The following is a 112,440-nucleotide window of genomic DNA, read 5'->3' as shown; positions in this document are numbered from 1 at the left end:
GGGCTGTCTGGCTCGGGCATCCGCTCGCCCTGTTCGGTCCGCTGCTGTTCAAGATCGTCCTCACCCGGCTGCAGATCTTGCCCGAAGAAGCCGCGCTCGAGGCTCGCTTCGGACAGGAGTACCGCGACTACAAGGCCCGGGTCCGGCGCTGGCTTTGAGGCTTGGCAAGCCTTGAAGACCTCGTGACATTTCGTAGCCTTTTGTGAAGCCGGCCTTGCTCGCCAACCCCGGCCATGCCGTGTAGTGTCGCGTCATTCTCACCGCTTCGGACCCATCATGATCCGCTTTGACCTCAATCCCCGCCTCGAAGGCGACAGCCTGCCGGTGGCGGATCTGCCGCTGTGTGCCGTCCGCCTGATGAAGGATGCCAACTATCCCTGGCTGCTGCTCATCCCGCGCCAGAGCGATCTCGTCGAGATCACCGACCTCAGCGCACCTGACCGTCTGCGCCTGATGGAAGAAATCGCGGCGGCGGCAGAGGCGCTGAAGACCATCACGGGCTGCGACAAGATCAATGTCGGCGCGCTCGGCAACATGGTGCCGCAGTTGCACGTGCACGTCATCGCGCGCTTCCGCACCGATGCGGCCTGGCCCAGTCCGGTCTGGGGCGCAGCACCCGCCGGCACCTACGATCCGGTCGAGCTTGAGGCCCTGATCGATCGCCTGCGCAAACACTTGCCCACCGCCTGAACCAGTCTTGAGGGAGAGAGTCATGGCACAGGATGCCTATGCCCTGGCGACCCAGCCAGGCGGCATGAGTTTCATCGTCAACCCGCTGGATCGCTGCGCCGAACGGCGCGGTGACAGCGACTGGCTCGCCCGCCTTATGGCGCAGCCGGATGCCCGCTTCGTTGTTGCCACAGCCGGCAAGCTGGTGCTGCGCACCGGGGTGGCCGGCATGCGCCACACGCTGGCGCAGGCGCAGGCCCTGGGTCAGGACGGGGCGGAAACAGCGTTCCTCGGGCTGGAGCCAACCGGCGCGCCGCTGTTCGCCTGCACGTCCACCCTGACCGAGGACGACCTCGAAATCCGCGACGGTCTCGAGGTCGTCGACCTGCGCAGCCTCGCCTTGCGCCGTGACCTTGCCGAAGCCGATATCGGCGCCCTCGCGCAGGCCCGCGCCCTTGCCCACTGGCACCTCAGCCATCGTTTCTGTTCGCGCTGCGGTGCCAAAACCCAGATGGCGGAGGCCGGCTACCGGCGCGACTGCCCCTCCTGCCAGGCGCAGCATTTTCCGCGCACGGACCCTGTCGTGATCATGCTGATCACCCACGGGGACAAGGTTCTTCTGGGCAGACCGCCAAGGCTGGCCGAAGGCGTCTACACCACGCTGGCCGGCTTCATGGAACCGGGCGAGACCGTTGAAGACGCCGTGCGCCGCGAAACCTATGAGGAATCGCGCATCCGCGTCGGGGCCGTGGACATCGTCCTCAACCAGCCGTGGCCCTTCCCGGCCAACCTGATGCTCGGCTGCCGCGGCGTGGCCGTCAGCACCGATATCGAGATCGGCCAGGACGAGCTGGAAGCCTGCCACTGGTACAGCCGCGCCGAGGTCGAGACCATGCTTGCCGGCACCCATCCGGACGGACATCGCATCCCGCCAGGCATCTCCATTGCCCACCACCTGATCCTCGGCTGGCTCAAGGAAACGGCGGCATGAGCTATTGCGTCTACCTGACCCATCCGGAAGTGAAGATCGACCCGGCAGTGCCCGTCCCTGACTGGGGCCTGTCCGACATCGGCTGCGAACGGGCAAGCCGCGCGCCGCATCTCGACTGGGCCAGCGGCATCCGGCACGTCGTCTCCAGCGCCGAACGCAAGGCCATCGAGACCGCGGAGATTTTCGCCAGGGCCTTTGATCTCGACGTCGCCATTGTCGAGGCCAGCCACGAGAACGACCGGTCGGCCACCGGCTTCCTGCCTCCACCGGAGTTCCAGGAGGTCGCCAACGCCTTCTTTGCCGCGCCGCAGGAGAGTATCCGCGGCTGGGAACGGGCGATCGACGCACAGACGCGGATCGTCAACGCGGTGCGCGGCACACTGGCTCATCTTCCGGCAGGCGAGCCTGTCCTGTTCTGCGGGCATGGCGGCGTCGGCACGCTGCTCAAGTGCCACCTGCTCGGCGTTCCCATCGCCCGCCTGCACGATCAGTCCTCGGGCGGCAACTGGTACGTCTTCGACCCCGCCGACCTCGACCGCCAAGCCGCAACATCCCTCGGCTGGACCGCTCTTTGAAGTAGGCGCCGTCGACTCACAGCGTCATGTTTGTTCCGTAGCCGATTGGGAACTCCGCCTACCCCTCGTCATGCCATGGCTCGACCATGGCATCCATGCCGTTTCCTTCACGCCACGCGACTGGGTTTGCCGCGCAAGAACCCTGATTGAAGGCTTGTGTGAACCGGTTGGCCAGCTCTGGCCAAATCAGTCAGCACAGGCGACGATGCCTCAGTCGTTCCAGTCCGGATTTTCCATGCGCGCCCTCACCATTGCCTCTGCCCTGCTGCTCGCCGCCCTCATTGGTACGATCCCGGCCCATGCTGCCTACGAGGCCGAGTTTGCCGCCTTCCTCAAGCAGAAGGTGATCCCGGCCGCCCGAGCTGCCGGCGTTCCTGATGCCGTCCTGACGCGCGAGCTTGCCACGCTGAAGCCGAACGCCGAGCTGCCCGGCCTTGGACGGCCGGACAAGCCGGAAGCCCCGGCAAAGGTGGATTTCCAGGCCGAGTTCCGGGCCCCCGCTGCCTACTTCAAGGAGAGCCAGTTCGTTGCCCTTGCTGGCCCCGGGCGTGCGCTGGCGCAGAAGCATGCCGGAACGCTGAAGGCCATCGAGGCGCGCTACGGCGTCCCGGGCCGCATCCTGCTGGCGATCTGGGCGCGGGAAAGCGGCTATGGCGCGGCGAAGATCCCGCATGACGGGCTCCAGACGGTCGCCACCCGTGCCTTCATGGGCGAGAAGCGGGATTTCTTTCTGGCCGAGACCGTCGCTGCCCTGAAGATCCTTGCCGATGGCCACATCACCCGCGCCGAGCTGAAAAGCTCCTGGGGCGGCGCAATGGGGCAGCCGCAATTCCTGCCCTCGTCTTTCCTCGCCTATGCGGTCGATTTCGATGGCGACGGCCGCCGCGACATTTGGCGCTCAGCCCCCGATACGCTCGCCTCGATTGCCAATTACCTGAAGCAGAAGGGCTGGGTCGCTGGGCGCGACTGGGGCTACGAGATTTCCCTGCCAGCGAGCGTCTCCTGCAGCCGCGAAGGTCCGGATCAGCGCCAGGCGATTTCCGCCTTTCTGCGCGAAGGCGTCACCCGGGCGAGCGGCAAGGCCTTCCCCGACCGGGAACTGGACCGTGAGGCCAACATCCTGTTGCCCGCCGGCCGTCACGGCCCGGCCTTCCTGGCGACCGAAAATTTCTATGTCCTCAAGGCCTACAACGAGAGCGACGTCTACGCGCTCTTCGTCGGGCACCTGGCCGACCGCTACACCTCCGACGCCGGCTTTGTCGCCCCCTGGAAGCCAACCCCGCATGCCTCGCGCGGCGACGTCCGCGACCTGCAGCTGAAAATGCAGAAGGCCGGCTACGACGTTGGCAAACCGGATGGCTTGATCGGCTTCAAGACCCGCCGTTCGCTCGGCCTGATGCAGGAGAAGTCCGGCCGCCCGGCGACCTGCTGGCTGGAGTGAGGCCGGGTGGCTGTGATAGTGTGTTTGCGCAGAGGAGATCCCCATGCGTGTCACAGTCACGTCCCGGCTCGACGCCTATGTGAAGAAGCAACTTGAGTCTGGCGAGTATGCTTCGGCGGATGCTCTCGTTGAGGACGCGTTGCGCTTGCATGCTGCCCTTCAAGCGCAATCACAGTCCCTACGCCAGGATATCGAGGCTGGCATCCGCTCTCTGGATGCGGGAGATGGCAAGCAACTGTCAGCTGCGTCCGTCAAGGCAGCGGTACACAGACGCCGGCTTTGATGCTTGATGTCATCTTCTCCGCTGAGGCGAGCGGCGACCTCGAAGACGCCTATAGCTACGGCTTCGATAAGTTCGGGGACCACCAATCAGATGCATATCTTGGGCGTCTTTTCCAAGCAGTAGAGCAACTGGCAGCACAGCCGCACCTTGGGCGAGCACGTCCCGAACTATCCGTTGGCGTAAGATCATTCGTGGTCCAGCGTCACGTCATCTACTACCGTCAGCGGGGCCAGTCTCTTCAGATCATTCGTGTGCTGCACGGAAGCCGCGACGTACTCCTGCTCCTGAAAGACCCGCAACAGACCGGCTTTGGTTGATCTCACTCGTTCACCGCCCCCACGTCCGCAGTCTCCAGATGGAGTGCGGCCGCCATCAGTGCACGGGTGTAGTCGGTCTTCGGGGCCTGGAACACATCCTGGGCACGGCCCGATTCCACCACCTTGCCATGGCGCATGACGATGACGTCATTGGCCAGCGCGCGCACCACCTTCAGGTCATGCGAGATGAAGAGATAGGCAAGGCCGCGCTTCTTCTGCAGCTCGCGCAGAAGCTCCACCACCTGCGCCTGCACGCTCATGTCGAGCGCCGAAGTGGGCTCGTCCAGCATGACGAACTTCGGCTCGAGCACCAGCGCGCGGGCAATCGAGATGCGCTGACGCTGGCCGCCGGAGAACTCATGCGGATAGCGGAAGCGGGTTGAGGGATCGAGACCGACCTCGACCAGCGCCGCAGCCACCCGTGCGTCCCGCTCGTCCGCCGACAGGCGCGGGTGATGCACGGCAAGCCCCTCGCCGACGATGTCCGAGACGGACATGCGCGGGCTGAGCGCGCCGAAGGGGTCCTGAAACACGATCTGCATGTCCCGCCGGAGCGGGCGCATGTCCTTCCACGAGAACTTCGAGATCTCGTTGCCGTTGAAGGCAATCTGGCCGGTTGAGGAAATCATTCGCAGGATCGCGAGACCCAGCGTCGTCTTGCCCGAGCCGCTTTCGCCGACGATGCCGAGCGTCTGCCCCTCGCGCAAGGTGAGATCGATGCCGTCAACCGCCTTGATATGGCTGACCGTACGCCGCATCAGCCCGCGCTTGACCGGGAACCAGACTCGCAGGTCCTTCGTCTCGACGACAACCGGGCGCGTCAGGTCTTCGGCTGGCGGCTGCCCCTTTGGCTCGGCCGCCAGCAGATGCTGCGTGTAGGGATGCTGCGGCCGGCTGAAAACCTCTTCCACCGGTCCAGCCTCGACGACCCGGCCCTTGGTCATGACGCAGACCTTGTCGGCGATCTTGCGCACGATGCCGAGGTCATGGGTGATGAACAGCATCGCCATGCCACGCGCCTGCTGCAGATCCTTCAGAAGCTTCAGGATCTGGGCCTGCACGGTCACGTCCAGCGCCGTTGTCGGTTCGTCGGCGATCAGCAGGTCAGGCTCGTTGGCCAGGGCCATGGCGATCATCACACGCTGGCGCTGACCGCCCGACAGCTGGTGCGGATAGGACCCGAGCCGGGTTTCCGGATCGCGGATACCGACCTGTGTCAGCAGTTCGATGACCCGCGTGCGCGCGGCTGTCTCGCCCATGCCCCGGTGCACGCGCAGGATCTCGGCAATCTGCTTTTCCACCGTGTGCAGCGGATTGAGCGAGGTCATCGGCTCCTGGAAGATCATGGAAATGTCGTTGCCGCGCAGCTTGCGCATCGCGTCCTCGTCCGCGCCGACCAGCTCCCGGTCCTTGAAGTGGATCGTGCCGCCCGGATGCGAGGCAACCGGATAGGGCAGCAGCTTCAGGATCGACAGCGCCGTCACCGACTTGCCGGACCCGCTTTCCCCCACGACTGCCAGCGTCTCGCCAGGCCGGATGTCGAAGCTCACCCGGTCAACAGCCAGGCTGGTCTGCCCGTTCTGGGTGAAGGCAACGCTGAGGTCCTTGACGGACAGGAGGGGCGTCTCGGTCATGCGTCAGGCACCTGGGGCTGGAGAAGGGCGTAGGTTGCCTCATCGAGGCCGATCTTCTGGATGGGGGCCGGCGGATTGATCCGCTGGTCAAGAGAAACGAAATGCGTCGCGCCGGAGTCAATGGCAGCCGCTAGATGCAGACGATCTGGAAGCCGAACCTTTGCCGACTGCGTCGCACTTAGGTCTGCCGAGATGAACATGTGCTCTCTGGAAACAGGGCACAGGGCAATCGCGCGCTGATTGATCAACACCTCTTCATAAATTGCCCGCAGGAGGCTTCGTTCAGACCCGGATAGCTCTTTGGCACGAAACGACAGGACCTCGGCAATGGTGAGTTCGCTCGTCACTGCCCGGACGGTGCCATTCACGGCACTGCGGATGACGGCGCGCGCGCATTGCGCGAGGCTGTCGTGCTCAGTCCCTTCAATAGCGCTGATGAACACCATGGTGTCGAGGTAAAGCAGATGCATCAACCTCCCCATGCGTCCCTGTCATGGTCCAGCAAGGTTGCAAGATCGCCAGATGACATCCGCAAGCGGTCCGGCGTGCGCTTGAACACTTCGTCCAGAGGAGAGGCCTGACCCACTGCAGCCGCAGGACTGTCCGTCTCGACCGTCACCTGAACCTTCACCCCAGCAGGCAATCCTCCCCTGAGATCCTCCGGCAATTTCTCGACCGGATACCCAGATTTGACGATCCTGTTCATCGGTCAATCTCCTTCCTGCCCGTCCCACCCTATCACACAAAGCTCTTGCGCGGATCGAAGGCGTCGCGGACGGCTTCGCCAATGAAGATCAGCAGGCTCAGCATGGTGGAGACAACGAGGAAGCCTGTGATGGCAATCCACGGCGCCTGCAGGTTGTTCTTGCCCTGGGCCAGCAGTTCGCCCAGCGACGCGGAGCCCGGCGGCAGGCCGAAGCCGAGGAAGTCCAGCGCCGTGAGAGTCGAGATCGAGCCGTTGAGGATGAACGGCATGAAGGTCAGCGTCGCCACCATGGCGTTCGGCAAAAGGTGCCGCCACATGATGACGCCGTTCGACACGCCCAGCGCCCGCGCGGCGGCGATGTATTCAAAGTTTCGCCCGCGCAGGAACTCGGCCCGCACGACGCCAACCAGCGCCACCCACGAGAAGGCAAGCAGGATCCAGAACAGCGTCCAGAAGCCGGGCACCAGAACCGAGGAAATGATCAGGATCAGGTAAAGCGTCGGAATCGCCGACCAGATCTCGATGAAGCGCTGGAAACCAAGATCGATCCAGCCGCCGTAGAACCCCTGCACGGCGCCGGCCGCAATGCCGATCACCGAGGAGGCAAGCGTCAGCGCCAGCCCGAACAGCACCGAGATGCGGAAGCCGTAGATCAGCCGGGCGAGGATGTCGCGGCCCTGGTCATCTGTCCCCAGCCAGTTCCAGTTGCCGATGGTGCAGTTGGGATCTGCAGAGCCAAGCGGATAGCGGGCGCAGCGCTTGTCCTTGTCCATCATCCACGACGGCGGTGCAGGTGCAGGCACCGGGATGTCCTTGTTGACCGAGCGGTAGGAATAGCGCACCGGCGGCCACAGCATCCAGCCATTGGCGTTGATCTCGTCCTGGATATACGGGTCGCGGTAGTCGGTCACCGCCAGGAAGCCGCCGAACCTTTCCTCCGGATAGTCGATCAGCACAGGGGCCAGCAGGTCGCCCTTGTAGGAGACCAGGATCGGCCGGTCATTGGTCAGCAGCTCGGCGCACATGGCGAGCGCAAACAGCGCGAGAAAGATCCACAGCGACCAGTATCCCCGCCGGTTGGCGGTAAAATTCGCGATCCGGCGCCGGTTGAGCGGCGACAGGCCACGCCGGCGGGGCGGGGGCACCGTTTCTGCGGGCAACGGGGTGATGGTTTCGAAGCCTGCCTTTTCGAGATCCGGGGATGTCATGGTCAGACCTCCCGGCTTTCGAAGTCGATGCGCGGATCGATCCAGGTGTACATCAGATCCGAGAACAGGTTCACCAGCAGCCCCATGAGCGAGAAGATGTAGAGCGTCGCGAAGACCACGGCATAGTCGCGGTTGATCACGGACTCAAAACCGAGCAGGCCGAGCCCATCCAGTGAGAAGATCGTTTCGATCAGCAGCGCCCCGGCAAAGAACGCGGAAATGAACGCGCCCGGAAAACCGGCCACGACAATCAGCATGGCGTTGCGGAACACGTGGCCATAAAGAACTTGGCTTTCGCTCAGGCCCTTGGCCCTAGCAGTCACCACATATTGCTTGCGGATTTCCTCGAGGAACGAATTTTTCGTCAGCAATGTCGTGGTGGCAAAGCCGGACAGCGCCATGGCGACCAGCGGCAGCGTCATGTGCCAGAAGTAGTCGATGATCTTCTCCGGCCAGGACAGCTGCGCCCAGTTGTCCGAGGTCAGCCCGCGCAGCGGGAACCAGTCGAGGAACGAGCCACCGGCGAAGAGCACGATCAACAGGACGGCAAACAGGAACCCAGGGATCGCGTAGGCGACAATGATCACGCCCGAGGTCCAGACGTCGAAGGAACTTCCCTCCTTCACCGCCTTGCGGATGCCGAGCGGGATCGAGATCATGTAGGAAATCAGCGTCATCCAGAGCCCGAGCGAAATCGACACGGGCATTTTTTCAAGGATGAGATCAACGATGCCGATGTCACGGAAATAGCTGTTGCCGAAATCGAAGCGGGCATAGTTCCACAGCATCGTCAGGAAGCGTTCCAGCGGCGGCTTGTCAAAGCCGAACTGGGCCTCAAGCTGCTTGATGAATTCCGGGTCCAGTCCCTGCGCTCCGCGATATTTCGTCGACAGGCTGTCCCCTGCCGTCGGCTGGCTTTGTCCGGCGCTGCCGCCAAAGTCATTGCCACCACCGCTGATGCGCGACGTGGCGGAGACGTCGTTGCCCTGCAACTGCGCGATCACGCGCTCGACGGGACCACCCGGTGCGAACTGGATGATGATGAAGTTGATGGCCATGATCCCGACCAGCGTCGGGATCATCAGCAGCAGGCGTCGGAGAATGTAAGCGCCCATCGGTTTGGTCTTGTCCTTCTCGCGCGCGGCGTGATCGGCTCCCGCAGGACCCGGTCAGCCCGCCATGCCGATCTTCGCGGCCTTGTCCTTGTCGAACCACCAGGTGGTTTCGACCGGGAAATCATAGAACGGCGGTTTCTCCGGATAGCCGAAGACATCCCACAAGGCCACCGAGTGATAGGGCTTGTTCCACTGGGGGATCCAGTAATGGCCGGCCCGCAGCACCCGGTCCATCGCCCGCGCGGCGGTGTACATGTCCTCGCGCGTCTTGGCCGCAAGCGCCGTCTCCAGAAGCGCGTCAACAACCGGATCCTTGATCCCGGCCAGATTGTAGCTGCCGGGCGTGTCCGCGGCCTTGCTGCCCCAGATATCGCGGGAATCATCCGTCAGCGTTGCAGACAGCGAATAGCGCCGGGCAATCACTTCGAAGTCATAGTCGTTTTCCCGCGCCTGATACTGCGCCGGATCGACGATCCGTGTGGTCGCCTCGATGCCAAGGCGCTTCAGATTGGCGATGAAGGGCTGCACCACCCGGTCGAAGGCAATCGAATCATCAAGGAATTCGAAGGTGAAGGGTTTGCCGTCGAGCCCGAGCAGCACGCCGTCCTTGCGGGTCAGCCCAGCCTCGGCCAGCAACTGCGCGGCCTGCCGCAGCAGGCTGCGGTCATTGCCAGATCCATCCGACACCGGCGCCAGGGCAGGTTCGCCGAAAACCTCGGCCGGCAAGCGGTCGCGGTAGGGCTCCAGCAGGGCCAGTTCGGCAGCATCAGGCAGGCCTTTTGCCATCATGCCGGAGTTCTGGAAGAACGACTGGGTGCGGCTGTACATGCTGTAGAACAGGTTCTGGTTCGACCATTCGAAGTCGAACGCAAAGCCAAGGGCACGGCGGACACGCGGGTCGGCGAATTTCGGCAGCCGGGTATTGAAGAACCAGCCCTGCGCACCGCTCGGCCGGTTGTCCTCGAACTCCTTCTTCAGCACCTTGCCATCGGTCACCGCCGGGAAATTGTATTCCGTGTTCCAGGTCTTGGACGAGAACTCTTCCTGATAGGTCAGCAAACCCTTCTTGAAGGCCTCGAAGGTCACCTGCCGTTCCCGGAAAAACTCGACGCGAATGATGTCGAAGTTGTTCTGACCGGCGGCCACCGGCAGGTCCTTGGCCCACCAGTCGGCAACCCTGTGGAACTCGACAAACCGGCCCACCTCATGCGCGCCCACCTTGTAGGGGCCGGAGGACAGCGGCGGCGTCAGCGTCGACTGGGTGAAGTCGTAGGCGCTGTAGTAGCGCTTGGAAAAGATCGGCAGGCCGGCGACGATCAGCGGCAGCTGCCGCGTCTGCTTGCCCGAGAAAACAACCTCGACCCGCGCGTCATCGAGCGCCTTGGCCTCGGTGAACTCCTGGATGGACTGGCTGATCTGCGGATGACCGGACGCCTTCAGCAGGTTTAAGGAAAACGCGACATCTTCGGCCGTCAGCTTCGAACCATCATGGAACCTCGCTTCCGGGCGCAGATGGAAGATGTAGCTGTTGCCGTCGGCAGAAATCTCGACGCCGGAGGCAACCAGACCGTAGATGGCATCCGGCTCGTCCAGCGCCCGCACCATCAGCGTGTCGAAACACATTTCCATGCGCGGCGGGGCGTCCCCCTTCAGCACGAAGGTGTTGAACGTGTTGAAGGTCTGGGCATTCTGGTTGAACACCCAGCTCGGCGCGGAAAAGGCGAACTTGCCGCCCTTGGGTGCGTCCTTGCGCACATAGTCAAAGGCCTCGAAGCCCGGGGCATATTTCAGCTCGCCGAAAACCGACAGGCCATGCTTCAACGCCGGTTGCGCCTCGGCAAGGCTGCCGAGCGGCAGCGTCATGCTGGCGGCGGCAGCGGCCGAGAGCTTCAGGACGGTGCGGCGCGAAAGGCTGGTTGCATCGGTCATTTGGCTGCTCCCGTCTTGGCCGCCAGCGCTGCGTCGTACCACCAGATGGTGGGGAAGCCGAAGGTGAATTCCGGCATGGTCTTGGGGTGGCCGAAGCGGTTCCAGCGGGCCGTGCGATCCACGTCGGAATAGAACTGCGGCACCACGTAGTGGTTCCACAGCAGCACCCGGTCGAGCGCCTTGGTTGCCGCCAGCAGTTCCTCGCGATCCTTGGCAAACACGACCCGGTCAATCAGCTTGTCGATCGCCGGGTTCTTGATGCCGGCGTAATTGCGCGACTGCTCCCGGTCCGCCGCTTCAGAGCCCCAGAAGTCCCGCTGCTCGTTGCCCGGAGACAGTGACTGCCCCCAGACCAGCGTTGCCATGTCAAAGTCGCGCGCGTTGATCCGGTTGATGTATTGCGGCTGGTCGACAATGCGCAGGATCGTCTTGATGCCGATGCTTTCCAGGTTCTTGGAATAGGGCAACAGATTCCGCTCGGCGCTCTTGTCGAAATAGAGCATCTCGATGGTGAGCTGTTCGCCGGTCCTGGCGTTGATGAGCCGGCCGCCATCCTGCTTGTAGCCGGCAGCCGTCAACAGCTTCACAGCCTCCCGCAGGTTGTTGCGTACATTTTGCGGGTTTCCACCCACCGGATTCTTGTATTCCTTGGTAAAGACCTCTTCCGGGACCTCCCCCCTCAGGCTTTCGAGAATTTCGAGTTCCTTGCCCTGCGGCAGGCCGGTTGCACCAAGGTCCGTACCGGCGAAGTAGGAGCCGATCCTCTTGTGCAGATTGGCCGAAACGATTTCGTTCGTCGTTTCAAAATCGTAGGCGTAGTTGAGCGCCTGGCGCACGCGCGGGTCCTGGAACTTTTCCCGGCGCAGGTTCGGCACATAGGCCTGCATCCGGCCAGTCCCCTTGTCGATGAACTCCTCCTTCACGACGCGGCCATCGCGGACAGCCGGGAAGTCATAGGCCTTGGCCCACTGGCTGGCGCTCAACTCCTGGCGGAAGTCATACTGGTCACCCTTGAAGGCCTCCAGCTCGACGGCCTGATCCAGGAACACCGAGTATCGGATCTCATCGAAGTTGTTGGTGCCGACACGGATCGGCAGATCATTACCCCAGTAGTCCTTCACCCGTTCGTAGATCATGTCACGATTGGCGACGAAGGATTTGATCTTGTAGGGACCCGAGCCCAGTGGCGGCTCAAGCGTGCCATGGGCAATATTGCGCTTCTCGCCCTTGTCGTTCGTTCCCTCCCACCAATGCTGCGGCAGCACCAGCACCTGGCTGACGATATGCGGCAGCTCCCGGTTGCCCTTGGTGTCGAACTCGAAGCGGACAATGCCGCCGGGCAGTTCCTCCGCCTTGACGACGTTCTTGTAGTAGAATTTCTGCGGCGGGCTGAGTTCGATGGCCTTCTGGAACGACCAGACCACATCGGCTGCGGTGATCGGCTTGCCATCGTGCCAGCGCGCCTTCGGATTGATCCGGTACTCGACCCAGGAGTAATCGTCCGGATAGCGCATCGCATCGGCGATGACGCCATAGGAGGCGCTGATGTCCGCCTCGTCCAGCGCCGTTTCCATCAGGTTGTCGTAGATCAGCCCAAGGCCCGGTGCCGGATTGCCCTTCGGCAGGATCGGGTTGAACGTATCGAAGCCGCCTGTGTCGGACAGCCGCGCGATACCGCCCTTTGGGGCTTCGGGATTGACGTAGTCGAAGTGCTTGGCGTCCGGTCCGTATTTCGGCGTTCCCGACAGCGCGGTCGCGTGGTGCCATGCCGGTTCGGATGCCTGCGCCCTCGCCGGGAAGGTCGGAGCCAGGAAAAGACCGGCGACGAGGACGAGAGCGGCTGCCCTGTAAGCCTTCGAGGCTGCTGTCATCAAGTGTCTCCCGATAGAGCGGTGAAACCGGCGAATGATTCCGGTGCCTTGCAGACAAGTGTAAGTGTCTGCTGGCCGCTCCGTCACCGGAGAAAACGAGAGATGACAGAAATTTAAGATCCGTTTGCTGCGCGCACGCCCGGGAACAGGGCGGTCAGCCGCTCTTTCTTCTGCGCATACATGCGCGTGTCGGCAAGATCGAGCAGCTCGCGGATCGTGTTTGCGTCCTTCGGGTAGGACGCGATGCCGAGGCTGGCGCGCACGGCAATCGTCAGCTCGTCGATCACGACGGGCTCGCTGACTGCAGCAGCCAACCGGCGGCTGAACTGCGCCACGTCGGGCTCGGACATCAGCCCGGGCGTCAACACCACGAACTCATCCCCGCCAACCCGCGCCACCGTATCGGCACGCCGGGTCACCAGGCGCAGCCGCCGGCCGATTTCGACCAGCATCTCATCGCCCACACCATGGCCATGCTGGTCGTTGATCGGCTTGAACGCGTTGAGGTCGACGAAAAAGACCTGGAACCCCAGCCCGGACCGGTCACTGAGATTGGCCAGTTGCCCCATCCGGTCCTCAAGCAACCGGCGGTTCGGCAAACCGGTCAGCGGATCATGCTGCGCAAGATGGCGCGCGCGCATCATCTCGAAGATAACGAAGAACGCCATGCCGGACACAAGCAGGGTCGCGCCATAGCCCGCAATCAGCGCCATCCAGAGTTCGGTCGACATGCGCGTCCAGCCTGCCTTGGGAAAGGCAGCAAGCTGCCACCGTGCTTCGCCGGGCAGAAGAACGTCCAGGCGAACCGAATCGGCATTGAAGAGCCAAGAATCACCGAGGATGATCAAATTCTCATTATCACGGTCACCGGGTATTCTGAGAGAAATCTCGTATCCTGACATCTCTGACTCCAATTGAGCCGACGCAAGAAGTTGTTTTTCATCAAGTACGACTGACACAATCCCCCAGAAATAACTGCCTCCAATCAGAGCTGACCCACTAGCGTGAACGTACACCGGTATATGCGCGACTATCGAAAGCCGAGCTCCAAATGCATAAATGGGACCGACAAATGCAATAGCTTCACCATTTTTAGCCTCTTGTATCTTCGGCCACTGACCCCGTAGATCTTTATAACGCAATCCGATCGACTTCTCATTTCCCTGCATTGGGTTGAGGTAGCGCACAACATTGTTAGGGGCGAGAACAACTGCGCGAATGTTCCGGTCTCGGACAAGCATCTCAGTACTGTAGTGACGGAACTGCACCTCCGTCATCTGCGGATTTACAACGACATAATTCATCAGCCCCACGCCCAAAGACGCAGTTCGCCCTATTGCACCCAGCAGCCGGGCCCGGACCTCCGATAGCACAGCCTCGGCCTTCGCCTTGTGGCGCTCCTCATTTGCTTCGCGAATGTGGAGCGCCATAAAGGTCGATATCGAAACCCCTGCGAACAAGGAAACGAAGGCAACGCAAAATGCCTGCCAGAAGCTCTTTTGAACCGGCGTCCGGCTTAAAAAATTTGGCACAAAATCCCCACCTCAAAGGAAACGACCTAACTCGACGCCAGTTTAATATCCTACGCTTGCAAAAAATGTATTATTACGCTGCGTAAAAATTTAAAAACCGCGCCCCGAAGGACGCGGTTTAACTCGTCTGAGCGAGATCGAAGCCTTACTGCAGCGGCAGCGGGCTGTCCGACAGGCTGTTCAGGTAAACGATCATGTCGGCGCGCTCTTCGCCCTTCTTCAGGCCGGCAAAGCCCATCGAGGTGCCCGGGACATGGGCCTTCGGGTTTTCCAGGAAGGCGTAGAGCTGCTCGAAGGTCCAGGCCGGGTTGGCTTCGCCGAAAGCAACCATGGCTGCCGAGTAGGAGAAGCCCTCATGCGTGCCCGGCTTGCGGCCGACCGTCGCCCACAGGCCCGGACCAACCTTGTTGGCGCCGCCCTTTTCGAAGGTGTGGCAGGAGGAGCACTTCTTGGACACCTTCTCACCGCCAGCGACCGTCGCAGCCACAAGGCGCTCGGACAGCGGCACGGTTTCCGGCACAGCTTCAACCGTGGAGGTGTCGCTTTCGGCGCTCTCGACCACGATCTCGTAACCCGGCTTGTCAGGTATCGTCGGGGTAAAGATGATATCCGAGACGATCCCCACACCCATCGTCAGCAGAAGCACCATCAAGACCGCACCCGCGGCCTTGTTCAGCTCAAAGGAATCCATTCGCCAAGGCTCCAGATTAACGCGCCCATGGCCCGCCCCCTCTCCGGCGCGAACCACAATCTGCCTTCATCAAATTTGGCTGGAACCTACAAATTTTTTGACGCCGCTGTCCATAGGTATAAAAGTCGCGGCACACTGAATTTCGGCATCAGACGCTGCTTTTTCGTATTGATGCCCTCCAGAGCGTCCCGGAGCCGATCGTGACATCCGCACTTGTTGTTATCCCGTCCCGAATGGCGGCAACCCGCCTGCCGCAAAAACCGCTCGCCGACATTGCCGGCAAACCAATGATCGTGCGGGTTCTGGAGCAGGCTCTGGCAGCGGACATCGGCCCGGTCACGGTCGCCTGCGACGATCAGCGCATTCTGGAAGCCGTCCGCGATCACGGTGGAAATGCCGTCCTGACCCGGCCGGACCACGAATCCGGTTCCGACCGGATCCACGAAGCCGCCCGCCTCGTCGACCCGGACGGGCGCCACGATGTCATTCTCAACCTGCAGGGCGACGTTCCCCTGATCGAACCGGCAGCCATCCGCGCCGCCTTCGCGCCGCTTGCAGATCCAGAGGTGCAGATCGGCACCATCATGACGGAAATCCGCACCGAGGAAGACCGGCAGGATCCCAGCTTCGTCAAGGCGGTCGTCACGGCCATTGCCGGGGCCCGTTATCGGGCGCTGTACTTCACCCGCGCCACGGCCCCCACCGGTCCTGGCCCGCTGTTCCAGCACATTGGCGTCTACGCCTATCGCCGCAGCGCGCTCGACCGGTTTGTCTCCCTGCCACCGTCGCCGCTTGAGCAACGCGAAAAGCTGGAGCAGCTGCGCGCTCTGGAAGCCGGCATGCGGATCGACGTCAGCCTGGTCGACAGCGCGCCGATGGATGTCAATACGCCGCAGGACCTCGAACGCGCCCGCAAGGCCCTTGCGGGGCTTTGACAAGGCCGTAACCTTCACATGTCATCACTCCCCGACCGAGATGAAAGAAAGCTTCCACGCTGATGTCTGACCGCAAGAAGATCGTGTTCCAGGGCGAAACCGGTGCGAACTCGCACATGGCCTGCCGCAGTGTCTATCCGGATTACGTGGCCGTGCCCTGCGCGACCTTCGAGGACTGCTTTGCCGCCATGGAATCGGGCGAAGCCGATTTCGGCATGATCCCGGTCGAGAACTCGATTGCCGGCCGCGTCGCCGACATCCACCACCTGCTGCCGCGCTCGAACCTGCACATCATCGGCGAATATTTCATGCCGATCCGCTTCCAGCTGATGGCCCCGAAGGGGGCGCGGATCGAGAACCTGAAAAGCGTCCAGAGCCACGTCATGGCGCTTGGCCAGTGCCGCAACATCATCCGCGATCTCGGCCTCAAGGCCATCGTCGGCGCGGATACGGCCGGCTCTGCCCGTCAGATCGCGGAGCTGGGCGATCTCACTGCTGCTGCCCTCGCGCCGGAAATGGCTGCCGAGGTCTATGGCCTTGATATCCTGAAGCGCAATGTCGAGGACGCGGAGCACAACACCACCCGCTTCCTGATCCTGTCGCGCGAGCCGGCCCGGGCCGCCTACAGCGGCCAGCCGGTGATCACCACCTTCATCTTCCGCGTGCGCAACGTCGCCGCCGCCCTTTACAAGGCGCTTGGCGGATTTGCCACCAACGGCGTCAACATGACCAAGCTGGAATCCTACCAGCTCGAAGGCCAGTTCTTCGCCTCCATGTTCTATGCCGACATCGAAGGCCACCCGGACGACAAGAACGTCGCGCTGGCGCTGGAAGAACTCGCCTTCTTCTGCGCCGAGCTGAAGATCCTCGGCGTCTACCGGGCCAATCCGTTCCGCGAGAAGATCCGCGAGCCGGAAGCCAACCGCGCCCTGCGCCCGAACTCCGCACAGTAAGTTTCCCGCCAGACACCACAAGGCAGGCCAAATGACGAATGTGACCTACGATGCCCTGTGCATCGGCAATGCCATCTGCGATGTGTTCGCGCATGTCGAGGATGATTTCCTCGTCGCCGAGAACCTCGTCAAGGCATCCATGCGCCTCATCGACACCGGCGAGGCGCTGCGTCTTTACGACAAGATGGGCCAGACCGTGCGCATCTCCGGCGGCAGCGCCGGCAACACCGCCGCAGGCATTGCCTCGCTCGGTGGCAAGCCGGCCTATCTCGGCAAGGTCGCCCGCGACGAACTGGGCGACAGCTATGCCCACGACATGAAGGGCACCGGCGTCTACTTCAACACCGATCCGCTGGTGGGCGGTGCCCCGACCGCGCGCTCCATGATCCTGATCACGCCGGATGGCGAGCGGACCATGAACACCTATCTCGGCGCCTGCGTCGAGCTGAGCCCGAAGGACGTCGACCCGGCTGTCGTGGCCGCGTCTGCGGTCACCTACATGGAAGGCTACCTGTGGGATCCCCCGGCCGCCAAGCGCGCCTTCCTGGAGGCCGCCCGAATCGCCCACGAGAACGGCCGCAAGGTTGGTCTCACCCTGTCCGACGCCTTCTGCGTTGACCGCTACCGCGACGAGTTCCAGGGCCTTCTGCGCGATGGCGTCGTTGACCTGATGTTCGCCAACGAGCACGAGCTGAAGTCGCTCTACCAGACAGCTGATCTCGACACGGCCATTGCCGCGGCGCGCGAGACCTGCAAGCTGACGGCGCTGACCCTTGGCAGCAACGGCGCGATGGCCATCACCCGCGAGGAAACCGTGCATGCCCCGGCGCTGAAGGTCTCCGAAGTGGTCGACCTGACCGGAGCCGGCGACCTGTTCGCCTCCGGCTTCCTGTTCGGCCTCGCCCGCGACTTCGACCTGAAGACCTCGACCGAACTCGGCTGCCTCTGCGCCTCCACCGTCATCACCCATGTCGGCGCCCGCCCGGAGCGTCCGTTGAAGGCCGTCGCAGCGCAATCCGGCTTCCCGGTCTGAGACACACAGCCACGCAACACTGACCAGAAGGCGCCCCACCGGGCGCCTTCTTCATATGCGCCACTTGTTGATGTCGCCCCGGGCGGAGCGGAGCGGAGACCCGGGGCCGACTCATTCGCAGAGCGACAGTTTCGGCGCACCTGTCGTGCCGCACCCCCTATTGCCCCCCGTTCCTTGCCTCAACCGGACCACTCTGGAAACGAGTAGGCCCCGGCTCTCGCGTTGCTCGGCCGGGGTTGTTTGTTGTCCGTGGTGCTAGGGTAAAGGGGAAGCTGCGACCCTTAACCCGCAGCTTCAGCGTCAGGCGACCGTCCCGGGGTCGGGTTTTCACCCGCTGTCATCATGGCTCCCTGACGCTTCCCTTTTCCCGCTTGGAGAGTTGATTGGGCCTCTGGCTGACACCCACGCCCGCAAACAATCCGAAGCACGTCAAGGATAGCACGGCCATGCCCGCCCTGCAGCAGCCTCCCGCCCATGTCTGCGGCTTCGATGTCGCCAAGGACAGCATCACCGCCTTCGACACCGCCACCGGCCGTGTCACGACCTTCCCCAACCGCTCCGCCAGCATCCGCAAGGCGCTGACAGGCCTGTCGGCCGACTGCCTGTGCGTGTTGGAGCCGACCGGCGGCCACGAGCGCCTGCTGGTGGGCGAACTGACGGCAGCAGGCCTTGCCTGCCACCGGGCCGATACCGTTAAGGTCAAGGCATTCAGCCGGTCCTTCGGCCGTCTTGCCAAGACAGACGCCATCGATGCCCAGGCTCTGGCCCGCTATGGCGAGGAGCGCTGGAAGACACTCGCCCTGTTCACGGCGGCCGATGAGACCCAGAGCACACTCGCCAGCCTCAATGCCCGCCGTCAGGAGCTTCTCGCCCTCAAGGTGGCCGAGCAGAACCGCTCAAAGATCCCCGGAGAGGGACCTGGCATCGCGATCATCCGCCGCTCCTGCCAGGTCATCCTGCGGGCGATCCTGCACGAGATCGAGGCCATCGACGCCGCCATCGAGGCGCTCGTCGACGCCTCGCCGCAGCTCGCCCGCCGGATCGAGGTCTGCTGCTCCCTGCCGGGCGTGGGCAAGCGCACCGCCATCACCCTCGCCGCAACCATGCCGGAACTGGGAACGATGGACCGGCGCCAGGCCGCAAGCCTCGCCGGGGTCGCCCCTCATCCCAAGGACAGCGGAACCCTCAAGGGATATCGCCGGATGCATGGCGGACGCTCCACCGTCAAGCCGGCCCTCTTCATGGCCGCCTTGTCCGCAAGCCGCGCAAACGGGCCATTAAAGGAGGTCTATCAAAGGCTTATCAACAACGGGAAGAAGCCAATCCTCGCAATCGCCGCCCTCATGCGAAAGATCATCGTCATCCTCAACGCAAGGATCAGGCACAACGCACAACAACAGAGTTGATGACAACCGAGAGCCACGTTGACGCACAGAACGGCACCGAGACGTCCGCAACCAACAAAAAAGGCGCCCACCGGGCGCCTCTTTATCCGAAGTTCTGAAAGCCAGCTCAGTCGGCAAGGTCTTCGACGCTGACGACCTGACCGTCTTCGTTCAGGCGGTAGACGACCGGTGCGCCGGTGCCCAGCTCGCGCTTGAGGATCTGTTCCGGTGTCAGGTTTTCCAGTTCCATGATCAGCGAGCGCAGCGAGTTGCCATGGGCGGCAACGATGATGCGCTTGCCTTCCATGACACGCGGCAGGATTTCGGCGCGGTAATAGGGCAGCACGCGTTCGGCCGTCATCTTCAGGCTTTCACCGCCCGGGGGCGGCACGTCGAAGGACCGGCGCCAGATGTGCACCTGCTCTTCGCCGAACTTCTCGCGCGCCTCGTCCTTGTTCATGCCGGTGATGTCGCCATAGTCGCGCTCGTTCAGGGCCTGGTCACGAACGGTCTCGAGACCCTCCTGGCCGAGTTCGCCGAGGATGAGCTTCAGCGTGTGCTGGGCGCGGGTCAGGGCCGAGGTATAGGCCATGTCGAACTGCAGCTTCATGTCCTTGAGCTTGACGCCGGCGGCCTTGGCTTCCTCGATGCCCTGCTCGGTCAGATCAGGATCCTTCCAGCCGGTGAAGAGGTTCTTCAGGTTCCATTCGCTCTGGCCATGACGGACGAGCACCAAGAGACGTTCCATATGCCGATCTCCTCGCAGGGCTTGGCTTGCTTCAGTCGTTCAGGCCGAGGACATCGGCCATGGAGTAAAGTCCGGGGTTCTTGTCGCGCGCCCACAGGGCGGCCTTGACCGCGCCGCGGGCGAAAATCTGGCGGTCTTCTGCCTTGTGGCTCAGTTCCACCCGTTCGCCTTCACCGGCCAGGATCACCGTGTGATCGCCAATCACCGATCCGCCGCGCAAGGTGGCAAAGCCGATGTCGCCCACCGGGCGCGGGCCGGTGTGGCCGTCGCGGACGCGGACAGAGTGGTCCGCCAGCGCCAGTCCGCGGCCGGCAGCCGCCGCTTCGCCGAGCAGCAAGGCCGTCCCCGAGGGCGCATCCACCTTGTGCCGGTGGTGCATCTCGACGATCTCGAGATCGAAGTCCGGGCCAAGCGCGGCAGCGGCCTTCCTGACCAGTGCGGCGAGCAGATTGACGCCGAGGCTCATGTTGCCGGACTTCACCAGACGGGCGTGCCGCGCGGCGGCCTTCAGCTGCGGCAGTTCGTTGCCCACCCAGCCGGTGGTGCCGATCACATGCACGATGCGCGCCTGGGCGGCGAGTTCGGCAAACTGCAGCGTTGTGCCGGGAGACGTGAAATCGAGCACACCGTCGGCGGCGGCAAAGGCCGTCAGCGCATCGTCGGTAACCGGAATTCCGAGATGCCCGGCGCCTGCAAGCTCGCCTGCGTCTTTTCCAAGAGCGAATGAGCCTTCGCGCGCGATGGCGGCGCTCAAGGTCACGCCCTCCATTGCCGTAATGGCGCGCACGAGAGCCTGGCCCATGCGGCCGGCAGCTCCGACCACGACAAGACGCATCTCACTCATGGGATACCCCGCTGTTGAATCATCGCCGGATATAACAGGCGGCACGGCAGGGCGAAAGGCCAACTCGGCCCCTGATCGACAGCTCGACCATAAAGAAAAGGCCGGGGCATGTGCCCCGGCCTGATCTCGTTCGTCGCAGACGGGAGAGGATCAGTCCTCTTCCTTCTCGCGCTCGATTTCCTTGCCGGTTTCCTGATCGACGACCTTCATCGACAGGCGGACCTTGCCGCGCTCGTCGAAGCCCATCAGCTTGACCCAGACCTTCTCGCCTTCCTTCACGACGTCGGTGACCTTGGCCACCTTCTTCGGAGCGAGCTGCGAGATGTGGACGAGGCCGTCCTTGGCGCCGAAGAAGTTCACGAAGGCGCCGAATTCGACGCACTTCACGACCGTGCCTTCGTAGATCATGCCGATTTCCGGCTCGGCCGCGATGGAGTTGATCCAGTTGATCGCAGCCTTGATCGCCTTGCCGTCAGCCGAGGCGACCTTCACGGTGCCGTCGTCTTCGATGTTGATCTTGGCGCCGGTCTTTTCCACGATCTCGCGGATGACCTTGCCGCCCGAACCGATGACTTCACGGATCTTGTCGACCGGGATCTTCAGCACTTCGATGCGCGGAGCGTGTTCGCCGAGTTCCGAACGGGCCTCGGTGATCGCCTTCGACATTTCGCCGAGGATGTGGATGCGGCCGTCGCGAGCCTGGGCCAGGGCGACCTTCATGATCTCCTCGGTGATGCCATCGATCTTGATGTCCATCTGCAGCGAGGTGATGCCGTCGGCGGTGCCGGCGACCTTGAAGTCCATGTCGCCGAGGTGATCTTCGTCACCCAGGATGTCGGACAGAACGGCGAACTTGTCGCCTTCCTTGATCAGGCCCATGGCGATGCCAGCCACCGGAGCCTTCAGCGGAACGCCAGCATCCATGAGGGCCAGCGAGGTGCCGCAGACGGTTGCCATCGAGGACGAGCCGTTGGACTCGGTGATCTCGGAGACGACGCGCAGGGTGTACGGGAAGTCGTGCTTGGCCGGCAGCATCGGGTTGATGGCGCGCCAGGCGAGTTTGCCGTGACCGATTTCGCGGCGGCCGGGCGAACCCATGCGGCCGGTCTCACCGACCGAGTAGGGCGGGAAGTTGTAGTGCAGCATGAAATGCGCCTTGTAGGTGCCTTCCAGTGCATCCACGAACTGCTCGTCTTCGCCGGTGCCGAGGGTGGCGACCACGAGACCCTGGGTTTCACCACGGGTGAACAGGGCCGAACCATGGGCGCGCGGCAGGATGCCGACTTCCGACACGATCTGGCGAACGGTCGACAGGTCACGGCCATCGATACGGGTGCCGGTCTCGATGATGGCGCCGCGAACGATCTCGGCTTCCAGCTTCTTGAACAGCTCGCCGACAACGGTGCCAGCCGGCACGTTGTCGCCGCCGTTGGTGATCACGGCCTCGATGACCTTGGCCTTGGCCGCGTCGACGGCGTTCTTGCGCTCGGTCTTGGCGATGATCTTGTAGGCAGCGGTCAGGTCCGCGCCTGCGATGTCCTTGATGCGGGCGTAGAGCGCGCTGTGGTCCGGCAGCGACAGCTGGCGCGGTTCCTTGGCTGCCGTCTCGGCCAGCTTGATGATCGCGTCGATCACCGGCTGGAAGCCGCGATGGCCGAACATGACGGCGCCGAGCATGATCTCTTCGCCGAGTTCCTTGGCTTCCGATTCCACCATCAGCACGGCGTCGGCGGTGCCGGCGACGACCAGGTCGAGCTGGGAATCAGCCATGTCGTCAACCAGCGGGTTGAGGACGTATTCACCGTTGATGTAGCCGACGCGGGCGCCGCCGACCGGGCCCATGAACGGCACGCCGGACAGGGTCAGAGCTGCCGACGAGGCGACCAGCGCCAGGATGTCCGGAGCGTTTTCCATGTCATGCGACAGCACGGTCACGATCACCTGGGTGTCGTTCTTGTAGCCATCGGCGAACAGCGGGCGGATCGGGCGGTCGATCAGGCGCGAGGTCAGGGTCTCGTGCTCGCTCGGACGGCCTTCACGCTTGAAGTAGCCACCCGGGATCTTGCCGGCCGCGAAGGCCTTTTCCTGGTAGTTGACTGTGAGCGGGAAGAAGTCCTGGCCCGGCTTCGGCTCCTTGGCGGAGACAACGGTGGCGAGAACCTTGGTCTCGCCGTAGGTGGCCATGACGGCGCCGTCAGCTTGACGCGCGACCTTGCCGGTTTCCAGCACGAGCGGCCGGCCGGCCCACTCGACTTCCACGCGATGAACGTTGAACATGTAAGTTCCTTGCAAACTTCGTCCCCGCGCGGCGCGAGGTCCGCCGATCCGCTGTCGGATCGGGTCCCGGCACCCGGCGCGCGGGTGGTTTCGGTCGGCCCCGTATGGGCCGGTTACCGGTGACGAGCCATGGGCAAGACGGCGGGAGGCTGCAGGTCCGGCAACGCGGTCAGCGCAACAGCGCCCTGCGATCCTGCCCCATGACTGTCATGAGACTTCCTATAAGCAAACGCGGCGGGCAAATCCACCCACCGCGTTCAGTACCAGGCCGATTAGCGGCGGATGCCCAGGCGCTCGATGAGCGTCTTGTAGCGGCCGGCGTCCTTGCGGTTCAGGTAGTCCAGCAGGGAACGACGCAGCGCGACCATCTTCAGCAGACCGCGGCGGGAGTGGTTGTCCTTGCCATGGCCCTTGAAGTGTTCGGTCAGGTTGTTGATGCGCTCGGTCAGGATTGCGACCTGCACTTCCGGAGAACCGGTATCACCTTCCTGTACGGCGTATTCCTTGATGAGAGCGGCCTTGCGCTCAGCAGTGATCGACATCGCGTGTGTCCTTTCAGGTTGCGGGTCCGGGTAAACCGGATCCATGTCGGTCGGCGGGCGGCATGCGCCCACCGGGGTCAAAGCCTGTTGCCGTTCAGCCAGGGCCGGGATGTCGTCCAGCAAAGGTCGGGCACAGGATATCGGGGCCAGAAAGACCCGATGGCGCGGGAATATGGCGGAGAGCCGCTGAAATTGCGAGTCAATTCTTGCGCAGCACGCCGCCACCTTCCCTAAAGGTGAAGAATCCGGGAGGGCTGGAACCGACCCTTGTCGATGCTGCCGAGGGCGACCGGCGTTCCGCCATGGCTCGCAAACGCCAGCTCACAGGAGAGCGGCGCGCTACGGCCACGCAGCAGCACGGCCATGCCCTGGCGGATCCGGCCCGCGTCCTCGCTGCTGACCGGAATTTCCGTCACGTCCTCAAGCGCTTCACGCACCGGCAGCAGGAAGTCCATCAGCGGCTCGACGTCATCACCGGCCGCTTCCGCCGCCGCTTCCAGTTCCGCCAGCGTCACCATGTCCGCCTCGCCGAAGGGGCCAACCAGCAGCCGGCGCAGCTCGGTCACGTGGCCGCAGGTGCCAAGGCGGCGGCCAAGATCACGGGCCAGCGCCCGCACATAGGTGCCCTTGCCGCATTCGGCCTCGAACACCGACCGGTCCGTGCCCCGCATCTCCACGAGCGCCAGCCGGTGCACCTCGATGGGCCGGGCCTCCAGCTCCACCTCGGCGCCTTCGCGGGCGAGGTCATAGGCGCGCTCGCCGTCCACCTTGATGGCCGAGAACTTCGGCGGCACCTGCATGATCACGCCGGTAAACTCCGGCAGCACCGCGCCGATGGCGGCGGCATCCGGCCGCACATCCGACGTGGCGATCACCGCGCCTTCCGTGTCGTCGGTGTCGGTCTCCGAGCCCCAAGTCACCTCGAACCGGTAGACCTTGCGCCCGTTCATGATCATCGGAACGGTCTTGGTCGCCTCGCCGAAGGCCAGCGGCAGGCAGCCGGAGGCACGCGGATCCAGCGTGCCGGCATGGCCGACCTTTTCCGGGTGCAGGATGCGCTTCACGCGGGTCAGCGCATCATTGGAGGTCAGGCCATAGGGCTTGTCGAGCACCAGCCATCCATCGATGGGGTTGCGCGGCCGGCGGACCTTCTGGGGACGCGACATTGAAAAATCCTCTAGCCCCACCCCGGCGTCATCCCGGCCAAGCGCAGCGCGAGCCGGGACCGGTAAGCCAAGGTCATAATTAATCAATATTTACAACGGCATCGCCCTGGCACTCCGGTCCCGGGTCTGCGCTTGCGCTTGCCCGGGATGACGCGAGGAAGGGCCTTCCAGCGTTCGCGTTAGCATCCGCAGATGCTGACGCAGGAACAATCAGTCGTCCTGATCGTCTGCCGTGTCCTCAGCGCCGGCGTCGAGGTCGCGCTTGACCTCCGGCTGCATCAGCAGCGTGCCGATGCGGTCGTCATCGTCGAAGCGGGTGTCGAGGATGAAGCGCAGGTCCGGCATGTATTTCATCGTCAGCTTGCGCGACACCTGACCGCGGAAATACTTCGCGCTGCGGTTCAATGCCTTGACGACCTTGTCCGTGTTCTGGCCGCCGAGCGGCATCACCAGGCAGGTTGCCAGGCGCAGATCCGGCGTCATGCGCACTTCCGGGATCGTCAGGATCACGCCGTCCAGGTCCGGATCGGACAACTGGCCACGGGTGAAAATGTCCGACAGTTCCTTGCGGACCAGTTCGCCAACGCGCAACTGCCGCTGTGAGGGCATGCCGGCGCCCTCTCCCATGCTCTTGGCCATGTTGTTTATCCAGTCAGGCAGCGGCGCCGGGATCGGCCGGGGCGGCTGCGAAATGAAGACGCCGGCCCGGGTTCATCCCCGGCGCCGGCATCTTTACGTTTTGGTCCGTCAGGCGGCTCAGAGCGAACGGGCGATCTGCTCCACACGGAAGCATTCGATCACGTCGCCGACGCGCATGTCCTGATAGTTCTCGAAGTTCATGCCGCATTCCTGGCCGGATTCGACCGACTTGACGTCGTCCTTGAAGCGCTTGAGCGTACCCAGCTTGCCTTCGTGGACCACGACGTTGTCGCGGATGAGGCGGACTTCCGCGCCGCGCTCGACGACACCCTCGGTAACAAGGCAGCCTGCCACCTTGCCGACCTTGGTGATGTCGAAGATCTCGCGGATCTCGGCATAACCGATGAAGGTTTCGCGGCGTTCCGGAGCCAGCATGCCAGACATGGCCGCCTTAACGTCATCCACGAGATCGTAGATGATGTTGTAGTAGCGGATGTCGATGCCTTCGCGGTCAGCCGACTCACGGGCCTGCTTGTTGGCACGCACGTTGAAGCCGATGATCGAGGCATTGGACGCCGCGGCCAGCGTGATGTCGGACTCGGTGATGCCACCGACGCCGGCATGCAGGATGCGCGCGCCAACTTCCTCGTTGCCAATCTTGTCGAGCGCATGGGCGATGGCTTCCGCCGAACCCTGCACGTCGGCCTTGACGACCAGCGGGAACTCCTTGCGGCCACCGGTCTGCAGGCGGCTCATCATCTGCTCGATCGAGCCACGCGAACCGGACTTCAGGACGGACAGACGCTCGCGCTTCTGGCGCTGACGGTAGTCGGCGACTTCACGGGCGCGGGCTTCGTTCTCCACGACCGCGACCTGATCACCGGCTTCCGGCGTGCCCTGGAAGCCGAGGACTTCCACCGGTTTGGAGGGACCTGCCTCCTTCACCTGGTTGCCGTCTTCGTCCAGCAACGCGCGGACCTTGCCCCATTCGCCGCCGGCGACAAGGATGTCGCCCACGCGCAGGGTGCCCTTCTGAACCAGAACGGTTGCCACCGGACCACGGCCCTTGTCGAGCTGGGCTTCGATGACGAGACCCTCGGCAGTGCGGTCCGGATTGGCGCGCAGTTCAAGAACTTCGGCCTGCAGCAGGACCATCTCGAGCAGGCGGTCCAGGTTGTGACCGGTCTTGGCCGAGACTTCCACGTCGATCGTGTCACCGCCCATGGCTTCCACGACGATTTCGTCATGCAGCAGTTCGGTGCGCACGCGCTGCGGATCAGCGGCCGGCTTGTCGATCTTGTTGATCGCCACGATGATCGGAACGCCGGCGGCCTTGGCGTGGGCCACGGCTTCCTTCGTCTGCGGCTTCACGCCGTCATCGGCAGCAACCACCAGGATGACGATGTCCGTCGCCTTGGCGCCACGGGCACGCATCTGGGTGAAGGCGGCGTGGCCCGGGGTGTCGATGAAGGTGATCTTCTGACCATTCTTCTCGACCTGATAGGCGCCGATGTGCTGGGTGATGCCGCCGGCTTCGCCCGAAACAACCTTCGAGTTGCGGATCGCGTCGAGCAGCGAGGTCTTGCCGTGGTCGACGTGGCCCATGATGGTCACGACCGGCGGACGCGGCAGCAGGCTGCCTTCGATGTCGCTGGTGGTGAACAGGCCTTCTTCAACGTCGGACTCGGAAACGCGCTTGACCGTGTGACCCAGTTCCGATGCGATCAGTTCCGCCGTGTCGGCGTCGATCACGTCGTTGATCTTCAGCATCTGGCCCTGCTTCATCAGCAGCTTGATCACGTCAACGGACCGTTCCGCCATACGGTTGGCGAGTTCCTGGATCGTGATGGCTTCCGGCAGGATGACTTCACGCGAGATCTTCTCGCGCACGGCCTGCATGCCGCCACGCTTTTCCTTTTCGCGGCGACGGCGCAGCGAGGCGAGCGAGCGCGAGCGCTGCTCGTCCGAACCACCGGTCGCGGCAGAAATGGTCAGCTTGGAGCGGCGGCGGTCGTCGCCAACGCCACGCTTGGCGACCGGAGCAACCGGAGCCTTCGGGCGCTTGACGGTGCGCAGACCGCCCTTGCGCTCATCTTCTTCCTCGGTCGTTGCCGCCGGGGCCGGAGCGGCGTTGGCAGCCGGACGCTGCTGACCCTGGGCCGGGCCCTGGCCATTGCCTTCCGGTCGAGCGGCCCTGCGGCTGGCCACCGCGCTGGTCGTTGCCAGCAGGACGGGCGGCAGCGGCAGGAGCTGCGGCACGCGGTGCCTCGACCGGCTTCGGCGCGACGACAGGGGCGACCGGCTCCGGGTTGGCAGCGCGATACGCGGCCTCTTCGGCCTCGCGGATCTTGCGTGCTTCTTCCTCGGCCTTGGCGCGGATTTCTTCTTCAGCCTTGCGCTGCGCTTCCTCGATGGCGCGGCGAGCCGCTTCCTCTTCGGCGCGCTTGCGCTCCTCAACCTCACGCACCTGCGCCATCTTCAGCGCGGCCATGCGGGCTGCGGCCTCTTCCTGGGTCAACGAGCGCAGGACTGCGCCGCCGCCGGGACGCTGCTGCTGCCGCTGCGGCTGACCCGAAGGGCCATTCTGCGGACGGCGCTGCTGCTGCGGTTGCTGCTGCTGGTTCTGGGGCTGCTGCGGACGGGGCTGCGGGGCAGCCGGCAGCGTAACTCGCGCGGACGCTCGACCGGGGCAGGAGCGGCGGCGGCAGCTTCTGCCTCCGGACGTCCTTCCTGGCCGGGGACCACCACACGGCGCTTCTTCTTCTCCACGACGACAGCCTTAGACCGGCCATGGGAGAAGCTCTGCCGAACAGTGCCCTGCTCGACGCCTCCCCGCTTGATGCCAAGGGTCTTCCGCTCGACGATAATCGTCTTGTCGCCTGGATTCTTCGTATCGTTCATATTTGCCTTCAGTCCTGCCCTGCTACGCTGTTCGCACCGTCGCTGTCTTTAGCAACGGAACCTGCCCGGAAAGCCTCCAGATCGCGTAGTCGCGCAAGGAAACCTCCGCTCGCCCGGCCTGCGAGCAGCGCAGCATGTATCACATTAGTCCGACCCAATGCCAAATCCAATTGAGTCGAATCGAACAAACGGACGACCGGACCGCCGTTTGTGTCTTCAAATCGGCTCGCGAAAAGACCCGCGAGCTTGCGTACACCGTCTTCGGAAGCGTCCGAAGCATGAATGAGGCCGATAACCGGATCGCGCTTCAGCGCCGCATCGACCTTGGCAAAGCCGGTGACAAGTTCACCGGCCTTGCGAGCGAACGACAGCGCCGAAAGGGCACTGCGGACCAGGAGATCGTCCACCCGGGCTGACAGCCCGGGCTCGACCTTAGCTTCGGCCTTGAACGCCTTCGGGAACACCCGCCGCTTCTCGGCCAGGTCCAGCGCTTCCTTGCTGGCCGTGATCCATACACCACGGCCGGGCAGGTTGCGTCGGATATCGGGCACCACGTTGCCGTCCGGGTCCATCACAAACCGCATCAGTTCCGACACAGGCCTTACCTCTCGGGTAAGTGCGCATTGCCGTTCTAGCGGCTCATTCTTCCTTGGCACTCCGGTCCGGCCTCCTGCTGCCCTGCCCTTGTTCGGTCGTCGATCGCGTCAGCCGATCACTCGGCGACGTCCTCGACTTCCTCTTCTTCGTCTGCTTCCAGCTCTTCCGCCTCGGCCAGTGCGGCAGTGGCGGCGGCAAATTCTTCTTCGCTGATCCAGCCAGCGGCAACGCGCGCTGCCATCACCATGGTCTCAGCCTCGGTCCGCGACAGCTCGAAGCCCGACAGGGTGCCCGGGAAACGCTTCGTTTCGCCGTCCTTGCGCTCGCTCCAGCCAACGAGATCGTCGGTGGCGCAGCCGGCAAGATCCTCGATCGTCTTGATCCCGTCCTTGCCCAGGGCCACCAGCATCGCCGTCGTCAGACCGTCGATCTGGCGCAGCTCGTCGGCAACGCCCAGGGCCCGGCGCTCTTCATCGAGCTTGGCTTCCTGCTCGGCCAGATAGTCGCGTGCACGCTCCTGGATTTCTTCGGCGGTCTCGTCATCGAAGCCTTCAATGGCCGCGATTTCCTCGAGGTCGACATAAGCCACTTCCTCGACCGAGGTGAAGCCTTCGGTCGCCAGCAGCTGGCCGACCATCTCGTCGACGTTGAGCGAGTCCATGAACAGGGTCGAACGTTCCACGAATTCCTTCTGGCGGCGTTCGCTTTCTTCCTGCTCGGTCATGATGTCGATGGCCCAGCCGGTCAGCTGCGACGCCAGACGCACGTTCTGGCCGCGACGACCGATGGCGAGCGACAGCTGCTCGTCCGGCACCACCACTTCGATGCGCTCGGCATCTTCGTCGAGCACGACCTTGGCCACTTCCGCCGGCTGCAGTGCGTTGACGATGAAGGTCGCCGCATCCGGGTTCCACGGAATGATGTCGATCTTTTCGCCCTGCAGCTCGCCAACGACGGCCTGCACGCGCGAACCGCGCATACCAACGCAGGCACCAACCGGATCGATCGAGCTGTCCTTGGAAATCACGGCAATCTTGGCGCGCGAGCCCGGGTCACGGGCGACGGCCTTGATCTCGATGACGTTATCATAGATTTCCGGAACTTCCTGCGCGAAAAGCTTCGCCATGAACTGCGGATGCGTGCGCGACAGGAAAATCTGCGGGCCGCGCTGTTCGCGGCGCACGTCATAGACATAGGCGCGGATGCGGTCGCCGGTGCGGAACAGCTCGCGCGGGATCAGTTCGTCGCGGCGCACGATGCCTTCGCCACGGCCCAGATCGACGATGACGTTGCCATATTCGGCGCGCTTGACGACACCATTGACGATCTCGCCGATGCGATCCTTGAACTCGTCATACTGACGGTCACGCTCGGCCTCGCGCACCTTCTGCACGATGACCTGCTTGGCCGACTGGGCGGCAATGCGGCCGAAATCGAGCGGCGGCAGCGGCTCGGCGATGTAGTCGCCCAGCATTGCTTCCGGATTGCGCTGCTTGGCATCGATGATGGCGATTTCGGTCGAAATGTTCTCGACCTTGTCGACGACCTGGAGCAGGCGCTGCAGCCGGATCTCGCCCGTCTTCGGGTTGATCTCGGCGCGCACTTCGGTCTCCGTGCCGTAACGGGAACGGGCCGCCTTCTGGATGGCGTCTTCCATCGCAGCGATCACGATGCCGCGGTCAATCGTCTTCTCGCGAGCCACCGCATCGGCGATCTGCAGCAGTTCCAGCCGGTTCGCGCTGATTGCCATTCTCGTCTACTCCTCTTGCGCGCCGTCTTCGCTGCGCATCCCATTCAATCCCGTCTCGCGGATGTGGCCGGTCAGTTGGCCCTGCCGCGCTCTTCTTCGTCCGCCTCGTCGTCTTCGTCCGCGGCGTCGTATTCGAATTCGATGTCATCGTCCTCGTCCGGCAGGTCGGACGTGTCGATGCCGCGGGCGGACAGCGCCGCCTTTTCGGCGCGCAGAGCCGCGCGGATCAGGTCATCCGTCAGGATGAGCCGTGCCTCGTCGATGTCGGTCAGCGGCAGCAGCACCGGATTGACCGCGCCTTCCGGCGCATCCAGCAGGCGGAGCACGGCCTGGCCGTTCTCGACACCCGTCAGGATGCCGCGGAACCGCTTGCGGCCGTCGAGCGGCACAGCCATTTCCACCTTGGCCTCATGCCCGGCCCAGCGAACAAAATCGCTCTCGCGCACCAGCGGACGATCGATCCCTGGCGAGGAGATCTCCAGGTGGTAGGCGCGGTTGATCGGGTCATCGACGTCGAGCGCCGGCGAGACCGCGCGGCTGATTTCCTCGCAGTCGTGCACGCTCATGGTGCCGTCCGGCCGTTCGGCCATGATCTGCAGCGTGCAGCCATTGGCCGCGCTGATCTTGACGCGCACCAGGCGATAGCCGAGGTCGGTAATGACCGGTTCGACAATGGCCGCGACGCGGGCATCCAGACCCTCTTCGGTCACGATGCGGGCTTCATGCAGGCTCACGCCAGTCTCCTGTCGCTTTGGCACCGCGTCTTGCGCGGGCCAGTCCGGATGTTCCAACGGCCTGGATAAGCCAAAAAGAGCGGGTCCTTCGCGGGGCCCACTCTCAAACTGCTCCGATCGAGCCGCTGGAGAAGATGAATGGCGTCCTTATACGCGCTTCCTTCGGAAACGCAAGGAAAAAGCCGCCGGATGGCCCGGCAGCCGATTCCAGGTTCCTGCGCCTATCGGCGGCGGAACGTCAGATAACGGGGAACCCGCCCCTCGCGGAATGCTTTTGCCTCGTAGCGCGTGCCGGGCCAGGTCGGCCAGGGCAGACGCCAGTCGTCAGCGGTTTCCGCCGTCCAGTCAAAGGCTTCGTGATCGCGGATGTGACGCAGGGCCCAGTCGACATAGGTGTCGATGTCGCTGGCAAAACGAAAGTCCGATCCCGGCTTCAACGCCCGCGCATAGCGGTCCAGGTTCTGCGGATTGATGAAGCGCCGCTTCCAGTGCCGCTTTTTCGGCCAGGGATCGGGATAGAGCTGATAGGCTCGCGACAGGCTTGCCTCCGGCAGCCAGTCCAGCAGCTTGATGGCGTCATCATCGTAGAGCCGCACATTGCCCAGCCCGCGGTCGACAACCTCGCTCAGCGCCTTGGCCATGGAGGTCACGAACGGCTCGACACCGATGAAACCGACGCGCGGGTTCTCGACAGCGCGGTGGATCAGATGCTCGCCGCCGCCGAAGCCGACCTCCAGCCAGACCTCGTCCACCGGCGCATCGAACAGCGCGGTGAGGTCGACGGGTGCCGGCTGGCCCAGGTCCGGGCGCAGGCGCGGCATGTCGCTGTCCATCAGCAGGCGCTGGCGCGGTGTGAGCGGCTTGCCCATGCGCCGGCCATAGAAGGAACCATCGTAGAAGTCGGTCATCGCCGTGTGCTGCATCTCAAACAGCCGCGCCGACCACCTTTCAGCGGCCGGCGCGGGGATGTCATCAGGTTATGAAGGATCAGGCGACCGCGCTGCGCAGGGCGCTGACGAGATCGATCTTTTCCCAGGTGAAGCCGCCGTCGGCATCCGGCTCGCGGCCGAAGTGGCCGTAGGCAGAGGTGCGCTCATAAATCGGCGCGTTGAGCTTCAGATGCTCGCGAATACCGCGCGGGGTCAGGCGCATGACATCACGCAGCGTCTTTTCCAGCTTGGCTTCATCGCAGGTGCCGGTGCCATGCAGGTCGACATAAACCGACAGCGGCTCGGCAACGCCAATGGCGTAGGAGAGCTGGATGGTGCAGCGGTCAGCCAGTTCGGCCGCGACAACGTTCTTGGCCAGGTAGCGGGCGGCATAGGCAGCAGACCGGTCAACCTTGGTCGGATCCTTGCCGGAGAACGCGCCGCCGCCATGCGGGGCTGCGCCGCCGTAGGTGTCGACGATGATCTTGCGGCCGGTCAGGCCGCAGTCGCCGTCCGGACCACCGATGACGAAGGCGCCGGTCGGGTTGACGTGCCAGACGGTCGACGGATCGATCCAGCCGTCCGGCAGGGCCGAGCGGATGTAGGGCTCGACGATGGCGCGCACGTCGGCGGAGGACAGCGTTGCGTCGAGGTGCTGCGTCGACAGCACGATCGAGGTGACGCCGACCGGCTTGCCGTTGACGTAGCGAACGGTCACCTGGCTCTTGGCGTCGGGCCCGAGCACCGGCTCGCGGCCGGACTTGCGGGCCTCGGCGAGGATGCGCAGCATCTTGTGGGCGTAATAGATCGGCGCCGGCATGAATTCCGGCGTCTCGCGGCAGGCATAACCGAACATGATGCCCTGGTCGCCTGCGCCTTCGTCCTTGTTGCCGGCAGCATCAACGCCCTGGGCAATATGCGCCGACTGTCCGTGCAGATACACGGCAATGTCGCAATTTTCCCAGTGGAAGCCTTCCTGGGAATAGCCGATGTCCTTCACCGCCAGACGGGCGAGATGGGCGATGTAGTCCTTGGTGATGGTCGCCGGGCCGCGGGTCTCGCCGGCGATGACGATGCGGTTGGTGGTTGCCAGCGTTTCGCAGGCAACGCGCGCTTCCGGCATTTCGCGCAGGTAAGCGTCAACAACGGCATCGGAAATACGGTCGCAAACCTTGTCCGGGTGCCCTTCGGACACGGACTCGGAGGTAAAGAGATAATCCTGACGGGCCATGGCCTGACGTCCTTCTGGGAAAGTTGGGCAGGAGACGGCGGGAACCCACCGCTCCAGTGCGCCATCAACCAGATTGGGGCGGGCGGCGTCAAGCACTGCGCGCTGCAAGGCTCGCGTGATGGTTACGCCTTCCCACCCGGCGCTGCCCAGCCAACAGACTGGGCAGTCAGCCAATTGTCAGGCTTCGTCGCCAGCGAGGGCGCGAACGAGATCGACGATCCGGCGACGGACCTTGGGATCTTCAATGCGCACGAAGGCCTTGTTGAGCGACAGGCCTTCGGAGGACGAGAGGAAGTCGACCACATAGGAGGTCGGCTGCGATTCGCCGAAACCTTCGAAGTCTTCGGGCGAACCAGGCGCATCCTCGAAGAAGAAAGCGACCGGCACCTTCAGCACGGTCGAAATGTGCTGCAGCCGGGAGGCACCGATGCGGTTGGTGCCTTTTTCATATTTCTGGATCTGCTGGAAAGTGATGCCGAGGGCCTCGCCCAGCTTTTCCTGGCTCATGCCGAGCATCATGCGGCGCAACCGGACACGGCTGCCGACATGCACATCAATCGGGTTGGGTGCTTTCTTGCTGGGCATCGCCCTCGTCTTTCGCTGTTCCCGCGGTTGTCCGCCTTGATTTCACGAAGGGCTTTTCGCCCCCCGCACCTTGTCTGACGCTGACCTGCGCACTCCGGATATCCGTTTGCCCACAGGCTGCTTCCAGTCGAAGGCCTGACGGCTATCCCGCCAAGCCGCCCGATGCCACTTCGTGGTGCATCGGTTGTAACACACTATGCTGGCGGACTCTCGTGTTCAACATCAATTATGACGCGAGGAGAGGTTGAAACGAGTAATAGTAAACATCAAAGCAAAAAACAGCATTATTGCCAGATAACCAAGATCGCCGAAGCGGGCAAACACGGTCGGCTCCAGCGCAGCAGGCAACGGGGTTTCGATGGCCCCGACCACGAAGGGGGCCAGCACTTCCACCGGTCGCCCATAGGCATCGACAACCGCCGAAATGCCCGTGTTGGCGGAGCGCACAAGGGGCAGCCCCTGCTCGATGGCGCGGAACCGGGCCTGGGCGAAATGCTGGTACGGGCCCGCGGAATCGCCAAACCAGGCGTCATTCGTCAGATTTACCAACCACTTGGGTCGCTTAGAAACCTCTGCGGCAATTTGCGGGAAGATCACCTCGTAGCAGACAAGCGGCAAGTAGGCCGGCAGGTCACCGGTTGTCAGCACGGTATGCGCGTATCCGGCACGAAAAGGATTGGGCGCGTTGACCAATGCGCGCAAGCCGAGCGCCTCTAGTACATTTGACAGGGGAAGATACTCACCGAACGGAACGAGGCGAACTTTGTCATAGGCATCGACAATCGTGCCGCCATCTAAAATGCCGTAGATGCTGTTATAGTAATTTACACCATCCGCGTTTCTTTCAGCTCTGATTGCTCCGGTGACAAGCACCTCTCCGGGCTGCAGCATGCTATCTATTTCCGCTATAGCTTCCGGCTCCTGCGTCAGGAGGAACGGAAATGCGGATTCCGGCCACACATACACACGGCGAGTTGCCGCCGCCTCGTCATTTCCACGTGCGGATGAACTCAACTCCAGATAGCTTCGAAAGATCGAAAGCCTTTTTTCAGGCTTCCATTTCTCGTTTTGCGCGATTGACGGTTGTATGACCCGAAGCGTGATGGACGCATCGATCAAGCCCTCTGTGTCATTTAGTCGCACTGCCCCCCAGGTCATGAGGGCTATCAGTCCGACGGCCGCAACCCCTGGCCCGGCAATCGCCTGCCGGCGGCCGTCGACCGCCAGCGCGGGAGCGGCAGCCAGGACCAGAATCACCGCGCCAACGCCATAAACGCCAACAACGCTGGCAAGCTGCGCCAGCGGCAACGTCTCGGCCGTCACATATCCGAACGCATTCCAGGGGAAGCCGGTCAACACATGTCCGCGCACCCAATCCGACGCAGACAGAAACCCGGCCAGGACGACCACGCGCGACCAGCTGTCGGGCCAGAACCGCGTGGCAAGCGCAACGGCGAGGCCATGAAACAGGGCGAGGCCCGCCGGCAGCAGCGTCACTGCAAACGGCATCATCCAGGCGAAGCGTTCAGCCTCGACCAGAAAGGCACTGCCGATCCACCAGAGCCCGGCCAGGAAATAACCGAAGCCGAACCACCATCCGATGGCAAACCCACCTCGCAGCCGGCGCCAGCCGGAGACCGCCCCGGGCGCGCCCGCGGCCCCGTCAACCAGCCAGACAAGGGCCGGAATGCCCAGGAAAAAGGCCGCAAGATAGCCATAGGGCGGGAGAGCGAGAACGCAGACAGCACCGCTGGCAAATGCGAGCAGCCAGCGTTTCAGGCCATGCGCGAGCAGGAACGGGCCCGGAAGGGCAGTCAGGCGAGACAGCAGGGCGGACATGGCGAATCTTTCCGGAACAGGCAATCGGGCTACAGTTGCGGCCCCTGCTGTCCGCGGTCAAGCGGATCCCGGTCGCCCGGGTTTCCGTCCATGAATGCGTTCAGGCTCTGTCAGGCTGCAGAAGAGCTGTCCTCGACCGGCTTGTCGCCCCGCTTCTGGCGCCGGCGTGGATCTGCGGCCGTCTTGTCCTGACGGCGACGGCGCACGCGCAGGCGCTTGATCCGGCGCGGATCGGCGTCAAGGATCTCGAACTCGAAGCCCGTGACTTCCTTTGGCGCGATCAGCTCACCGCGCACCGGCACCCGGCCGAGCAGCGTGAACAACAGACCGCCGAGCGTATCGACTTCCTCGGCGACCTCACCCACATTGAAATCAGTGCCGAGCTGTTCCGACAGATCCTCCAGCGGAATGCGCGGATCGGCGACCCAGACGCCGTCGCTCGTGGCGACCAGCATCGATTCCTCGTCTTCGTCGTGCTCGTCTTCGATGTCACCAACGACGGTCTCGACGATGTCCTCGAGCGAGACAAGTCCGTCCGTACCGCCATACTCGTCGATCACCAGCGCCATCTGCACGCGGCTGGCCTGCATCTTGGCCATCAGGTCGGTCGCGGGCATGGACGGGGGCACGAACAGCAGCGGCCGCAACAGCCCGGTCTCGGACAGGGCCATGGTCAGGTCAACGCGGGTCAGATCGATGGACAGGTTCCGCCCGTCGCTTTCGTCGGCCGGCTTGCCGGCACCGGCGCGGGCGGCAACGAAGGTCATCAGGTCCTTGATGTGGACCATGCCGCGCGGATCATCCAGCGTCTCGTGGTAGACCGGCATGCGGGAATGGCCGTTTTCGCGGAAGACTTCCATCAGGCGGCCAAGGCTGACGCTGTCATCAATGGCCTCGATATCGGCACGCGGCACCATCACGTCATCGACGCGCAGCTCGCGCAGGCGCAGGATATTGCCCAGCAGCAGCCGCTCTTCCGGTGAGAAGGCAGCATCGGTGCCGGCATCACGGGCCAGTTCGTCCTGGAGGTTTTCGCGCAAGGTCGCGCTCGATCCACGGCGCAGGCGCGTAAAATACCCGATCAATCGGGCGAGAGGCCCCGACTTCCGGGGCTCGGGAGATCGCGGATCCGCGCTCTCCTTGGCATCGGCCGGAGCGGCCGACTGAGCGGGTTGTGCCTCGATACTTCGACTTTCAGAAACGGTCATTGGTCCAGTCAATCAATTGGCCACGGATGAGTCGTCGGCCTGTTCGTCCGCCACCAGAGGTGCATCGGCATAGGGATCGGCAATACCAAGGTCCGCAAGGATCTGCCGTTCCAGTCCTTCCATCACCTCGGCTTCGGCCTCCATCTGGTGATCATAACCGAAAAGATGAAGGAGTCCGTGAACAACAAGGTGAGAAAAATGATGATCGAACGAGACGTCTTGTTCAATGGCCTCGCGCGCAACAGTTTCCTGCGCGAAGATCACGTCACCCAGCAGCGGACCAAAGACGCCGTTCATCGCGTCTCCACCTGGAAACGACAGCACGTTCGTCGGCTTATCCTTGCCACGCCACTCGGCATTCAGTTCCTGGATGCGCGCATCGTCCACGAAGACCAGCGACAACTCGGAGTCTGGCAGCGCCTTCAGTGGTGCGCGGGCAAAGGCGGCCGCAACGGCCGCCTCGCTCAGCTCGAACAGGCGATCCTCGTCCGGCCACGCCCCGCTTTCGATGGCGATCTCGATCACGATGTCATCGGCCGTGGCCAGATCCGGCTGTGCCGTCATACCCGTTCTCCCCGCGCATCCATCCGGCGCTCGCGTTCCTGCAGCATGTCGCGGCTGGCGTCGTCATAAGCCTTGACGATCCGCCCGACAAGCTCATGACGCACCACGTCGACTTCAGTGAACTGCACGTGGGCAATGCCTTCGATGTCGGTCAACAGGTCCAGCGCCTCGCGCAAGCCCGACTTCTGTCCCGGCGGCAAGTCAACCTGCGTCGGGTCACCCGTGACGATCATCTTGGAGTTTTCACCCAGACGCGTCAGGAACATCTTCATCTGCATCGTCGTGGTGTTCTGCGCCTCGTCGAGCAGCACCACCGCGTTGGACAGCGTGCGGCCGCGCATGAAGGCCAGCGGCGCCACTTCGATCATGCCGGACTGCAGGCCACGATCGACCTTTTCCGGCGGCATCATCTCGTAGAGCGCGTCGTAGAGCGGGCGCAGGTAAGGGTCGACCTTGTCCTTCATGTCGCCGGGCAGGAAGCCGAGACGCTCACCGGCTTCCACCGCCGGACGGGACAGGATCAGGCGCGCCACGTCGCCGCGCTCGATCAGCGCCGCAGCATAGGCAACCGCGAGGAAGGTCTTGCCGGTGCCCGCCGGACCTGTACCGAAGATCATGTCGGCCCGGTCCATGGAGCGGATATAGGCATCCTGCGCCGCCGTGCGGGCAACCACCGTCTTGCGCCGTGTCGACACCTGCGCAAAGGACAGCCGCGAGCGCGGTTCAAGCGTCGGCAGGGGCAGCTGCGCATCGGCGGCCACCGCCATGCGCACTGCACCGTCAACGTCGGCGGGATGGATTTCATGGCCCTGCTGCAGGCGATGATACAGGGCCTCCAGCGCCAGTCGGGCCTGTTCGCACTGGCTGTGCTTGCCTTTCAGGGTCACCTGATTGCCGCGTGCGACGGCGTCGACGCCGAGGCGCTGCTCGATCAAGGCCAGGTTCTGGTCGAACTGCCCGAACAGGTCTCCAATCAGCCTGTTGTCATCGAACGCAAGCACGATGTGGGTCATATCAGAGGCGGGGACTGCGCCCCGGTCTGCCGGGAACTTGCGAGCCGATGGCTGGCTGTCACGCGTCAAATGGCGTCCTCCTTGCTGGCGGCCGGGAGACCGGCTGCCGGATGATTGTGCCCTGCAACGAGGCGTCCGAACAGGGAATTGGAGCTGACATCGATAATTTCCACGGTTTGGATGCCTCCGATCATCTCGATCGGGGCATCTACCTGCACCGGTTGCAGCCAGGGCGTCTTGCCAGTGATCTGTCCGGGCCGGCGCCCGGTCTTCTCGAACAGCACGTCCATGCGCATGCCGACGCGCGACCGGTTGAAGGCGCGCTGCTGCTCTGTCAGCAAGGCCTGAAGCTCGAGCAGCCGTTCAGTCTTCACCTCTTCGCTGAGCTGGTCCGCCATGGTCGCGCCCGGCGTGCCGGGGCGCTGGCTGTATTTGAAGGAGAAGCAGGACGCATATTCAACCCGCCGCACCAGATCCATCGTGTCGGCAAAATCCGCATCCGTCTCGCCAGGGAAGCCGACAATGAAATCGCCGGAGAGCGCGAGACCCGGCGCCTTGGCCCGGATCCGGTCGATCAGGCGGAAATAGTCGTCGCGCGTGTGCTTGCGGTTCATCGCCGCCAGGATCCGGTCCGATCCGGACTGCACCGGCAGATGCAGATAGGGCATCAGCTCCGGCAGCTCGCCATGGGCCTCGATCAGTTCATCGTCCATGTCACGCGGATGGCTGGTGGTGTAGCGCAGCCGGTCCAGCCCGGGGATCTCGGCCAGGCGGCGCAGCAGCCGGCCCAGGCCCCAGGCCTTGCCGTCCGCGCCAGTGCCATGCCAGGCGTTGACGTTCTGGCCGAGCAGCGTCACCTCGCGCACCCCGCTGGCTGCCAGCTGCTCCGCCTCGCGCAGGATCTGCTCCAGCGAGCGCGACACCTCGGCCCCGCGCGTGTAAGGCACGACGCAGAAGGTGCAGAACTTGTCGCAGCCTTCCTGCACGGTCAGGAAAGCCGAGGGTGCCCGCCGGATCGCCTGCCGCTGCGCCCCGCGCGCTACCTCGCCATCGGCCTGCCGCGACAGGGTCTCGAATTTCTCGTCGATCTCGAACTCGGTCGCGACCAGACCGCGCTCGCCGCGTCCGGCCCGTGCAATCAGGTCCGGCAGTCGGTGGAAGCTCTGCGGTCCGAACACCATGTCGACCACCGGCGCGCGGCGCGCAATCTCGCGCCCCTCGGCCTGGGCGACGCAACCGGCCACGCCGACCATCAGCGGCTTGCCGTCCGGCCCCCGCTCTTCCTTCATCTTGCGGATGCGGCCGAGCTCCGAATAGACCTTCTCCGCCGCGCGTTCGCGGATATGGCAGGTGTTGAGGATGACAAGATCGGCATCCTCCATCGTGTCGGTGGTGCGGTAGCCTTCTGTGCCGAGCACATCCGCCATGCGGTCGCTGTCATAGACATTCATCTGGCAGCCGTAGGTGCGCACAAACACGCGCTTGGTGTTCTCGCCCTGCGGTCCAGCCTCGGCGCGGCGGCTGACGACGGCCTCGTCAGAGCCTTCGCCACCCATATCACGGGCGGTGGCGGATTGCGGATCGGTCACAAGGGGCGCGCTGTACGACTGCTCGGTCATCGGGTCCTCGATGTGCCGGCGCAGCGCAAGACGGTCGCGCCCGACACGCGGATCACTGGAGTTTAGGGCAAGACATGTGACGGTTTGCCGTCACACCGGCCAGACCTTCGGCGGTCCCTCCGGTTTTCCCTGCTTTAGCGGCTTTTGCCGCGCTTGAGAATAGCTGGAGAATAGCCGGCTCAGCCTGCCGTTGTCGCAACAACCTCGCGTAGCTCCTCCCCAGCCGCCCCCTCGTCCTCCGTCTCGCGCAAGACAGGACGCCCGGTCAGGGCAGAGGCAGTCATCAGCGACACCTCACGCTGCAGCACCTGGGTCAGCTGCTTGCGGTCCGTCGCCGTCTCCAGGCGCACCGGCTCACCCCAGGTCAGCGTCACGTCCAGTGCGCCCTCGCGCACCAGCGCCCACAAATGTCCGGGCAGTTCCATGTCGCCATACCAGGCCACATGCGGCCGGGTGCGCCGGTCCATCGGCAGGCCCTGCAGGTGGGTATAGGCGATCGACAGCGGCTGTACGTGCACCGGCCGGCCATCGGCCAGCGCCTTGGTCGCGGCCCCCAGCAGGGCCGAACGGAAGGGCAGCACGCCATTGCCGTCGTTCGACGTGCCTTCGGCGAACAACACCATGACATCGCCATCGCCGATGCGTTCGGCAATCCGGTCCGCCACCGCGCCAGTCTCGCTGCGCCGGGTCCGGTTGACGAAAACCGTCCGCTGCAGCCGGGCAAGCAGGCCAAAGACCGGCCAGCCCTCCACTTCCGACTTGGCGATGAAGGACAAGGGCATCACGGCGCCGAGCACGGTGATGTCCACCCAGGACGCATGATTGGCCGTGATCAGAAGCGGCCTGTCCGCCGTCGCCTGGCCAACCTGATGGATCCGGATGCCGATCAGACGGGTTGCGATCCGGTGCCAGATCCAGGGCAACTGGCGCTTGACCGGCCAGTCGAAGCGCAGGGCGAGCCATTGCAGGGGGATCATCGCCAGCGAGACGATGGTCAGCAGTCCCAGCGCCAGCGCGCCCCTAAGCCCCATCATCGGCCGCATCCTCGGTGGCCGGGTCAAGCGGAACGCAATAGAGCTCCAGCCGGTGGTCCACCAGCCGGTAGCCGAGCCGGCGCGCGATCAGGTCCTGCAGCGCCTCGATGTCTTCCGAGCGGAACTCGATCACCTTGCCACTGCGCAGGTCGATCAAATGGTCATGATGCTCGTCCGGCACAGTCTCATAGCGCGAGCGCCCGTCGCGGAAGTCGTGCCGCTCGATGATGCCGGCGTCCTCGAACAACTTCACGGTCCGGTAGACGGTCGAGATGGAGATCCGGGCATCAAGGGCCGAGGCGCGGCGATAGAGCTCCTCCACATCGGGATGGTCGCTCGCCTCCTCGATGACCGACGCGATGATGCGGCGCTGGTCGGTCATGCGCATGCCCTTGGCCGCGCATTGTTCCGCAAGCGTTGACTGCCGGTCATCCGTCATGGCCCGAGCCTTTCTCTTGGCACCCTGCTTCATTGCCAGCGATTAGCCAAGATCAACGCGCATGACAAGCGCGGTGCCGCCGCCAGCGCTGTCGCGGTAATAACCCTTGCGCTCGCCAACCTGGCGGAACCCCAGCGCCTTGTACAGCAGCAGAGCCGGCTGGTTGGCCGCATCCACCTCAAGAAACAGGCTCTTGCAGCGTTCGCCGTAGAGACGGAACATGCCGTCCTGCATCAGCCGCTTGCCGATGCCCCGTCCCCGGTGGCGCGGATCGACAGCCAGCGTCAGCACTTCAGCCTCATCCGCCACCTGCCGCAGCAGCAGGAAGCCAAGCGGACGCCGCGTGCCATAGGGGCTTGCCCGGCGCGCAAGCAGCAGGATCGCGCCCTCCTGGGCGCTGAGGCGCGCCAGTTCGTCCGCGTCCCATTGATGGGCGAAGGAATGGCCGTGAATTTCGGCCAGCGCTGGAAGATCGTCGATCTGCGCCGGCTCGATCACCGGCGGGGTCGACCAGAACCACCAGAAACTCATATCCGTTCGATCCTTCCCCGCGTTTGCGGCTTGGCGTCCGGCGGGCGCAAATACAGCGGCACAGGCGCCGGGGCATCCGCCGGTGCGGCAAGGCCCAGGCGCGCAATCGTGCCGATATCGGCCTCCGCCGAAGCTGTCAGAACAACATCGGCGCCAAGTCCGGCAGCTGCGGCAATGGCCGGTGCCGCTGATCCGGCAAGCCGGTAGTCTGGCGTCAGGCCGGCCGCAAGATCCTCGATGAGGGCAACATGCGCTGCGCCATCGGCGTGGCCCTCCCCGTCGAACCGGGCGACATAGACCTCGTTTTCACGGGCTGAGAGCGTGACCAGCAGCGGATGACCGTTGCTGCGCCCGCGCAGCTCGTCTGCGATGGCATCCAGCGTCGACACGCCAACAACGGGCGCATGGGTTACGAGGGCGAAGCCGCGCGCAACCGAAAGCCCGACCCGGAGCCCGGTGAAACTGCCCGGCCCATTGGTCACGGCAATCCGGTCCAGATCGGCAAAGGCAAATCCAGCTTCCGCCATGACCTCACCGATCATGTCGAGCAGGATTTCCGCATGACCACGGCCGATCACCTGCGTCCGGCGCACCAGATGCTCCCGGTCTCCATCTTGGACCAGAACGGCGGCAGCGCAGGTTGTTTGCGCAGTATCGATCGCGAGAAGCCTCATCATGCCTATCGCTTAGTTCCCCAAGGCCAGCTTGTCGAGCCGGGCTTTCGACTTATGCCCGTCACCAACCACTTCGATCCGGCCGCTCGATCGCTCTGGAAGGTCGCGACCGGTGCAGTGTGCGGCCTCTGCGACCAATTGGCCGCGCCGAAGGCTCACACCTGCCGCCACCCAACCCGCGCCGCCCCAGCCTTGTGCCGGGGCCTGTTCCGGACCCGCTCACCTGACCCCCGTCATCCCGGACGCAGCGAAGCGGAGATCCGGGACCGGAGCGGCGAGGTATCGATAGTTCTAAACGTCGGCGCAGACGCGACCGGCCTCCACGCTGCGCCCCTGACAGGTCCCGGCACAAGGCCGGGACGGCGTGGGGTGTAGCTGGTTGAGCGTATCTTGTGCTCGCGTCATTGCGCGCGATCTCGATGGCTACTGTTCGCGCTCCGGGCACCGCCACCGCCACCACGCACCGCCACCCAACCCGCGCCGCCCCGGCCTTGTGCCGGGGCCTGTTCCGGACCCGCTCACCTGACCCCCATCATCCCAGCCAAGCGCGACGACCAGTCGTGATGCCAACCAACCGTTTCCATCAAGCAAAAAGGCCCGGGCGTTGCCCGGGCCTGCTGTCATCAGATGCGCCTGTCTTACTGGGCGGCTTCAGGGGTCAGGAACACCTGGCCCGGATAGATCAGGTCCGGATTGCGGATCTGGTCCCGGTTGGCCTGGTAGATCGTCGTGTAGCGATAGCCAGAGCCGTAGAGGCGGCGCGAGATGTTCCAGAGGTTGTCGCCCTTGCGGATCACGACGTTCGGCGTCGGCCGGGCTTCACCCGCAGCCGGAGCTGCGGCGCCGGGCTTGGCTTCCTCGACCTTGGACAGGACGATTTCCTGTTCCTCGGCCTTCTGGAAAGTCACTGCCGCACGGGCCAGGACTTCGCCGGTCGTACGCGAGATGTGGTCGATGCGCACTTCGACAGAGCCGACCGGAACATCCGTCTGGCTTTCATGCAGCCAGCGGCCAGTATCGCTTCCCTCGACGTCGCCAACATGCTTGTCAGCAACGTAGACACGCAGCAAGGCTCCCGGCGCGCTCGAGCCGGCGGCATAGAGCTTGCCCTTTTCGGATTCCACGGCTTCAACCGTCAGCGGACCAGCCACTTCAGGTGCAGGTGTCGCCGCCGGAGCTTCTGCGGCGGCCGGTGCAGGTGCTGCTGTTGCGGTTGCCGCAGGAGCGGGAGCCGCAGCCGGTGCAGGCGCTTCGGCGGTTGCCTGAGCAGGCGCCTGGGCCGGGGCGGGTGCCTCGGCAGTCGCCGCCGCGGGCGCCGGGGCAGCTGCGGGGGCCTCATTGGTTGCGGCCGGAGCAGCGGCCTGCGCTGGCGCAGTAGCGGCAGGCGCCTCTGCGGGGGCTGCGGCGGGGGCCGGAGTTTCCGGTGCAGCAGGAGCCGCGGCCGGAGTTTCAACCTTCGGCGTCTCTACGGCCGCCGGAGCGGCGGCAGCCGGTGCCGGGGTCGGGGCCGGGGCCGGGGCCGGAGCTTCCGCAACCTGGGTCGGAGCGGCAGCCGGTTCCGGTGTCTGCAGGACCGTCGACGGGGCGTCCGGCGTGTTCAGGACGATGAGCGGCTTGTCCTTGCCGCCAGCCGGGATGGACACGGCAAGCCGCTGCTGCGACTCGATCGACTTGCCGTCCTGCTCGGACTTCAGCTGCATGTCGTAGTCACCGGGCGCAAGCGGTGCCTCAAGGATGATCGACCATTCGCCGTCCTTGTTGGCAACGCCCTTCCCAACCACAGCGCCGTTGGCAAGCAGCGCAACGATCGCACCCGGTTCCGAGCGACCTGCGATGACGGCGGCGCCATCCGACTGGATGCCGACAACGTCGAAACTCGGCACGTCCGTAGGCGAGGTTGCAGTCTCTGTCGCTGCGGCCGGAGGTGTGGCGACCGGAGCCGGCGCGTTTGCCGGAGCACTGGCCGTGGACGGCTGCGGCGCGGGCGTTGCCGGTGCTGCAGAAGGTGCTGCGGCCGGTGCTGCGGAAGGCGCAGCTGCCTGCGGGGCCGGTGTGGCGGCAGGAGCAGGCGCCTCAGCCACGGGGGCGGGTGCCTTGGTGCCGCCAAGGTTCAGATAGCCCGTAAGAAGCGCTGCCACGCCAACCACGGCAGCAATGACAAGGCTCCAGATAACACCGGTTCTCGACATCTATTCGACCCCACCCTTGGCGGTGCCCACCACCGCCCGGCCTTCCGACCGCCTTCACCCGACAATACAGCCTGGCAAAGGTTTTTTCCTGTCAACTCGCGGGCTTGTCACAGATTTTCAGACAAGACCCATTCAGGCTGCTTTATACGTCTTTACTGACTGCGGCAAGCAAAGGCCGATTGTTGTCCGTTTCTTGCCGGCAGTCTGCATCGATTGAAACGGTTTCGGACAGACTTGACGCGACTGTCCACTCAATGCAAGACAGGAACACATGACAGTCCTTACCAGCGTTTGCGTCTACTGCGGCTCCAGCATGGGCCGCGATCCGATCTATGTCGAGGCGGCTGAACAGCTGGGCAGAGCCTTGGCAGAGGCCGGCCTGACCTGTGTTTATGGCGGCGGATCCATCGGCCTGATGGGCACTGTCGCCCAGGCGGCACTCTCCGCCGGCGGACACGTCATCGGCATTATCCCGCAATTCCTCGAGAAACGCGAAGTCATGCTGCATTCGGTGACCGATCTGATCGTCACCGATGACATGCATGAGCGCAAGCGTCTCATGTTTGAAAAGTCCGACGCCTTTGTCGCCCTTCCCGGCGGGATCGGGACCCTCGAAGAGGCCGTCGAGATGATGACCTGGGCCCAGCTCGGCCAGCACCGCAAGCCGGTTCTCTTGGCCAACATCGGGAATTTCTGGTCCCCGCTGCTGGAACTGATGGACCACATGCGGACCGAGGCCTTCATCCGGCCCGAAACCGAGGTGCCCTATCTCGTCGCCGAGCGAATCGCCGATGTGCTGCCGATGTTGACGCATGCGGTCGCCGACAGCCCTGCACTGAAAGCAGGCACGCCGGTCGCACAGCTGTGAACTGGGCTGCTGAAATTTCTTGCAACGCCACAAAATCGACGGCTCAAGCTTCTGCCGTAACGTGAGTCATAACGGTTTCTTTCCGTTTTTCTGACAAGTGTCGCGCCAGAAATCAGGAGTGACCGGCGCCGATGCAAACGATCCTTCTTGTCGAAGACGCCTCCTTCTTCGAAAAGGCTGCGCTCAAGAAACTGACGGACATTGGCGAACATCATGTCCTCGTCGCCCGCGATTACGCCGAGGCGAAACAGGTGATTGCCAGCGCGCGTCAGAAGCCCGATCTCGCCCTTGTCGACTTGACCCTGCCCGATGCGCCGGACGGGGAGATCGTCGATCTTTGCATCGAGAACCAGATCTCGACGGTCGTTTTCACCAGCCGGTTCGAACCCCGCCTGCGCGCAGCCATGCGCCAGAAGGGTGTGCTCGACTATGTGATCAAGGACAGCCCCTCCAGTCTCGACTATCTCGGGGAACTGGTGCAGCGCCTGGGCAAGAACTCCGGTATTGGCGTTCTGGTCATTGACGACGCGTCCGTTGAACGCGCCATTCTGGCTGAAACGCTGTCGCGCCATCGCTACAAGGTCTATCAGGCGCGCTCCTCCAATGAGGGGCTCGCGATCCTGGCGGAACACGCCGACATTAAACTGGTTCTGGTCGACTATTTCATGCCGGACGAAGACGGCTTCTCGTTCCTGAAGGCTGTCCGTCGCAAATACGGCCGGGAAAAGCTCGCCATTCTCGGGATGTCGGGGTTCGACGATACCGAGAACCGGATCCGCTTTCTGAAATATGGCGCCAGCGACTTCCTCCAGAAAACCTGTCCGCCGGAGGAGCTCCTGCTGCGCGTCTCGCAGAACCTGGATGTGATCGACCGTTTCGCGACCCTCAATGACCGCAGTCTGCGCGACACCCTGACAGGCCTCTACAATCGCCGTTATCTGTTTGGCGATGGCATGCGCCGCTGCGCCGTCGCCAGCCAGCAGCAGGAACCCGTGTGGCTGGCCCTGATCGATGTCGACGAATTCAAGACCATCAACGACAGCCGCGGTCATGGCGCCGGCGATGAAGCCTTGTTGCTGCTGGCCAGTGAACTGAATCGCCTGACCGTCGAGAACGGCTTTGCAGTCCGCATCGGCGGCGACGAGTTCTGTGCCGTCATTGGCAGCCCCTCTGAAGCGGAGGCGCGCAACCTGATCGAAGGGTTCCGGGAACAGCTGATCAACCGCGATGTCGTCCGCGATGACCATCGCTTCCGCATCACGGTCAGCATCGGCCTTGCCCGCGTCCACGGTGATGACATTGCTGAAGCGCTGCGCTTGGCGGACACGAACCTTTATTCCGCCAAGAGCGCCGGCCGCAATCGCCTCGTCGCCTCCTGAGCCTCACGTTCCGCCACACAGCAAAAAGCCCGCCGGAGCGGGCTTTCAACTGGCGTTCGGGACGGCACGTCAGATCGCGCGCACTTCCTCGACTTCCGGCACGAAGTGCCGCAGCAGGTTCTGGATGCCGTGCTTCAGGGTTGCCGTCGAGGACGGGCAACCGGAACAGGCCCCGCGCATCGACAGATAGACGATGCCTTCCTTGAAGCCCTTGAACGTGATGTCGCCGCCGTCCTGCGCCACGGCCGGCCGCACGCGCGTCTCGATCAGGTCCTTGATGACCGTCACGGTTTCGGCGTCGCCCGCCTCGAAGAACTCCTCGCCGTCACCGTCCTCGACACCCGCCGAGGCAAGCATGACCGGCTGGCCGGACATGAACTGCTCCATGATCGCGCCAAGGATGGCCGGCTTCATGTGCTGCCAGTCGGTGTCGTCCTTGGTCACGGTGATGAAGTCGTGGCCGAAGAAGATCGCCTGCACGCCCGGCACGGCGAACAGCTTCTGCGCCAGCGGCGACAGCGCGGCATCATCAGCGGAGCGGAAATCGCGGGTGCCATCCTGCAGCACGACGCGGCCGGGGAGGAACTTGAGTGTCGCCGGATTCGGCGTCGCCTCGGTCTGGATGAACATCGGTGGTGTCCTCAGTCGAACAAAGGGGCGGCGTGGCGTCGACTGGCGATGTGGCTTGTCGGTCTGGCCCCAGGTTGGAATTCTTGTAAACTAGATAGGGCCCGATGGCCAGAGGTCAAGCGGGACAGGGGAGGCCCCGCGCAAATCCTCAGGCCAGCGCCGCGATGGCATCGTCATCGAGATTGCCGGGCACGATCGTGATCGGGATGGGAAAGTGGCCCGCAGCCTTGCCGGCCACCTGGGTGACCAGTGGCCCGGGCCCCTCGGAACTCAGCCCCGCCGCCAGCACCAGGATCGCGATATCGGCATCGGACTCGATCAGCTTCACGATCTCGTCCGACTTGTTGCCCTCGCGGATCACGGCTTCCGGCTCGGTCCGGGCAACCGAGCGCACGCGGTCAGACGCCTTGGCGAGGGTTGCCTCGGCGAGCTCATTGGCTTCCGCCCGCATGATGTCCTCGACGCCCAGCCAGTGCTGGAAGTCGCCGGGGGCGATCACGAACAGAAGCACGACCACGCCGCCCGTGCGGGCGGCGCGCTTGGCGGCATAGACAATCGCGCGATCACATTCCGGCGTGTCGTCAACGACAACCAGGAATTTGCGGCGGTGTCCTTCCTCGAAACTTTTGCGTACAGCGACCATGCGCGCATGCTGCCATTGCCGGGCCGTTGCCGCAAGCGGGGCAACGTGCCGCGCCTCAGATCTCCGGCCCGCTCCACAGGTCGCTGGTCGCCATCTGTTTCGGATTGCGCGCCTCAGCCACATGTGCCGTGTGCGGGTCGAGGGTGCAGAAGGCCTGATACTGGGTCAGGAACACCTCGCCCGTCAGATGCTCCAGGAAGTCGGTCCGCTGCAGCCGGTCCATCACCGGGCCCTTCACCTCGGAGAGATGGAACAGGACACCGGAATCCTTCAGCCTCCGGTTCAGCTCCTCCAGCGTTTCGAAGGCACTGGCGTCGATGACATTTACCGCCGGGCACATCAGCACCACATGCGCCAGGGAAGGCCGCTCAGCCACGAGTTCGAGGATGCGGTCTTCCAGAAAGCGGCTGTTGGCGAAGTAAAGGCTTTCGTCAACGCGCACGCTCAGCACCTTCGTGCCGGTCAGCACCCGGTGACGCTGCACATTGCGGAAGTGCTCGGTGCCCGGAACAATGCCGACCACGGCCATGTGCGGCCGGCTGGTCCGGAACAGATACAACAGCACGGACAGGACGACGCCCGACGTGATCCCCGCCTCCACGCCGATCCCCAGGGTCACCAGGATCGTCGCGGCCATCGCGGTGAAGTCGCTCTTGGAGTAGATCCAGGTCCGCTTCAGCGCCGTGAAATCCACCAGCGACAGCACCGCCACGATGATCGTTCCGGCCAAGGTCGCCTGCGGCAGGTTGGCCAGCAGCGGCGTCAGGAACAGGGTCGCCAGCGCAATGCCGACAGCCGTATAGGCACCGGCCGCCGGCGTTTCGGCCCCGGCATCAAAGTTCACCACAGAGCGGGCAAACCCGCCGGTCACCGGATAGCCGCCGGAGACGGCCGCGGCAATGTTGGAGGCGCCAAGGCCGATCAACTCCTGATCCGGCACGATCCGCTGCCGCTTCTTGGCCGCCAGCGTCTGCGCCACGGACACCGATTCCACGAAACCGACCACAGAGATCAGCAGCGCCGGGCCGGCGAGATCCAGCCAGAGTTTCGCATCGAAGGGCGGCAGGGTCGGCATCGGCAGCCCGGTCGGGATGTCGCCGACAAGCTTCACGCCAAGGTCGCCGAGTGAAAACACCGTCGCGGCCAGCGTTGTCACCGCAACGGCCGCTACCGGCCCGGCCTTGGCCAGGCTGTCGGCGAGGCGCGGCCGCAGACCGAAGGAAATCAGCAAGGGCTTCAGTCCCTTGCGCACCCAGAACAGGAACGCGGTCGCGCTGACGCCGATGACGAGGGTGATCAGGTTGATCTCGCCGAGCCGCGACAGCACCGAGCCCATGATCTCGACCATCGTGTGCCCGCCGCCGCCAATGCCGAGCACATGCTTCAGCTGGCTGGCGGCAATCAGAAGTCCCGAGGCCGTGATGAAGCCTGAAATGACCGGATGCGACAGGAGGCTGGCCAGAAAGCCGAGCCGGAACAGGCCCATGACCACGAGCATCAGGCCGGACAGGAAGGCGAGCGCGATGGCCGCGCCGAGATATTCGGCCGTGCCCTGCGCCGCCAGTTCGCCGACCGCCGAGGCGGTCATCAGGGAGACGACCGCCACCGGACCCACCGCGAGCGCCCGGCTCGTGCCAAAGATCGCATAGGCAACCAGCGGCAGGATCGAGGCATAAAGCCCGATTTCTGGCGGCAACCCGGCCAGCAACGCATAGGCGAGCGACTGCGGGATCAGCATGATCGTCACGATGACGGCAGCAATGAGATCATTCGTCGCCGTGTCGCGGGTGTAGGTGGAGCCCCAGTCGAGGATGGGGAAAAAGCGTTTCAGGTTCATCTGGCCCAGCCATCCGTCGCGGGGCTTTGCGCCCGCTGCCCGCTTGGCAAGAGGTTTCCGGAGCCGCCATCCCGTCCATGGCACGCGGCTCCGGTCCCCTTCGCCCCGGTCCTTTGAAAGAACGATCCTCTTCAGGCCTTGGCAACTGCAACGGTGCCAGCCCCGGTTGCGGACCGCAAGACCGCCGGGGCCACTGCCAGCTTAAAGCCCGTTGATCGGCACCTTGAGATAAGTCTTGCCGCTCTCGTCGGCCGGCGGCAGCTGGCCGGCGCGCATGTTCACCTGCAGCGACGGGATGATCAGCTTCGGCATGTCTAGGGTGGCGTCGCGGGCGGTGCGGAAGGCAATGAACTCGTCCCGCGTCTTGCTGCCGCCAACGTGGATGTTGTGGGCCTTTTCCGCCCCGACGGTGGTCTCCCACTGGATGTCGCGGCCGTTCGGACCATAGTCGTGGCACATGAACAGGCGCATGTCGTCCGGCAGAGCAAGAACCTTCTGGATCGAGTCATAGAGCACGCCGGCGTCGCCGCCGGGGAAGTCGGCACGGGCCGAACCGCCATCGGGCATAAACAGCGTATCCCCGACGAAGGCGGCATTGCCGGCCACATGCGTCATGCAGGCGGGCGTGTGGCCCGGCGTATACATGACGAAACAGTCCATGCTCCCGATCTGGTAGGTGTCGCCGTCGGCAAACAGCCGGTCGAACTGGCTGCCATCGCGCTGGAACTCGGTGCCTTCATTGAAGATCTTGCCGAAGGTTTCCTGCACCACCGTGATCTTGTCACCGATGCCGAGCTTGCCGCCCAGCTTGCCCTGGATGTAGGGCGCGCCGGACAGATGGTCGGCATGGACATGCGTCTCGATCAGCCATTCCAGCTTGAGCCCGTTGCTCTTGATGAAAGCAATGATCTTGTCCGCCGAGTCGTAAGTGATGCGGCCGGCGGCGTAGTCGATGTCCATCACGCTGTCGATGACTGCACAGGACGCCGATGCCGGATCCTTCACCACATAGCTGATTGTGTTCGTGGCCGGATCAAAGAACGCGGTCACCTCGGGCTTCACGGACATGTCGACAGGATAGGACAACGCGCTCATCAGGTGCTCCATTCGGGGCTCCAGTGGGTCAAAGGCCACTGGCGGTTTCCGTTTCGGATGGCTCGCGGCCAGCCAGGGCCGGCCGCTCCGTGTTTCAGTTACTCGCCGGGCGCCAGCTTCTGGCGGGCCTGAAGGCTGGACAGCACGCGGGCGGCCATCATTCCGGCGACAATGGCCGCAAAGGCGATCCAGGGCGCGCTGTCACCAATACCCAGCGCCGGAACCAGGCCACCCGGGCAGAAGCCGGACAGGCCCCAGCCAATGCCGAAGACAGCGGAGCCGCCGACCAGCTTGACATCAATGTCCTTGCGCGTCGGCACGAGGAAGCGCGGTGCAAACATCGGCTGAGCCGAGCGGAACACGAGGCGATAGCCGATGGCCGTCACCACCAGCGCGCCGCCCATGACAAAGGCGAGGCTGGGATCCCATGTCCCGGCAATATCGAAGAAGTTCAGAACCTTGGCGGGATTGGCCATGCCGGAGAGCATGATACCGAGACCGAAGACCAGGCCGATGACCAGAGCAGAAACGAACCGCATGGCTTAGCCTCCAAACACGTGACGGACGAGGAACACAGTCATGCCGCCGGTTGCCATGAAGCTGAGCGTCGCAACGATGGACCGCGGCGACAGGCGTGAGATGCCGCAGACGCCGTGTCCGCTGGTGCAGCCGGAGCCGTAGGTCGCACCGATACCGACAAGGAAGCCACCGATCACCAGGGCCGTGGTCGAAACCGGCACCTCGATCTGCGGCATGGACCCGGTCAGGACCATCATGACGGCCGGTGCTGCAACCATTCCGATGAGGAAGGCGGCGCGCCAGCCCCAGTCGGACTCACCCGACCCCGGCAGGAACGCGCCCAGCACACCGGTGATCCCGGCAATCCGTCCATGCGTCGCCATGAGCGCCACGGCGGCAAGGCCAATCAGGGCGCCGCCCGCCAGCGACATCAAGGGAGTGAATTCAGTAGGCATGCGTGAACCCCTCTTCACATGCAAGGCCGGGCCCATACGTAGAACCCGTTAGTTCCGAATATATGAAACAATTGGGCGTCCGCCAAGTGTTATTTTCGATTTCTCGAAACTATTGGATCGCCGGGCCGAGATCCGGCAACAGCACGGTCTGGGTTCCATCCGGCCGGGTCCGCACGACAGCACCCGGCAGATCCGCAACGGGATTGTCGGACAGCGAAGGCGCAGGCAGATCGATCTTCGGGCTGGAGAATTCGCCCAGAGGATGCAGGATTTCCTCCCGCAGCAGGCCGCCGGCAAAGAGTGTCTGCGTCCGGCCGTCGGCATCGATGACATAGCTTGTTGGCCACAGACGCAGCACCCAACGCTTGCCGCCAGAGCCCCCGTTAGGGTCATCCCGCATCAGTGCCAGCGCTGCATAACGGCCGTTGTGGGTCCTGGGCAGGGTCGGCAAATCATCCGGCGTCGTCTTGCCTTCGACAAATCCGGTCGCCGATTTCACGGTCCAGTCCGGCGGACGACGCCAGCCCTCCGCTTCCAGTCGCTTCGACAGCGCGTCGAGGCTGCCAGCGTACTGAATGACAAGCGGTTCCTTGAATTCGCCACTGAGGCCGATGCGGCGGCCCGAGACCAGCGTCCAGCCATTGGTCATCCAGGTGTCCAGCCCCAGCGTTTCCTCGCGGGCGACCGGGCTGTAGACCACCAACGCTTGTGGCAAGTTTCGGGTGATGTGCCAGGCACCAATGCTGGTGAGGGCAATCGCCACAAGACCGGACAGCACGCCGCGGCCGATCTTCTCGTTGTGGATCGACCCGAAGACGAAGGCAAAGACGGAGACCATCGCCGTGCCGAACAGCAGGCCTGCAATCACGTCCGTCGTCCAGTGCACGCCGAGATAGACCCTAGAGAAGCCCATCGTCAGCACATAGATCGCCGTGATCGTGAAGACACCGGCCTTCACCCAGGCCGAGCGATCATGGGCAACCAGAACCGCAATGATGCCGAACAGCACTGTTGTCAGCGTCGCATGTCCGGAGGGGAACGAGTAGGCGTGCACACCCTCGCTGAGGTCCATCGGCCGCTCGCGCAGCACAATGCCCTTCATCAACGGCACGAACAGCGCAGCACCGGTCATCGAGATCAGGAAGCCGGTGGCGCGTCGCCAGGCCTTGCGCAGGAACAGGTAACCGGCAACCACGACGGTCAGCAGAAAGATGATGAACCCGTCGCCCAGCATCGTCACCGGCACGAGAATGCGGTCGCCGATCGGTGTGCGCAGTGTGTCGAACAGGTTGCGGATTGCCACATCAGCCTGAACCAGGCTTTCGCCCGGTCCGACTTCACTGATCAGCCAGAAGAACAGTGGCATGGTGACCAGCAGCACCGCGACTGAAGCCAGCATGCCGACCGAGCGGGGATGTTCCGGATCGAAAGTACGTGCCACCCACTGCGAGAACCGGTCCGGACGCCGGGCGAACCAGCCGACGACTGCGGCGTGGGTGCCGGGAAACAGCGGTATCACGATCTGGATCAGCCAGCGGCCCAGCATGACGATGACGAACAGGATGACGCAGAGCCCGCCGAGCACCATGGCGAGGCGGCCGGAGACTTCGCCGATGGCACTGAGCACGGTTCCGGCCAGAAAGCCCGGACCCAGATGCACGATCGACCAGGCGATGGCCGAGGTCACGTTGACGAAGGTGAAGTACCAGAAATTCATGCCGACCATACCGGCGATACCCGGCACGACCGATTTCACACCGGGCACAAAGCGGCCGATGAAGATGCTCTTGCCGCCATGCAGCCGGAAGAAGGCCTCGCCTTGCGCCATCAGCGCCGGATAGCGCGACAGCGGCCAAAGCCCGCGCAGCTTGTCCTTGTAGATGCAGCCGACCCAGTAGGAGATGGCGTCACCGGCGATTGCGCCCAGCGTGGTCCAGATGAAAACTGTCCAGGGGTCGAGCTTGCCGAGGCCAACCAGCGCCCCCGCACCCACCAGCACGACGGTGCTGGGCACGAATAGCCCGATGATGAACAGCGCCTCGCCCATGGCGATCAGGAAAACGACGATGCCAGCCAGTTCCGGGTTGTCGCCCAGAAACGTCACGATCTGGTTCAGGTACTCGGTCAAGTCGTGTGTCCGTGCATAAGCTGGGCATAGGGCCGGCGCCGCTTCGCATTCTGACGCGAAGGCCTTCGCCGCCCCTCTCCTGTTGCTGCCTGCATATAGGCAGTCCCTGGGGGGCTCAACAGGTATCTAGCACGCGAAGGTTTCACTAAGGTGCATGAGGCCCGGGGTCGACCTGTGCCGCTCAGCAGGCGATGGCCGGTTGGCGCAGGCTGGCGGGATCCTGCAGGATCCGGTCGATGCACAGGCGGATCCGCCTGAAATATTCCGAGCACACCGCAGGGCTGTCGTTGCGCGCGCCGTTGCCGGCGATGTCCCACAGCGTCTGCTTCGGGTTGCCGCGCCACTGCGGCTGCGCCGCGCCGGAGACGCCTTGCGACAGGGCGACGATCCGGTCCGGCTGCGGTGCGTGAGGCAGCAGGAAGATGTCCCAGCTCTTCGGGATGAGACCCGTCACCGTCAGGCCATGATCGGCCAGCAGGCGCCGGGTTGCCGGATGCAGCGCGCCGACTGGCGTCGGTGCAGCCGAGAACGCCCGCAGCCGGCCGCCGCCGATCGCGTTCAGGTAAGCCTCTGCCAGGGGACCAAGCAGGGCGTTGTCCGGGCAGACAAACAGGACCGTGGCAGCGCTCATGTGGCTTCTCTCGAATCGGAAGATCCATGCGCGGACTGTTTAATTCGGGGTGGCAACGTCCATGTGACAGGAAGCTGACGTTACGGCGTCTTTTTGCGATCCTCCGCCAAGAAACGCCGGCGCCCCTTGTAATGTCATAATTTTCGAATATACGAATTAAATCGATCAACCCGGGAGCCCCCACATGCCGACCGAAGACCTGATTGGAACCGCCGTCCTCGAGACCCTGACCATCGAAGAGGCGCGGGCGCGTTATGACGCCAACGAGATCATCCTGATCGACGTGCGCACGCCCAGCGAATACGCCTACGAACATGTCGCTGGCGCGCTTCTGGCGCCGGTCTCGGGTTTTGACCCGGCGCGGCTGCCGACCGGCGGTCCCCGTCCGCTTGTGCTGATGTGCGGCTCCGGCGTTCGCTCGCACCGCATGGCCGAGCGCTGCATCGAGGCCGGCTTCGAGCGCATCACCCATGTCGCCGGCGGCTTCACCGCCTGGAAGGCGGCCGGCTACGCCTATCTCGGCACGGACACGGCCACCGGTGCCCACGTCCCGCGCCCCTGACACGCGTCCCTGACACGCGCTTCGGCTTCCGGCCTGTGCCGGAAGCCATCTGCAGCTCAGACGAGCCCCGCCTTGCTGGCACCTTGCCAGATGTCGTCGGCGAGGTGATGGGCAAACCGGCCGTCGGACGGCAGCAGATCCGGCACCTGCACGACCACCATGCCCGCCCGCATCGCCGCTTCCGCGCCCGTTTCGCTGTCCTCGAACGCCAGGCAGCGGACCGGGTCGACGCCGAGCAGCTCGGCAGCGCGCAGATACGGGTCCGGAGCGGGCTTGCGCAGGTCGACATCTTCAAAACAGACCAGATTTGAGAACCGCCCGTCGAGGCCGGCCCATTTCAGCTTGGTCCGGGCGCTGTCGCGGCGGCTTGAGGTTGCGATGGCGCGCGGCAGTCCCGTTGTGTCCAGATGCTCCAGCAGCTCGGTCACGCGCGGGCGCAGCGGAATGCCCTCCTCGGCAAAGATGCGCTGGCACTCGCGGCTCCAGGCCGGCATGAACGCCTCGACAGTCTCGGCGCCCAGATGCTCCAGCAGCACAAGCCGGCTTGCGGCATCGTCCTTGCCGACCAGCAGGTGGAACAAGTGCTCCTCCGGCGTCTGTCCGAGCGACCTGAGCGCGCTCATGCCGCCGCGCACCGAAACGGATTCGGTGGAAAGCAGGGTTCCGTCGAGGTCGAAGATCACCGCGTCATACATGCCGTTCGCCTTGCTGCCCCCATGGGTGGGGAGGCTGGCAGGGCAAACGGCAGCCAGTGCCTGCGTTGCGTCTGTCAGCCCTGGGGGGCGGAGGGTGCGAAGGCGTCAAAGGCCGCCAGCGCTTCGGCACCATAGATCATGGACGGCCCACCTCCCATGTAGACTGCCACGCCGATGGTCTCCAGTATTTCTTCCCGGCTCGCGCCATATTTCGCTGCCGCCTTGGCATGATAGGCGAGGCAACCGTCGCAACGCGCGGTGATGCCGATGGCCAGCGCGATCAGTTCCTTGGTCTTGGAATCCAGCGCTCCTGCGCCGATGGCCGCCCGGGCGGTCTCGCCGAAGCCCTTGGCAACGCCCGGAATCCCGGCGCGCAGGGCTGCCATGCGGCTGTCGGTTTCGGAAATGAAAGCCTGCCAATCACTCACGGACATGCGATGCTCCTTCGTTCGCCAGCGGCGCAACCGCGCCTGGCCTCAGAGCTAGCAGGTTCAAGGCGCGGGCGGATTGACCTGCCGCAAGCGGTGCCTCTCAGGTGATGGCAAAGCGCAGCCGGACGGCGAGCCCGTTCGGCGAAAACGTCCGTTCGATCATGCCGCCCAGTTCGGCCCGCACCGTCGCATCGATCAGCCGTGTGCCGAAGCCCTTGCGCTCGCTGGCGGCAACTGGCGCATTGCCCTCCTCGCGCCAGTCGAGGCACAGCATCCGCCGGGCGCCCTCCGCCTCGATCCGCCAGGCAACCGTCAGCGTTCCGCCGCCATCGCCGATCCCGGCGTATTTCAGTGCATTGGTCGCCAGTTCGTGAGTGACCAGCCCCAGCGCATGCGTCGCCTTCTCGTCGAGGATGACAGCTGGCCCGTCCAGGGTTGCCCCCGGCAGCCCGCTGCCAAAGACTTGCTCAAGCTCCTGCGTCAAAAGTTCGCCCAGCGCGGCCTTCTGCCAGCGGGAACGGGTCAGCAGGTCCTGCGCGTTGGCCATGGCCTGCAATCTGGCAGAAAACGAAGCTGAAAAGGCATCGAGTGTCTTGGCGCTGGCAGCCGTCTGGCGCGCCATGGCGAGGATCCGGGCAATGGAATTCTTGATCCGGTGCTTCATTTCCTGCAGCAGCAGGTCTTTCTCCTCGATCGCCTTCTGCGAGATCCACACCACCTCCCGCCGGGCCTCGACGGCCCGCATCTGGTTGCGGATCGACACCGCCAGTGCAGCGGCGAACAGCAATGACACCGTGCCCAGGATGAAGGACCTCCAGTGGGACATGCCGCCATTGACCGGTGTCCGCTCGACCACCGAGATCGACCAGATCCTGCCGCCCACCTCGACCTGCCGCGTCACAGGCTCCTGCAGGCGCCCGGCAACCTGCTCATATCCCTCCGAGCGGAACAACGGCAGCCGCCCACCATCGGTGATGTCCCAGCTTTCCACCAGCACCGGCAGCGGGGTTGGAAAATCAAGCGCCATCCGGTGCAGGTTGCCAACCCTGAACGGGGCATAGACGAAGCCCTCCGTTTCCCCCTTGGTGCGATAGGGAATGTAGAACAGGAAGCCGGTCTGCGGATCGACGCCGTTTTCCTGCACCAATGCGACCGGCGCCGAGGCCCGCAATTGACCCGTGTCATAGGCGGACCTCATCGCTGCACGGCGCTTTTCCTCGCTGAACATGTCGAAGCCCAGCGCGCGGGCGTTCCGCGGGTCCTGCGGCTCCAGCATGACGATCGGGGCGCGCCATTCCTGGTCAGTGTCCGGCCAAACGTCCTGGGTAATGCCGTAGTTCTTAAGCAGCTCGGCGCTGGCGCGCGCTTCGTCCCCGGTCCGCACCAGCCTGGCAAAACCCAGGCCCTGCATGCCGCGCCCTTCTTCGCTGAGATCCAGCCCCTGCACGAAAATCTGGAACTCCGCCCGGCTCAGCGGCCCCTTGTTCGCTTCGAAATAGGAAAGGGTCGCGGTCAGCAGCGCCTTGCGCTGGTCGACACGGGCCTGAATGCGCCCCTTGGCCTCGTGCGCCAGAACCTCGAAGCGACCCTGCTCGGCAGCCCGCTCGGCCTGAAACACCACAAATGTCATCAGCAGACCGATGACTGACGTGATCACAAAGACGATCACGGGCATATAGCGTTTCATGATGGAAAGCGAACCTCAGGCGGCATGGACGTTTGACATTAGAGCGAAGCTATTCATTGCAAAAGGTAATTCTAAGACCTCCGCGTGATTTGCGCGCAGGTGCCGATCCAGACTGGAACCAAAGTCCTCGCCAGTCGTTAACCCTTCGAGCAGCGCGCATGCTCCAGTAAACACGAAACCAACCTCAAAGGAGTTCGCAATGAACTGGAACCAGATCGAAGGCAACTGGGAGCAATTCAAGGGCAAAGTGCAGGCCCAGTGGGGCAAGATCACCGGCGACGAGCTGGATGTGATCGCCGGCAACCGCAAGCAGCTCTCGGGCCTTCTTCAGGAACGCTATGGCAAGGCCCAGGATGAAGCCGAGCGCGAAATCGACGACTGGCTCAAGCGCAACTGACGCTTGGGCACCCTTGCCCACACTCCGGTTTCTGCTCTCAGGTCCGCTTCGGCAGACCTGGGCGCAGAACCTTGTCGTATCTGCCGGACACACCCCGCGCGGCCATGCGTTCTCACCGGAACCTGACGGACCGTCGCTTGTATGCGCTCACGATACCTCGCCCCATTCAGCAGGAAAGACCAGACGATATGACACGAGCCGAGGGGTCAGATGATACTCCGCGCGGCCGTTGATCGCTGCCGGCACGACGCGCTCCAGCACCGTGCTGCCAAACTGGCCGTCACTTCGCAGTTCTGACGGATCCTCAGCGGCACCCGGGGTGACGCTTTCCAGCCAGATGATCTCCAGCATCTCATGACCGTCCTCGCGCAGCCGGCTGCAGCGTACCGTGACCGGCGGTCCGGATGTCACGGCGGTACCATAGCTGACCGCATTGACCGTGAGTTCGTGCAAGGCCAGCCCCACATGCAGCGCGGCATTTGGGTCAAGCAGCACGTCCTCCCCCAGCACTTCAACGGCAGCGCCGTTCTGCGGCATGTAGCGTTCGACCTGATGGCGCACGAGTTCCTTGAACTGTGCACCATGCCAGTTCGACTGCGTCACGAGATCCTGAGATTGCGCCAGAGAGAAAAGCCGGCCGCGGAATTTGGCCAGAAACTGATCGAGCGTGGTCGACCGGCGCGCGGTTTGCGCCGCAAGGCTCTGGATGATGGCGAGCAGGTTCTTCGACCTGTGGCTGACTTCCCGCAACAGTGCCCGCAGCACCTTTTCACGGCGGGTTTTCTCCGTCAGGTCAACGATCGTGGTCAGAAGGTGAGGTTCGGCGCCGAACCCTGCCACCTGTTCGACGCGAAAATGGAACAGCCCATCCTCACAAGTCGCCGCATCGAGGCTACGCATCTCACCGGCGGCGAGAACCTCCTGCTTCAGCAGCCGCAGCCGTCTGGCCAGATCGGCCCCGAACAACGACGCGTCCGAAGGTGCGCCTTTTGCGCTGTCGAAATGCCAGCAGTCCGGCAGATTGGCGAGATACAGGTACTCAAGACTGGCTGACTGCAACATGACGCAGACGCCAGAGCGCTCCAACGCCAGCAGGAGATATTCCCGCATCTGCGCTTCAGGCTGTCCGGCGTTTTGCCAGGTCAAACGATGACTCACGTCGAAACTCCAACGCAAAACCGGCACACCTGTGTGGACGCCGTTCCCGGAAGAACAGCGCCAACTCAGGCTGCCGGATTGTCAGGTGCCCCGTCAGGCCTTCCTGATCACGCTCATGATGAGCGAGATGACCAGGAAAGCCAGGAACAGGAAGAACAGGATTTGCGCGATGCCAGCAGATGCGCCGGCGATACCGCCAAAACCGAGTACGCCAGCAATGATGGCAACGATAAAGAAGACAAGAGCATAGTACAGCATGGGTCTCTCCTATAAAGTCTATGCTGTAAGAACGCTTCACCGTCTGAATTGTTCCTCACACTGTCGATTTTTTCAGGCGTCTGCCTTCGCACCCTGATCAAAGAACAGGGCCTGCCCGATCAAGGCCTTCACCATGTCCGGGTTGAAGGGCTTGGTCACCAGGAAGGCCGGTTCGGGGCGCTCGCCCGTCAGCAGGCGCTCGGGGAAGGCGGTGATGAAGATGACCGGCACGAGCATTTCGCCAAGGATCTCGTTCACTGCATCAATGCCGGAACTGCCATCGGCCAGTTGAATATCGGCCAGGATCATGCGCGGGCTGGTCTTGCGGAACAGGTCGACCGCCTCCTTGTGCGTGCGGGCAATCCCGCTCACCCGATGGCCGAGCGATTCCACCATCTGTTCGATGTCCATCGCGATCAGCGGCTCGTCTTCGATGATCATGATGTCGGTCGACACCTGACGGGAAATCTCCAGTCCCGCCTCGGTCACCATGGCATCGAGGTCGGAAGGCTCGACCGACAGGATCTCGGCCGCTTCGGCCCGACTGAACTCTTCGACCGAGACAAGCAGGAAAGCGAGGCGGTTCTTCGGCGGGATCGCTGCCAGATACTCGGCCGCCCGGCGCTCCCAGACATAGGGAGAGGCTGTCGGCTCGACCTTGATGAGGGTGGAACCAAACAGGGAGGCAAACAGTTTATAGAGCGCGACCCGGTCGCTTGAAGCCTCGGGAAGGATGCCAACATCGGCAATCAGCGCCTCCAGCGTCGCGGCGACATAGGCGTCCCCCGATGTCTGCGAGCCGGTGACCGCCCTTGCGTAGCGGCGCAGATAACTCAGGTGAGGTGCAATGCGGGTGGAAAGCGACATGCGTTGGCTCCGTTTGCCTGTCCATGGGCCTTTCGGCCGGAACTCCCGATACCCGGCATGCCGGGCGAATGTCACATCAACGGACGGCGGATAAAAAAGTTCCGTCGCACGGGAACTTTTTTTGCGATGCCGCGTTACGATTTTCAGATGACCAGCACGGATGCATGAGACCCATGAGAGAACGCACCAGTCAGACCGGCACGGAACCACAGCAGGAAACGGCGACGGAAGCCGCCCAGCAAATCACCGACCGCCTGCGCCAACTCTATGAATCAGTGCAGGCCGAAGGAATCCCGGACAAGTTCCTCGACCTTCTTGAGCGCCTCGACGAGGCAGAACAACGGAGCCTCAAGAAATGACGGGCGACAAGGCAACCGAAGACGACATTGCGCGGACGTTCAAGCGGGAGATGCTCTCGTGCCTGCCGAGCCTGCGCGCCTTCGCCTATTCCCTGTCCGGAAAGCCCGACCGCGCGGATGATCTTGTTCAGGATGCCATCATGAAAGCCTGGGCCAAGCAGAACAGCTTCGAGCCCGGCACGAACATGAAGGCATGGCTTTTCACCATCCTGCGCAACGAGTTTTACAGCCAGGCCCGCAAACGCGGGCGCGAGATCCAGGACAGCGACGGCCTCTTCACCGAGCGGCTGGCCGTCCATCCGGCCCAGCATGGCAATCTCGACATGCAGGACTTTCGCCGGGCTCTCGACCGGCTGGCGGATGACCAGCGCGAAGCGATCATTCTTGTCGGAGCGTCAGGGTTTTCCTACGAGGAAGCCGCTGTGATCTGTGGCTGCGCGCTCGGCACGATCAAGAGCCGCGTCAACCGGGCCCGCAACCGGCTGCAGGAGTTGCTCCAGGTGTCCGGTGAACAGGATTACGGACCGGACCCCGATACCGCGGCCATCACCAACCGGGCGTTTGCCGGCTGATCTATTGCGCTGTGCCAGGGTCTCGTTTCAAAGGCCCGCCCTTCCTATATGCTGCCCGCACGAGACCACCATCGTGCTTGCCGGAGGCTACCTGCATGCGTTGTGTTGCTCTGCTCAACCGTGACGGTGGAACGCTCAAGACAACAGATCTGGAAGCTCTGACCAACCATATCACGAAGACCTTTGGCGCGGCCGGGCACGAGATCAACGTCGAGGTCATTCGTTCCAGTGACATGGACGCTGCGCTGATGCGGCTCGCCACGGATGCCTCGGTCGAGGTTGTTCTGGCGGGTGGCGGCGACGGCACGATTTCGGCCGCTGCTGCCATGGCGGCACGGTCGGGCAAGGTGCTGGGCGTCTTGCCGGCCGGCACCATGAACCTCTTCGCCCGGTCGCTTGGGGTGCCCCTCGCCCTCTTCGATGCGGTGACCGCCCTTGCCACAGCTCCGGTTTCCAACTGCGACCTCGGGCAGATCGGCGACCGGACCTTCGTGCATCAGGTGTCCATCGGGCTGCAGGCGGATGTCGTGCATGAACGCGACAAGACCCGTCACACCTCCCGTCTTGCAAAGATATTTGCCAGCATCCGCGCTTATCTGCGCACGCTGTTTCGCCGCAAATCCTTTCGTGCCCATCTGACCGTCGACGGCCAGAAGCGCAGCGGACGGTTCAGTTTTGTTGTCGTCTCCAACAACGTCTATGGCGAGGGGCATATGCCCTATGCCGACCGGCTTGATGATGGCCTGCTTGGGGTCTACTCCGCGGGCCGCCTGTCGCCGCTGGCGGGTGCAAGGCTCGCCGCAGATCTTGCAAGAGGCGCCTGGCGCGACACGCCCGATCTCGCCTTTGAACCTGCCCGTGAAGTGACCGTGAAACTCACCCGCTTCATTCGCCGGCGCAAAGGCCTGATCGACGGCGAGCTGGTCAGCCTGCGCAGCACCAGCCAGATCCGCATCCTGCCGGCAGCCCTGAAGGTTCTGCGACCGGTTGCCTGACAGTCCGGAGCCCGGCCGCGTCAGGCGCCGCCGGGCATTTCATTTGCCATCGCATCCTTACAGGCTCGCAGCGGACCGCTCTTCTTCATCCGCCAGCGCTTCGCCGCCCAGCCGGATGATAGCCTGATCCAGTTGCTTCAGTGTGCTGTTCAGCCCATCATCATCGATCATCGCGCTCTCACTGGCCGCGCGTTGCTCGGCTCTTGCGTCATCACGCAGAGCTTGCAGCGCGGCGATGCGTCCTGCGCGGGCGAGGCCCGGTGCGCTCAGGATTTCGTTGATCCGGTCAGCCATCGGCGTTGCGGCAACTGCAGATCCAAGGTCAGGCATGGCATGTTTCCTTCTCTGTAAGCTGGACAACCTAGCTGCGGCTTCTTGGCCAGAACGCGAGGCCAAGCCCGGCAACGGCGAGCGCGACAGTTGCAAGCGATCCGGTCCGGCGGGAGGACATCAGCGCCAACGCAGTGGTCAGGGCAATTGCCCGCCGCGCCTGCCGCATCTCACGGGCCTTGCGCGCTCTTCGACGCTGGATCGTGGCGACAATCAGCACCACTCCGGCAAGCCCAAGCAGGACCAGGGCAGCAAGCGCCAGTCCGATCAACGGATCACCGGTGAGGCGGATCAGTCCGACAACGGCGGCGGCCAGGATCAGGGCCCAGGCTGACAGACCGAGGAACGCCACGGCGGCGGCTACAACCAGCCCCCGCCGTGCGTCTCCAATCCTCTCCCTCACCTCGGCGACCGACGAGAGGGCCATCGAGGCTATCAGTCCCATGGTCAGCGTCGCGCAAGGAGAGCGATCAGGACCCCGGCACCGGCGGCAATGGCCAGTGAGCGCAGCGGGTTCTGACGCACATGAGCGCTGACCTGGTGTTCGAGGGTCGCCAGTTCGCTCTTGAGCTGGGTCAGGGCATCCTCGCTCGCGGCCTTCAGGTCATCGGCCTTGTCGGAGCCATAGCCGGCGACGGCCTTGCCCAGATCGGCGATGTCGGTGCGGATGCGGGCGATCTTGTCCTCGATCTCCTTGCTGCCGGAGGTCTTGGTGTCGTTTGCTGCAGTTTGGACGGCGGAAGGCATGAAAGTCTCCTGAATTGGCATGGATTTGTCGGGGGCCGGACACGCGGTCCGACCCAGTCTCGCAGGATGGAAGGATCAGCGGATCAGCAAGGCTTCCGGATCAGCCTTGTAGGCTTCGGCGGTATAGGCCGGGTGGTCCTTCAGGCTGGCAGCGGTGAAGGGCGTGTCGACACGCAGCTTGCCGTCGGCGAGGCGATAGATCGCCAGGTTGTCGGCCGCGAGCGCCACCGGCTTGGCACCGATGCCAAGAACGCCACCAACATCAACGACATAGGCCTCGACGATACCCTCTTCGGACATCAGCACATCGCTCACGCTGCCGAGCTTTGCCTCTGCGGCGCCGTTCACCCAGGAGCCGAGAAGCTCGTCAGCGCCAATGGTGGTGCGGTCCACCAGCATCATGTCGCTGCCTGAAACCGTTCCGGTCGTACCGCTGGTGGTCACTTCAACCGAGGTCTTCGCCTGCGGCTTCGGATCACCCATCCCCATGGAATTCATCAGCTTTTCCGTTGCCGTCGGACCCGTCAGAACCGACCGGTCGAAGGACGGCGCGGCTTCCAGCTGGGCCTTGGTCAGCGGGACGATGAGCCAGCTGACGCCGCCCTGCTCGATCCAGCGAACCTGATCGAAGGACACGGCGACGTCCTTTTCGCCGATGCCCAGCAGACCACCGACACCGATCACCAGCGCCTCGGCAGCACCCTCACGGCTCAGCACCACATCATTGACAGTGCCAATGCTGTCGGCCTTGTTGTTCGCGTCAGCAAAGACCTGTTTGCCAATCAGGCTGGTCGCCAGAATCTGGCCGGCGGTTGCCTGGCCGTAAGTCACGCCACCCTTGCCAGCAGCGGGCGGGGTAAGGGTAAAGATCGGCGAGCCGGTCGAACTCGCGTCACTCTTCGATGTCGTCGCGGTCTGTGCGTAAGCAGAGCTCGTGAAGAGTGCAGCCGTCAGGGCCGTCGTCGCAAGAATTGCGCGAAGCATGAGCGTTCTCCATGTCAGTGTCGAATTCATTTATCGATCGAAGGTTCGCGGGGAAATGCGAGGCCTGATCTGTTTGACATCTGGAAAACGCCCGGATCTCGGATTGGTTCCCGAAAAAATACAGAAGGACGAACGGAAAGTCGCCGAACACTCTGGACCAAATGAAAAGGGCGGCACCCTGCGGTACCGCCCCTTGTTCCGTTGTCAGGTTGAGCCGGTCAGGCGATCCGCTGACCGGTCCCCTTCTCGAACAACACCGCCTTGTCGAGGTTGAGGGCGACGGAAATCATCTGCCCGGCCTCCACCGCAACCTCGGCCCTGACGCGTGCGGTCAGCGCCTCGCCGCCGTGGCGCAGGATCAGGAACATGTCGGACCCGGTCGGTTCCGTCAGCTCCACCGGTGCCTCGATATCAATCAAGTGCTTGGCCGACGGGTCGGCAAGGCTGCGGTCGGTGACCGCCTCCGGCCGGATGCCGAGCAGCACTTCGGTGCCCTGGGCCGGGGCAGCCGACACGGTGCCCGGCAGTGGCAGGCGCGTGCCGCCGGTCAGATGCACCATGCCGCCATCGATGTGGCCGGGCAGCATGTTCATCGCCGGCGAGCCCATGAAATCGGCCACGAAGGTGTTGGCCGGCCGGTTGTAGATGTCGGACGGCGAGCCAACCTGCTGAATGATGCCTTCCTTCATGACGACGATCTTGGTCGCCAGCGTCATCGCCTCGATCTGGTCGTGAGTGACATAGACGATCGTGGCGTGGGTGGTCTGGTGCAGGCGCTTGATTTCCGCCCGCACCTCGACGCGCAGCTTGGCATCCAGGTTGGACAACGGCTCGTCGAACAGGAACACCTGCGGCTTGCGGACCAGCGCGCGGCCCATGGCAACGCGCTGGCGCTGGCCGCCGGACAGCTGGGCCGGCCGGCGGGTGAGCAGATGTTCGATCTGCAGCGTCTTGGCGACGCCGCGGATGGCCTCCGCACGTTCGGTCTTGGGCATGCCGCGCATTTCCAGGGCGAAGCCGATGTTCTCCTCAACGGTCATGTTGGGATAGAGCGCGTAGGACTGGAACACCATCGCGATGTCGCGCTTTGCCGGATGCAGGTCGTTGACCACCTGGCCGTTGATGATGATCTCGCCCGAGGTTGGCTGCTGAAGGCCGGCGATGGCGTTGAGCAGGGTCGACTTGCCGCAGCCGGACGGGCCGACCAGGACGAGAAAGCCGCCCTTCTCAAGGTCGATGTTGATCCCCTTGAGGATTTCGACGGCGCCGGCCTTGCGTACCAGATTGCGAATTTCGAGGAAAGCCATGTCTTATCCCTTCACGGCGCCCGCCATCAGACCGCGCACGAAATAGCGGCCGGCGACGATGTAGACGAAGAGCGTCGGCAGGGCAGCGATGACGGCTGCGGCCATGTCGACGTTGTATTCCTTCACGCCCGTTGAGGACGAGACGAGGTTGTTGAGCGCCACCGTCATCGGCGCGCCCTCCCCTGAGGCAAAGGAGACACCGAACAGGAAGTCGTTCCAGATGTTGGTGAACTGATAGATGACCGTGACGACGATGATCGGCCCGGACGAAGGCAACAGGATCCGCCAGAAGATGCGGAAGAAGCCGGCACCATCGATCATCGCTGACTTGATCAGCTCGTCCGGAAAAGCCTCGTAATAGTTGCGGAAGAACAGGGTGGTGAAGCCCAGGCCATAGATGACATGGACCAACACCAGACCCGCCGTGGAATTCGACATGCCGAGAATACCCAGCACCCGTGCCATCGGGATCAGGACCGCCTGGAAGGGAATGAAGCAGGCGAACAGCATCATGCCGAAAACGATCTTGTGGCCCGGAAAGCGCCACTTCGTCAGGACATAACCGTTGAGCGCGCCGAGCAACGTCGAAATCGCCACGGCTGGCACGACCATCTTCAGCGAATTCCAGAAGTATCCCTTGATGCCACCACAGGTGACGCCAATGCAGGCCTCACCCCAGGCACGGAACCACGCGTCGAGGCTTGGGGCCACTGGCAGGGCCATCATGTCGCCGCCGCGGATTTCATCGAGCGACTTCAGCGACGTGGTCAGCATCACATACAGCGGGGTGAGATAGACCAGCGCGAAGACCAGCAGCGCGCCGTAGATGAAGTACCGGGCCGCGCGGGCGGATCCGGGGGAAACGGAATCGGCGGGCGCGCTCAACGGTCTTTCTCCCTGAGTTCGGAATAGAGATAGGGCACGATGATCGCGGCGATGCCCATCAGCATCATGACCGCGCTGGCAGAGCCGACCGCCATCTGGTTCCGGGTGAAGGTGTAGGAATACATGAAGGTCGAGGGCAGCTCGGTGGCATTGCCCGGCCCGCCGCCGGTCAGGGCGATGACCAGGTCGTAGGACTTGATCGCCATGTGGGCGAGCACGATCAGCGCCGACAGGAACACCGGCCGCAGCAGCGGCAGGATGATACGGCGGTAGATCGACACGGTGCTGGCGCCGTCGATCTGGGCGGCCTTGATGATCTCGCTGTCGATGCCGCGCAGGCCGGCGAGGAACATGGCCATGACGAAGCCCGAAGCTTGCCATACGCCGGCAATGACGATCGTGTAGATCGCCATGTCCTTGTTCACCAGCCAGTCGAAGGTGAAGCTTTCCCAGCCGAGGTTCCGCATGGTGTTCTCGAGCCCAAGGCCCGGGTTGAGAAACCATTTCCAGGCCGTGCCGGTAACAACGAAGGACAGGGCCATGGGATAAAGAAAGATCGGCCGCAGAACGCCTTCGCCGCGGATGCGCTGGTCAAGCAGGATCGCCAGCAGCAGGCCGATGGCAATGCAGGCCGTCATGTAAAGGACGCCGAAAATCGCCAGATTGCCCAGCGCCATGTGCCAGTTCGGCTGCGACCAGAGACGGATATAGGCGTCAAAACCGGCAAAGGTATAGACCGGCAAAATCTTCGACGTGGTGAAGGACAAGGTCAGGGTCCACAGGATGAACCCGTAGACGAAGACCAGGATGAGAGCGAAGGAGGGCGCCAGGACAAGGCGCGGCAGCCCGTCGCGAAGCCGGTCAGCCAGACCACGGTGCGCCTGCGGCCGGGCCGCCACAGCGCTTGAAGAGCCGTTCATGGGTTCTGTTCCTGCCTGAATGTGGCGAAAGGCGTGCCGGCACGCGCAAGCTGCCGGTCACGCCTCCCGATGGGCGGCGGGGATCCCGCCGCCTTGCCATCGTCTCGCTTACTTGGCCGCAGCCACAGCTTCCGGCAGACGCTTCACGGCTTCATCCGTGGTGATCTGGCCGTTGAGGTGCTGGGTGACCACGTCGAAGATCGCGCTCTTCACGCCGGACGGCTGGGCGTGGCCATGGGCGAGCGAACCGGCGAGGTTGCCGGTCTTGCTGGCATCGGCCAGATCCTGCATGCCCTTCTTGCCGCAATCGTCGAAGGCGGTGTCGGCGACGTCAACGCGGGCCGGGACCGAGCCCTTGACCACGTTGAAGGACGACTGGAACGCCGGGTCCATGACGGCGGCTGCCATCTTCAGCTGGGCATTGCGCTTGTCGCCGCTGCCAATGTCAAACATCACGAACTGGTCGGAGTTAAACAGGACGGTGCCCTGAGTTCCCGGGAAGCGGATGCAGACGAAGTCAGCGCCCGGCTTCTGGCCAGCGCGCAGGAACTCGCCCTTGGCCCAGTCACCCATCTGCTGGGCGCCAGCCTTGCCTTCGATGACCATGGCCGAGGACAGGTTCCAGTCGCGGCCTGAGAAGTTCGGGTCGAAGTAAGCGCGCAGCTTGCTCATCGCCTCGAAGACTTCCTTCATCTTGTCGCCGCCGAGCGCAGCCGGATCAGCCTCGACAACGGCCTTCTGGTAAAATTCCATGCCGCCGAGCGACAGGACGACGGCCTCCCACAGGGTACCGTCCTGCCAGGGCTGGCCGCCGTGAGCGAGCGGCACGATGCCCTGCGCCTTGAAGGCGTCCAGCATCTTGAGCAGATCGTCGAAGGACTCAGGGGCCTTGCCACCGGCCTTGTCGAAGGCGGCCTTGTTGATCCAGAGCCAATTGGTCGAGTGGACGTTCACCGGAGCGGCGATCCACTTGCCGTCATGCTTGGAGAATTCCTGCAGGGCGGCGGGGACGACCATGTCCCAGTTTTCCTTCTGGGCCAGCTCGTTGAGGTCGCCGAGCACGCCCATGGCCGACCAGTCCTTGATGTCGAAGCCGAGCATCTGCACGGCGGTCGGTGCGTCGCCGGCGGTGACGCGGGCACGCAGCGCGGTCATGGCCTGGACGCCAGATCCGCCGGCAACCGGCATGTCCTTCCAGCCAACGCCCTGGCCGGAGAGATTGTCCTTCAGAACATTCAGGGCAGCAGCTTCGCCGCCAGAGGTCCACCAGTGCAGAACCTCGACCTCTTCGGCAGCGTGTGCGGATCCGGCAACAAGCGCCATGAGCGCAACGCCAGCGGCAAATTTCTTCAGCATGTTGATTTCCTCCCAAGTCCGGCTTCCCGGTGACCGTATTTGTAACGTTACAAATTGGGGGTCTGTCAAGGGGGATTGCAACAGGCCATTTTCGCCTTGATAAACAACATACTATTGATTTATTTCGTTATTTCATCCTTGATAAAAATAATTGTTTCCCGCCTTGGAAATTAAAACGTTTCATAGCAGACTGCGCAGACGCCTATGAGGCAGGAAGTGGAAGACAGATGAACAAGCGGCAGGCCAGCCAACGGCCCACCCTGCGAACCATTGCCCAGATGTCTGGACTGGCGGTCACGACGGTGTCGCGCGCGCTGGCAGATGATCCACACATCGCGCAGGACACGCGCGAGAAGGTTCGCAAGCTGGCAGATGAAGTTGGCTATGCGCCGGACCGGGCCGCGCAGCGATTGCGAACCGGCAAGACCAATGTCATCAGCCTGATCCTCAATCCCCACGATGAAATCCTCGGCTTTGGCACCTCGATCATCCGCGGCATTACGGCGGCCTTGCGGGGCACGCCCTATCATCTCGTGGTGATGCCGGATTTCGCCGACAGCGAGCCGATGGAGCAGGTCAGCCGCATTGTGCGCAACCATCTGGCCGACGGCGTCATCTTCTCGCGGACCGAGCCCGATGATGCCCGCATCCGCTATCTGCTGGAGATGGGCTTTCCATTCATCAGCCATGGCCGCTCCGAACTTGCCACGCCGCATCCCTTTGTCGACTATGACAATTACGCCTTTGCGCGGCAGGCAACGGAGCGCCTGATCGCAGCCGGAAGCGTGCGACCGGCCATCCTGCTGCCGCCGCGCCGCTTCACCTTCGCCAACCATCAGCTGCACGGCTTCATGTCGGCGGTGCGCGAGCATGGCGTGGCGCATGAGATCCTGACCGACATCACGCTCGACAGCCCGGGCGAGCAGATCGAGGCGCGGCTGTTGGCAAGGCTTGGGCTGCCAGGTGCACCCGATGGGCTTGTTTGCGCAGGCGAGGTTTCGGGGCTGGCCGCAATCGCGGCGGCGGTCGACAGCGGGCTCGTGCCAGGCCGCGACTTTCATATTGTGGTCAAGCAGACTTCGACACTCTTCAGCCATGTCCGCCCGCGCGTCGCCAGCATCTACGAGGACCTGACGGAAGCGGGGGAGCACATGGGCCATTTCATCCTGCGCCGCATCGCCGGCGAACCGGCGGAAGCGCTGCAATTCCTGCAAGTTCCGCCGGATCCCGCAGAAACGCCCGGCGATACCACGACACGCGCCCCCTTCTGATTTCGCCATGAGACGGCCCAACGCCCGGCCCGGAGTTCTGACAGCATGACCGACCGCATTCCCCACGCCAGCGCCGACCGCGAGACCGACTGGCTGAATGATCCTGTTCATCGCGCTTTCCTGCGCCGTGAGGCCGCCCGGCAGTTCGCCTTCTTCGATGCCAGCTTGCGATCCGGGGAAGGGTTCTGGACGCTTGACTATGAGGGTCACCCGCTGCGCGACGAGCCGCAGGAGCTGCATACGACGACGCGTCTGGTTCATTCCTATGCGCTTGGCAAGCAGGCCGGGCTCGTGACCTCGGATGACGTCATCGACCAGGGCATGAGCTATCTTTGGTCGCATCATCGCGACGCAAACCATGGCGGCTATGTCTGGGCGCTGGACGACACGGGCGTGGTCGATGGGCGGAAGCTGGCTTATGGCCACGTCTTCGTGCTGCTGGCAGGGGCCAGTGCCCTCGACGCCGGCCATCCTGATGCGCGGCGGCTGATCGATGACGTCATGGCGATCATCGACCGTCAATTCTGGGAAGAGGACAACGGTCTTCTCTGCGATGAATACAACCGCGACTGGACGCCGTTTTCGACTTACCGCGGCATGAACGCCAACATGCACGGCATCGAGGCCATGCTGACGGCCTTCGAGGCGACGGGCGACCAGCTGTTCCTGACCCGGGCCGGCCGGATCCTCGACTTCTTCGTCGGTCGCATCGCCCCTGCCCATGGCTGGCGGCTGCCGGAACATTACAAGGCCGACTGGAGCGTTGATGCGGCCTATGCCGGCAATCCGATGTTCCGCCCGGCCGGCACGACGCCGGGGCATTCCTTCGAGCTCGGACGGCTGTTGCTGCAGTACTGGGATCTGGCGGGACGTCCGGCCGGCGACATGGCCGCGAGCGCAAGGCGCCTGATCGAGCAGGCGCTGGCGGACGCCTGGAATGAGGCGCGCGGCGGTTTCGCCTACACGCTGAAGTTCGACGGCTCGGTCGACAATCCGAACCGTTACTGGTGGCCGGTGACCGAGGCGATCGGGGCCATTGCCACGCTGATGAAGCTCGATCCGCAGCCGTCGGATCACGTGTGGTACGCCCGGCTGTGGCGCTTTGCCGAGGCGCATCTCATCGACCACGCGCGCGGTGGCTGGTTCCCCGAGCTGGCTGCCGACGACAGCCTGGCGATGACCCAGTTCAAGGGCAAGCCGGACATCTATCATTCGGTGCAGGCAGCGCTGTTCCCGCTGGTGCCTGGTCTGTCACGCATGTCGAAGGGCCTGGCCGCGCTGACGGACTGAAGAACAGGCTCTGACGGGGCCAAAGCGTCGCATGGTTTTACCCTTCAGGGTCAGGTATCTAGATCCTGAAGGGGCCAGATTGATGACGCGACCGCTGACAGCCATCGCTGCTTGTCTGCGCATTTTTTGCGCATTGGCCGTCTTTGCCCTCAGTTTCGTCCATCATCCGCCGGTCACTCAGGCGCGCGGCATTCCGCAGGCGGACCTGGCGCAGTACACACTGCCAGACGGGACGATCCCCGTTCTCTGCCTGACACTTGCAGATGACGGAAGCGGCACGGTCAAGCACGTTGCGGTTTCAGAATGTGCCGCCTGCCGCATCGGCAACGCGGTGCTTTTGCCCGCTCCTGTCGATCTGAACGGGGAGCGGCTGAGTTTCGCGGCCGCACCGCTGTGGCCGCCAGTCGACGGGCCGACCGCGAGCCAGCGAATTGCGGATGATGCCCCGCCACGCGCGCCTCCCTTCGGGATTCCTGCCTGAGCCGTGACCGGTTTCTGCCGGCCACTGATTGCCAGCGTCCGCACGTGCCAATTTTGCCGTGCTGACCCAGCCGGATGACCACCATGCTTGCCACATCAAAGCCGCTCAGCGGCACCGCGGTCGTGCCCCTCGACGGACTGATCCGCACCTGCAACCAGACTGAAAACCGGATCGCAACGATTCCGCCGCGAACCAAACTGTTCCTGCCCGGCATCGACCGCAGCGAGACATTCCGCATCCTCCAAGGCTGCATCGCGCTGTTCCAGCTCCTGCCGGATGGGCGGCGCCAGATCGTCGACATCCTTGGGCCAGGACGGCTGTTCGGCCGGGGTATTTCCGACCTTCATCAGTGTGGCGCAGAAGCCTTGTGTGAAACGCAGGTCGAACTGGTTACCGCCGTCCGCCGTTCGCTGGATGCGGAGATCAACCAGTCGATCCGCCAGATGCTTCGCAGGGCCCAGGCGCATGCGACCTTGCTCGGGCGCAAGACGGCGGGCGAGCGCATCGCGACCGCGCTGATCGATCTTGCCGGTCAGTTTTCGAACGAGACCGGCGATGGCTTCCAGCTGCACCTGACGCGCATGGATCTCGCCGACTGGCTTGGCCTGACGCTCGAGACCGTCAGCCGATACCTCAACCGCTTCCGGCGTGAGGGTCTCGTCAGCTTTGAAGGCGCCAACAGGATCTTTCTGAATGACAGGACTGGCCTGGAACTGATCGCCGCCGGACGCGAGCTTGCCGCAGTTCAATAAAAAAGACCGGCCCGCACACCGCGCGGACCGGCCACAACAGCAATCAGATGCCAGAATCACTCAGGCTCCAAGAGTGCCCGCGATATAGGCTTCGAGAGTTGCTTCGGTGCCTTTGTGCCAGAGCGAGGACAGGGCGGCGGCAAACGCGCCCTGCAGTCGCGTGTCCTCGCCGAGGCGTCCGAAAATGTCATGCTGCGCCAGGAAGGCAGATGGCTTTTCTCGGGCGGCCATTGCTGCGGCAGTCAGGCTGTCAGCGCGTTCGTCCGCAATCCGGATCACCTCGCCGGCGTCCGTTGTCGCGGCGCAGTAGCGGCACCAGAGAGCCAGTTCCAGCGCCAGACCTGTGATGCTCTTGGCCCCGAACAGGCGATCAGACAGCGTCGGCAGGATGAACTTCGGTTGCCGGTTGGATCCGTCCAGGCAAAGCCTCGGGATCGTGTCGCCAACGGCAGCGTTGGAGAACCGGTCCTCGATCAGGGTCAGATAGTCGGCAAAGTTGACGCCCCGGATCGGCGCGAGCGTGGGGATGATTTCCTCGGTCTCCAGCTTGTGCAGATACGCGCGGATGAGCGGATGGGCCATCGCGTCATGCACGTAGTGGATGCCAAGAAGGCCGGCGGGATAGGCAATCGCTGCATGACCGCCGTTGAGAATGCGCAGCTTCATCAATTCGTAGAGTGCAACGTCCTCGACGAATTCGACGCCGACCTTCTCGAGCGCCGGGCGGCCGGAGGGGAAGTGGTCTTCCAGCACCCATTGGCGGAACGGCTCGCACGCGACCGGCACGGCATCGTCCAGGCCGAACTGCTCCTTCACCAGGGCACGCTCCCGGTCAGACGTCGCAGGCGTGATGCAATCGACCATGCCATTCGGGAAGGCAACCGTGGTGGCGATCCAGCTGGCCAGGTCCGCATCCAGCGCTTCGGCGAGACCCAGGACCGTGCGACGGGTCACGGCCCCGTTCTCCGGCAGGTTGTCGCAGGACATGACGGTGAACGGAGCAACACCTGCCGCCCGGCGGCGGCGGAGGCCGGCAATCAGGAGGCCGAAGACGGTTCGGGGTGCGCCCGGATTGGCGATGTCGGCAAGGATCTCCGGATGGCTCCGGTCAAAGCCACCCGTGCGGGCATCGACGAAGTAACCACCCTCGGTGACGGTCAGCGAGACGATGCGGATTTCCGGCCGTGCCAGCGCCTCGATAAGGGCTTCAGGGTCAACGGCAAGAAAGTCGATCATCGCGCCGGTGACGCGGGCATTCAGGCCCTTCGGATCCAGTTCGACAACAGTGGTCAGGCAGTCCTGGGCCACCAGCTTCTCGCGCATGGCCGCATCATAGGGCTTCACGCCGGCACCTATGATGGCCCAGTCATGGTCGAGGCCCATCGCGAACAGACGATCCAGATAGACCGCCTGATGGGCGCGGTGAAAGTTGCCGACACCGATGTGCAGGATGCCTGCCGAAAGGGATGCCCGGGCATAGCCGGGGCCGTTCACGCCGGCCGGGAGGGCGGCCAGCGCGCTGTCATTCAGTCTGATGGACATGCTCAGCTCATCCAGTTGCCGCCGTCGACGTTGTAAGTCTGCGCCACGACGTAGTCGCTCTCGCGGGAGGCGAGAAAGATTGCCATTCCGGTCAGGTCTGCGGCGGTGCCCATGCGCCCGAAGGGCACGGCCTCGCCAACCAGCTTCTTCTTTTCACCGATGGGGCGGTTTTCATATTTGGCGAAGAGGGCATCCACGCCATCCCAGTGCTCGCCGTCGACCACGCCGGGGGCGATGGCGTTGACGTTGATGCCATGGGAAATCAGGTTGAGCCCGGCCGACTGGGTCAGGCTGATCACGGCGGCCTTGGTCGCGCAATAAACCGCGACAAGCGCTTCACCGCGGCGCCCTGCCTGACTCGCCATGTTGATGATCTTGCCGCCACGCTCACGCTTGATCATGACGCGGGCGACGGCCTGCATCATGAACAGCGTACCGCCGACATTGATCGCGAACAGCCGGTCATAGCTCTGGCGCGAAATCTCGGTGAGCGGGGCAAGATCGAACAGGGCCGCGTTGTTGACGAGGATGTCGATGCCCCCGAAGGCCGCATCCACCTCCGCGACGCAGGTCTCGATCGAGTCCTGCGAGGTGACGTCGAGTGCGGCCGCGATCGCCCCTTCGCCCAGTTCCGCAGCCGTCTGTCTGGCGCGGGCGATGTCAATGTCTGCAATGGCAACCCGCGCGCCTTCGCCAAGATAAGCCTCGGCAAAGGCCCGGCCGATGCCGCGCGCGGCTCCGGTGATGAGGGCGGATTTTCCCTTCAAGCGTCCCATTTCCATGTCCTATGCGATGGCGAGGCCGTTGGCGTTGAAGCGGTGAATGCGCTGCGGATCGGCCGAGAGATAGACGGTGTCCCCCGCCTTGAGCGCTGCCTCACCTGTCAGGCGAACGGTCATGTTGTGGCCGGTGTCGATGTGCACATGCAGGAAGGTGTCCGAACCAAGATGCTCGGCAACGCCGACCCTGCCCTTCCAGCGGCCTTCGGTCGTCGAGAGGCTGAGGTGTTCCGGACGCACGCCGATGGTTGCGGCGCCCAGGGCATCCGCATCGGGACCGGTGAGAAAATTCATGCGCGGCGAACCGATGAACCCGGCGACGAACTGGTTGGCCGGTGCCCGGTAGAGGTCCAGCGGCGAACCGACCTGTTCGATGCGTCCAGCCTGCAGCACGACGATCTTGTCGGCCATGGTCATGGCTTCGACCTGGTCATGGGTCACGTAGACCATGGTCGTCTTCAGGCTCTGGTGCAGCTCCGAGATTTCGAGGCGCATGTTGACGCGCAGGGCGGCATCGAGGTTCGACAGTGGTTCGTCGAATAGGAACGCCTTCGGCTCGCGCACGATGGCGCGGCCAATGGCGACGCGCTGGCGCTGGCCACCCGACAGCTGGCCGGGCTTGCGCTCAAGGTAGGGGGTGAGGTTCAGCACCTTGGCCGCCGCCTCGACCTTCCGGTTGCGCTCATCTTCCGGCAAGCCTGCCATTTTCAGCGGAAAGGCGATGTTCTTGCGCACCGACATGTGCGGATAAAGCGCATAGGACTGGAACACCATCGCAAGGCCGCGGCGGGCCGGCGGCAGCTGCGTCGCGTTGATCCCGTCGATGCGGATCGCGCCACTGGAGACATCCTCAAGCCCGGCGATGAGGCGCAGCAAGGTGGACTTGCCGCAGCCGGAGGGGCCGACGAAGACGACGAACTCGCCGTCGTTGATCTCCAGGTCGAGCGGCGGGATCACTTCCGTGGCACCGAAGCTCTTGGTCACCTGTGTGAGTGAAATCTGTCCCATGGATCTGTCCTACTTCACGGCGCCGAACGTCAGGCCGCGGACGAGTTGCTTCTGGCTGAACCAGCCAAGGATGAGGATCGGAGCGATGGCGAGCGTCGAGGCCGCCGACAGCTTGGCGTAGAAGAGACCTTCCGGGCTCGAATAGCTGGCGATGAAGGCGGTGAGCGGCGCTGCTTCGGCGGCCGTCAGGTTCAGCGTCCAGAACGCCTCGTTCCAGGCGAGAATGATGTTCAGCAACAGGGTCGAGGCGATGCCTGGAACCGCCATCGGCGTCAGGACATACAGGATCTCTTGCCGGAGTCCGGCCCCATCCATCCGGGCTGCCTCGAGGATCTCGGACGGGATCTCCTTGAAGTAGGTGTAGAGCATCCAGACGATGATCGGCAGGTTGATCAGGGTCAGGACGATCACCAGACCAATGCGGGTGTCCAGCAGACCGAAGTCCCGGAACAGCAGATAGATCGGGATCAGCACGCCGACCGGTGGAAGCATCTTGGTCGACAGCATCCACATCAGCACGTCCTTCGTCCGCTTGCCCGGCACGAAAGCCATGGACCAAGCAGCGGGAATTGCGATCACCAGTCCAACCAGCGTCGAGCCGACGGAGATGATCACCGAATTCAGGAAGTGCCGGAAGTAGTTCGAGCGCTCCTGAACCTCATGGTAGTTCTCCAGGGTCCAGTCGAAGAACAGGAACGAGGGCGGCATTGCCACGGCCTCGGCTTCCGTCTTGAAGCTGGTCAGGATGGTCCAGAGGATCGGGAAGAAGATGGCGATGCCGATGCCCCAGGCGATGAGGGTCACGGCAAGCTTGCGGCGAGTGGATACGGCGCGGGCCATGTCATGCCTCCAGGTTCTTGCCGATCATCCGCATCAGGAAGAAGGCAACGATGTTGGCAAGGACGACGGCGACGATGCCGCCGGCGGAACCACCGCCCACATCAAACTGCAAGAGCGACTGGGCGTAGACGAGGTAGGTGATGTTGGTAGACGCCGTGCCGGGTCCGCCGTTGGTGGTAACCAGGATCTCGGCGAAGACGGACAGCAGGAAGATCGTCTGGATCAGCACCACAACCGTGACGGCGCGGGCGAGATGCGGCAGGACGATATAGAAGAAGCGGCTGAGACTGCCGGCACCATCCATCTCGGCGGCTTCCAGCTCTTCAGGATTGAGCGACTGCAACGCGGTCAGAAGGATCAGCGTCGCGAACGGCAGCCAGCCCCAGGCCACGATCAGAATGATCGACAGAAGCGGGGCATGGGCGAGAAAATCGAAGGGGGCCAAGCCGAGAAACTTGGCGAGATAGGCAAACAGGCCGTTCACCGGATTCATGAACATGTTCTTCCACACCAGTGCCGACACCGTCGGCATGACGAAGAACGGCGCAATCACCAGGATGCGGACGATGCCCTGGCCAAAAAACGGCTGGTCCAGCAGAAGCGCCAGCAGAATGCCGCCAACGACGGTGATCAGAAGCACCCCGCCGACGAGCAGCAATGTGTTGCTCAAGGCGGTGAAGAAGGCCGGATCGGTAAGGAAGAACTCATAGTTGGTCAGGCCGATCCATTCTTCCATGCCCGGCATCAGCAGGTTGTAGCTGAGCAACGAGAAGTAGACCGTCATCGACAGAGGCACGATCATCCAGCACAGGAGCAGGAGGACGGCCGGCGAAATCATCGCCTTGGCGGCGGCGCGTGAATGGGCGGTCGACATGGGACACCGGATCGGTCTGGACAGATTGGGGCTGACGCCACTCTTGCGGGCAGCATGTCCCGGAGCCGACCTGGCCGACCCCGGGACTGCAGGGCTTACTTGATGTAGCCAGCCTTCTGCATGGCACGTTCAGTCAGCTGCTGGGCATTGGCAAGCGCCTGTTCGGCTGTTGCCGTGCCGGCGAGGGCTGCAGAAAACTGCTGACCGACCGCGGTAGCGATGCCCTGGAACTCAGGGATGGCCACGAACTGGACACCGACGTACGGGACCTTGTCCACCGCCGGGTTGTTCGGGTCAGCCGAGTTGATGCTGTCCAGCGTCATCTTGGCGAACGGAACCTTGGCATATTCCGGATTTGCATAGAGGGACTTGCGGGTGCCGGGGGGAACGTTGGCCCAGCCTTCGTTCTCGGCAACGAGTGCGAGGTAGTCCTTCGAGGTTGCCCAGTCGACGAACTTCTTGGCAGCTTCCACCTTCTGCGACCCGGCCGGGATGGCGAGGCTCCAGGCCCACAACCAGTTGCCACGCTTGCCGAGACCCGTATCCGGCGCCAGCGCGAAGCCGACCTTGTCGGCTACGCTGGAATCCTTCGGGTTGGTGACGAAGGAGGCTGCGACCGTGGCATCGATCCACATGCCGCACTTGCCGGACTGGAACAGCGCAAGGTTCTCGTTAAAGCCGTTCGACGAGGCTCCCGGAGGGCCGGCGTCCTTCATCAGGTCGAGATAGAAGGTGAGCGCGTTCTTCCAGGCTTCGCCGTTGAACTGGGGCTTCCAGTCCATGTCGAACCACTTGGCGCCGAAGGAGTTGGCCGTTGCCGACAGGAAGGCCATGTTCTCGCCCCAGCCTGCCTTGCCACGCAGGCAGATGCCGTAGACTTCCTTTTCCTTGTCGGTCATGGCGCGGGCTGCCTTGCCGATGAACTCCCAGGTCGGGGCGTCCGGCATGGTGAGACCGGCCTTCTCCATCAGGTCCTTGCGGTACATGACCATGGAGCTCTCGCCGTAGAACGGCGCGGCGTAGAGAGTGCCGTCGACGGTCAGGCCGCCGCGGATTGCCGGCAGCAGGTCATCGACGTCATAGGATGCGGGCAGGTCATTCAGCGACACCAGCCAGCCCTGCTTGCCCCAGATCGGCACTTCATAGGTTCCGATGGTCATGACGTCGAACTGGCCACCCTTGGTGGCGATGTCGGTCGTCACCTTCTGGCGCAGGACGTTTTCTTCCAGCGTGACCCACTCCAGCTCGATGCCGGGGTTCTTCTTCGTGAAGTCCTCGGTCAGCTTCTGCATGCGGATCATGTCACCGTTGTTCACGGTGGCGATGGTCAGCTTTTCCGCAAGCGCGGGCATGGCGACGAGGGACAGCGCGGACGCGCCAAGCAAGGCGCGAACGAAACGGTTCATTGGGCTCCTCCCGATGCTCTAATGAGCAAATGCTATGTTAGCGGGCAAAAATTCACATAACGACATGCGGGAGTCAATGGCAGCCCTTCTCCGGAACGCAGCAATTCTTTGCTGCATAGCGGTAACGCTCTGCCAAAAAAGGAAAACTTTATCTGAAATTTTGCTCAGTCGTTGAGCAATAGCTCTGCGGTGTGTTCATTGGTAATCAGGCTGTTGATCAGCCGACCTGTCATCGCCCCGCGAATGGCCGCGACTTTTGCCTCGCCTGCGGCGATGCCAACCACGCTGGCCGTGGTCGCCGGGCCGAGCGGCGCGCTGGCGACACGGTCGTTGGTCAGCCCGTCGATGAGGGCGCCATGGCGGTCATAGACCCAGCTGGTGATCTCGCCCACGCCGCCGGCCCGCTGCAAGGCGCGGATCTCGTCCCGCGTGACGAAACCGTCCACGAACAGAGGTGCCGTCTCGCCAATGTTGCCGACACCGACGAAGGTAACATCGGCCTGCCGCGCCAGCTCCAGAATGTTGCGGACGGGCTCGAGATTATGCAGCAGGCTGCGCTCCTCGACGGAACGGGAGAACACCGGCAGGGGCATCGGATAGTGCCGGGCGTTGACCCGGTCGGCGAGGCGGATGATGACGTTGTAGGCCGAGGCCGAGCCGTCCGAGTTCATGTTGCCAAGACGCGAGACGATGCGGTGCTGCGGACAATCCATCTGCGGCAATTGTTCGACACAGGCGCGCAGCGACCGGCCCGTGCCGATGGTGATGATCTTCGGATGGTTGGACTTGAAGTGCCGCTCCATCTCCGCCGCACCCGCCTGGGCAAGGCCCACCGTGGATGAGGGCTGGTCCGGATCACTCGGGACGACCTCGCAGGTGCGCAAGCCGAACCGGTCGACAAGCCGATGGCTGAGTTCCATGCAATGGGCGATCGGGTGATCGAGCCGGACCTTCACCAGCTTCTCGCTGACGGCCAGAGAAACAAGCCGTTGGGCTGACTGCCGCGAGACGCCAAGCTTGCGGGCGATCTCGTCCTGGGTGTTGCCGGCGACGTAGTAGAGCCAGCCCGCACGGGCGGCATCGTCAAGGCGCGTGGTTTCTGTGTCGCCTTTTCCGGCCATCTCAGTCGGTCTCCCCGATGTTCGCCCCGGTGCTGCTGCCGGCCAGCGCCGGGCAGAGGTGGAAGAATAGCCGCCATTCGGTCAATTGCGGAATACCCGCCAGGTCGTCCGGCAAGGGATCATGTCCGTCACGGTAGTGGCTGCCACCGGTAAAATGCAGGACAGGCATACCGGCAGCGCGGGCAGCGGTCAGTCCCGGCAAGCTGTCTTCGATGACCAGGCAGCGCGCCGGATCAACGCCCATGCGGGACGCCGCATGCAGGAACAGGTCTGGCGCCGGCTTGCCGTTCGCCACTTCAGACGCGGTGAAGACCGCGCCGGGGAACAACGGGGCAAGACCGGTGATGGCCAGCGACCTTGCCGCGCGTTCCGGGCTGCTGGAGGTCGCGACGCAGCGGCGGACTGCCAGTTGGTCGAGGACGTCGCCAATACCGGAAACCCGGGCGAGGCGCGTCTCGAAGGCGGCAAGAAGGTCGCGTCGGTACGAGGTCTCGAAGTCCGCCGGCAAGGCCACGCCGAAGGCCTCCCGGATCGACTGGGCGACGCGAGGAAAGCTGCGTCCCAGGAAATGGCGGGTGAAATGCGCGAAGTCGACCGCAATGCCAAGCCGTTCCAGCGCCCCGAGAAGGATCTCCGCGCTGATCAGCTCGCTGTCGATCAGCACGCCATCGCAATCGAAGATGACGAGCTCGACAGGCTCGATGAAGGACAGCGCGGTCATTGCAGACGGGTTCCGGGACTAGCGAGCCAAAGCGGGAAGGTGCATCTGCTTTAGCTCATCCGGATGACAAGTCCAAATCATGACAGTCGGGCGGCACGGATTTCCATCGCTGCAGCGTGCGAGGATCCTGCTGCAAGGGCCGATCGGACTGTTGGGCTAAACGGATGGCCGCATGTCCAGAAACGGACATCCTGCCCGTTGCAAGCGCCCGCGGCTTTGCGTCTCCGTGCGAATTGGCGGCCTCATGACAAGATCATGTGTGTTCATTGCACAAAATGCCGACTTGCTGGAGGTGTCGTAGGTCCAGCGGCAAGGCATCAAAACGCCGGCCCGTAGCTGCCTCCATCGCGTTGCAAGTCGCTGCCACCGTCGTCGGCACGCCGACTTCGCCAGCCCCGCCTGGTGTTTGGCCTGCTTGCTCGATCAATGACACCTCGATGGTCGGCAATTCGCCATTGCCAAGCATCGGATAGTCCGCCAGCGAGGCAAGATCCGCAGCACCTTCGCGGTACTTCAATCCTTCACGGAGTGCCTGAGACAGCCCCCAGACGGCACCGCCCTCAACTTGCGCCACAAGCTGGTCGTGATGGATGACTTGACCGGCGTCGAGGGCAATCCAGACGTGATGGACCTTTGTCCCCGTGACCTCTACCACCGACGCGACCCGGGTTCCCCGGAAGATCATGGCAGCCAATCCGAGGGAACGCCCTTGGTCGCCCCAGCCGGACATGTCCGCAACGCGCTGTAGAACCGCCGCCAATCGAGCGTCCTCAATATGGCGCAGACGCCAGGCAAGCGGGTCCTGCCCTGCGGAACGTAAGAGCCGTTCCAGCGTGACCTCGATCGCCCAGACCGTGTAGCTGGCCGATACTCCACGCAGGAATCCCGGTGTCGGCAGGGAGGCAACGCGGACCCAACGAACCTCCTGGTCCGCGCAGATGTAGGGGTGATAGGCACCATCAGTCGCCGTGTTGTCCTCGGTGCCATTGCTTCCCTTGAGTGACGAAGGCAGATGAGTGGTGAGCGTTCCATCAGAGGCGATTTCATGCCGCCAGTTCTTCAGGTCGCCCCGTGCGTCGAGCTGCGCTGACAGCCGCTGTACGGCGGCCGGGCGAACCTGTCCTCTTGTCATCTCGTCCAGTTGCGGGCGGATAACCTGAACCGGCCGGCCGAGGGTCTTGGCAATTTCGGCCGCTTCTCGAACCGTGTCGTTCAGGACCCGCCTGCCATAGGCACCGCCGGATGGAGTCCCGCGCGTTTCGACCAAGAACGGAGCGGTTTTCCATGTCTGGGCAGCGTAGCGCATGTCCAGGTCCAGGGATTGGGTCGCGCTTTGCACGGCAACACCCAAGCCAATCGACTGCGCCTCGGCACTGGCATTGAGCGGTTCGGGCAGGACATGGGTCAGGCTTGGTGCGTAGAACCTTGAGGCAGTGTCCGGGGCCGGACGTTGACCGCTCCCGCGAAGAATTACGGCCTCGGTTTCGCTCTCATCCAGGGCGGCCTCGAGGGCTGTCCGTTCGCTTTCGCTGTCGAACGCGGAGGCCGGAGACCATACGACCTCGAGAGCCTTCGCTCCCCTGATCGCCGACCAGGTATCGCGTCCGATTACAGCGATGGCCGATTGATCCCTGAGAACACAAACACCGGTAACGCCGCCCACGGCGCGTGTCTTGCTGTCATCGAAGGAAACGATTTTTCCGCCCAGATGCGGGCTGCGACGCAGGACGGCAAGATCGGCGCCAACTGGGCGCTGATCGGTACCAAACCGCTTGCGCCCTGTAACGATGTCGAGGGCGTCAGGACGCTGCGGGCTGGTTCCAAGCAACGTGAATTGATCTGCCGGCTTGTGGTCTTCGACCGTCGCGCCAGGCACCAGCAGGTGTCCGGCGGCGATGATCTGCGCGAAGCCGAGCTTGGTATTCGTTGGCATGTGCCAGACCGAGTGCTCTTGGGCGCGGCAATCGTCTGGCAACCAGCCGCTTTGGCTTGCAGCGGTCTCGATAAGTGCCAGACGGGCCTCTGCGCCGGCCTGACGCAGGAGCGACCAGTAGCCGAGAGTGGTTTTTGAATCCGCAGTGACCATACGGCCGCTGAATTCAGGATTTCCGTAGCGTGCAGCATCGCGCGGTGCTGGCAGGATACGAACTTTCGACAGGTCGGCTCCAATCTCCTCTGCCACGATCATTGCCAACGCCAGAGGAGCGCCCTGACCAAGATCCTGCGCCGGACAGATGATCTCGATGTCCCCTCCCGCCGTGATTGCCACAAAGGCATTGAGCGCCTTGCCAGAAAACGGCGCCTCAGCCTGCAATGCCCAAGCGGTCATCCCGCCACCCACGACGACCGCCCCCGTTCCGCACAAGGCGAGAAACGCGCGACGGGAGAGCTTGCGTCGATTGGTCATTTCGGCGTCTCCCTGGACAGATTTGCCGCTTTTGCGACAGCCCGCAGGATTCTTGGACCCGATCCGCAGCGACAGATGTTGCCGCCCATCGCATCGCGGATCTCCCTTTCGCTGGGGTGGTGATTGCTTGAAAGCAGGCTTGCAGCTTGCATGATCTGTCCCGGCTGACACCAACCGCATTGGGCCACCTGAACTTCGACCCACGCCCGCTGCACCGGATGCGACCCATCCTCCGACAAACCTTCAATCGTCGTGACAGACGCGCCCGCAACTTCATGGGCCATTATCTGGCACGACCGGGCGGCTTGTCCGTCCACATGCACCGTGCAGGCTCCGCACATCCCCTGGAGGCAGGAGTATTTTGTGCCGGTGAGCCCCAGGATGTCGCGCAGGACAAAGACCAAGGGCATCTCGGGATCCGCGAGCGCAACCTTGCGCTGTTCGCCGTTAAGGGTAAACGACAGCTCCATGGCAACAACCGTATATCTGTGTACGCTTGCCCTTATCCGTATCGATGTGTACGGTTCACGTCAAGTCTGGAGAATCGCATGTCGGATGACCGCAAGCAGACACGCCGCAGAGAGATCGAGGACATCGCCTACAAGGTTCTGGCAGAACGAGGATTCTCGAGTACCTCAATGCTGGAGATCGCAAAGCAGGCGCGCGCGTCGAACGAAACCCTCTATCAATGGTACGGCGACAAGCTCGGGCTCTTCGCCGCCATGATCGAAGCCAACCGTGCTGGTGCGGTGGAGAGGCTTCAGACGTCGATCGAGGGCGGCAGTCTTGGCGACGACCTCATGGGCTTTGGATCTGTCTTGCTTCAGACTATCCTGTCGGACAGGGCGATCCTGCTGAACCGTGCCGCCGCTGCGGACGCTTCGGGTCAGCTTGCAGAGGCTCTGCGTCGGCATGGGCGCGACAGCGTGTTGCCCTTCCTTGAAAGCCGCCTCGGAAGAGAGCCTTTACCTCCTGCCTTTGCGAGCGCAAGCGAAGCAGCGGAGTGCTTCATTGCCCTATTGATCGGAGATCGGCAAATCCGGCGCATGCACGGCGGCATTGCGCAGCCCTCACAAGAGACCTGTCAGGTATGGGCCGCCCAGGCCGTCAGGCTGTTTCTCATCCTGATGACGCGGGTGAGCCCCGACTGACGCTTCCGTTCAAGCATTTTCGAAGGCCCGTCACTCTGCACTCACCCCGAGCCCGAGCCCGCCGAAATCACCTAGGGCTGCCAGTCGGACATCCGCAGGACGTTGCCGCCGAGCCGCTGGAACGCACGCTGACGGCAGGAAAAAACGATGATCTGCTGGTCTTTGGACTGGCGATGCAGCGCATCGAACATCTTTTCGATCCGGTCATCATCGGAATAGACAAGGGCGTCGTCGAGGATCACCGGCGCTGGCCGTCCATCCCGGGCCAGCATTCGCGCGAAGGCGAGCCGCGTCAGGATCGACAGCTGCTCCCGCATGCCGCCACTGAGGCGTTCGATATCCTCGTCCAGTCCGTTGCGCCGGATGACCTGCGGCAACAGCGACTTGTCGTCAAAACTGATCGAAACGTCATCAAAGAGCAGCCCAAGAAGCGGTGTGAGTTCGCCGAGAACCGGTTTGAGATACAGATCCCGCGCATCGGAACGGGCCGTCTCAAGCGCTGCCTGCAATCGCTGCAAGACGGCCACTTCCTTCTCGAAGGCCGACAGGCGCGCGGAAGCGGCAGCGAGAGCCTCTCCCGTCTCGCGCCACTTTTCCTCCACTGCCTCGTCAGACCGCGTCCGGATCTCGGCATTGAGGCCGGCAATAGCTTCACGAAGCTGATTTGCCTCGAGCGTCGCCGCATCTTCGGCTGACCTTGCCCGTCTCAGACTGGCTTCAGCATTGTCGAGGTCGAGGATCGTGGCACGCAGCCGCGCGGCATGGGCTTCCGCATCCGCCAGGATACGCATCCGCTCGTCCAGCCCCGTTCTGAGATCCTGTTCTCGCAGGCTGCGTGCGTTCTCCGGCCCGAGGATCGACGTGACATGGGTCTGTTCAGCCCGCAGCGCCGCCAGTGCTGTCTCGGCCTCGACAAAGGCGTCATTGGCGCGCGCACGTCGCGGTTCTGTCTCCCGTTGGGACAGGCGGGCGTGCTTGAGCCGCTCTTGCGAGGATGCAAAGACGGCCCGGACCTGGTCCGGATCCTCTTTCAGGTCGGGCCCATCGACCGCAGCTGCGGCGCGCGCGGCAACGTCTTCGCGCAGCTTCGGCAAGCCCTGTGGCGCAAGCTGTGACAAGCGCCCGCGCAGCTCTCCAAGCTCGGCTTCAAGCCGCTGCGCCTGAACCTGCCGCGCGCGGGCGGCGGCAAGGTCTTCTGCCTTTAGGTCAGCGAGCAGGGCCTTTCGCTTTTCAAGGGCCTTGTGAAGGCGATCATCACCCGTATCGGGGTGGTTTGACCGCAGCGTGAGCGTTCCTATCCCGGGAACGGACAACAGGGTCTGACCATCATAGGTGCGCTCTTCAGCCTCCGGCAGCGCTTCGCCATTCATCGAAATCCGGACGGCGGCGGCAGGCTCGTACCTGACGATAACGGACGCAAGCGCCGCTTCCTTGACGGCCCGCAGCTTGGCAATCTCGAGTTCAAGCGCCTGCAGTTCGTCGATGGCGCGAGGGGAAACCTTGAGCAGCGCCAGCTGTGCTTCGCCCTGCTCGAGAGACAGACGCGCGGCTTCTGCCTGTGCGAGCTGATCCTTGACCTCGGCCAGGCGTGCGGACGCCTCGCGGGCGCGCAGCGCCGCATCCAGCCGGGACAGAAGATTGCGGGCGATCTGCTCACCGGCCTCCGCCGCCTCGGTTTCGGCAATTGCCCTGCCGATTGCCTCGTCGGCCTCACGGCGGCTGTCAATGGCATTCCGGCGGCGTTCCTCGGCCGCCTGCAGCTTGCCGCGCAGGTCCGCCGCCCGGTCCAGGGCGGATCGGAACATCTGGAAATCACGCTCCGCAGCGTCACGGCGGTCACGGGCGAGCTTCAACTCGGCTTCAGCCGCCGTCAGCCTGTCCGTCTGCGCCTTGGCCGCATCAAACGCCGCCTGCGCCGCCTCCACGGCCTTGCGCCGCTCCTGCCGCTCGCCCGGAGAGTCCAGTTCGGCAAGCCGCCTCGCCGCCTTTGCGCGTTGCTCCAGCTGCTGCTGCAGAGTGGCAACCTCGCCGGCTAGGCGCTGTTCCTGCCCGGCCAGCCGGTCGCGGTCTTCAATGGCCGCATGATAGCGCCCGCCTGCCTTGGGGCGACCAGTGGCAGTCACAAGCTCCGACAGCGCCTCCTGCGTTGCCGCCAGGATGGCAGCCATGCGGCGCCCCCCAGTCACCGCCTCGACTTCGCCCTGCACGGACTCCAACAGCGAACGGCGCAGCTCGCGCTCGCCCTCTTCCTCGGTCTTGCCGCGTTTTTCCAGACCCGTGAGGCCCTGGCGGACCCAGAGCAGGCCGGCGGGCCCGGACGTCCCGCCCGTCACCAGACCAGCAATGAAGTTCTCCGCTTCGTCCGCCTGCGCCACCAGGCGCCCGGTCTGCAGATCCGTCACCTTGGCAAAGCGTCCGCCCAGATACTGCTTGGCAATCCGGAACTGGCCGGTGCCCAGGGCAATGTCCGCCTCGATCAGCGGATTGCCGCCGCTGTAGGGGCGCAGCTTCTTGACCTCGCCGCCAACGCTGCCATGCGGCTGGAAGAACAAGGCGTGCAAGGCTTCGAAGCTGGTCGACTTGCCAAACTCATTGGGGGCACTGAGAACGTTGACGCCGTCCGCGATCCCCTCGATGGCGACGCCGCGGCCGGCGAACCGCCGCACGTTGAACAGGCGAAGAGCCAGGATCTTCATGACGCAACCGCCTGCGCGTAGGAATAAAGCCGGGCCAGCGCCGCCCGTGCGATCTCCCGGTCCCCGGCCGAGAGCGCTTCATTGCCAGCTTCCAGCAGCAAGGCTTCCGCCGCCTCACGCAGGGAGCCAGCGCGATCGATCTGATCAAGGTCCGTCACGTCGCATTCCGTGGCAAGGCCGGTGTCATCCAGCTCCAGAAAGGCGAAATCCGGCGCGGAATGGGCAATGGCCCCGGCGAGCGCGGTACGTGCGGGAAGGCGGCTGCGGCCGGTCGCGATCACCCGTGCCAGAGTTTGCCTGCGACTGTGCATCTCGGGCAGCAAGCGTGCCAGCGCCTCAGCCGGATCATCGCCGTCATGCAGGTGCAGTGGCAGGGTGCGCCAGGAAAAGCGAGCAGTCGGCAGCGCGGTCACTTCGGGCAGGGCGGCCGTGCCAGCAATACGGACCAGCAACGCCTCGCCCGGCTGGTCATGCTTGAACCGGTCCGGCTCCGGTGTGCCGCTGTAGCGGGTGCGCGCGTTGACCTCGATGGCGCCGTGCCAGTCGCCAAGGGCCAGATAGGCAAGGCCCGCATGCATCGCTCGATCCGGGGCGATGATATCAGCAGCAACGGCCTCCTCGGAAAAGCCCTGGATAGCGCCATGGGCCAGACCCAGCCGCAGTGCGCCCTCAGGCGTGGCCGCGCCGTTCATCCAGTCGGTCAGGTCTCGTCCGGCCCGGCGCGTCGTGCAAGGGGCTGGCAGCAGCATGACATCAGCCGCCAGCTCGATCACGTGCGGCTCCAGCGCGAGGATGACATTTTCCGGCGCCTCGGATCGAACAGTCGCCCAGAGCTGGCTTGCCTGCAGCGAATCGTGATTGCCCGGCAGGATGACCCAGCGGATCCCGGCGTGCTGCGCCATCGCGGTCAGTGCCTGGCGGCGGACCTCCGGGGCCGGCGTTTCGGTGTCGAACGTATCGCCGGCCAGCAGGACGGTCGCTACTCCTTGCGCCCGTGCATGGTCGGCGAGCCGGCCGATGACATCATGCCGTGCCTCGCGCAGGCGACCCGGCAGATCGCCAGAGAAACTGCCGAAGCGCTTGCCAAGGTGCAGGTCACTGGAATGAATGAACGCAAACATGTCCGCTGGCTCGCTAGGGCACGCCATCGTGCCGGGTGGCTCTGGCAATCACCTCGTCAAGACGGGCCCTGTTGTTCTGAACGACAGACTCCAGCTCGGCAAGCAGGATATCTGCAGTGGTCAGGCCAATCAGCTGGCGGAAACTGCGTCATGCGGCAAAACGATACAGCACCTGCCCAGCACTGCCGGGCCAACGTCTGGTCTTGTCTAGGTCGTTGAAAAAATGGCGCACCCGAAGGGATTCGAACCCCTGGCCTCTGCCTTCGGAGGGCAGCGCTCTATCCAGCTGAGCTACGGGTGCATTCGGCTTTGGACCGTGGCGGCCTGCCGTACTCTGGTCTGATACAGGAATGATCCAGGATCGGCAACGGGTTTTCTGACGGCCTGCCAGCAGGTGGCGGAGCCATCCCCAGTCATATGGCGGGGTTTGCCGCCGCCTTTCAAAAAAATTGGGCGGATCGGTGATACAGCGATGTCCCGCCAGCGTAAGGCAATCAGGATCATTGCATGTCCGGCGCAATCGGGCTGCTGGCCAGTGTTCATTCCGTGTTTTCGCGCAGTTTCCGACACAAGGCCGGTTCCCAGCTTTGATGAAATTGCACTCGCAACCGGCCAGCCTCAGGCGCCCGCATGATGACTGACGAAAAGACCGATGACAGTGGCCAGGGGAAGGACCCGGCCCTCATTTTTGTTCTCGGCGATCAGCTCTCGCGCGGGCTGTCTGCCTTGCGGCGTGCCGACCCAGCGCGTGATGTGGTTCTGATGGTCGAGGTGGCTGAGGAGGCAACCTATGTCCGCCACCACAAGAAGAAGATCGCCTTCATTTTCTCGGCGATGCGCCATTTTGCTGAAGACCTCAGGGCTGAGGGCTGGACCGTCGATTATGTCCGGCTCGATGATCCTGCAAACAGTGGCAGCTTTACCGGCGAACTTAGGCGCGCGGTTGCAAGGCACGGGGTCCGGCGTGTTGTCCTCACTGAGCCCGGCGAATGGCGGGTGCTGGAGGCAGCCCGCGCATGGCCCGAGGCATTCAGCATCTCGCTGGACCTTCTGACGGACGACCGGTTCCTGTGTTCGGTTGCCGAGTTCGGCGCCTGGGCGCGCGGCCGCAAGCAGCTGCGCATGGAGTATTTCTACCGCGAGATGCGGCGCAAGACCGGACTGCTGATGGCCGGCGACGAGCCGGAAGGCGGGCAATGGAACTACGACGCCGAAAACCGCAAGCCGGCGAAGGCGGATCTGTTCATGCCCCGGCCCTACCAGCCGCAACCCGACGCCCTGACGCGAGAGGTTATGGAACTGGTCGATGCCCGGTTTGCCGGGCATTTCGGCCGGCTGGAACCGTTCCGGTTCGCGGTCACGACGGCGGAGGCAGAACAGGTGTTTGCGACTTTCGTTTCCGTCGCGCTGCCCAGGTTCGGCGACTATCAGGACGCCATGCTGCGCGGGGAGCCCTGGCTGTATCATTCGGTGATCTCGCCCTATCTCAATGTCGGGCTGCTGGACCCCTTGACCGTTTGCCGGACGGTGGAGGCGGAGTACCGCGCCGGACGAGTTCCGCTCAACGCTGCAGAGGGGTTCATCCGCCAGATCATTGGCTGGCGAGAATATGTCCGTGGCATCTATTGGCTGAAGATGCCGGGCTATACCTCGGTCAACGAATTGCAAGCCAGGCGCCCACTTCCGGACTTCTACTGGACCGGCCAGACGGACATGAGCTGCCTGCGAGAGGCCATCGGCCAGACACGGGACGAGGCCTATGCCCACCACATCCAGCGCCTGATGGTGACAGGCAACTTCGCCATGCTGGCCGGCATTGATCCGGCGCAGGTGCATGAATGGTACCTGGCCGTCTATGCAGATGCCTTCGAGTGGGTGGAGGCGCCCAACACGCTTGGCATGAGCCAGTTTGCAGATGGCGGGCTGCTCGGCTCGAAACCCTATGCGGGCGGCGGCAACTACATCAACAAGATGTCCGATTATTGCGGAAGCTGCCGCTATGACGTGAAGCAGCGAACGGGCCGAGACGCCTGCCCGTTCAACGCCCTTTACTGGGACTTTCTCGACCGCAACGCCGACAAGCTTCGCGGAAACCCGAGGCTCGGAACAGTTTATGCAACATGGGAGAAGATGGGCGAGACAGCCCGAACGGAAACGCGCAAAAGCGCCGCAGAGTTTCTGGCCGGGCTGATTGCCTGGAAACCGCCAGAGGGGAGCCCATAAAAAAGGCCGCGCAGCGATTACACGCCAGCGCGGCCAAAGTTTTGTGCACATGGCCCCATCGACCACGGTGGCGAACTCTAACCGTTGCCACGGGGCTTGTCATCACTGATTTTTATATTCGTTTCACGATAAATGCGCAGACAGGTCGAAAATAACCCTGCGTTCTGTTGTCGCGAAATATTGGTTAACAGCGTCCCGGCTTGGCAGAGACTTCCCCGTTCGGGCCAATCACCTTCACGCGAGCCACTCCACGGCCCAGAAATCCAAGCTCTTTAGCGGCTTGCCGGGTAACATCAATGACGCGGGACTTGACGAAGGGGCCACGGTCATTGATCCGGACCTTCACGGTCTTGCCGTTATCCAGATTAACAACTGTTACAACACTACCAAAGGGAAGATTGCGGTGTGCGGCCGTCATCATGTTCGGATTGGCGCGCTCTCCACTCGCTGTCCGGCTCGTCATCGCATACCACGATGCCATGCCGCACTGGGTTGGCCCCGCCTGTGCGGGTGCAAGACTAGCGATAAGTCCAAGACAGATGAATGCAAGACCACCTGACTGACCAATGCTGAGCGCCGTACGCGAAAAACCGGAAGCTATCGGACCGTCCTCCATCTATAGCGGCGCTGTCTCCTCTGATACACCATTGCTGGTTCAGCGCCTCGTCACTGGGCGCAGGTGCCCCCTCAATTGGGCCATTTTGTGACGCAGCGGGAATCCGGCAAAAACAAGGCAAACACCAGCCTAAGCGCCTAAAAGCACTTCCGGCGACGCAAGAAAGACTCGGATCATCGAATCCGAATTAAAATGTTTAACTTTCGTTTACCTAAACGAGAAAACGAGTTCTGGAAACTTAACCAATCCTGATTCCGGACGCACCTTTTGTGGTACTGATCGCCATCGACGCTATCTAAATCCGACGATCTTTCCGTGGATTGTAAGTAAAGATTTGTCTCGAGGGCGAGAAATTGACAGAAAAATCTTCAATTTATTATCGCCATAGCTCAGTTGAGCAGGATAAAGACGCGGAAAAAATTCCAGATTTCGTCGAAGAAATCTTGCAAGGTTTACCATATCCCTATGCCGTTCTGTCTCGTTCCGGCGAAGTGATTGCTGCGAATGCCGGCTTTGCCGACATGTTTGATCGCGCTGCAACGGCATTGCGTGGCATTCCGCTACCCTCCCTTTTTGCGCGCGCTGCGCTGCGGCGGTTGCGCCCGGTGATGGAGGCAGCGCTTGCTGGCGCGCCGACCTCGACGGAAGGCATGTTCAGCGCCCGCACCGGCCGGACAATCTACGCGCATGTGCAGTGCCGCCCCCTGACGACGCGCGGAGACATCTCCGGCGTGCTGATGGAAATCCGCGATCTTGCTGAAGATGGCCCGATCAGAACCCGACTGCGACTGGCTGAGCAGGCTTTCCTTGCGCTCGCCAACCATGCCCTGCTGATCGGGACCGATGGCCGGATCCGGGACGGCCTGCCGTCGGGGTCGGAACGTTTTGAAGAACGAGGACTGATCGAGCGGGTCCAGGGAAAACACCTCATCGATATCTTCGGCGCGGACGCCTTCGCCTGCCACATCGAACAACCGCTCGCCCGTACCTTCAAGGGACGGACGGAACGGGTGACACTGCCACGGCACCTGCTGCACAGCCTGCTGTGGGCGAGTGCCGTCGAGGGCGGCGTCCACTCAGGCGGTCTGAACATGACCGGCCACGAGCTTCATGGCGTCCTGCGGCCATTCCGCGGAGAGCTGGGCACGATCGAGGGGGTTCTTCTGGTGCTGCGGCACGATGATGAGCTTCCCGCGCGCGCCAAGGAGCTTGAACGGCTGGCCATGGAAGACCCGCTGACCGGGCTTGCCAATCGTCGCGCCTTTCAGAAGGTCCTGGAAGACGAACTGATCAAGGCCCGCACCGGGATCTCCGGCGGCATTTCACTGCTGGCGCTGGATCTCGATGACTTCAAGTCGGTCAATGATCGCGGCGGTCACGCCGCCGGCGATGCAATGCTGTGCCAGATATCGGATCAGCTGCGCGACTTCGTGGGCGACAGCGGGACCGTCGCCCGGCTCGGCGGCGACGAATTCGCGATTGTCCGGTACAGCGCTGACGAGGATGAGGCTTCACGCCTTGCCCGCCAGATCGTGTCGTCGATCGAAACGCTGCATCTCGACTGGAATGGGACCAGCTTCCGCATCGGCTGCACCGTTGGTGTCGCCGTACTGGACCGGCAATTCATCCGCACGATGAACGCGACAGCGGCCGATGTCCTGCATTGGGCTGACGAGGCGTGCCTGACCGGCAAGGCGACTGGCGGCGGGCAGGTGCGCCAGTTCCGCGTCGGGGAAAAGCTCGTTGCGAACCGGCGGGAAGATCTTGGGAACATCGCCCGTGTGGAACAGGCCCTCGCCGAGGATGAGCTGCGGCTGTTTGGTCTGCCTGTGTTTGATCTCGGCACGGGCCTGCCCGTGATGACGGAGATCCTGCTTCGGGTGCAGGGCGAGGAAAACCGGCTGCTGCGTCCGGGTGCGATGATAGCCTCGGCAGAGCGACATGGATTGATGTCGTCCGTCGATCGCTGGGTACTGGACGCGGTTCTGAACCGGATGTCGAACGATGTTGACGCTGTGCCGGTCTCGCTGAACCTGTCCGGCCAGAGCCTTGCGGACGCCGATTTCCAGTCCTATGTCGACGCCCGTCTTGCGGAAAACCCCCGCGCTGCAGAGCGGATCTGCTTCGAGCTTTCCGAAGTTGCGGTGGCCAGGAACATGCCTGCCGCGGCGAGGATGATCGCCGTGCTGAAACGGCATGGCTGCAAGATCGCGCTCGATGATTTTGGCGGCGGTTGGCCGACAACGGCGCATCTGCGGCGACTGCAATTCGACTGGCTGAAGATCGATGGCACGATCACACGATCGATCGTCAACGACCCAGTTCAGCATGCAGTCCTGCGCGGCATCATTTGCGTGGCGCGGGAACTCGGGGCCGAGCTGATCGCCGAGTTCGTCGAGGACCAGGACACCGTGAAGGCCCTGACCGAGCTCGGTGTGCCGCTGGCACAAGGCTACCATCTCGCCGAACCGGCACCCTGGTAGGGCGTTTCCTCGCTCAGGCGTCCTGATCCTTGCGGTGACTGACGAGAGCTGCTGCCCAGAAACAGGCGACGAGCAGGACGGAACCGGCAAGCGCGGCCTGCAGAACCGCGTCATACGAGCCGCTGGCCTGCCAAAGCATAGCAGCGGCGCCCGGCGCCAAGGCTTTCGCGAGGGTGCCCGGCAAGGCAAGTGCCCCATTGAGCGCGCCATATCCCGAACGCGACAGCATTTCGGGAACGGCCATGCCCCTGACGATGGTCATGATGCCATTGGCAACGCCATAAAGGCCAACCAGCGCCATGGCGACAGCCAGGGTAACCGGCAGCACGTCCAGTCCACCCAGGGCGAGGGGAAAGGCAATGACGACGAGCGAGCCGATAACCCTGACCGGCGCGCCGGGCGCAAGACGCCAAATGACCAGTCGGCCAGCCACCTGCGCCGGGCCGATCATCATCATGGCGGTCACCACTTCGGTGGCCGACAGGCCTTTCTCCAGCAGCAGGGGATAGAGGTGGAAGGTGAAGGCTGAAAACGTTGCCGCATAGGCCGTGAAGGCAAGACCAAGCAACCAGAACACCGGTTGCCGGAGTGCCGTGCGTAGTGGCGTCTCTGCTGTGAGGGGCGCGGCGGACGGCGCAGATGCTCCAGAGACAGGCATGGCGGTCTTTGGCTGATCGGATTTCGGCAGATCGGGTGCGAGACGCTCGACCTGATCCAGCGACCGGTCGATGACGAGGGCATAGAGACCGCCAATCAGCAGGTTGACCCCAGCCAGGACAACGAGCGCCCCACGCCAGCCAAGGCTGTCGATCAGGATCTGTACCACCGGAATGAAGACTGTACTGGCGAAGCCGCCCCAGAACGTCAGGGTCGTTATGCCGTTGCGGGCATTGGCCGGTCCGACGCGCCGGGCGACAACGGCAAAGGCCGGCTCATAGAGCACCGCAGCCTGCAAGACGCCGACAACCGCCAACAGGGCGTAGAACACCGGCAAGGTCTGCACCTGCGACCACAGCAACAACGCGGCTGCGGCAAGCAAAGATCCACCTGTCAGGATCAGCCGGCCATGGCCGCGATCAATCAGCACGCCGATCGGATAGGCCGCAGGGGCGGCCAGCAAAAGCCCGATTGTGGCCGCCAGAAAGATCTCGGCCTTGCTCCAACCCAGCTCGATCCCCATCGCTTCGCCGATCAACGGGAAGGAATAATAGAGCGTCCCCCAGCTCGAGATCTGACCGATCCCGAGACCGGTGATGAAATGCCGGCTGCTCGCCGACCGACGAAGTGCCGTCGCTGACGGAAGGCTCATTGGTGATCGGCTCCGGCAGGATCGGATCGGGAGGTCGAACAGCATTCAGCAGCCGCTGACGGTTCTGAATATCCATCCGGAAACAGATCGCGCGAGGCGCTTTCGAGCGCCTGGCTGGCTTCTGCCCAGGCGATGAGCGCGGTGCGCAGGGCATCGCAGCCCTTGTCGGTCAGAGTATAGACCTTGCGTTCACGCCCCCCGACGACAACGTCCGCGCGCGTAACGTAACCACCAGCCTCGAAATCGCGCAGGACCGGATAGATCGTGCCTTCCGTCGGCGAGCAGCAGCCACGCGTCATTTCGGCGACCCGGCGCGCGATCTCGTAGCCGTGGGCAGGTGCTTGAAACAAGGCCCGCAAGATGAACAGCTTGGACAGGCTCATCTTGATGGTGCCGGTCCAGTAGGACCGGTCGGTCAGATCAGGCGTTACGGGTGGAAGCATTGAGGGTCTAGGCATGGGATCTCTCTATGCCTAGACCCTCAAGGTGTCAATGTTCATTCTGACGCGAGGCAGTGGCGAGCGCCCAAGGGCGGCGACACCGACTTGAGAGCGCTTCGCCGGCTGGCGGGAGGACCAAAAGCAAAAGCCCCGCCGGAAGAACCGGCGGGGCTTGAACAGGATAGTGCGATTCTCGCGTCAGACGTCGAGGTTGGACACGCTCAGGGCATTGTCCTGAATGAACTCGCGCCGCGGCTCGACTTCGTCGCCCATCAGCTTGGTGAAAATGTCATCGGCATCATCGGCCTCGCGCACGCGCACCTGCAGCAGGGAGCGGACGTTCGGGTCCAGCGTGGTCTCCCACAGCTGTTCCGGGTTCATTTCGCCCAGACCCTTGTAGCGCTGCAGGCTGATGCCCTTGCGGCCGATGGCAAACACGGTCGAGAGCAAGGCCTGCGGACCACGGATGGCATGTTCCTGATCCTTGCGGCGCAGCGTTGCCGCCTTGCCGTAGATCTCGCGCAGATGCGCGCCATGGGCATCGAGACGACGGGCATCGGCCGACCCGAGCAGGGCCGCGTCGATGGTTGCCACCTCTTCGACGCCGCGTACCGTGCGGCGGAAGACAAGGCTGCCGTCGTCGCGCACCTCGGCGGTCCAGCCACGCTCGAACTCGTCCGCAAGGATATCGAGACGCCGGGCGATATAGGCCGCCGCTTCCTGCGCCTTTTCGACATTGTGCAGGGTTTCGATGTTGAGCGCGCCGGCAATGGCGGCCTGCTCGACGACGGACCGGTCATAGCGGGCATGCAGACCATCCAGAATGCCGCTGATGGCGCGTGCAGTCTCGACCACCTGACGCAGGTCGGCGCCCATGCGCACCTCGCCATTGGCAAGGGTCAGGGACGTGTCTTCCAGACCGGTGCTGATGAGGTAGTTTTCCAGCGCCGTCTGGTCCTTGAGGTACTGCTCGGACTGGCCGCGCTTCACCTTGTAGAGCGGCGGCTGGGCAATGTAGATGTGCCCGCGCTCGATCAGGTCCGGCATCTGGCGGAAGAAGAACGTCAGCAGCAGCGTGCGGATGTGGGCGCCGTCGACGTCGGCGTCCGTCATGATGATGATCTTGTGATAGCGCAGCTTGTCGATGTTGAACTCTTCCTTGCCGATACCGGTGCCGAGCGCCGTGATCAGCGTACCGATTTCGTTGGAAGAGAGCATCTTGTCGAAGCGCGCGCGCTCGACGTTGAGGATCTTGCCGCGCAGCGGCAGAACCGCCTGACGCTCGCGATGGCGTCCCTGCTTGGCGGAGCCACCTGCCGAGTCACCCTCGACGAGGAACAGTTCGGACTTGGCGGGATCGCGCTCCTGGCAATCGGCCAGCTTGCCCGGCAACGAGGCGATGTCGAGCGCGCCCTTGCGGCGGGTCAGCTCGCGTGCCTTGCGGGCTGCCTCGCGCGCCGAGGCGGCTTCGACCACCTTGCCGACGACGGAACGGGCCTTGGACGGGTTCTCCTCCAGCCAGTCGGCCAGCGCCTGGTTGATGGCGTTCTCGACAACCGGACGCACTTCGGAGGAAACCAGCTTGTCCTTGGTCTGCGACGAGAACTTCGGATCCGGCACCTTGACCGAGAGGACACAGGTCAGGCCTTCGCGGCAATCGTCGCCGGTCAGCTGGACCTTTTCCTTCTTCATCAGGCCCGAGCTCTCCGCATAGCCGGTAACCTGACGGGTCAGCGCACCGCGGAAACCGGCAAGATGGGTGCCGCCGTCACGCTGCGGAATGTTGTTGGTGAAACAGAGCACCTGCTCGTGGTAGCTGTCGTTCCACCACATCGCCGCCTCTACGGTGATGCCGTCGCGCTCGGTGACCATGGTGATCGGCGCTTCGAGCAGGGGATGCTTGGCGCGATCGAGATAGCGCACAAAGGCTTCCAGGCCGCCCTCGTAGAACAGCTCGACCTTCTTCTCTTCAACACCGCGATTGTCGGTCAGCAAAATGCGGACGCCGGAGTTGAGGAAGGCGAGTTCGCGCAGGCGGTGCTCCAGCGTGGCGAAATCGAATTCGATCCGCGTGAAGGTCTCCGGCGACGGCAGGAACGTGACTTCGGTGCCCTTGCGACCGTTCGACGGACCAGTCACCACCAGCGGGGCTTCGGCGTCGCCATGGCGGAAGCGCATGAAATGCTCGTTGCCACCGCGCCAGATGCGCAGTTCCAGCTTGGTCGACAGCGCATTCACCACCGACACGCCCACGCCATGCAGACCGCCAGACACCTTGTAGGAATTCTGGTCGAACTTACCGCCGGCATGCAGCTGGGTCATGATCACTTCGGCTGCGGACACGCCCTCCTGCGGGTGCAGGTCGGTGGGGATGCCACGGCCGTTGTCGGTGACGGTGACAGAGCCGTCGGCGTTGAGCGTGACAGTGACACGGTCGGCATGGCCGGCCAGCGCTTCGTCGATGGCGTTGTCGACGACTTCGTAGACCATGTGGTGCAGGCCGGAGCCGTCATCCGTGTCGCCGATGTACATGCCCGGGCGCTTGCGCACCGCATCCAGCCCCTTCAGCACCTTGATGCTGTCAGCGCCATAGGCCTGGGCGGCGGCGGTCTCTGCGGCGGTGTTGTCGGGGGTCGGGGTGTCGCTCATGCGAATCAGTCACCAATCGATCTGGAATGTCAGGATCCCCTTATACGGCACTGGTCCGCAGGTTCAACCAAACCCGGGTTCAGGCAGAGGATCACGGTGGGTCAAGGTGGATAAAGCCACGGAAATCTGGCGGTTTCGCGGCTCGCTGCCGAGAATGGCGGCTTATCTTTCGGCCAGCGGCACGATCTCTCCCGATTGCGGGAGATTGTCGAACAACTGGGTATCGGTTCCGGTCATGAACACCTGGCAGTTCAGCCCCACGAGGCGCGAGAACAGCGCCTCACGGCGGCCTGGATCCAGATGCGCGGCAACTTCGTCGAGGAGCAGGATTGGCGTGAGCCCAGAGACCCCGGCGGTCAAATCCGCATGGGCAAGGATGAGTCCGATCAGGAGGGCCTTCTGCTCCCCGGTCGAGGCGAGCCCCGCCGGCATGGTCTTGGCGCTGTGCATCACGGCAAGATCGGTGCGATGCGGGCCACTCAGGGAGCGGCCTGCGGCGCGGTCGCGGGCCCGGCCGTCGCGCAGCTGACGGAGCAGCAAGTGCTCCTGATCGCTTGCTGCCAGCCCGGCGGCTGCCTGCTCGAACTCGCCTTCGAGTGCCAGGGCGGCGCGGGGGAACGGCAGACCGAGCCCGTCCTGCACGTCGATCCGGTTCTGCAGAAGACTGACCGTCTCGCGACGTGCGGCGGCCACAGCAAGGCCTAACCCTGCCAACTGTTGCTCCACCGCATCGAGCCAGGCCGGCGCCGCGCCCGTGTCCAGCAGCCGGTTGCGGTGACTGAGGGCCTTCTCGAAATCGCTGACGCGGCGGCCATGAGCTGGATCGATGGACAGGGTCAGCCGGTCGAGAAAGCGCCGCCGGTCTCCGGCAGGTCCGGTGAAAAGACCATCCATGGCCGGAACCAGCCACAGGACCCGGACATGCTCCAGCAAGGCTTCGGATGATTTGGCCTCGGCACCATCAATGCGCACCCGGCGGCCGCTGTCTCCCCCGGTATAGCCAGTGCCGATCTGGACGTCGCCGAGAGGACCATTGAGCGTCGCGGCGACGGCCCAGGTTCCTGGACCATCGCGGCGGGCGATGTCCGGCAAGGCGGCCCGGCGCAGCCCACGTCCGGCGGAGAGCAACGAGATCGCCTCGAGGACGTTGGTCTTGCCAATGCCATTGTTGCCGACGAGCGCAACAAGACGCGCGGCCGGCGCAAGAGCCAGCCGCGCGTAATTGCGGAAATCAGTCAGGAGCAGCCGCTCAATGGCCACGGGCGCCGGTGATGTCATCGGTCCTCACCTGGCCTTTGGGCTTGTCCCGTCAAGCGCCCAGGCGTCACACGCGCATCGGCATAAGGACGAACAGGCAATCGTCGGTCGCGTTGTCCTGAACCAGGGTCGGAGAGCCGGAATCCGCGAGGCGGAACAAGGCCGTATCGCCCGACAGCTGAGCTGCGATATCCAGCAGGTAGCGCGAGTTGAAGCCGATTTCCATCGGGTCGGCATCGTAGTCGACAGCAAGTTCTTCCGTCGCGCTGCCGGAGTCCGGATTGTTCACGGCCAGAACCAGACGCCCTTCCGACAGGGACAGCTTCACAGCGCGGCCACGCTCGGAGGAAATGGTCGACACGCGGTCGACAGCTTCCTTGAACTCGTCGCGATCAACGCGCAGTTCCTTGTCGTTGTGCTGCGGAATGACGCGGCCATAATCCGGGAAGGTTCCGTCGATCAGCTTCGACGTCAGAACGACCGGGCCATTGGTGATGCGGATCTTGGTTTCGGACAGCTCGACGGTGACTTCCGCGTCGCGATCTTCCAGCAGCTTCTGGATTTCGCCGACGGTCTTGCGCGGGACAATCACACCCGGCATGCCGGAAGCGCCCTGCGGCGCGTGCACTTCGGCCTGCGCCAGACGATGGCCATCCGTTGCCACGGCGCGGACCATCTCGCCGGAGGCTCCCGCGACGGCATGCAGATAGATGCCGTTCAGATAGTAGCGGGTCTCTTCGGTCGAGATCGCGAACTGGGTCGTGTCGATCAGCTTGCGGATCGCCCCGGCCGTCAGGGTGAACTGGTGCGGGAACGTGCCAGCGGTCAGATCCGGAAAATCTGCTTCTGGCAGCATCTGCAGCGCAAAGCGCGAGCGGCCGGCGCGCAGCTCAAGCGTTGAGCCGTCGCTGTTGGTTTCCAGCACAACCTGCGAGCCCTCGGGGAGCTTGCGCACGATGTCATAGATCATGTGCGCCGGCACAGTTGTCGCGCCCGGCGTCTCGATCATGGCCGGAACAGTTTCCACCACCTCGAGATCAAGGTCGGTCGCCTTCAGTTTCAAGGCACCCTGCTCGGCGCGCAACAGAACGTTCGACAGGATCGGAATGGTGTTGCGCCGCTCGACAACCCGGTGAACGTGGGTCAAGGACTTGAGGAGGTCGCTCCGCTCGAGGGTCGCTTTCATGACACTTCGTCCATGTACTCGTAGGCCGTGATCGTTTCGGCGCTGGATACAGTTAGCCCCGCAGAGGCGGGACGGGGCACCGAACGTGCCCTTAATGCAGCGCAAAAGCAAGAGGGGCGCCCGCATGGACGCCCCTGATGTTCCCGTTATTCCCGCAACCCGCTTACGCGTCCAGCATGCGCTTCAGCAGCTCGATCTCCTGCGCCAGCGCCACGTCAGCGCGGGCCATCTCCTCGATCTTGCGGACGGCGTGCAGAACGGTGGTGTGATCCCGGTTGCCGAAGCGGCGGCCGATTTCCGGCAGCGAGCGCGGCGTCATCACCTTGGCCAGATACATCGCGATCTGGCGCGGGCGCACGATGGTGCGAGTCCGGCGCGCCGACAGCAGATCTGCCTTGGTCACGTTGTAATGCTTGGAAACGATCCGCTGGATGTCCTCGATCTTCACCCGGCGCGGCTCGCTCGAGCGGATCAGGTCGCGGAGGGTCATCTCCGCCATTTCCTGCGTGATCGGCTGGTTGGTCAGCTGATTGTGCGCCACCAGACGGTTGAGCGCGCCCTCAAGGTCGCGGCCGGAGGAGACGACGTGGCGAGCCACATAGTCGAGCACGGTGTCCGGAACGGTGAAGTTCGGATAGGACTTGCGCGTTGCAGCAACGCGGGCCGACAGGATGTTGCGGCGCAGGCTGAAATCGGGCTCGGCAATGCCGACAACCAGACCGCCGGACAGGCGCGAACGGACGCGGTCATCCAGCGTGTCGAGTTCGGACGGAGCGCGGTCGGCGGCCACGATCACCTGACGGGCGCCATCAATCAGCGCGTTCAGGGTGTGACAGAATTCCTGCTGCACCTGCTTGCCATGCAGGAACTGCATGTCGTCGATGAGCAGCAGATCGATCGTGCGCAGGGTTTCCTTAAAGGCAAGCGCGGACTGCGCCTTCAGGGCCGCAACGAAGCGGTACATGAAGTGCTCGGCCGTCAGATACAGCACCTTGCGACCGGAGGCGCGCGCCTTGGCGGCAACTGCCTGCATCAGATGCGTCTTGCCGAGGCCCACCGCTGCATGGAGATACAGCGGATTGAACGTGACGGCACCGCCAGCGGCCACCTGCTTGGCAGCAGCCAGCGCCAGGCCGTTGGAGTCGCCTTCAACGAAGGTCTCGAACGTGTATTTCGGGTCGAGTGCGGCACCCTGAAGCACATCGCGGGCGCTGCTGTCGGCTTCGGCGCGGGCAAGCGCGGCCGTTGCAGCCTGGGCCGCAGCGACGGCGTTGGGCTCGTTGAGGGTAATCGGGCGGTGTTCCGAGGCAATGGGGGCGGCAACCTGGCGGACAGGTGCAGGCATGCTGCTCGCCATCGGCATTTCGGGCTGGCGCGGACGCGCGGCGCCACGCACGGTCAGCTCGATGCGATGCACGTTCTCGCATTCGCGCTGCCACAGGCCCATCAGGCGATCGCGGTAATGGGACTGGATCCACTGCTTCAGAAAGCGCGTCGGAACAGACAGACGAACGGTGCCATCGGCGTTGTCTTCCAGATCAACGCGGGCAAACCAGCTCGTAAAGACGTCATCGCCGAGTTCGGCGCGCAGACGGGTTTTGACACGGTTCCATTGTTCGGAGCCCATATCTTCTTGAATATGCATGTCGCCTCGCCTCCGTCATCACCCAGGTTCCGGTCCGCCACAGTCCGGTTCCTGTTGCCTATTTCGGTTTGCCGCTGTGCGGCTGTTTGTTTTGGTTCGCCGTATCACCGGCGATAGAATTTCAAGTCGACAGATCCTGCGCGGGACGCAGCTCGCGCCACCCCGCCGACCCGTCATGCTGATACTGAAATGGGTTCTAGCCCTGAACCCAGGGAAGGCCCTTGGCCTTCCAGCCCGCTACCGTGCCCCGGTGTCCGTCAGGGCTGACTGGCCCTTCAAACCCGTGTGCAATGTTGTAGCACTGACTATGCCCTGCACTGGTCATGGCGATCGCTGCACTCATGCTGCGCGCGCCGGACCGGCAGAGGAAATAGATTGGCGCAGCCTTGCTCACGCCCCGCCGAGACAGCTCGGCACTCAAAGTCTCGACAAAGTCCGGCACTGCGGCCCCAGCGGGAAAACCCTGCCACTCCACCAGAAGGACGTCTTTCCCTGACGCCCGGAGATCCGGCGTGCCAACAAAGGTCCATTCTGCGCGGGTGCGCACATCAACCAGAACTGTGTCCTGGCTCGATGTTACCGCATGAAAAGCCGCTTCGACGTCAACGTCCCCGGCGTAAGCCATAGAATTCGACAAGATGCCCCCTTCGCAACTTTTTACAGCTGCGCTGTGTCGATACCAAAGCTGAGGAGATTTTGAGTAGGCTCAGTAGCTCGCAATGACGAAACTGACAATGACCCTATTCTCACCCAAGTAAATCCGGGAATTTTGCGGAGGGTGTTCTGAATAGTTTGCCATGATCATTGTCTGGTCCGTGCACTGTGTAATTTTTTATTTAGTTTCGAGCTTGGCCCGATGGAGTGAACATACACAGGCCCATGGGGCGGGGCAACTGTGACTCGTTAACAAAAACCGACACATTCCGGCTCTCGCAGCGTTAAGTCGCCCTGCAAAAACCGCCCTTCCGAGACAAATCCGTTCTGACTCAACGTCTTTTCGCAGTGCTTATCCGGCACTGTGGTTTTGAGGCACAGACCCAAAAAAAAAATCCTGCGTCCGGCTTGACTCAAACCGAATCCGGGCAAGCTCCATACGTCTTTCCCAACATATCGCTAAGCATATGAAATATATGAGAAAAACGTGACAGACCCAGCTCGCCCAGATCCCCCTGGAAAGGCTACGAAGTTAGCCGGTTGACAATTCTTTCATGTGCAACGGCTAACAAAAAACCCGGCCTTTGGGGCCGGGTTCGTGACAGGCTTTGGCAGCTTGTCTCAGGCCTTGAGAGCCTTCACGCGAGCGTTCAGACGCGACACCTTGCGGGACGCGGTGTTGGCGTGAACCACGCCCTTGGAAGCAGCGCGCATCAGCTCCGGCTGAGCGGCCTGGAATGCTGCGGTTGCTGCAGCGTGATCACCGGAAGCGATTGCTTCCTCGACCTTGCGCAGGAAGGTGCGCATGCGGCTGCGGCGTGCCTTGTTAACGGCCGTCCGGCGGGCAATCTTGCGGGCCGCCTTCTTGGCCGAGGGAGTGTTGGCCATTGGCTCAATCCTGGTCCGAGTGTGAAACTAAAAACCCGATCAACATCGGAGCGCGTACCCTTAGGGTCGATCATGCTCGTCGTCAAACGAATTCGGCGGCACGCTGGATGCCACCGATTGGCCGTGGCTTATAGTCGGGCGGGCCGAAGCCGTCAATGCCAAACCCGCCCAACCATGCGTTATTTGTTACGGAACTGCGGCGCACGCTTCTCGATGAAGGCCGCCATGCCCTCGCTCTGGTCCTCGGTGGCGAACGCGGCATGGAACATGCGGCGCTCGAACCGGATGCCTTCGGCAAGTGTCGTCTCATAGGCGCGGTTGACGCTTTCCTTGGTCATCATGACCACCGGCAGGGAGAAGTCCGCGATCTTTTCAGCGGCCTTCAGCGCCTCTTCCATGAGATCATCAACCGGCACGATGCGGGAAACGAGGCCCGAGCGCTCCGCCTCGGCCGCGTCCATCAGCCGGCCGGTGAGGCACATTTCCATCGCCTTCGACTTGCCGACGAACCGCGTCAGACGCTGGGTGCCGCCGGCTCCCGGCAGCACGCCAAGGGTAATCTCGGGCTGGCCGAACTTCGCGTTGTCAGCGCAGATGATGAAATCGCACATCATCGCCAGCTCGCAGCCGCCGCCCAGCGCGTATCCGGCGACCGCCGCGATGACCGGCTTGCGATTGCGGGCGACCCGGTCCCAGGGCGTGATGAGATCGCCCATGTAGGCTTTGGCGAAATCGAAGGGCTGCATTTCCTTGATGTCGGCACCGGCCGCGAAGGCCTTCTGCGATCCGGTGATGATGACACAGCCGACCCGCTCATCCGCTTCATAGGCGTCGAGCGCGGCGGCGACTTCGGCCATCAGGGCGGCGCTCAGCGCGTTCAGTGCCTTCGGGCGGTTCAGCGTGATGATGCCAACCTTGCCACGCTTTTCGGTCAGGATGTTCTCGTATGCCATCAGGATCCTCCGCTTGAAGCGCTTGCGGGCGATCGACGCCGGATCTGCCGGCAAGCGCTGAATGCCGTTTGGTCGCGTTCCGGAAATCGGCACGCGGGCGCGTCATTCAAGGGGTATCCGACACCTTTCGGGCGTGCAAGCGAACGGGCGGGGACGCCAGCCCTTTGGCTGAGGCTTCAGCGCTGGCACTTCGGGCAATGGAATGTGGAGCGGCCGGACTGAACCAGACGTTCGATGATGCCGCCGCAGCCTGGCGTGCGGCAGGGCTCGCCCTCCCGGCCGTAGGCGGCGAAACTATGCTGAAAGTAGCCAAGCGTTCCATCGGTCTGCGTGTGATCACGCAATGTCGAGCCACCGGCGAGGATCGCCTCTTCCAGCACCTCGCGGATCGACTGGGCCAGCTTTTCGCGCAGCACCTTGCGTCCGCGCTGCGGTCCGCAGATTTCGCCAGCCGCGCGTTGCGGCGACAGGCCCGAGCGCCACAAGGCCTCGCAGACGTAGATGTTGCCGAGGCCGGCAATCAAGCGCTGGTCGAGGAGTGCGGCTTTAAGCGGCGTCCGCTTGTCGCGAAAGAGGCCATCCAGAACATCGCCATCGAGGCGGTTTCCGAGTGGCTCCAGCCCCATGGCCGCGAACAGGGGATGCGAGGTCAGCCCCGCCCTTGGCACCATCTGCATGAAGCCGAAGCGGCGCGGGTCGTTGTAGACGATCCGGGCGACGGCAGCGTCGCTGTTCGAGCCGGGCGCGGACAGATGGAACACGACATGGTCGTGCTTCTCGTCCTTCGATCGGGCATGGGAAAAGTCACCGGGCAAGTGGCTATCTTCGGCATCCTCGACCCGGAACGAGCCGGACATGCCCAGGTGCATCACCAGCACCTCGCCGTCATCGAGATCTGCCAGGAGATACTTGGCCCGGCGGGACAGAGCTGCGACACGTCGTCCCTCGACGCGCTCTCTGAAGCGCTCGGGGAAGGGAAACCGCAGCTCCGGACGGCGGCATTCCAGCTTGAGGACACGCGCGCCCTCAAGGCTCGGCGCAAGGCCGCGGCGAACGGTTTCGACTTCCGGCAACTCGGGCATGGGGCTTGCGCTTCCCTGAAAAATCGCTAGGCGGGCGAGAGGCCTCGCCTATATGAGACGCATGACATAGGACTGAGGGCCGGGGCAACAATAGCGTCGGCACGCGGGCTGTACTATGGTCCCGCCGAACCGAACCCGGGCTGCCGCCTTTCCCGGTGGCCAAGGAGACCTGCATGACTGACGAGACCGCTGCGGCAGGCGCCGCCTACCCCGGCAATCGCGACCCGCGCGAAATGCCCACCAGCTTTGGCTTCCGCACCGTGCGCGAAGGCGAGAAGCAGGGCATGGTCAACGACGTGTTCCACAAGGTGGCGACCCGCTACGACATCATGAACGACCTGATGTCCGGTGGCCTGCACCGGCTCTGGAAAGACGCGATGGTCTCGGTCCTGGCACCGCCGCACACGCCCGGTCGCGACTGGCGTGTCCTGGACGTCGCCGGTGGCACGGGTGACATCGCGACGCGCATCGTCGAACGCTCGGGCCGTGAAGTCGAGGCGGTCGTGCTGGATATCAACGGGTCCATGCTGTCGGTTGGCCAGGACCGGGCCGACAAGGCCGGGCTCTCGCCCTTCATCACCTTCACGCAGGGCAACGCCGAAGTCCTGCCGTTCCCGGACAAGACCTTCGACGCCTATACGATCGCCTTTGGCATCCGCAACGTCCCCGATATCCCGAAGGCGCTCCGGGAGGCCCACCGCGTGTTGAAGCGTGGCGGCCGGTTCCTGTGCCTCGAGTTCTCGGAAGTCGAGATGCCGATGCTCGACAAGGTCTATTGACGCCTTCTCGTTCCACGCGATCCCTGCCATCGGCAAGGCCGTGACTGGCGACGGCGACCCCTACAAGTATCTCGTGGAATCCATCCGCAAGTTCCCGAACCAGGAACGTTTCGCCGAGATGATCCGCGAGGCAGGCTTCGAGAGGGTCACCTACCGCAATTACACCGGCGGCATTGCCGCGCTGCATTCGGGCTGGAAACTCTGATCCGATGGCGCAGTTGATCCGCCCGACCCTGCGGCTGATGCAGGCCGGCTTCGTGCTCGCCCGCGAGGGTGTGTTCGGGCTTGTGAACCTGCCTGACCTACCGGCGGGACCGCGCCTCGCCATCCGGCTTGCGCGCCTGCTGGAACGCCGGTCGGTGCAGGACAAGAGCGCGCGGCTGCGCCTGTCGGACGCCATGAACCGGCTCGGGCCATCCTACGTGAAACTCGGTCAGTTTCTGGCAACGCGCGCCGACGTGGTCGGCAAGGAAGCCGCTGCGGAACTGGCGCATCTTCAGGACCGGTTGCCCGCCTTCCCGCAGGAAGAGGCCCGCGCCCAGATTGCCGAGCAGCTGATGCGTCCGGTCGACGAGCTCTATGTCGAGTTCGGCGAACCTGTCGCCGCAGCCTCGATGGCACAGGTGCATCCGGCCCTTGTTCGTCAGCCTGACGGCTCTGTCCGCAAGATGGCCGTGAAAGTGCTGCGTCCGGATGTCGCCCGCCGGTTCAACAACGATCTGCAGAGCTTCTATCTGGTCGCCCGGCTGGCGGAGCGGTTCGTGCCGGCCGCGCGGCGACTGCGCCCGCTCGCAGTGGTCGACACGCTTGCACGCTCCGTCGCGCTGGAGATGGATTTCCGCCTCGAGGCGGCTGCCCTGTCGGAAATGGCAGAGAACACCGCTGAGGACCCCGGCTTCCGTGTGCCGGCCGTCGACTGGATGCGCAGCGCCAAGGGCGTGCTGACGATGGAGTGGATCGACGGGCGCAAGCTCTCCGACGTCGCCGGCATCACCGAAGACGGGATGGATCTGGAGGCGCTTGGCGCCAATGTGATCCAGAGTTTCCTGCGCCACACCCTGCGCGATGGCTTCTTCCACGCCGACATGCACCAGGGAAACCTGTTCGTTCAGCCGGATGGCACGCTGGTGGCCGTCGACTTCGGCATTACCGGCCGCCTCGGACGGGCAGAACGCCGGTTCCTGGCCGAAATCCTCTACGGCTTCATCACGCGTGACTATCGCCGGGTGGCAGAAGTGCATTTCGAGGCCGGGTATGTTCCGGCCGATCAGGACGTGGACGTGTTTGCCCAGGCGATCCGCGCCATTGGCGAACCGATCCATGGCCACGATGCCTCTGAAATCTCGATGGCACGCCTGCTGACGCAGCTGTTCGAGATCACCGAACTGTTCCAGATGCGCACCCAGCCGCAGCTGATCATGCTGCAGAAGACGATGGTCGTCGTCGAGGGCGTCGCGCGCACGCTGAACCCGCGCCTCGACATGTGGCGCACGGCAGAGCCTGTCGTCTCGCACTGGATTGCCGGCAATCTCGGACCCGTGGGTCGGCTGCGTGATCTCGGCACCGGCTTGACCGCACTCGGGCGCATCGCCACCGATCTGCCGATCTTTGCCGATCGCATCGGCCGCCTGTCGCAGGAGATGGAGCGGATGGCCGAAAAGGGCTTCCGCTTCGATGCAGAGACCGCCGATGCCATCGGCCGGGCGGAGGCCCGGCACAACCGCTCCGGCCGCGTGGCGCTGTGGATCATTGCGATTGCGCTGGCGGCGTTGGCATTGAAGGCCTGGACCTGAGGCTTAGGCCGGAACGGTCACCCGTCTCAGTGTCAGGTTGATCCGCCCGCTTCCTTTCAGCAGGGTGGACGTGCCCGGATAAAGCCTGTCGATGCCGTGGAAGGCGAGGCGGGACGCGCCGCCGAGCAGGGCCACATCTCCGGACGACAGTTTCAGGGACACGGTCGGATCATTCCGCTCAGGTCCGCCGATGCGGAACAGCGCCGTATCGCCCAGCGAGACCGACAGAACCGGCGCGTCGAAGGTCGCCTCATCCCGGTCCTGATGCAGGCCCATGCGGGCGTCGGCGGCGTAAAAATTGATCAGGCAGGCTTCGGGTGGCGGCGCATCGGGGGCAAGCTCCGCCCACAGCGCCGTCAGGACCGACGGCATCGCTGGCCAGGGTCTGCCCGTGACGGGATGCAGCGGCTGGTAGCGATAGCCGCGCACGTCCGATACCCAGCCAAGCGGGCCGCAATTGCTCATGCGCACCGAGAATGGTTTTCCGGTGCGCGGCATGACCGGCGTGAACAGTGGTGCCTCGGCAATGATGGTCCGCAGCTCCGCAACGAGCGCTTCCTGGTCATCGCGGGTCAGCCGTCCGGGAAGGTGACGAAAGCCCTGCGGCAGCACAGCCTTGCGGCGCGCGGAAGCCGCTGTCTTGTCCGCCGCCAGCGGATCGTCCTGACCCGGTAAGTCCTGCATCAGCGTCTCCCTGGATTTGCTGTGGTGCCGAGGCTTGCGTGGGTCTGACCATGTTGTGGTCAATCGCGGCCAGCAAGGGGTTTGCGGCGGCACAGTAACGCTTTGCGAAGGATTACCCACCACATGCTGTGCGGGCGAACATCATTGGCATGTGCCTTGCGGCACTTCACACCTCAACCTATATAGCGATCAAGCCGCGCGCTTCCGGTTTTCTGCGCCGGGTCCTCCCGCCACGGGGGAACCAAAGCCGCCCTGAACAGGACAGCGCGACCCCGGCCAAGAGGCCGGAGGCTCATCGTGAATAGGGACCGGATCGACGCCGACATGGGTCCATCCGGTTTGCTGGAAAGAGAGGATAAAATGGCAAAGGTCATCGGTATCGACCTCGGCACGACGAATTCGTGCGTCGCCGTCATGGACGGCAAGGATGCGAAAGTCATCGAGAACTCGGAAGGTGCACGCACCACGCCCTCGATGGTTGCCTTCACCGACGATGGCGAACGCCTGGTCGGCCAGCCGGCAAAGCGCCAGGCGGTCACCAACCCCACCAATACGCTGTTTGCAGTCAAGCGCCTGATCGGCCGTCGCTATGACGACCCGACCGTGGCAAAGGACAAGGGCCTGGTGCCCTTCGACATCGTGCGCGCCGACAATGGCGATGCCTGGGTCGCGGCCAACAGCAGCAAGTATTCTCCGTCTCAGGTTTCGGCCTTCATCCTGCAGAAGATGAAGGAAACCGCCGAGAGCTACCTTGGCGAGACGGTTACCCAGGCGGTCATCACCGTCCCGGCCTATTTCAACGACGCCCAGCGTCAGGCCACCAAGGACGCCGGCAAGATTGCCGGTCTTGAAGTCCTGCGCATCATCAACGAGCCGACTGCGGCGGCCCTTGCCTATGGCCTCGACAAGAACGATGGCAAGACCATCGTCGTCTATGACCTTGGTGGCGGTACCTTCGACGTGTCTGTGCTCGAGATCGGCGACGGCGTCTTCGAAGTGAAGTCGACGAACGGTGATACGTTCCTCGGCGGTGAAGACTTCGACATGCGCCTGGTCGACTATCTGGCGACCGAGTTCAAGAAGGATCAGGGCATCGACCTGAAGCACGACAAGCTCGCCCTGCAGCGCCTCAAGGAAGCTGCGGAAAAGGCCAAGATCGAGCTGTCGTCCGCGTCGCAGACCGAGATCAACCTGCCCTTCATCACGGCGGATGCCTCTGGTCCGAAGCACCTGACCATGAAGCTGACGCGCGCCAAGTTCGAAACGCTGGTCGATGACCTCGTCCAGCGCACGATCGAGCCGTGCCGCGCCGCGCTCAAGGATGCTGGCCTCGTTGCCGGTCAGATCGACGAAGTCGTTCTCGTCGGCGGCATGACCCGCATGCCGAAGATCCAGGAAGTCGTGAAGTCCTTCTTCGGCAAGGAGCCGCACAAGGGCGTGAACCCGGACGAAGTGGTGGCCATGGGCGCTGCCATCCAGGCCGGCGTGCTGCAGGGTGACGTCAAGGACGTCCTGCTGCTCGACGTTACCCCGCTGTCGCTCGGCATCGAGACGCTCGGCGGCGTGTTCACCCGCCTGATCGACCGCAACACGACGATCCCGACCAAGAAGAGCCAGACCTTCTCGACCGCCGAGGACAACCAGAGCGCCGTGACGATCCGGGTGTTCCAGGGCGAGCGCGAGATGGCGGCCGACAACAAGATGCTCGGCCAGTTCGACCTGATGGGCCTGCCGCCCGCCCCGCGTGGCGTGCCGCAGATCGAGGTTGCCTTCGACATCGACGCCAACGGCATCGTCAACGTGTCCGCCAAGGACAAGGGCACCGGCAAGGAGCAGCAGATCCGCATCCAGGCCTCCGGTGGTCTTTCCGACGCCGACATCGAGAAGATGGTCAAGGACGCCGAAGCCCACGCCGACGAGGACAAGAAGCGCCGCGAGCTGGTGGAAGCCCGCAACCAGGGTGAATCCCTGCTGCACTCCACCGAGAAGTCGCTCAAGGACTACGGCGACAAGGTCAGCGCTGCCGACAAGGGCGCCATCGAAACGGCCCTGGCAAACCTGAAGTCTGCTCTGGCCACCGAGGATGTCGCCGACATCCAGGCCAAGACCCAGGTCCTGGCCGAAGCCTCGATGAAGCTGGGCGAAGCCATGTACAAGGCCTCGCAGGCTGAAGCCGAAGGTGGTGCATCTTCTGGCGGCGATGCCGACAAGGATGACGTGGTCGACGCTGACTTCGAAGAAGTCAAGGACGACGACAAGAAGTAAGACCTCATCCGGCGCGGCCCAATGCTGGCCGCGCCGGACGGTTTTTGCTTGCATGCAG

The 112,440-nt window shown here is 63.6% G+C and carries 104 protein-coding genes, 1 tRNA gene and 2 pseudogenes (1 of these 107 only partly in view); 28 read left to right on the top strand and 79 right to left on the bottom strand.

Going from position 1 to position 112,440, the window contains the following annotated elements; genetic code table 11:
- The 7 genes from OVA12_RS13230 to OVA12_RS13200 all read left to right on the top strand — a co-directional run.
- A protein-coding gene (locus OVA12_RS13230) for a methyltransferase family protein (protein ID WP_268138032.1) crosses the window boundary here: on the top strand, positions 1-158 show its final stretch. 298 nt of this gene lie to the left of the window's left edge; the window shows 158 of its 456 coding nt (coding positions 299-456); the start codon falls outside the window, past its left edge; it ends in the stop codon at positions 156-158.
- Between the two features lie 118 nt (positions 159-276).
- Entirely contained in the window at positions 277-690 is a 414-nt protein-coding gene (locus OVA12_RS13225) for an HIT domain-containing protein (protein ID WP_268138030.1), read from the top strand.
- A 22-nt stretch (positions 691-712) separates the two neighbouring features.
- Complete coding sequence (gene nudC, locus OVA12_RS13220; protein ID WP_268138028.1) at positions 713-1,660, top strand: NAD(+) diphosphatase; 948 nt, start codon at positions 713-715, stop codon at positions 1,658-1,660.
- Complete coding sequence (locus tag OVA12_RS13215) at positions 1,657-2,235, top strand: histidine phosphatase family protein (protein WP_268138026.1); 579 nt, start codon at positions 1,657-1,659, stop codon at positions 2,233-2,235. Before nudC ends, OVA12_RS13215 begins: the two co-directional genes overlap by 4 nt.
- 235 nt (positions 2,236-2,470) lie before the next feature.
- Entirely contained in the window at positions 2,471-3,676 is a 1,206-nt protein-coding gene (locus OVA12_RS13210) for a lytic murein transglycosylase (protein WP_268138024.1), read from the top strand.
- A gap of 43 nt (positions 3,677-3,719) precedes the next feature.
- The gene (locus OVA12_RS13205; RefSeq protein ID WP_268138022.1) at positions 3,720-3,959 is read left to right on the top strand and encodes a type II toxin-antitoxin system ParD family antitoxin; all 240 of its coding nucleotides are present in this window, start codon (positions 3,720-3,722) and stop codon (positions 3,957-3,959) included.
- Positions 3,959-4,276 (top strand): type II toxin-antitoxin system RelE/ParE family toxin, encoded by a 318-nt coding sequence (locus OVA12_RS13200; RefSeq protein WP_268138019.1) that lies wholly within the window; start codon positions 3,959-3,961, stop codon positions 4,274-4,276. Before OVA12_RS13205 ends, OVA12_RS13200 begins: the two co-directional genes overlap by 1 nt.
- Before the next feature lie 2 nt (positions 4,277-4,278).
- Here the strand turns inward: OVA12_RS13200 and OVA12_RS13195 are convergent, their stop codons facing one another.
- The 9 genes from OVA12_RS13195 to OVA12_RS13155 form a co-directional block, all read right to left on the bottom strand.
- The gene (locus tag OVA12_RS13195) at positions 4,279-5,910 is read right to left on the bottom strand and encodes an ABC transporter ATP-binding protein (RefSeq protein WP_268138017.1); all 1,632 of its coding nucleotides are present in this window, start codon (positions 5,908-5,910) and stop codon (positions 4,279-4,281) included.
- The gene (locus tag OVA12_RS13190) at positions 5,907-6,380 is read right to left on the bottom strand and encodes a type II toxin-antitoxin system VapC family toxin (RefSeq protein ID WP_268138015.1); all 474 of its coding nucleotides are present in this window, start codon (positions 6,378-6,380) and stop codon (positions 5,907-5,909) included. Before OVA12_RS13190 ends, OVA12_RS13195 begins: the two co-directional genes overlap by 4 nt.
- Entirely contained in the window at positions 6,380-6,616 is a 237-nt protein-coding gene (locus OVA12_RS13185) for a hypothetical protein (protein WP_268138013.1), read from the bottom strand. The genes OVA12_RS13190 and OVA12_RS13185 overlap by 1 nt, the downstream gene beginning before the upstream one ends.
- A gap of 32 nt (positions 6,617-6,648) precedes the next feature.
- Positions 6,649-7,824: an ABC transporter permease gene (locus OVA12_RS13180; protein WP_268138011.1), complete on the bottom strand. Its 1,176-nt coding sequence runs from the start codon at positions 7,822-7,824 to the stop codon at positions 6,649-6,651.
- A gap of 2 nt (positions 7,825-7,826) precedes the next feature.
- Positions 7,827-8,939, bottom strand: coding sequence for a microcin C ABC transporter permease YejB (locus tag OVA12_RS13175; RefSeq protein ID WP_268138009.1), 1,113 nt, complete (start codon positions 8,937-8,939; stop codon positions 7,827-7,829).
- 54 nt (positions 8,940-8,993) lie between these two features.
- Positions 8,994-10,868 (bottom strand): extracellular solute-binding protein, encoded by a 1,875-nt coding sequence (locus tag OVA12_RS13170; RefSeq protein WP_268138007.1) that lies wholly within the window; start codon positions 10,866-10,868, stop codon positions 8,994-8,996.
- Positions 10,865-12,739, bottom strand: a complete 1,875-nt coding sequence (locus OVA12_RS13165) for an extracellular solute-binding protein (RefSeq protein WP_268138005.1) — start codon at positions 12,737-12,739, stop codon at positions 10,865-10,867. The genes OVA12_RS13170 and OVA12_RS13165 overlap by 4 nt, the downstream gene beginning before the upstream one ends.
- 113 nt (positions 12,740-12,852) lie before the next feature.
- Positions 12,853-14,271 (bottom strand): sensor domain-containing diguanylate cyclase, encoded by a 1,419-nt coding sequence (locus OVA12_RS13160; RefSeq protein ID WP_268138003.1) that lies wholly within the window; start codon positions 14,269-14,271, stop codon positions 12,853-12,855.
- A 145-nt stretch (positions 14,272-14,416) separates the two neighbouring features.
- Entirely contained in the window at positions 14,417-14,962 is a 546-nt protein-coding gene (locus tag OVA12_RS13155; protein WP_268138001.1) for a c-type cytochrome, read from the bottom strand.
- Positions 14,963-15,162: 200 nt separating this feature from the next.
- Between OVA12_RS13155 and OVA12_RS13150 the strand changes: the two genes are divergently transcribed.
- The 4 genes from OVA12_RS13150 (at position 15,163) to OVA12_RS13135 (ending at position 19,289) form a co-directional block, all read left to right on the top strand.
- Positions 15,163-15,897, top strand: a complete 735-nt coding sequence (locus tag OVA12_RS13150) for a 3-deoxy-manno-octulosonate cytidylyltransferase (protein WP_268137999.1) — start codon at positions 15,163-15,165, stop codon at positions 15,895-15,897.
- 62 nt (positions 15,898-15,959) lie between these two features.
- A complete protein-coding gene (locus tag OVA12_RS13145) occupies positions 15,960-16,850 on the top strand; it encodes a prephenate dehydratase (protein WP_268137997.1) in 891 nt (296 codons plus the stop codon).
- A 31-nt stretch (positions 16,851-16,881) separates the two neighbouring features.
- Positions 16,882-17,883, top strand: coding sequence for an adenosine kinase (locus tag OVA12_RS13140; RefSeq protein WP_268137995.1), 1,002 nt, complete (start codon positions 16,882-16,884; stop codon positions 17,881-17,883).
- Positions 17,884-18,329: 446 nt separating this feature from the next.
- A complete protein-coding gene (locus OVA12_RS13135; RefSeq protein WP_268137993.1) occupies positions 18,330-19,289 on the top strand; it encodes an IS110 family transposase in 960 nt (319 codons plus the stop codon).
- Positions 19,290-19,395: 106 nt separating this feature from the next.
- Here the strand turns inward: OVA12_RS13135 and OVA12_RS13130 are convergent, their stop codons facing one another.
- The 23 genes and pseudogenes from OVA12_RS13130 to OVA12_RS13020 form a co-directional block, all read right to left on the bottom strand.
- Positions 19,396-20,016 carry a 2,3-bisphosphoglycerate-dependent phosphoglycerate mutase gene (locus OVA12_RS13130; RefSeq protein ID WP_268137991.1) on the bottom strand — a complete coding sequence of 207 codons (621 nt, stop codon included), beginning with the start codon at positions 20,014-20,016 and terminating at the stop codon, positions 19,396-19,398.
- A 31-nt stretch (positions 20,017-20,047) separates the two neighbouring features.
- On the bottom strand, positions 20,048-20,860 hold the full coding sequence (gene dapB / locus OVA12_RS13125; RefSeq protein WP_268137989.1) for a 4-hydroxy-tetrahydrodipicolinate reductase: 813 nt from the start codon (positions 20,858-20,860) through the stop codon (positions 20,048-20,050).
- Between the two features lie 150 nt (positions 20,861-21,010).
- A complete protein-coding gene (gene pnp / locus OVA12_RS13120) occupies positions 21,011-23,137 on the bottom strand; it encodes a polyribonucleotide nucleotidyltransferase (protein WP_268137987.1) in 2,127 nt (708 codons plus the stop codon).
- 272 nt (positions 23,138-23,409) lie between these two features.
- On the bottom strand, positions 23,410-23,679 hold the full coding sequence (gene rpsO, locus OVA12_RS13115) for a 30S ribosomal protein S15 (protein ID WP_268137985.1): 270 nt from the start codon (positions 23,677-23,679) through the stop codon (positions 23,410-23,412).
- A gap of 230 nt (positions 23,680-23,909) precedes the next feature.
- Positions 23,910-24,845 (bottom strand): tRNA pseudouridine(55) synthase TruB, encoded by a 936-nt coding sequence (truB, locus tag OVA12_RS13110; protein ID WP_268137983.1) that lies wholly within the window; start codon positions 24,843-24,845, stop codon positions 23,910-23,912.
- A gap of 210 nt (positions 24,846-25,055) precedes the next feature.
- Positions 25,056-25,484 carry a 30S ribosome-binding factor RbfA gene (rbfA, locus tag OVA12_RS13105; RefSeq protein WP_268137980.1) on the bottom strand — a complete coding sequence of 143 codons (429 nt, stop codon included), beginning with the start codon at positions 25,482-25,484 and terminating at the stop codon, positions 25,056-25,058.
- 117 nt (positions 25,485-25,601) lie between these two features.
- Positions 25,602-28,385 (bottom strand): annotated as a pseudogene (gene infB, locus OVA12_RS13100) (translation initiation factor IF-2).
- 8 nt (positions 28,386-28,393) lie between these two features.
- Positions 28,394-29,041, bottom strand: coding sequence for an RNA-binding protein (locus tag OVA12_RS13095; RefSeq protein ID WP_268137977.1), 648 nt, complete (start codon positions 29,039-29,041; stop codon positions 28,394-28,396).
- A 56-nt stretch (positions 29,042-29,097) separates the two neighbouring features.
- Positions 29,098-30,732, bottom strand: coding sequence for a transcription termination factor NusA (gene nusA / locus OVA12_RS13090; protein WP_268137974.1), 1,635 nt, complete (start codon positions 30,730-30,732; stop codon positions 29,098-29,100).
- A gap of 71 nt (positions 30,733-30,803) precedes the next feature.
- A complete protein-coding gene (rimP, locus tag OVA12_RS13085) occupies positions 30,804-31,466 on the bottom strand; it encodes a ribosome maturation factor RimP (protein ID WP_106752777.1) in 663 nt (220 codons plus the stop codon).
- Positions 31,467-31,687: 221 nt separating this feature from the next.
- A complete protein-coding gene (gene trmB, locus OVA12_RS13080) occupies positions 31,688-32,374 on the bottom strand; it encodes a tRNA (guanine(46)-N(7))-methyltransferase TrmB (protein ID WP_268137971.1) in 687 nt (228 codons plus the stop codon).
- A 79-nt stretch (positions 32,375-32,453) separates the two neighbouring features.
- Complete coding sequence (gene metK, locus OVA12_RS13075; protein ID WP_268137969.1) at positions 32,454-33,626, bottom strand: methionine adenosyltransferase; 1,173 nt, start codon at positions 33,624-33,626, stop codon at positions 32,454-32,456.
- Positions 33,627-33,803: 177 nt separating this feature from the next.
- The gene (locus tag OVA12_RS13070; protein ID WP_268137967.1) at positions 33,804-34,211 is read right to left on the bottom strand and encodes a helix-turn-helix domain-containing protein; all 408 of its coding nucleotides are present in this window, start codon (positions 34,209-34,211) and stop codon (positions 33,804-33,806) included.
- Positions 34,212-34,433: 222 nt separating this feature from the next.
- On the bottom strand, positions 34,434-36,050 hold the full coding sequence (lnt, locus tag OVA12_RS13065) for an apolipoprotein N-acyltransferase (protein WP_268137965.1): 1,617 nt from the start codon (positions 36,048-36,050) through the stop codon (positions 34,434-34,436).
- 110 nt (positions 36,051-36,160) lie between these two features.
- Positions 36,161-37,258: a transporter associated domain-containing protein gene (locus OVA12_RS13060; RefSeq protein WP_268137963.1), complete on the bottom strand. Its 1,098-nt coding sequence runs from the start codon at positions 37,256-37,258 to the stop codon at positions 36,161-36,163.
- A gap of 12 nt (positions 37,259-37,270) precedes the next feature.
- The gene (gene ybeY, locus OVA12_RS13055; protein ID WP_268137961.1) at positions 37,271-37,822 is read right to left on the bottom strand and encodes an rRNA maturation RNase YbeY; all 552 of its coding nucleotides are present in this window, start codon (positions 37,820-37,822) and stop codon (positions 37,271-37,273) included.
- Positions 37,819-38,835: a PhoH family protein gene (locus OVA12_RS13050; protein ID WP_268138713.1), complete on the bottom strand. Its 1,017-nt coding sequence runs from the start codon at positions 38,833-38,835 to the stop codon at positions 37,819-37,821. Before OVA12_RS13050 ends, ybeY begins: the two co-directional genes overlap by 4 nt.
- Before the next feature lie 65 nt (positions 38,836-38,900).
- Complete coding sequence (gene miaB / locus OVA12_RS13045; RefSeq protein WP_268138711.1) at positions 38,901-40,391, bottom strand: tRNA (N6-isopentenyl adenosine(37)-C2)-methylthiotransferase MiaB; 1,491 nt, start codon at positions 40,389-40,391, stop codon at positions 38,901-38,903.
- 242 nt (positions 40,392-40,633) lie between these two features.
- Positions 40,634-41,488 (bottom strand): lysophospholipid acyltransferase family protein, encoded by an 855-nt coding sequence (locus OVA12_RS13040; protein WP_268137959.1) that lies wholly within the window; start codon positions 41,486-41,488, stop codon positions 40,634-40,636.
- Complete coding sequence (locus OVA12_RS13035; protein WP_268137957.1) at positions 41,475-41,927, bottom strand: Fur family transcriptional regulator; 453 nt, start codon at positions 41,925-41,927, stop codon at positions 41,475-41,477. Before OVA12_RS13035 ends, OVA12_RS13040 begins: the two co-directional genes overlap by 14 nt.
- Before the next feature lie 42 nt (positions 41,928-41,969).
- Positions 41,970-42,458 (bottom strand): GNAT family N-acetyltransferase, encoded by a 489-nt coding sequence (locus OVA12_RS13030; RefSeq protein WP_268137955.1) that lies wholly within the window; start codon positions 42,456-42,458, stop codon positions 41,970-41,972.
- On the bottom strand, positions 42,455-43,132 hold the full coding sequence (gene tsaB / locus OVA12_RS13025) for a tRNA (adenosine(37)-N6)-threonylcarbamoyltransferase complex dimerization subunit type 1 TsaB (protein WP_268138709.1): 678 nt from the start codon (positions 43,130-43,132) through the stop codon (positions 42,455-42,457). Before tsaB ends, OVA12_RS13030 begins: the two co-directional genes overlap by 4 nt.
- Before the next feature lie 638 nt (positions 43,133-43,770).
- Positions 43,771-45,321 (bottom strand): LysM peptidoglycan-binding domain-containing protein, encoded by a 1,551-nt coding sequence (locus OVA12_RS13020; protein ID WP_268137953.1) that lies wholly within the window; start codon positions 45,319-45,321, stop codon positions 43,771-43,773.
- Positions 45,322-45,592: 271 nt separating this feature from the next.
- On the opposite strand from OVA12_RS13020, the gene OVA12_RS13015 reads away from it, so the two are divergent.
- Positions 45,593-46,189 carry a TIGR00730 family Rossman fold protein gene (locus OVA12_RS13015; protein ID WP_268137951.1) on the top strand — a complete coding sequence of 199 codons (597 nt, stop codon included), beginning with the start codon at positions 45,593-45,595 and terminating at the stop codon, positions 46,187-46,189.
- Between the two features lie 131 nt (positions 46,190-46,320).
- Positions 46,321-47,568 carry a diguanylate cyclase gene (locus OVA12_RS13010; RefSeq protein ID WP_268137948.1) on the top strand — a complete coding sequence of 416 codons (1,248 nt, stop codon included), beginning with the start codon at positions 46,321-46,323 and terminating at the stop codon, positions 47,566-47,568.
- Between the two features lie 69 nt (positions 47,569-47,637).
- Here the strand turns inward: OVA12_RS13010 and OVA12_RS13005 are convergent, their stop codons facing one another.
- From OVA12_RS13005 to OVA12_RS12970, 8 genes are all read right to left on the bottom strand, one after another.
- On the bottom strand, positions 47,638-48,198 hold the full coding sequence (locus tag OVA12_RS13005) for a NifU family protein (protein WP_268137947.1): 561 nt from the start codon (positions 48,196-48,198) through the stop codon (positions 47,638-47,640).
- Positions 48,199-48,346: 148 nt separating this feature from the next.
- On the bottom strand, positions 48,347-48,841 hold the full coding sequence (locus OVA12_RS13000) for a universal stress protein (protein WP_268137946.1): 495 nt from the start codon (positions 48,839-48,841) through the stop codon (positions 48,347-48,349).
- A gap of 55 nt (positions 48,842-48,896) precedes the next feature.
- Positions 48,897-50,678, bottom strand: a complete 1,782-nt coding sequence (locus tag OVA12_RS12995) for a SulP family inorganic anion transporter (protein ID WP_268137945.1) — start codon at positions 50,676-50,678, stop codon at positions 48,897-48,899.
- A gap of 201 nt (positions 50,679-50,879) precedes the next feature.
- Positions 50,880-51,773: an MBL fold metallo-hydrolase gene (locus OVA12_RS12990; RefSeq protein WP_268137944.1), complete on the bottom strand. Its 894-nt coding sequence runs from the start codon at positions 51,771-51,773 to the stop codon at positions 50,880-50,882.
- Between the two features lie 98 nt (positions 51,774-51,871).
- Positions 51,872-52,312, bottom strand: coding sequence for a YeeE/YedE family protein (locus tag OVA12_RS12985; RefSeq protein ID WP_268137943.1), 441 nt, complete (start codon positions 52,310-52,312; stop codon positions 51,872-51,874).
- A 3-nt stretch (positions 52,313-52,315) separates the two neighbouring features.
- On the bottom strand, positions 52,316-52,747 hold the full coding sequence (locus tag OVA12_RS12980; protein ID WP_268137941.1) for a YeeE/YedE family protein: 432 nt from the start codon (positions 52,745-52,747) through the stop codon (positions 52,316-52,318).
- 109 nt (positions 52,748-52,856) lie between these two features.
- The gene (locus tag OVA12_RS12975; RefSeq protein WP_268137939.1) at positions 52,857-54,875 is read right to left on the bottom strand and encodes a bifunctional DedA family/phosphatase PAP2 family protein; all 2,019 of its coding nucleotides are present in this window, start codon (positions 54,873-54,875) and stop codon (positions 52,857-52,859) included.
- Positions 54,876-55,056: 181 nt separating this feature from the next.
- Positions 55,057-55,506, bottom strand: a complete 450-nt coding sequence (locus OVA12_RS12970) for an arsenate-mycothiol transferase ArsC (protein WP_268137937.1) — start codon at positions 55,504-55,506, stop codon at positions 55,057-55,059.
- A gap of 184 nt (positions 55,507-55,690) precedes the next feature.
- Between OVA12_RS12970 and OVA12_RS12965 the strand changes: the two genes are divergently transcribed.
- The gene (locus OVA12_RS12965) at positions 55,691-56,068 is read left to right on the top strand and encodes a rhodanese-like domain-containing protein (protein ID WP_268137935.1); all 378 of its coding nucleotides are present in this window, start codon (positions 55,691-55,693) and stop codon (positions 56,066-56,068) included.
- 56 nt (positions 56,069-56,124) lie between these two features.
- Here the strand turns inward: OVA12_RS12965 and OVA12_RS12960 are convergent, their stop codons facing one another.
- The 3 genes from OVA12_RS12960 to OVA12_RS12950 all read right to left on the bottom strand — a co-directional run bounded on the left by OVA12_RS12960 (position 56,125) and on the right by OVA12_RS12950 (position 58,881).
- Complete coding sequence (locus OVA12_RS12960; RefSeq protein ID WP_268137933.1) at positions 56,125-56,763, bottom strand: HAD family hydrolase; 639 nt, start codon at positions 56,761-56,763, stop codon at positions 56,125-56,127.
- 74 nt (positions 56,764-56,837) lie between these two features.
- Positions 56,838-57,197: a carboxymuconolactone decarboxylase family protein gene (locus OVA12_RS12955; protein WP_268137931.1), complete on the bottom strand. Its 360-nt coding sequence runs from the start codon at positions 57,195-57,197 to the stop codon at positions 56,838-56,840.
- Between the two features lie 97 nt (positions 57,198-57,294).
- Positions 57,295-58,881: a CHASE domain-containing protein gene (locus OVA12_RS12950; protein ID WP_268137929.1), complete on the bottom strand. Its 1,587-nt coding sequence runs from the start codon at positions 58,879-58,881 to the stop codon at positions 57,295-57,297.
- Between the two features lie 199 nt (positions 58,882-59,080).
- Between OVA12_RS12950 and OVA12_RS12945 the strand changes: the two genes are divergently transcribed.
- On the top strand, positions 59,081-59,278 hold the full coding sequence (locus OVA12_RS12945; RefSeq protein WP_268137927.1) for a CsbD family protein: 198 nt from the start codon (positions 59,081-59,083) through the stop codon (positions 59,276-59,278).
- Positions 59,279-59,425: 147 nt separating this feature from the next.
- Here the strand turns inward: OVA12_RS12945 and OVA12_RS12940 are convergent, their stop codons facing one another.
- The 3 genes from OVA12_RS12940 to OVA12_RS12930 form a co-directional block, all read right to left on the bottom strand.
- Positions 59,426-60,436, bottom strand: coding sequence for a sensor histidine kinase (locus tag OVA12_RS12940; protein ID WP_268137924.1), 1,011 nt, complete (start codon positions 60,434-60,436; stop codon positions 59,426-59,428).
- 93 nt (positions 60,437-60,529) lie between these two features.
- Positions 60,530-60,694 (bottom strand): DUF1328 domain-containing protein, encoded by a 165-nt coding sequence (locus OVA12_RS12935; protein WP_268137922.1) that lies wholly within the window; start codon positions 60,692-60,694, stop codon positions 60,530-60,532.
- Between the two features lie 72 nt (positions 60,695-60,766).
- A complete protein-coding gene (locus OVA12_RS12930) occupies positions 60,767-61,561 on the bottom strand; it encodes a response regulator (protein WP_268137920.1) in 795 nt (264 codons plus the stop codon).
- 173 nt (positions 61,562-61,734) lie between these two features.
- On the opposite strand from OVA12_RS12930, the gene OVA12_RS12925 reads away from it, so the two are divergent.
- The 3 genes from OVA12_RS12925 (at position 61,735) to OVA12_RS12915 (ending at position 63,487) form a co-directional block, all read left to right on the top strand.
- Complete coding sequence (locus OVA12_RS12925) at positions 61,735-61,920, top strand: NepR family anti-sigma factor (RefSeq protein WP_268137918.1); 186 nt, start codon at positions 61,735-61,737, stop codon at positions 61,918-61,920.
- Positions 61,917-62,492: an RNA polymerase sigma factor gene (locus OVA12_RS12920; protein WP_268137916.1), complete on the top strand. Its 576-nt coding sequence runs from the start codon at positions 61,917-61,919 to the stop codon at positions 62,490-62,492. Before OVA12_RS12925 ends, OVA12_RS12920 begins: the two co-directional genes overlap by 4 nt.
- Positions 62,493-62,587: 95 nt before the next feature.
- A complete protein-coding gene (locus tag OVA12_RS12915) occupies positions 62,588-63,487 on the top strand; it encodes a diacylglycerol/lipid kinase family protein (RefSeq protein WP_268137914.1) in 900 nt (299 codons plus the stop codon).
- Between the two features lie 57 nt (positions 63,488-63,544).
- Here OVA12_RS12915 and OVA12_RS12910 read toward each other — a convergent pair whose 3' ends face one another.
- The 8 genes from OVA12_RS12910 to OVA12_RS12875 all read right to left on the bottom strand — a co-directional run bounded on the left by OVA12_RS12910 (position 63,545) and on the right by OVA12_RS12875 (position 70,016).
- Positions 63,545-63,817, bottom strand: a complete 273-nt coding sequence (locus tag OVA12_RS12910) for a hypothetical protein (protein WP_268137912.1) — start codon at positions 63,815-63,817, stop codon at positions 63,545-63,547.
- 31 nt (positions 63,818-63,848) lie between these two features.
- Entirely contained in the window at positions 63,849-64,262 is a 414-nt protein-coding gene (locus OVA12_RS12905; RefSeq protein ID WP_268137910.1) for a hypothetical protein, read from the bottom strand.
- A 2-nt stretch (positions 64,263-64,264) separates the two neighbouring features.
- Positions 64,265-64,564: a DUF883 family protein gene (locus tag OVA12_RS12900; protein ID WP_268137908.1), complete on the bottom strand. Its 300-nt coding sequence runs from the start codon at positions 64,562-64,564 to the stop codon at positions 64,265-64,267.
- 75 nt (positions 64,565-64,639) lie between these two features.
- On the bottom strand, positions 64,640-65,548 hold the full coding sequence (locus OVA12_RS12895; RefSeq protein WP_268137906.1) for a PRC-barrel domain-containing protein: 909 nt from the start codon (positions 65,546-65,548) through the stop codon (positions 64,640-64,642).
- 218 nt (positions 65,549-65,766) lie between these two features.
- The gene (locus tag OVA12_RS12890) at positions 65,767-66,855 is read right to left on the bottom strand and encodes an ABC transporter ATP-binding protein (protein ID WP_268137904.1); all 1,089 of its coding nucleotides are present in this window, start codon (positions 66,853-66,855) and stop codon (positions 65,767-65,769) included.
- Positions 66,856-66,858: 3 nt separating this feature from the next.
- Positions 66,859-67,740 (bottom strand): carbohydrate ABC transporter permease, encoded by an 882-nt coding sequence (locus OVA12_RS12885; RefSeq protein WP_268137902.1) that lies wholly within the window; start codon positions 67,738-67,740, stop codon positions 66,859-66,861.
- Positions 67,737-68,660 (bottom strand): carbohydrate ABC transporter permease, encoded by a 924-nt coding sequence (locus OVA12_RS12880; RefSeq protein WP_268137900.1) that lies wholly within the window; start codon positions 68,658-68,660, stop codon positions 67,737-67,739. Before OVA12_RS12880 ends, OVA12_RS12885 begins: the two co-directional genes overlap by 4 nt.
- 108 nt (positions 68,661-68,768) lie before the next feature.
- Positions 68,769-70,016: an ABC transporter substrate-binding protein gene (locus OVA12_RS12875; RefSeq protein WP_268137898.1), complete on the bottom strand. Its 1,248-nt coding sequence runs from the start codon at positions 70,014-70,016 to the stop codon at positions 68,769-68,771.
- A gap of 227 nt (positions 70,017-70,243) precedes the next feature.
- Between OVA12_RS12875 and OVA12_RS12870 the strand changes: the two genes are divergently transcribed.
- From OVA12_RS12870 to OVA12_RS12855, 4 genes are all read left to right on the top strand, one after another.
- A complete protein-coding gene (locus tag OVA12_RS12870) occupies positions 70,244-71,287 on the top strand; it encodes a LacI family transcriptional regulator (RefSeq protein ID WP_268137896.1) in 1,044 nt (347 codons plus the stop codon).
- Between the two features lie 45 nt (positions 71,288-71,332).
- Entirely contained in the window at positions 71,333-72,577 is a 1,245-nt protein-coding gene (locus OVA12_RS12865) for an AGE family epimerase/isomerase (protein ID WP_268137894.1), read from the top strand.
- A gap of 31 nt (positions 72,578-72,608) precedes the next feature.
- Entirely contained in the window at positions 72,609-73,058 is a 450-nt protein-coding gene (locus OVA12_RS12860) for a hypothetical protein (RefSeq protein WP_268137892.1), read from the top strand.
- A gap of 83 nt (positions 73,059-73,141) precedes the next feature.
- Positions 73,142-73,810: a helix-turn-helix domain-containing protein gene (locus OVA12_RS12855; RefSeq protein ID WP_268137890.1), complete on the top strand. Its 669-nt coding sequence runs from the start codon at positions 73,142-73,144 to the stop codon at positions 73,808-73,810.
- Between the two features lie 60 nt (positions 73,811-73,870).
- Here OVA12_RS12855 and OVA12_RS12850 read toward each other — a convergent pair whose 3' ends face one another.
- The 10 genes from OVA12_RS12850 to OVA12_RS12805 form a co-directional block, all read right to left on the bottom strand.
- Entirely contained in the window at positions 73,871-75,352 is a 1,482-nt protein-coding gene (locus OVA12_RS12850) for a mannitol dehydrogenase family protein (protein ID WP_268137888.1), read from the bottom strand.
- A gap of 2 nt (positions 75,353-75,354) precedes the next feature.
- The gene (locus tag OVA12_RS12845) at positions 75,355-76,128 is read right to left on the bottom strand and encodes an L-iditol 2-dehydrogenase (protein ID WP_268137886.1); all 774 of its coding nucleotides are present in this window, start codon (positions 76,126-76,128) and stop codon (positions 75,355-75,357) included.
- A 9-nt stretch (positions 76,129-76,137) separates the two neighbouring features.
- Positions 76,138-77,139 carry an ABC transporter ATP-binding protein gene (locus tag OVA12_RS12840; RefSeq protein ID WP_268137884.1) on the bottom strand — a complete coding sequence of 334 codons (1,002 nt, stop codon included), beginning with the start codon at positions 77,137-77,139 and terminating at the stop codon, positions 76,138-76,140.
- A gap of 9 nt (positions 77,140-77,148) precedes the next feature.
- Complete coding sequence (locus OVA12_RS12835; protein ID WP_268137882.1) at positions 77,149-77,979, bottom strand: carbohydrate ABC transporter permease; 831 nt, start codon at positions 77,977-77,979, stop codon at positions 77,149-77,151.
- 1 nt (position 77,980) lies between these two features.
- Positions 77,981-78,853 (bottom strand): carbohydrate ABC transporter permease, encoded by an 873-nt coding sequence (locus tag OVA12_RS12830; RefSeq protein ID WP_268137879.1) that lies wholly within the window; start codon positions 78,851-78,853, stop codon positions 77,981-77,983.
- 95 nt (positions 78,854-78,948) lie between these two features.
- The gene (locus OVA12_RS12825) at positions 78,949-80,259 is read right to left on the bottom strand and encodes an ABC transporter substrate-binding protein (RefSeq protein ID WP_268137877.1); all 1,311 of its coding nucleotides are present in this window, start codon (positions 80,257-80,259) and stop codon (positions 78,949-78,951) included.
- A gap of 164 nt (positions 80,260-80,423) precedes the next feature.
- A complete protein-coding gene (locus tag OVA12_RS12820) occupies positions 80,424-81,380 on the bottom strand; it encodes a sugar-binding transcriptional regulator (protein WP_268137875.1) in 957 nt (318 codons plus the stop codon).
- A gap of 1 nt (position 81,381) precedes the next feature.
- Positions 81,382-82,101, bottom strand: coding sequence for an HAD family hydrolase (locus tag OVA12_RS12815; RefSeq protein WP_268137872.1), 720 nt, complete (start codon positions 82,099-82,101; stop codon positions 81,382-81,384).
- A gap of 253 nt (positions 82,102-82,354) precedes the next feature.
- Positions 82,355-84,508: a xanthine dehydrogenase family protein molybdopterin-binding subunit gene (locus OVA12_RS12810; protein WP_268137870.1), complete on the bottom strand. Its 2,154-nt coding sequence runs from the start codon at positions 84,506-84,508 to the stop codon at positions 82,355-82,357.
- Entirely contained in the window at positions 84,505-84,978 is a 474-nt protein-coding gene (locus OVA12_RS12805; RefSeq protein ID WP_268137867.1) for a (2Fe-2S)-binding protein, read from the bottom strand. Before OVA12_RS12805 ends, OVA12_RS12810 begins: the two co-directional genes overlap by 4 nt.
- A gap of 78 nt (positions 84,979-85,056) precedes the next feature.
- On the opposite strand from OVA12_RS12805, the gene OVA12_RS12800 reads away from it, so the two are divergent.
- Positions 85,057-85,659, top strand: a complete 603-nt coding sequence (locus OVA12_RS12800) for a TetR/AcrR family transcriptional regulator (RefSeq protein ID WP_268137865.1) — start codon at positions 85,057-85,059, stop codon at positions 85,657-85,659.
- A 71-nt stretch (positions 85,660-85,730) separates the two neighbouring features.
- On the opposite strand, the gene OVA12_RS12795 is transcribed toward OVA12_RS12800, so the two are convergent.
- The 3 genes from OVA12_RS12795 to OVA12_RS12785 all read right to left on the bottom strand — a co-directional run bounded on the left by OVA12_RS12795 (position 85,731) and on the right by OVA12_RS12785 (position 89,777).
- Positions 85,731-88,355, bottom strand: coding sequence for an AAA family ATPase (locus OVA12_RS12795; RefSeq protein ID WP_268137863.1), 2,625 nt, complete (start codon positions 88,353-88,355; stop codon positions 85,731-85,733).
- On the bottom strand, positions 88,352-89,476 hold the full coding sequence (locus OVA12_RS12790) for a metallophosphoesterase family protein (protein ID WP_268137861.1): 1,125 nt from the start codon (positions 89,474-89,476) through the stop codon (positions 88,352-88,354). The genes OVA12_RS12795 and OVA12_RS12790 overlap by 4 nt, the downstream gene beginning before the upstream one ends.
- 224 nt (positions 89,477-89,700) lie before the next feature.
- Positions 89,701-89,777, bottom strand: a tRNA-Arg gene (locus tag OVA12_RS12785).
- Between the two features lie 329 nt (positions 89,778-90,106).
- Between OVA12_RS12785 and OVA12_RS12780 the strand changes: the two genes are divergently transcribed.
- Positions 90,107-91,699, top strand: a complete 1,593-nt coding sequence (locus OVA12_RS12780; protein ID WP_442793868.1) for a cryptochrome/photolyase family protein — start codon at positions 90,107-90,109, stop codon at positions 91,697-91,699.
- A 184-nt stretch (positions 91,700-91,883) separates the two neighbouring features.
- On the opposite strand, the gene OVA12_RS12775 is transcribed toward OVA12_RS12780, so the two are convergent.
- Positions 91,884-92,315, bottom strand: coding sequence for a septal ring lytic transglycosylase RlpA family protein (locus OVA12_RS12775; RefSeq protein WP_268137859.1), 432 nt, complete (start codon positions 92,313-92,315; stop codon positions 91,884-91,886).
- A gap of 353 nt (positions 92,316-92,668) precedes the next feature.
- Between OVA12_RS12775 and OVA12_RS12770 the strand changes: the two genes are divergently transcribed.
- Positions 92,669-94,798, top strand: a complete 2,130-nt coding sequence (locus OVA12_RS12770) for a putative bifunctional diguanylate cyclase/phosphodiesterase (RefSeq protein WP_268137857.1) — start codon at positions 92,669-92,671, stop codon at positions 94,796-94,798.
- A 13-nt stretch (positions 94,799-94,811) separates the two neighbouring features.
- Here OVA12_RS12770 and OVA12_RS12765 read toward each other — a convergent pair whose 3' ends face one another.
- From OVA12_RS12765 to mutM, 10 genes are all read right to left on the bottom strand, one after another.
- The gene (locus OVA12_RS12765; protein WP_268137855.1) at positions 94,812-96,107 is read right to left on the bottom strand and encodes an MFS transporter; all 1,296 of its coding nucleotides are present in this window, start codon (positions 96,105-96,107) and stop codon (positions 94,812-94,814) included.
- On the bottom strand, positions 96,104-96,565 hold the full coding sequence (locus OVA12_RS12760; protein ID WP_268137853.1) for a PadR family transcriptional regulator: 462 nt from the start codon (positions 96,563-96,565) through the stop codon (positions 96,104-96,106). Before OVA12_RS12760 ends, OVA12_RS12765 begins: the two co-directional genes overlap by 4 nt.
- A 180-nt stretch (positions 96,566-96,745) precedes the next feature.
- The gene (gyrB, locus tag OVA12_RS12755; RefSeq protein ID WP_268137850.1) at positions 96,746-99,196 is read right to left on the bottom strand and encodes a DNA topoisomerase (ATP-hydrolyzing) subunit B; all 2,451 of its coding nucleotides are present in this window, start codon (positions 99,194-99,196) and stop codon (positions 96,746-96,748) included.
- 162 nt (positions 99,197-99,358) lie between these two features.
- Complete coding sequence (gene recF / locus OVA12_RS12750) at positions 99,359-100,474, bottom strand: DNA replication/repair protein RecF (RefSeq protein WP_268137848.1); 1,116 nt, start codon at positions 100,472-100,474, stop codon at positions 99,359-99,361.
- A gap of 46 nt (positions 100,475-100,520) precedes the next feature.
- Positions 100,521-101,639: a DNA polymerase III subunit beta gene (gene dnaN / locus OVA12_RS12745; RefSeq protein WP_268137846.1), complete on the bottom strand. Its 1,119-nt coding sequence runs from the start codon at positions 101,637-101,639 to the stop codon at positions 100,521-100,523.
- 163 nt (positions 101,640-101,802) lie between these two features.
- Positions 101,803-103,284 carry a chromosomal replication initiator protein DnaA gene (gene dnaA / locus OVA12_RS12740; protein ID WP_268137844.1) on the bottom strand — a complete coding sequence of 494 codons (1,482 nt, stop codon included), beginning with the start codon at positions 103,282-103,284 and terminating at the stop codon, positions 101,803-101,805.
- A gap of 196 nt (positions 103,285-103,480) precedes the next feature.
- Positions 103,481-103,909: a rhodanese-like domain-containing protein gene (locus OVA12_RS12735; RefSeq protein WP_268137842.1), complete on the bottom strand. Its 429-nt coding sequence runs from the start codon at positions 103,907-103,909 to the stop codon at positions 103,481-103,483.
- A gap of 650 nt (positions 103,910-104,559) precedes the next feature.
- Positions 104,560-104,826: a 30S ribosomal protein S20 gene (gene rpsT / locus OVA12_RS12730; protein WP_268137840.1), complete on the bottom strand. Its 267-nt coding sequence runs from the start codon at positions 104,824-104,826 to the stop codon at positions 104,560-104,562.
- 179 nt (positions 104,827-105,005) lie between these two features.
- Positions 105,006-105,779 carry an enoyl-CoA hydratase gene (locus OVA12_RS12725; protein ID WP_268137838.1) on the bottom strand — a complete coding sequence of 258 codons (774 nt, stop codon included), beginning with the start codon at positions 105,777-105,779 and terminating at the stop codon, positions 105,006-105,008.
- Positions 105,780-105,955: 176 nt separating this feature from the next.
- The gene (gene mutM, locus OVA12_RS12720) at positions 105,956-106,861 is read right to left on the bottom strand and encodes a bifunctional DNA-formamidopyrimidine glycosylase/DNA-(apurinic or apyrimidinic site) lyase (protein WP_268137837.1); all 906 of its coding nucleotides are present in this window, start codon (positions 106,859-106,861) and stop codon (positions 105,956-105,958) included.
- A gap of 173 nt (positions 106,862-107,034) precedes the next feature.
- Between mutM and ubiE the strand changes: the two are divergent.
- Together ubiE and ubiB are read left to right on the top strand one after the other, a co-directional pair.
- Positions 107,035-107,845: pseudogene (gene ubiE / locus OVA12_RS12715) on the top strand (bifunctional demethylmenaquinone methyltransferase/2-methoxy-6-polyprenyl-1,4-benzoquinol methylase UbiE).
- 4 nt (positions 107,846-107,849) lie between these two features.
- Positions 107,850-109,433: a 2-polyprenylphenol 6-hydroxylase gene (gene ubiB / locus OVA12_RS12710; RefSeq protein ID WP_268137835.1), complete on the top strand. Its 1,584-nt coding sequence runs from the start codon at positions 107,850-107,852 to the stop codon at positions 109,431-109,433.
- A gap of 3 nt (positions 109,434-109,436) precedes the next feature.
- Here ubiB and OVA12_RS12705 read toward each other — a convergent pair whose 3' ends face one another.
- Positions 109,437-110,117: an alpha-ketoglutarate-dependent dioxygenase AlkB family protein gene (locus OVA12_RS12705; protein WP_268137833.1), complete on the bottom strand. Its 681-nt coding sequence runs from the start codon at positions 110,115-110,117 to the stop codon at positions 109,437-109,439.
- A 360-nt stretch (positions 110,118-110,477) separates the two neighbouring features.
- On the opposite strand from OVA12_RS12705, the gene dnaK reads away from it, so the two are divergent.
- On the top strand, positions 110,478-112,382 hold the full coding sequence (gene dnaK, locus OVA12_RS12700; RefSeq protein WP_268137831.1) for a molecular chaperone DnaK: 1,905 nt from the start codon (positions 110,478-110,480) through the stop codon (positions 112,380-112,382).
- Positions 112,383-112,440: the final 58 nt, after the last annotated feature.

It is taken from the genome of Pannonibacter sp. SL95 (assembly GCF_026672425.1).
Classification (GTDB): Bacteria; Pseudomonadota; Alphaproteobacteria; order Rhizobiales; family Stappiaceae; genus Pannonibacter.
This window is presented reverse-complemented; position numbering and strand designations above follow the sequence as displayed.

Excerpts from the sequence above, each read along its gene's own strand:
- OVA12_RS13225 (WP_268138030.1), top strand. The coding sequence starts at position 277 with ATGATCCGCTTTGACCTCAATCCCCGCCTCGAAGGCGACAGCCTGCCG.
- nudC (WP_268138028.1), top strand. The coding sequence starts at position 713 with ATGGCACAGGATGCCTATGCCCTGGCGACCCAGCCAGGCGGCATGAGT.
- OVA12_RS13215 (WP_268138026.1), top strand. The coding sequence starts at position 1,657 with ATGAGCTATTGCGTCTACCTGACCCATCCGGAAGTGAAGATCGACCCG.
- OVA12_RS13210 (WP_268138024.1), top strand. The coding sequence starts at position 2,471 with ATGCGCGCCCTCACCATTGCCTCTGCCCTGCTGCTCGCCGCCCTCATT.
- OVA12_RS13205 (WP_268138022.1), top strand. The coding sequence starts at position 3,720 with ATGCGTGTCACAGTCACGTCCCGGCTCGACGCCTATGTGAAGAAGCAA.
- OVA12_RS13200 (WP_268138019.1), top strand. The coding sequence starts at position 3,959 with ATGCTTGATGTCATCTTCTCCGCTGAGGCGAGCGGCGACCTCGAAGAC.
- OVA12_RS13195 (WP_268138017.1), bottom strand. The coding sequence starts at position 5,910 with ATGACCGAGACGCCCCTCCTGTCCGTCAAGGACCTCAGCGTTGCCTTC.
- OVA12_RS13190 (WP_268138015.1), bottom strand. The coding sequence starts at position 6,380 with ATGCATCTGCTTTACCTCGACACCATGGTGTTCATCAGCGCTATTGAA.
- OVA12_RS13185 (WP_268138013.1), bottom strand. The coding sequence starts at position 6,616 with ATGAACAGGATCGTCAAATCTGGGTATCCGGTCGAGAAATTGCCGGAG.
- OVA12_RS13180 (WP_268138011.1), bottom strand. The coding sequence starts at position 7,824 with ATGACATCCCCGGATCTCGAAAAGGCAGGCTTCGAAACCATCACCCCG.
- OVA12_RS13175 (WP_268138009.1), bottom strand. The coding sequence starts at position 8,939 with ATGGGCGCTTACATTCTCCGACGCCTGCTGCTGATGATCCCGACGCTG.
- OVA12_RS13170 (WP_268138007.1), bottom strand. The coding sequence starts at position 10,868 with ATGACCGATGCAACCAGCCTTTCGCGCCGCACCGTCCTGAAGCTCTCG.
- OVA12_RS13165 (WP_268138005.1), bottom strand. The coding sequence starts at position 12,739 with ATGACAGCAGCCTCGAAGGCTTACAGGGCAGCCGCTCTCGTCCTCGTC.
- OVA12_RS13155 (WP_268138001.1), bottom strand. The coding sequence starts at position 14,962 with ATGGATTCCTTTGAGCTGAACAAGGCCGCGGGTGCGGTCTTGATGGTG.
- OVA12_RS13145 (WP_268137997.1), top strand. The coding sequence starts at position 15,960 with ATGTCTGACCGCAAGAAGATCGTGTTCCAGGGCGAAACCGGTGCGAAC.
- OVA12_RS13140 (WP_268137995.1), top strand. The coding sequence starts at position 16,882 with ATGACGAATGTGACCTACGATGCCCTGTGCATCGGCAATGCCATCTGC.
- OVA12_RS13135 (WP_268137993.1), top strand. The coding sequence starts at position 18,330 with ATGCCCGCCCTGCAGCAGCCTCCCGCCCATGTCTGCGGCTTCGATGTC.
- OVA12_RS13130 (WP_268137991.1), bottom strand. The coding sequence starts at position 20,016 with ATGGAACGTCTCTTGGTGCTCGTCCGTCATGGCCAGAGCGAATGGAAC.
- dapB (WP_268137989.1), bottom strand. The coding sequence starts at position 20,860 with ATGAGTGAGATGCGTCTTGTCGTGGTCGGAGCTGCCGGCCGCATGGGC.
- pnp (WP_268137987.1), bottom strand. The coding sequence starts at position 23,137 with ATGTTCAACGTTCATCGCGTGGAAGTCGAGTGGGCCGGCCGGCCGCTC.
- rpsO (WP_268137985.1), bottom strand. The coding sequence starts at position 23,679 with ATGTCGATCACTGCTGAGCGCAAGGCCGCTCTCATCAAGGAATACGCC.
- truB (WP_268137983.1), bottom strand. The coding sequence starts at position 24,845 with ATGTCGCGTCCCCAGAAGGTCCGCCGGCCGCGCAACCCCATCGATGGA.
- rbfA (WP_268137980.1), bottom strand. The coding sequence starts at position 25,484 with ATGGCCAAGAGCATGGGAGAGGGCGCCGGCATGCCCTCACAGCGGCAG.
- nusA (WP_268137974.1), bottom strand. The coding sequence starts at position 30,732 with ATGGCAATCAGCGCGAACCGGCTGGAACTGCTGCAGATCGCCGATGCG.
- trmB (WP_268137971.1), bottom strand. The coding sequence starts at position 32,374 with ATGACCGACTTCTACGATGGTTCCTTCTATGGCCGGCGCATGGGCAAG.
- metK (WP_268137969.1), bottom strand. The coding sequence starts at position 33,626 with ATGGCCCGTCAGGATTATCTCTTTACCTCCGAGTCCGTGTCCGAAGGG.
- OVA12_RS13070 (WP_268137967.1), bottom strand. The coding sequence starts at position 34,211 with ATGCCCAGCAAGAAAGCACCCAACCCGATTGATGTGCATGTCGGCAGC.
- lnt (WP_268137965.1), bottom strand. The coding sequence starts at position 36,050 with ATGTCCGCCCTGCTGTCTCGCCTGACTGCCCTTCCGGGCCCGTTCCTG.
- OVA12_RS13060 (WP_268137963.1), bottom strand. The coding sequence starts at position 37,258 with ATGACCGTTTCTGAAAGTCGAAGTATCGAGGCACAACCCGCTCAGTCG.
- ybeY (WP_268137961.1), bottom strand. The coding sequence starts at position 37,822 with ATGACGGCACAGCCGGATCTGGCCACGGCCGATGACATCGTGATCGAG.
- OVA12_RS13050 (WP_268138713.1), bottom strand. The coding sequence starts at position 38,835 with ATGACCCACATCGTGCTTGCGTTCGATGACAACAGGCTGATTGGAGAC.
- miaB (WP_268138711.1), bottom strand. The coding sequence starts at position 40,391 with ATGGGTGGCGAAGGCTCTGACGAGGCCGTCGTCAGCCGCCGCGCCGAG.
- OVA12_RS13040 (WP_268137959.1), bottom strand. The coding sequence starts at position 41,488 with ATGATGGGGCTTAGGGGCGCGCTGGCGCTGGGACTGCTGACCATCGTC.
- OVA12_RS13035 (WP_268137957.1), bottom strand. The coding sequence starts at position 41,927 with ATGACGGATGACCGGCAGTCAACGCTTGCGGAACAATGCGCGGCCAAG.
- OVA12_RS13030 (WP_268137955.1), bottom strand. The coding sequence starts at position 42,458 with ATGAGTTTCTGGTGGTTCTGGTCGACCCCGCCGGTGATCGAGCCGGCG.
- tsaB (WP_268138709.1), bottom strand. The coding sequence starts at position 43,132 with ATGAGGCTTCTCGCGATCGATACTGCGCAAACAACCTGCGCTGCCGCC.
- OVA12_RS13020 (WP_268137953.1), bottom strand. The coding sequence starts at position 45,321 with ATGTCGAGAACCGGTGTTATCTGGAGCCTTGTCATTGCTGCCGTGGTT.
- OVA12_RS13015 (WP_268137951.1), top strand. The coding sequence starts at position 45,593 with ATGACAGTCCTTACCAGCGTTTGCGTCTACTGCGGCTCCAGCATGGGC.
- OVA12_RS13010 (WP_268137948.1), top strand. The coding sequence starts at position 46,321 with ATGCAAACGATCCTTCTTGTCGAAGACGCCTCCTTCTTCGAAAAGGCT.
- OVA12_RS13005 (WP_268137947.1), bottom strand. The coding sequence starts at position 48,198 with ATGTTCATCCAGACCGAGGCGACGCCGAATCCGGCGACACTCAAGTTC.
- OVA12_RS13000 (WP_268137946.1), bottom strand. The coding sequence starts at position 48,841 with ATGGTCGCTGTACGCAAAAGTTTCGAGGAAGGACACCGCCGCAAATTC.
- OVA12_RS12995 (WP_268137945.1), bottom strand. The coding sequence starts at position 50,678 with ATGAACCTGAAACGCTTTTTCCCCATCCTCGACTGGGGCTCCACCTAC.
- OVA12_RS12990 (WP_268137944.1), bottom strand. The coding sequence starts at position 51,773 with ATGAGCGCGTTGTCCTATCCTGTCGACATGTCCGTGAAGCCCGAGGTG.
- OVA12_RS12985 (WP_268137943.1), bottom strand. The coding sequence starts at position 52,312 with ATGCGGTTCGTTTCTGCTCTGGTCATCGGCCTGGTCTTCGGTCTCGGT.
- OVA12_RS12980 (WP_268137941.1), bottom strand. The coding sequence starts at position 52,747 with ATGCCTACTGAATTCACTCCCTTGATGTCGCTGGCGGGCGGCGCCCTG.
- OVA12_RS12970 (WP_268137937.1), bottom strand. The coding sequence starts at position 55,506 with ATGAGCGCTGCCACGGTCCTGTTTGTCTGCCCGGACAACGCCCTGCTT.
- OVA12_RS12965 (WP_268137935.1), top strand. The coding sequence starts at position 55,691 with ATGCCGACCGAAGACCTGATTGGAACCGCCGTCCTCGAGACCCTGACC.
- OVA12_RS12960 (WP_268137933.1), bottom strand. The coding sequence starts at position 56,763 with ATGTATGACGCGGTGATCTTCGACCTCGACGGAACCCTGCTTTCCACC.
- OVA12_RS12955 (WP_268137931.1), bottom strand. The coding sequence starts at position 57,197 with ATGTCCGTGAGTGATTGGCAGGCTTTCATTTCCGAAACCGACAGCCGC.
- OVA12_RS12950 (WP_268137929.1), bottom strand. The coding sequence starts at position 58,881 with ATGAAACGCTATATGCCCGTGATCGTCTTTGTGATCACGTCAGTCATC.
- OVA12_RS12945 (WP_268137927.1), top strand. The coding sequence starts at position 59,081 with ATGAACTGGAACCAGATCGAAGGCAACTGGGAGCAATTCAAGGGCAAA.
- OVA12_RS12935 (WP_268137922.1), bottom strand. The coding sequence starts at position 60,694 with ATGCTGTACTATGCTCTTGTCTTCTTTATCGTTGCCATCATTGCTGGC.
- OVA12_RS12930 (WP_268137920.1), bottom strand. The coding sequence starts at position 61,561 with ATGTCGCTTTCCACCCGCATTGCACCTCACCTGAGTTATCTGCGCCGC.
- OVA12_RS12925 (WP_268137918.1), top strand. The coding sequence starts at position 61,735 with ATGAGAGAACGCACCAGTCAGACCGGCACGGAACCACAGCAGGAAACG.
- OVA12_RS12920 (WP_268137916.1), top strand. The coding sequence starts at position 61,917 with ATGACGGGCGACAAGGCAACCGAAGACGACATTGCGCGGACGTTCAAG.
- OVA12_RS12915 (WP_268137914.1), top strand. The coding sequence starts at position 62,588 with ATGCGTTGTGTTGCTCTGCTCAACCGTGACGGTGGAACGCTCAAGACA.
- OVA12_RS12910 (WP_268137912.1), bottom strand. The coding sequence starts at position 63,817 with ATGCCTGACCTTGGATCTGCAGTTGCCGCAACGCCGATGGCTGACCGG.
- OVA12_RS12905 (WP_268137910.1), bottom strand. The coding sequence starts at position 64,262 with ATGGGACTGATAGCCTCGATGGCCCTCTCGTCGGTCGCCGAGGTGAGG.
- OVA12_RS12900 (WP_268137908.1), bottom strand. The coding sequence starts at position 64,564 with ATGCCTTCCGCCGTCCAAACTGCAGCAAACGACACCAAGACCTCCGGC.
- OVA12_RS12895 (WP_268137906.1), bottom strand. The coding sequence starts at position 65,548 with ATGCTTCGCGCAATTCTTGCGACGACGGCCCTGACGGCTGCACTCTTC.
- OVA12_RS12890 (WP_268137904.1), bottom strand. The coding sequence starts at position 66,855 with ATGGCTTTCCTCGAAATTCGCAATCTGGTACGCAAGGCCGGCGCCGTC.
- OVA12_RS12880 (WP_268137900.1), bottom strand. The coding sequence starts at position 68,660 with ATGAACGGCTCTTCAAGCGCTGTGGCGGCCCGGCCGCAGGCGCACCGT.
- OVA12_RS12875 (WP_268137898.1), bottom strand. The coding sequence starts at position 70,016 with ATGCTGAAGAAATTTGCCGCTGGCGTTGCGCTCATGGCGCTTGTTGCC.
- OVA12_RS12870 (WP_268137896.1), top strand. The coding sequence starts at position 70,244 with ATGAACAAGCGGCAGGCCAGCCAACGGCCCACCCTGCGAACCATTGCC.
- OVA12_RS12865 (WP_268137894.1), top strand. The coding sequence starts at position 71,333 with ATGACCGACCGCATTCCCCACGCCAGCGCCGACCGCGAGACCGACTGG.
- OVA12_RS12860 (WP_268137892.1), top strand. The coding sequence starts at position 72,609 with ATGGTTTTACCCTTCAGGGTCAGGTATCTAGATCCTGAAGGGGCCAGA.
- OVA12_RS12855 (WP_268137890.1), top strand. The coding sequence starts at position 73,142 with ATGCTTGCCACATCAAAGCCGCTCAGCGGCACCGCGGTCGTGCCCCTC.
- OVA12_RS12850 (WP_268137888.1), bottom strand. The coding sequence starts at position 75,352 with ATGTCCATCAGACTGAATGACAGCGCGCTGGCCGCCCTCCCGGCCGGC.
- OVA12_RS12845 (WP_268137886.1), bottom strand. The coding sequence starts at position 76,128 with ATGGGACGCTTGAAGGGAAAATCCGCCCTCATCACCGGAGCCGCGCGC.
- OVA12_RS12840 (WP_268137884.1), bottom strand. The coding sequence starts at position 77,139 with ATGGGACAGATTTCACTCACACAGGTGACCAAGAGCTTCGGTGCCACG.
- OVA12_RS12835 (WP_268137882.1), bottom strand. The coding sequence starts at position 77,979 with ATGGCCCGCGCCGTATCCACTCGCCGCAAGCTTGCCGTGACCCTCATC.
- OVA12_RS12830 (WP_268137879.1), bottom strand. The coding sequence starts at position 78,853 with ATGTCGACCGCCCATTCACGCGCCGCCGCCAAGGCGATGATTTCGCCG.
- OVA12_RS12825 (WP_268137877.1), bottom strand. The coding sequence starts at position 80,259 with ATGAACCGTTTCGTTCGCGCCTTGCTTGGCGCGTCCGCGCTGTCCCTC.
- OVA12_RS12820 (WP_268137875.1), bottom strand. The coding sequence starts at position 81,380 with ATGGCCGGAAAAGGCGACACAGAAACCACGCGCCTTGACGATGCCGCC.
- OVA12_RS12815 (WP_268137872.1), bottom strand. The coding sequence starts at position 82,101 with ATGACCGCGCTGTCCTTCATCGAGCCTGTCGAGCTCGTCATCTTCGAT.
- OVA12_RS12810 (WP_268137870.1), bottom strand. The coding sequence starts at position 84,508 with ATGACCAATCGACGCAAGCTCTCCCGTCGCGCGTTTCTCGCCTTGTGC.
- OVA12_RS12805 (WP_268137867.1), bottom strand. The coding sequence starts at position 84,978 with ATGGAGCTGTCGTTTACCCTTAACGGCGAACAGCGCAAGGTTGCGCTC.
- OVA12_RS12800 (WP_268137865.1), top strand. The coding sequence starts at position 85,057 with ATGTCGGATGACCGCAAGCAGACACGCCGCAGAGAGATCGAGGACATC.
- OVA12_RS12795 (WP_268137863.1), bottom strand. The coding sequence starts at position 88,355 with ATGAAGATCCTGGCTCTTCGCCTGTTCAACGTGCGGCGGTTCGCCGGC.
- OVA12_RS12790 (WP_268137861.1), bottom strand. The coding sequence starts at position 89,476 with ATGTTTGCGTTCATTCATTCCAGTGACCTGCACCTTGGCAAGCGCTTC.
- OVA12_RS12780 (WP_442793868.1), top strand. The coding sequence starts at position 90,107 with ATGATGACTGACGAAAAGACCGATGACAGTGGCCAGGGGAAGGACCCG.
- OVA12_RS12775 (WP_268137859.1), bottom strand. The coding sequence starts at position 92,315 with ATGGAGGACGGTCCGATAGCTTCCGGTTTTTCGCGTACGGCGCTCAGC.
- OVA12_RS12765 (WP_268137855.1), bottom strand. The coding sequence starts at position 96,107 with ATGAGCCTTCCGTCAGCGACGGCACTTCGTCGGTCGGCGAGCAGCCGG.
- OVA12_RS12760 (WP_268137853.1), bottom strand. The coding sequence starts at position 96,565 with ATGCCTAGACCCTCAATGCTTCCACCCGTAACGCCTGATCTGACCGAC.
- gyrB (WP_268137850.1), bottom strand. The coding sequence starts at position 99,196 with ATGAGCGACACCCCGACCCCCGACAACACCGCCGCAGAGACCGCCGCC.
- recF (WP_268137848.1), bottom strand. The coding sequence starts at position 100,474 with ATGACATCACCGGCGCCCGTGGCCATTGAGCGGCTGCTCCTGACTGAT.
- dnaN (WP_268137846.1), bottom strand. The coding sequence starts at position 101,639 with ATGAAAGCGACCCTCGAGCGGAGCGACCTCCTCAAGTCCTTGACCCAC.
- dnaA (WP_268137844.1), bottom strand. The coding sequence starts at position 103,284 with ATGCATATTCAAGAAGATATGGGCTCCGAACAATGGAACCGTGTCAAA.
- OVA12_RS12735 (WP_268137842.1), bottom strand. The coding sequence starts at position 103,909 with ATGGCTTACGCCGGGGACGTTGACGTCGAAGCGGCTTTTCATGCGGTA.
- rpsT (WP_268137840.1), bottom strand. The coding sequence starts at position 104,826 with ATGGCCAACACTCCCTCGGCCAAGAAGGCGGCCCGCAAGATTGCCCGC.
- OVA12_RS12725 (WP_268137838.1), bottom strand. The coding sequence starts at position 105,779 with ATGGCATACGAGAACATCCTGACCGAAAAGCGTGGCAAGGTTGGCATC.
- mutM (WP_268137837.1), bottom strand. The coding sequence starts at position 106,861 with ATGCCCGAGTTGCCGGAAGTCGAAACCGTTCGCCGCGGCCTTGCGCCG.
- ubiB (WP_268137835.1), top strand. The coding sequence starts at position 107,850 with ATGGCGCAGTTGATCCGCCCGACCCTGCGGCTGATGCAGGCCGGCTTC.
- OVA12_RS12705 (WP_268137833.1), bottom strand. The coding sequence starts at position 110,117 with ATGCAGGACTTACCGGGTCAGGACGATCCGCTGGCGGCGGACAAGACA.
- dnaK (WP_268137831.1), top strand. The coding sequence starts at position 110,478 with ATGGCAAAGGTCATCGGTATCGACCTCGGCACGACGAATTCGTGCGTC.